Raw genomic sequence first — 112,106 nt, forward strand, 5'->3', positions numbered from 1 at the left:
GCAGTGGGAAGCGCTGTTTACTTATGGGCAACTGGATGGGTGAACATCAGCCCAGAATGGGCCTCAGTTGTCGCGGCCTGGGTGATCGGAGCCGTTGGTGCTTTGGTTGGATGGTACGCCTTCACCTGGCTGATGCCGCACCACAGGGGGATCGTCCACTCTCTCCTCTTCGCGGCCGTTTACGGTCTGTTGGCCTTCCTGCTCGTTGAATACGGGCTTAGAATGAGCACTGGGGAAGCTATCTATGTGGGACTGTCCGCGTTCCTGGGCTACACCCTGCACTTACTCCTCGACGGTTCCCTGAAACTCGTCTGAATTTTCGTTTTTCAGTTCACACTTTTGTGGAACAAGGCTTTTAAATTGTCCACTCTAGTGGATGGCGGAGGTGAGTAAAAATGTTCAGCCTTGGAGGATTCTCGCGCGGTGGGGAGTACGAGAAGAAGACCTGGGACGTTCTCATCATAGGAGCAGGGCCAGCTGGGTTCACAGCGGCCATTTACGCCGCCCGCTACGGCCTTGAGACACTGATCATAAGCAAAGACCTCGGCGGAAACATGGCCTTGACCGACCTCATAGAGAACTACCCCGGCTTCCCAGAGGGGATCAGCGGTTCAGAGCTGACCAACAGAATGCACGAGCAGGTGAAGAAGCTCGGCGTTGACGTTATCTTCGATGAGGTGGTGAGGATCGATCCAGCGGAATGCGCCTACTACGAGGGGCCGTGCAAGTTCACCGTGAAGACCGCCAACGGGAAGGAATACAAAGCCAGGACGATTATCATTGCCGTCGGTGCCGCACCGAGGAAGCTGAGGGTTCCTGGTGAGGAAGAGCTTACAGGAAAGGGCGTTTCTTACTGTGCAACCTGCGACGGCCCGCTCTTCAAGGGCAAGAAGGTCATAGTAGTCGGCGGTGGAAACACAGCCCTCCAGGAGGCCCTCTACCTCAAGAGCATCGGCGTTGACGTTACCCTCGTCCACAGGAGGCAGCAGTTTAGAGCCGACAAGATACTCCAGGACAGGTTCAAGGAGAGCGGTATCCCTGCGATACTCGACACTGTTGTTACAGAGATCATCGGAAAGGACAAGGTCGAGGCGGTTAGGCTGAAGAACGTTAAGACAGGAGAAGAAACCGTGATGGAGGTCGACGGCGTATTCATCTTCATCGGCTACGAGCCGAAGACCGACTTCGTGAAGCACCTCGGCATAACCGACGAGTACGGCTACATCCCGGTCGACATGTACATGCGCACCAAGGTTCCGGGAATCTTCGCCGCTGGAGACATAACAAACGTCTTCAAGCAGATAGCGGTGGCGGTCGGCCAGGGCGCAATAGCAGCTAACTCTGCAAAGGAATTCCTCGAAGAGTGGAAGAATAAGAACAGCGAGTGATCTTACTGTTTCTTTTTCTTACTTCTCAAATGTTTGCTTCGTTTAGCTCTGGATATTTCTCGAAAAATCTTCGGTCAAAAATGTTCATTGATGAACACAGGCTTATATAGGGGAAGGACAACGTTCCTCCGGTGATGCGCATGGTGGTTAGACCGAACGTTAAAGAACTCCCCGGGCCCAAGGCTAAGGAGGTTATTGAGAGGAACTTCAAGTACCTTGCCATGACGACCCAGGATCCGGAGAACCTCCCAATAGTCATCGAGCGCGGTGAGGGTATAAGGGTCTATGACGTTGACGGAAACGTCTTCTACGACTTTGCGAGTGGTGTCGGTGTTATAAACGTCGGCCACTCCCACCCGAGGGTCGTCGAGGCCATAAAGAAGCAGGCCGAGAAGTTCACCCACTACTCGCTGACAGACTTCTTCTACGAGAACGCGATAATCCTCGCCGAGAAGCTCATCGAGCTGGCCCCCGGTGACATCGAGAGGAAGGTCGTCTACGGCAACAGCGGTGCCGAGGCCAACGAAGCTGCCATGAAGCTCGTCAAGTACGGAACCGGAAGGAAGCAGTTCCTAGCGTTCTACCACGCCTTCCACGGAAGGACACAGGCGGTTCTCAGCCTTACCGCCAGCAAGTGGGTCCAGCAGGACGGCTTCTTCCCGACGATGCCGGGCGTTACCCACATCCCCTACCCGAACCCCTACAGGAACACCTGGGGCATTGACGGTTACGAAGAACCCGACGAGCTGACCAACAGGGTTCTCGACTTCATCGAGGAGTACGTCTTCAGGCACGTTCCTCCGCACGAGATTGGAGCTATCTTCTTCGAGCCGATACAGGGTGAGGGCGGCTACGTTGTCCCGCCGAAGGGCTTCTTCAAGGCCCTCAAGAAGTTTGCCGACGAGTACGGAATACTCCTCGCCGATGATGAAGTTCAGATGGGCATAGGAAGGACCGGAAAGTTCTGGGCCATTGAGCACTTCGGCGTTGAACCTGACCTCATCCAGTTCGGAAAGGCCATCGGCGGCGGTCTCCCGCTGGCTGGTGTCATCCACAGGGCGGACATAACCTTTGACAAGCCCGGCAGGCACGCGACGACCTTCGGAGGAAACCCGGTTGCCATTGCCGCTGGAATAGAGGTCGTCGAGATCGTCAAGGAGCTCCTCCCGCACGTCCAGGAGGTCGGAGACTACCTCCACAAGTACCTCGAGGAGTTCAAGGAGAAGTACGAGGTCATCGGCGATGCCAGGGGTCTCGGTCTTGCTCAGGCAGTCGAGATCGTCAAGAGCAAGGAGACCAAGGAGAAGTACCCCGAGCTGAGGGACAGGATCGTCAAGGAGTCGGCCAAGCGCGGTCTCGTCCTCCTCGGATGCGGCGACAACAGCATCCGCTTCATACCGCCGCTCATCGTCACCAAGGAAGAGATCGACGTTGCCATGGAGATATTCGAAGAGGCCCTCAAAGCGGCTCTGAAGTGAAAGCTTTTAACTTCCCCCTATTTTTTTATTCTGGTGATGCAAGATGACGGATATAATAAGCGAGCTTGCCCACTACACACCCTACGTTTTCCTCGTAGCCATAGTGGTGTTTCTGGCTTACATCTGGGTTAACAGGGAGAAGTTCAAGAGCGTCAACACAATAGCCATAGCAGGCATTGCTGCCGCGCTCGTTGCCGTGGCTACAAACGTCATCAAAGTCCCAACGCCGGCAACTGGAGGCTACATAAACCTCGGCGACACCATGGTCATGTTCACGGCGATGCTCTTTGGTCCTGTTATTGGAGCGTTTGCAGGTGGTGTCGGTTCGGCACTCGGCGACGTCATGGGTGGCTATCCTGGATGGGCTCCTATAACCTTGGTCGTCAAGGGCATTGAGGGACTTGTGGTGGGATATGTGGCGAAGAGAATGCAGGGGAACTCAGGGCTCATCGTTGGTGGAACAATAGGCGGGCTCCTGATGGTCACAGGTTACTTCCTCTTTGAGGCCTACGCCTTCGGAGTTCCGGCCGCGCTTGAAGAAGTACCGGGGAATCTCCTTCAGGCGGTTACGGGAATTATCGTAGGAACACTGCTCACGAACGCAATAAAAAAGAGATATCCAGAAGTGGAGGCACTAATTTAGACGTCGAGGTTTTTAATCTCGTTCCACACTTCCTTTTCTTCGATTATGGGTTCAACGGAAACTCTTCTTGATGCCTTCTTTATCTGGCCCAGATAGTTGGAGTCTGCTATGACTGCATCATAGCCAAGCTCCTCAATTCTGTATATTTTGAGGTTTATCTGCTTCAGTGCATCTTTTGAGTACTCTATGAACTGCGGGCCCGCCAGCATTATGTTGGGATTCATTCCTTCGGATCTCAGTTCTCCTATTATCCTCTCTATCACTTCGAGTATCTCACTCATCGGGGGCACCCTCTACTATTTTTACTCCACTGGAGGTACCAATCCTATTGGCTCCAGCCTCTATCATCTCAAGAGCCTGCTCATACGTCCTTATTCCTCCGGCTGCCTTAACGCCCATCTCGGGCCCAACGACTTTCCTCATCAGCCTGACGTCTTCAACAGTCGCTCCCCCTGTTCCGAAGCCGGTCGAGGTCTTAACGAAGTCGGCGCCGGCCTCCTTCGCCAGCTCGCAGGCCTTAACTTTCTCTTCCTCGGTAAGATAGCAGGTCTCGATGATTACCTTTACCTTGGCCCCTCTCTCGTGGGCGACTTTGACAACTTCCGCTATGTCGTTCTTTACGTACTCGTAGTCCTTATCCTTGAGGGCGCCGATGTTTATCACCATGTCGAGCTCATCTGCGCCGTCTTCAAGGGCCCTCTTTGCCTCGAAGACCTTGACCTCCGTTGGGGTTGCTCCCAACGGAAAGCCTATGACGCTCGCAACCTTAACGTCGGCGTTCTTCTCTCTCAGGTAATCTTTGGCGAGTTTGACTCTGTAAGGATTGACACAGACCGCGTAGAAACCGTACTCAATGGCTTCATCGCAGAGCTTTATTATGTCCTCCTTGGTGGCATAGGGCTTCAGGTTCGTTTGGTCAATATACCGTGCAATCTCCCTCTTGTTCATCTTACATCCCTGCTTAAAGTTAGATTCATTACAGTATTTAGGATTTTTCCCGCTAAAAATGAGTACTCCATCATCAAAAATGCGTAGTTCCGGAAGATTATAACAAATTCCTCTTAAGCACCCTTAGAAATCTGTTTGAGACATCTTCGTCGCCCAAATTGGGCTCGATCTCCCCCTTAACGATCATTTCCAGTACTTCAACTGCGTTGTCCCAGTTCTCTTCCAACGTTTTTCCTTTGGGTATGGGGTTCCTGAGGACGTACCAGCGGGAAGTTTTTTCGTCGTACACGATTATTCGTGGAATGTAATCCAGGTCGAGGAAAGTATTGTCGAGCGTGAGCTCTATTCTGAAACCTTGAATTTCTAGGTAGCCATCCTCTCGAAGTTGCTTTTTCCAGTTCATCTTGTTTACCCCTGATAATCAGGTGAAATTAGCATTTTAAAAATTCGTCCCCTGGATTTTGACCATCAGAATTATAAGAGGGAACGAAAAATATCACCCGAGGTGATTAGCATGGAGAACCCGTTTGAGATAACCAACGTTATAGCGAGGGAAATCCTCGACAGCAGGGGAAACCCAACGGTTGAGGTCGAGGTCTACACCCCGATAAGCATGGGCAGGGCCGCCGTTCCGAGCGGAGCAAGCACCGGAACCCACGAGGCTCTTGAGCTCCGCGACGGTGGAAGCAGGTACCACGGGAAGGGCGTCAGAAGGGCCGTTGAGAACGTGAACAAGATAATCGCCCCCGAGATCATCGGAATGGACGTCACCTGGCAGAGGGACATTGATACCCTCATGCTCGAGCTCGACGGTACCGAGAACAAGAGCAACCTCGGTGCTAACGCAATACTCGGCGTTTCTCTAGCCGTTGCCAAGGCGGCCGCCAACGCCCTTGGACTGCCGCTCTACCAGTACATAGGCGGAACCAACGCCTACGTCATGCCGGTTCCGATGAGCAACGTCATCAACGGCGGCGTTCACGCGGGCAACGAGCTCGACTTCCAGGAGTTCATGATCATGCCCGTTGGAGCTGACAGCTTCCGCGAGGCTATAAGGTGGGTATCCGAAACCTATCATGTCCTCAAGAAGGTCATCATGGAGAAGTACGGAAGGAACGCCGTGAACGTCGGCGACGAGGGTGGCTTCGCCCCGCCGATGAAGGAAGTAACTGAACCGCTCGATGTTCTCATCAAGGCCATCGAGGAGGCCGGCTACAAGCCGGGCGACGAGATAGCCTTCGCCCTCGACGCCGCTTCCAGCGAATTCTTCGACGGCGAGAAGGGCAAGTACGTGGTTGCTGGCAAGGAGTACGACAAGGGCGAGCTCCTTGAGCTCTACCGCGAGCTCGTCACGACCTACCCGATAGTCTCCATCGAAGACCCGTTCCACGAGGAGGACTGGGAAGGCTTCGTCATGATAACCAAGGAGCTCGGTAGCAAGGTACAGATCGTCGGCGACGACCTCTTCGTCACCAACCCGAAGAGGATAAGGAAGGGTATTGAGATGGGGGCTGCGAACGCGCTCCTCCTCAAGGTCAACCAGATTGGAACCCTCAGCGAGGCCATAGATGCCGCCTACACATCCTTCAGAGCAGGCTACGGAGTTGTAGTCTCCCACAGGAGCGGAGAGACGGAGGATGCGACAATAGCAGATCTCGCCGTTGCCCTCAACGCGGGCCAGATAAAGACGGGTGCCCCGGCCAGAAGCGACAGGAACGCCAAGTACAACCAGCTCATAAGGATAGAGGAGGAGCTTGAGGGAATAGCGGTCTATCCTGGAAAGAAGTTCAGGAACCCGTTCCTGTGACTTCTTCTCCTTCTTCCAGCATTTTTCTCAGCTGTTCCCTCTTTGTTTCGAGAATTTGTATTATGCCGTCGAGGATTTTAAGGTACTCCTTAATCGCTTCCCTTTCGAACTCCTGCCTGCTGTAGCCCTTCTCCTGGAGCTTCTTCCTCATTCTTTCATGGTACTCGATGGCCACGTAGAGGGATTTAAGGGCCAGCTCATTGGCCTCCTGGAGCCACCTCCAGCCGTTCTCGGTGAGTCGGTACTTTACGCGCCTCCTCCTTCCCTGGTACTCTTCCTTGGGCTCTATAAGGCCCTCCTCGACCATTTTGTTGAGCATGGTGTAGAGGTTCCCGTGACTCGGCTTCCATATCCCCCAGGCTATCTTCTCTATCTCCTTGAGGATTTCATAGCCGTGCGTCTCTCCTCTAAGCCCGATTATCAGCAGTATCATGTTCTTTATTGGAACCGTGAACATGTCCCTCACTATTTTCTCCTCGGGCAACATACGCTCACCGCCCTCGAAAGGCTTATAAATCAGGGTCCGCCACATATGTTTGGATTAAACATATTTGAATCAGACAGATTTACTATTGACATATAACTGTCAACCTCTTAAAAAGGTTGGGGTGGTGGCAATGGCGTGGAACGACTGGATAGCGAAACATCCCAAGATTGTGCTGGCGGCGTGGATAGTCATCATAGTCCTCATGGCGCCGCTCGCAGGAAAACTGAGTGAGCTTACCGATTACAGTACGGAGCAGATGGTCTCCCACGAAATCGAGTCAATCAAAGTTCAGGATTTAATGGCCCAGGAGTTCACGGGAGCACAGAACGACAACCTCACGTACCTTCTCATCACGAACATCAACGTGAACGATGAAAACGCGAGGAAGGCCTACTATTCTTTCAAAGACCGGGTTGAGGGCAAGTACGCCTCCAACGTTACATCCTACTACGATGCCCTGGATATGCTCTGGGAAATGGACTACGAGCTCACGCTCAACGTAACAAGGATGACCGCCAACATAACGGGGCTTCTCTACACGAGCGTCAAAGGCGCCCACGATGGCTATGGTATGGCCCTCAACCAGGTTCTTCTCCTCAAGAACACAACTGATATGGTAAAAACCAGCCTCGTCGGAACAGCCCGGGGATACGTTGCCCTTAAGAACAACCTTACGTCCCTTTACACCCAGCTCAACGCGACTGCAGGACTGCTTCAGATGGCCGACGGCATCTACGTCCAGCTCTGCGCCCAGAACCCGAACATGACAGCCCAGGAGAGGGCACAGGCACTCCAGAACGAACTGATGGTCAAGGTTCCCGAGAGTCAGCAGGCTATTGTTCCTGCGGTCGTGCAGGCGGTTGTCTCCGCCGACCCCTACTGCACGGGAACGCTCCTCTCCGACGAGGGGCTGCTTGAAAACACGACGGTTGAACTCGTGTACGGCATGATAACGAATGCTGGAGCTCCCCTTCCATTCGAGATTCCAAAGGAAGTTCTCTTCCAGCTCTACGAGAGCGGTGGTAGCGAGACCGTAATCGACACCATGGCAGGGAACATGCTCAGGGCCCAAATAGCCGAGCAGATGGGGGGCCTCGCTCCAAACCCGGAGGCCCTTGCAGAGGTCATCTTGAGCGAGGTCGTCAAAGACCCCTATGGAATAATAAGCGGCGAAAAACTCGAAGATGCAACTGTCAGTGTGGTTCTTGCCCTATCCCCGCAGAAGACTGAGGACACCGAGAAGCTGGTCAGAGCTCTCTACAACGGCGCGGACCCGAAAGAGCTCGCTAGAGAGCTGTTCTTGAAGGGAATGCAGGAACAGATGGCAGGCCAGGAAATTCCTGAAGAGTTCGCGGGGGTTATGAACAACCTCATCGAGCAGGTCATCCAGAACTACCCGATGAGCGAGGAAGAGCTCGAAAAACTTGTGAAGGACGCCGTTAAGTCCATGGTATCAGAATACGCAAAGAACAACCCCTACGGTGTGGAGTTCAACTTTGACCAGGACCTTCTCGTGGACATCGCCTTCAAGTTCAAGGACAACCCCCAGGCAATATCGAAAGATGATGTCAAGCCCCTCGCAGAACAGCTCTGGCCAATCGTCAAGGAAAAGGCTGGAACCTACCTGAGCATGCTCAAAAGCGACGACAACACTACGCTCCTGATAACCTTCATACCGTTTGGAAGGCCAGGTCCGAGCGGCGATGAATTCAGGTATCTCGCCCAGAACGCGACGGAAGTCAAGAAGGTGGCCCTCGAGGAGTTCGGAAAGTACTTCCCTGAGGTCAAAGGCGCCCTCGGTGGCACCCCCGTCCAGATGCACGAGATGACGAAGTACGGCCAGGAAGACAACCAGAAGACGAGCCAGGCGAGCATCATAGGCGCTCTCATCGTGCTCTTCATCCTGATGGGCGGCGCCCTCCTGGCGACGTTCCTTCCGTTCACGGGTGTTGCAACGTCTGCACTCACGGCCCTCGGAATAGCGTACCTCCTGGCCAAGGGCGGGATACTCAACGTCGGAAGCTGGGCACAGATGCTGACGATCACCACAGCCCTCGGTCTTGGAATTGACTACTCGACTTACTACGTCCACCGCTTCAAGGAGTACATTGCTGAGGGCTACGACCACGAGAAAGCGGTCGCAGAGGCACTTAGGAGGGCTAAGGATGCAGTCCTTGCGAGTGCGTTCACAGACATCATAGCCTTTGCCAGCTTCGTTCTGGCATGGGAGTTCCCGATATTCCAGCAGATTGGCATAATCGCGCCGCTTGCCGTTGTTACTGTCCTAGTAGCGAGCCTTACGTTCATCCCGGCAATAACAGCACTCATAGGCGATAAGAGCTGGTTCTGGTGGCCGAGGCACATCAAGCACATTGAAACCATGGACGTCCACGAGAGGAGTAGAATAGCCGAGTGGGTCGTTAAGCATGCCAAGGTAGTGCTCCTCATTGGCCTGCTCATAGCGGTTCCGGCAACGTACACGTTCTTCACGTTTGAGGGAACCCACGACATAAGCCTATTCCTGCCGGAGGGCAGTGAAACTCTCACCTTCATGGAGCTGAGCCAGGAGAAGCTCGGTGCCTCGATAACTTCGCCGAACTACGTGATCATAGACATTGGACACAAGATTACCGACGACGACCTTAAGCTGATCGACGAGATAACGGCCCACATAGCGGGAATGGAGGGAGTTAAGGCTGTCTATTCACCAACTAGACCCTACGGCGAGCCGGTCAGCAACCTCACGCTTTCAGCAATCAAGGCCCTCGGTGGGGACAGGTTCATCTCAAAGGGCGGTACCATGGTCATGATACAGATCGACCCGGTCTACGCTCCAACTGACGAGAAGGCGAAGGAGCTCGTCGAGGGCCTCAGGAGTTACATGGCCGAGCTTGAGAAGGAGGGCAAGATAAGGGAGGGCCTCGTCGGCGGTGGAGCGGCGCTCTCAATGGACCTCACAGACAGAATCAACGATATCTTCTGGCACAGGATAATCCCAGTGGCGCTGGTGCTGATGTTCCTGTCGCTAATCCCGACGCTCAAGGGACTCCCGGCGGTCGTCTCGACGATGATCACCATCTTCATGGGCGTCATGACGAGCATCTGGGTATCAACGTGGCTCTTCGGCAAGGTCTTCAATCAAGAAGTCATGTGGTTCCTGCCGCTGATGGTCTTCGTCGTGCTCATGGGAGTCGGCATTGACTACAACAGCTTCTATCTGGTTAAGGCCAGGGACGAGTTCGAGCGCAGGAAGCCCGAGGAAGCCCTCATAGTCGCGGCAGGAACGATGGACATGCTCGTCATAGGCCTTGCAGTAGTCCTTGCAAGCACATATGGCGCCCTGATGCTCAGCTCGACGTGGGGAACGAGGGAGATGGGCTTTGCCCTCTCAGCGGGAATCCTCCTGACAGCTGTTATGGCAGTGTACTTCATTGGGCCAGCCTTCATGAGCCTCTTTGGGGAGAAGGCCTGGTGGCCGCTGTTCAAGAGCCAGAAAGGTGCAAAGAAGGAGTGATTTCCTTCTTTTCCCATTTTTGTCCCAAAAGGGTTATATTCTCTGGACACTGTCCTTTTCTGGAGGGTAAGAATGGAGCGAAAAAAGCTCAAAATCTACATTCCCAGAATCAACTTCCCCTCGCAGGACCGGGGGGTTTCACCCCCCACGTCCTTGCTAACCCCCTCCCCCCGAAAGTGGGGCTTCGCCCCACATAAACCGGAAAACTGCGTTTCCCAGACCCTTCCTTCTTTTTTGAACGCCAGAGGGGGCTCCGCCCCCTACAACCCCCCGGTTTTAGAGGTGAGCTAAATGGCAGAACCCAAGAAAAAGCTCAAAATCTACATTCCAGGAATTAAATTCCCCTCAGTCTCACTCACCGGAAACGCCTGTGCTTTAAACTGCGCCCACTGCGGAAAGCACTACCTCGAAGGCATGAGAAAGCCCGAACGTGGTGAACTTTTGAGCTACTGCCTCAGGTTAGCGGAGGAGGGTTACAACGGCTGTCTCCTGAGCGGTGGCATGGATGGACGCCTGAAGGTTCCCCTTGACTTCTACGCTAACGAGATAAAGGAAATTAAGAAGAGAACGAACCTCAAGCTCAACGCCCACGTGGGTTTTATTGATGAGAGCGACCTGGAGTGGGTTAAATACGTTGATGTCGTTTCCCTTGACTTCGTTGGTGACAACGACGTGATAAGGCGCGTTTACAAGATAGACAAGACTGTTGATGACTATCTGAGGGTTCTTGACATTCTAACTGAAGCCGGTGTGAGAGTCGCACCGCACATAACGATAGGTTTGGATTTCGGAAAGATTCACTGGGAGTACAAAGCCATAGACATGCTGGTAAAATATCCGATAGACGTGCTCGTTCTCGACGTTCTAATTCCAACAAAAGGCACAGAAATGGAGAACGTTCCAAAGCCGAGCGTCGAGGAGAGCCTTGAAGTCGTTAAGTACGCGCGTGAGATGTTCGATGGCGAGCTGAGCATAGGCTGTATGAGACCTCTCGGAAGATGGAGGTTGGAGTTTGACAGAGGGGCAATCTTAACAGGCGTTGACAGACTGACGAATCCGCCCAGAAAAGTTATCGAATGGGCAAAAGGGATAAGGGACGTTGAGATTATCTACGAGTGCTGCGTTATGTAGGGCTCACCAAACCTCGCATCATCACAAATCAGAAAGGAGAACGCCGATCATCGCCCTCTATTTTCAAAGTTCTTCCTTTACGGTAACGAACGAGACCATTGTAACCGTCTGTCCGATTCCCTTTATCTCCCTTAACTTATCAACAACGATTTTACCTACCTCTTCTGCGCTTGGAGCACGGACCTTTATCATCATATCCCATTCTCCAGAGATTATGTGGACTTCATAGACACCATCGAGGGCCGCTATTCTCTCGGCAACCTCCCTCTGGGTGAGGCCTGAATCGGGGTCGTAGCGGGCCAGGATGAAGGCAGTAGTCCCCAGGTCAAGCTTCTTGTAGTTCGGCTTCACCGTGAATTTCTCTATGATGCCCTCGTCCACGAGGCGCTTTATTCTGTAGTGGACTGTGGTCCTCGGGATCCCGAGCTTCTTGCTGAGGCTGGCTATGTTCTCCCTGGCGTTCTCCTTCAGTTCGTTAAGCAGCTTAACGTCTATGGCATCCAATCCTCCCGTCATCGCTATCCCCGTTGTCATTTGTTCAACAAAAATCTGGACTAATTGAAGTCTCTACTTATTTAAGGTTTTCCTTCAGCCAGTTGGCAAATTCCCTCAGCGCCCTGCCGCGATGTGATATGCGGTTCTTTTCCTCCGTTGTCATTTCGGCAAACGTCCTGTCGAAGCCTTCAGGTATGAAAATCGGGTCGAACCCGAAGCCGCCACTTCCCCGGGGTTCCGTTGCTATTTTGCCGTCAACGCGACCGGTAAAGATGTGTAGCTCGCCGTCCCAGTAGGCTATCACGCTCTTGAAATGGGCTTTTCGGTTCTTCTCACCCTGGAGGAGCTTCAGAATCCCCTGGTATCCAATCGTTTTGTAAACATAGGCGGAGTAAACGCCTGGAAATCCTTTTAGAGCTTCAACGAAGAGCCCCGAATCGTCGAGGAAGAAAGGTCCATCTACTCTCTGTGCCAGCCATTTTGCCCCGTACTCGGCCACTTCCTCGAGGGTGTCCGCCTGTATCTCTGGGTAGCTGACCTTTAGCTGGTAAACTTCGACTCCCAGCGGTTCAAAGTACTTTCTCGCCTCTTCCACCTTTCCAGGATTAGACGTCACAAAGGCCAGCCTCATGCAACCACCGAAAAGAGAAGGAGAAACGGCATAAAAGGTTTGATGTCAGTGGATCGTGTAGCCAATCTTCTCGACGAGCTCCCTGCGCTCCTTTCTCTGCTCTTCCGTCTCGATCTTGTTCGCGGCCTTGCCGTCCACGACGCCCAGGACGCTTCTTCCGAGGTCTGTCTCGGCCACTATGACCTGGAACGGGTTCTCGCTAGCTCCATAGACCATTGCAACTGCCGGGTGGTTCTTGACGGTGTTGAGAACGTTTATCGGGAATGCGTTCCTCATAAGGATGACGAAGACGTGGCCGGCCCCTATCTTCACGGCGTTCTTGGCTGCGAGCTCCTCAAGCTCCTTGTCGTTTCCTGTGAAGCGGGTGAGCTGGGGCTTTGCCTCGTTCATTGCGATTCCAAACTTTATCCCCGGAACTGCCGTCAGAAGAGCCCTGGCGAGGTCATCAACTGTGAATATCGAGAAGTTGCCCTGCCCGATTATGACCTCAACCCCCTCGGGCTTTTCTATGTCAACGACCTCTATCCTGACCATCCGACATCACCAGAAGAGTTTTTAATTGTCGGATAATATAACTTTTCTGGGTCGGTGGTGTTTGAACATGGGGGAAGTAAAGCTTGAAGAGATCGAGTTTTTGGTGGAGCTGCTGAGCAAATACCCCCTGGAAAGCCTTAGGAGCATAGCCCGGGAAGAGGGGTTAGATTATTACAAGCTTAAGCGCATCTATGACAAGTACTATGGTAAATACCTAACTGTGAGCGCAAGGTACAACATAAGAATTATAGGTCTCAAGAGCTTTGTTGCTTTTCTTGCGGTTTCTCCTGAGAGCCTTCTTGAGACTGCAATACAGCTAACCAAGAACCCCTTTATTAAATATGTGAATCCGGCTTTTGGCTTTAAGAACGGTTTGTCCTTATATTTCCAGGTTCCGCATGACCAAGTGGATCTTATAGATGAAATGCTTGGAAAGTACTCAGATGACTTCGAGTACTATGAGGTTAGGGCGTACACTAAGGGTGAACTTCCCGATGAGTGGGGGGACTGGGATCTTGGCTATGAGTATGCCATCCTGATGGACATCCTCAAGTGGGACGCTCGAACACCTATCACTGAAATTGCAGAAAAACTCGGCAAGTCAAGGCCCACCGTCAGGTACATGATAAACCGCCTGAAGGAGAAGGGCATACTGATTAATTTTGTTCCTCTCCCCGACATGAATGTCTCGGATCGAGGAATTATCGGAATCGCGAAAGAGCTTGACGAAGAGGTGCTTAAACGATTCAACGACTATGAGATTACCGTTGGCGTGCTCCCGGGAGAGGGGTATATCTTAGAGTGGTTCTTCTCCTCAAAGGAGGATATGGGTTCAAAAATCTTGGAGTTCAGCAGGTACGTTGAGAAAATCCTTGTTGAGTACTTTGATCCGACCTTCAAGGAGCTTAACGACAGAAATTCCAGGATGGCTTTCCAGAGAATGGTGAAAAAAGACGGGAGCGGCTACAGATCAATACTTGAGTTTTAAAGCCTCATTAGGATGAGTGGGCAGTACTCAAGTCCGTCTATTTCACCAGTAGCTTGATACTCAAGTGCTCTACAGTCATGGCAGATGTACTTGAATGGGCAGCTGGAACATGCGGGTATGTTATCCTTGGTCATTCTCCAGAAGGCCCTGAGGCGTTTTCTGCGGGTTACCTTCCTGAGGCTCTCTTTTTTCAGATCGCCAACGATGTAGTTTCTGAGTAATGGACATGGCAGTACGTAGCCATCGGCCGTAACCGCGACTGTTCCAGCGAGACAGTCGTGGTACTCCTCCGTGGTCGGGTTCAGTATGCGTCTGACTTCTATGGTGTTAAAGCTGATTTTTTTAACGGAACCTGGATATAATACGTCCACGTATAGCTCCCCTGGAAAGCTCTCTCTTGTAACATCCTCTAGGTAGTCTGGATCCACAACAGCCAGAACTCCGTGAAGCCATGGATAGCCGGACAGTTCCTCTGGTCCGACGTCAGGGTACTTTATCTCGGCTATGAAGCGAATCTCTTCTGCTGGCGTAATCTTTGGAATGTCTTCGAACCTAACAACCGCATAAACTTCAGGGATTTCTATTTCAGATGCAAAGTTAGCCAGCGCCATCAGAGGTTCAATGCTATCGTAGTTGGTTAGCCAGAGCTCCTTACCGCCCATTTTCCTGAACTCGAGTATAGCCCTTTTGAATTCCTCCAGGCTCAAAGGCTCCCTTCTGAGGATGAACCGGTTGTTTCCTATGCACCCAATTGACCTCGGAATTCCGGTAACCTCTGAAAATTTTCCCTTTCCTGCGCCAAGTTGGAGGATGAGCCTCTCTATCTTCCCCCTGTGCTTCTTATTGCTCCATGGAGGTTTGCCAATGATTACGTTCTTGACTTTATTGGTCATGCTAATTGGGGTGGCAATCGACTCAACCCTCTCCACGATTCTCACCGAAAAAAGATTTGCTTCGGAGTATATATACTTTATCTATTCCGATTTTGCAAACTACTAGAAAAAGTAAGCAAAAAATGGAAAATTACTCCCTAACAGCCTTGTCTCCCTCAAGCCAGAAAGCTCCTTCGGGGGTGACCTCCTTCTTCCACACTGGGACCCTTCGTTTTACCTCGTCAATTGCCCACTCACAGGCCCTAAACGCCTCCTTCCTGTGCTTGGCACTCGCCACGATCAGTATTGTGTCCTCGCCGACATCAAGCTCTCCGTATCTGTGCCATATTACCATGTCCAGAATCGGGAACTTTTTGAGTGCCTCCTCTCTTATCCTCTCCATCTCTGCTTCGGCCATCTCTGGGTAAGCCTCGTATATGAGCTTCTCGACCTTTCTTCCAAGGTTCTCGTTCCTAACCTGGCCGAGGAACACAACGTAAGCGCCGGACTCTGGAACTCGGAGCAGGGAAATTGCCTCATCAACGCTGAATTTATCTTTGGTGAGTCTGACTTTCATCGGAAATCACCCCGTTATGTCATTGTCCGAAACCCAATTAAACCTACCGATGGATGGAAATCAGAATTCAAGGGGTGAAGAGCATGAATGGAAAAAGGGTCTTGGGGCTTTTAATAGCCATCCTAATCGTTGCGTCGGCCGGTTGCTTGGGGGGAGAGACAACGACCGATACTAAACCTGAAACCGCCGACTCAATGCATACCAGTGGCATAAATAGTACAAAAACGAACACTGGCATCGACTCCTCGTCTTCTAATAGAGAAACCGGAGACGTTGACCTTGAAAGCATAGTCGGGAAAATAGAAACCTACTCATATCATCAGGATGCCCTTATGAAGCTTGATGTGACCACAACCGAAGGCAACATCACAATGAATACCAACGTTAGCATGCTGATAATCGAGAATGGATACGTTGATACTGTGGGAAGAAAGGCTCTGGTTAACTCCACGATCACAATTCTCCCAGATAATCTGACTGAGAATATGCTCCAGATTGTAATAGGGAACAAGACTTACATAAAGACCAGCTTTGGAGTCAATGAGATTAACTTCACGACCCTATGGGATTCCCATCCTCTTAGACTAGTTGAGGCCATTATCCAGGAAGAACCGCTCGCCAAGTACACAGAGAACGGGACTACTGTTTTCGTGTACTCACTATCGGAGGACGTTATCCTTCCCTTAGCCGAGGCATATCTTAGTCCGGGCGATTCAAACGTGACGATAACGGATGCAGTCCTTGAGATCCATGTCGCCAACGGTACAATCATCCAGATAAAGCTAGCTTACTCACTGGTTGCAAAGATGTCTAGTGACGATGCCTTTGGACATATCGAGGTAATTGAAACTGGAACCTGGAAGAGCACGGTCAGAATAACCTCAATAAACGAGAAAAGGGAAGTGGAACCTCCGACTACTTAAGTTCCACTACCTCAAAGATGTTCATGGCCAGGTCTATCAGAAGGAGCTTGTTCAACAGGGGCTCTCCAATGCCCGTCAGCAGTTTGATGACTTCCATTGCCTGTATCGAACCAACTACTCCAGCTGTGGCACCGATTATCGGGAACTTCTCCTCTTTTTCCCTAACTTTCGGAAAAATCTCCCTGAGGCTCTTTGTGATGCCTGGAACTATCGTAGTCACCTGCCCATGCATGCCTTCCACTGCGCCGTGGACGAGCGGGATTCGTTTTCTGTGCACGTACTCGTCGAGCAGGTAGCGGGTCTGGAAGTTGTCCAGGCAGTCAACCACGATATCAACGTCCTTAAGGACTTCATCGATGTTCTCTGCAGTGAGTCTGCCTGTGTAGGCCTCTATCTTTATGTCGGAGTTGAAGCGTTCGAGCTTCCATTTTGCGGATTCCGGCTTTGACCTCCTTCCAACATCTTCCTCCCAGTGAAGTATCTGCCTGTTGAGGTTGCTCAGCTCGGGGGTCTGTTCGTCGATGAGGAGAACGGTGCCTATTCCAGCGGCGGCCAGGTAATACGCGACGGGACTGCCGAGGCCGCCAACACCGACGACTGCGACTTTTGCGCCCTTCAGTTTTTCCTGCCCTTCCTCTCCGAATATCATTATCTGCCTGTCATACCTCTCAAGTTCTCTCTCGGTCAGCATGTTAACCACCACTTACAGGCGGGAATATCGCGATTACATCCCCATCCTTCAACACCTCGTCGAACCTTACGTAGCGCCCGTTTCTGGAGACGTTGACATCGGCAAGGTCGTCATCTTCGGCAAAAACTTCGTTCTTAAGGACAGGATAGCGCTCCTTCAGGATTTCAATGAGGTCCCTCACGGTTATCCCATCGGGAACTTCCAGTTCTTCCTCGCTCTTGCCCACGAGGGAGCGGTAGCGGGCGAAATATCTGACTTTTATTCTCACCTTTTCATCACCGGGATAAAATAGAAGGCGGAGTTAAAAAGGGTTGCCAGGATAAAATTGTGAAGCTCTACCATGGCACGCTCTTCCAGCCCATCCTGTAGGCGAAGTAGTTGGCCCCCCAATGAATGAACGGGGACACGACCAGAAGGAAGATTATCTGCCCGCTGGAAAGAGTTTTTACAGGGTAGGCGAATGCCAGAGCGCTTATGAGGAAGCCGAGCTGATCGAGTCCTATAGCAGGATAGCCCCTCGGGAGGTTTGCTCTCCTCTTAATGAAGCTTCCGACGAGATCACCGATAAGAGCGCCGAATGAGAGGAGAAATGCGAGCTTTACGGCAGTCTCAAGGCTTCCGTAGAAATCAGGGGTTATGAAGTACTGGACTATTCCGACCAGAGTCCCTATCAGGACGCCTCCAATGAATCCCCTCCAGGTTTTTCCGTCTCCCAGAAGCCTCCTGCCGTCTCTCCAGACCCTTCCACCGTCTATTGGTCTGCCGCCTCCAACGAGGACAGGGGATGCGTTGGCGAAGTAAGCGGGAAGTATGTACCAGAACGCCCAGAAGATTGATGAAAGCCAGCCCATTTAATCACCTACTTTATGGCGGGTAGAATCGCTTATAAGGATTAAGGCGGTTGGATTACAAGGTGAAAGTCATGAAGAAAGCCGTCGCGATTGTTATCCTGATAGTTCTGATTCTGGCCCTGTGGGGAGCTTACGTCGCCTACGCTGTGATGACTATGAACCCCCTCCTTACGGCAGAGTGGGGCAACGTGAGCGAGGAGAAGGTTGAGGTAGTGGTCGATGCGGGGCTTGGAAAGGCTCTCCTTGTCCCGGCTTCCGTTGAGAGCCTTTCAATGCAGTTCAACGGCGTTGAAGTCGCTTCCCTTGAGGAATTTGACTACTCACCCACGAAATCAAACGCAAGAATCGTGATAGGCATCGACCCAAATGAACTAGTAAGGGCACTCGAAAGGTACTTTGAGAGCAACCAGCACGGTGAGCTCAGCGTCGAAGCCAAGCTGGGGCTTTTCGGTCTGCTTCACTCCACGCTCACTTTCTCCAGGGAATTCCAGCAGGACATCCTCGGCCAGATGGACTTCAAAGCCGAGAGCAAGCCGATCTTTGGTGGTCTCCTCTACACCCCGTCCGTTGAGGGAACGAAAGTAGTTTGGCTGGGGGCTGAGAACGGCGTCTGGAATCTGAAGACCTATGCAACGCTGAAGAATCCGAACTCATTCCCCATTCCAGTCTCAAACCTTGAGTTCGAGGTGTCTGTAAACGGCATAAAAGTAGGTGTTGGAAACATCAGTCAGGGAGTTACGATACCGGCTGGAGGCGTTGCGACGGTTCCAATTGACACTGAGATATATTCGGAGTACCTTCCGACGGTTCTGGTAGCCCACATAAAGAACGGAGAGGAGAGCTCGGTTGAGGTAAACTTCTACATAACAGTGAGCTCGGGCGGTAAGAGTGCCAGGATAAATCTTACAAGTGAGAGGATAGTAATACAGACGGACATAATGGCCAGCATAAACGATGCCCTTTCGGGGGTTTCTCCTAGGGAATGACTTTTAAACCGCTTTTCTCCCCTTATTTTTGGTGAGAGCATGAGGGGAAAATTTGACGTGAGAGCCGTTCATGAGTTCCTTAACAAGCTCTGGGAGGATGTATTCACGCTCAACGAGGAGCTCAAGGAGGAACTCCCAAGGTTCGGCTTTAAGGTGGAAGACGTTGAGGAGGTCTTTGGAGCGTACCTTTTCCTTGACGGCGAGTGGAGGCAGATGCTCTATCCCCACCCTGCCTTTGAAGTGAAGCCCCAGATTGAAGTTGGCGCAACTCCAGAAAGCTATTACTTCGTCGTTGCGGTTCCAAAAGAGAAGATTAGCGAGGACTTTCTTGAGGCATTTCTCGAAGCCTTTCCGAAGAGCTTCATCTACGGAAGTGAGGACTTCCTCAACGACGTCTACAACTGCATGAGGGACAGTCCCCTGTCGGAGGAGATCATCAAGAGAATACATGAAAGCTCCGAAAAGGTCTTCCAGTTCGAGGCCAACTTTGACGATGTTGAAAAGCTTAAAGAGGGACTCTTCAAGGTTATAGAACTCGGAAAGCGCTTTGAAATCTTTGACCTTTGAGGTGTGTCTATGGGCTACGAGGAGGCTTTTCCGGCCGAGCTCAGGGAATACTACAGAAAGCTCTTTGGGAGCGAGGCAGAAGAGATCATGGCATCATTGAGAACTCCAGTCGAGAAGTACTACATCAGGGTGAACACCCTAAAGACGAGCAGGAGCGAGCTGATGAGGCGGCTGAGGAGAGAAGGTTTGAAGCCCAAGAGGAGTCCTTACCTTGAGGAGGGGATTTACTTCGAAAGAGAAGGACCGAACTTCGATGATGATTACGATCCAGGCCTCAAGAAGGTTGTCGCGAACAAGTTTGCCAGCGAGAGTGTCTATCAGGGAGCAATGCTCTACGCCCCGGGAGTTCTGAAGGCTGATAAGGGTATAAAGCCCGGCGACGAGGTCGAAATTAGGGATCCGAGAGGACTTCTGGTCGGAATCGGTATCGCGAGGATGAGCGGGAAGGAGATGATAACCGCCACGAGGGGACTGGCGGTTGAGGTAACCCTGCCGAAGTTCAAGCTCCCAAGTTTGAGCGAGCTGGAGAGTTTCAAAGAGGGTCTCTTTTACGCCCAGAGCCTGCCCTCGATGGTAGCTTCAAGAGTCCTAGAGCCGAGTGAAGAGGACCTCATCATTGATATGGCCGCGGCCCCCGGAGGAAAGACCTCACACATAGCCCAGCTCATGCAGAACAGGGGGGAGATAATAGCCATCGACAAGTCCAGAAACAGGCTGAGGAAGATGGAGGAGGAACTTAAGAGGCTCGGCGTGAAGAACGTCAGGCTCATCCACATGGATGCTAGAAAGCTCCCCGAGCTTGGGATTGAAGCCGATAAGATACTCCTCGATGCCCCCTGCACCGCGCTCGGCATAAGGCCCAAGCTCTGGGAGACGCGGACGCCAAAGGACATTGAGGCAACCGCGAGATACCAGAGGGCCTTCATCTGGGCCGCTATAAAGTCCCTTCGGAAGGGGGGGACGCTGGTTTACTCTACCTGTACAATCAGCTACGAGGAAAACGAGGCCAACGTGAAGTACATGCTCCAGAAAGGCCTGAAGCTTGAAGAGCAGAGCGTTTTCATAGCATCCCACGGAATTGACATGGAGGGCGTCCAGAGGTTTTATCCGAACAGGCACCTGACTCAGGGCTTCTTTATAGCGAAGCTCAGGAAGGTGTGAGGATGGACTGGAAAAAGGTTTCACTTTTCGGGGTCGCGATGGGAATCATCGCCGCTCTCCTCTGGTGGGCTGGGGTAGATGAAGTAATTGCCATTCTAAAGGGAGCCCGTATTAAGTACCTTGTTCTTGCGTTTTTTGTATATATCCTGGGCCTCTTAGCTTGGGCAATGAGATGGAAGGTTCTGATAGATGCCCTCAATATGGACGCTCCGTTTTCAAAGGTCTTAATGGCCTTAATGGCCGGCATCTTCGTGAACAACGCAACTCCCGGGGCGCGAGGCGGAGGGGAGCCAGTGAGGACGTATTTTCTGGCCAAAGAAATTGAGATGCCCTACGGCCCTGTGTTCGCGACGGTGATGATGGACAGAATACTTGACCTCATTCCAGTGGTGGGAATGCTTGCCGTTGCCACCGCGTACGTCTATTCCCTTGGTTCAAGGTCGCTGGCGATAATCCTGATTTTCCTGGATGTTGTGTTTTTTGGTCTTGTTGCCTTCACCCTGGGAATCCTTCTAAGCGAGAGGAAGACCAAGGGGGCGCTCCGCTGGTTCTTCAGGCTTGTAGAGCGCTTCCTGCCGTTGGTGGCCGAAAAGTACCGCGAAAAGTTTGAGAGAGTTGTTGAAGTAGACGTTCCCCGCTTCCAGAACGATTTCAGGTTTCTCATGACCCACAAGAGGGCTTTTTTACTTGCCACTGTGTACTCCACACTCTCCTGGCTAACCGTCGTTGTTAGGGGCTATTATGCTTTCCTCGCCATAGGGTATTCCATAAAGTTTGCGGACGTTGTCGTCGTTCAGATGGTCGGGATGGTAGTTGGAATGTTGAGCGTGATTCCTGGAGGGGCAGGTCTCATAGAGACGGTCAATTCAGCAACCTACGTTCTCCTTGGGATTGAGAAAGAGCACGCCGTCACCGCTACGCTCCTTGACAGGCTCATCTCCTACTGGATACCGACAGCGGTGGGGGCACTGGCGACGACCCACCTCGGGGCAAAAATCCGCAGGAAAAAGAAAGGTTTAATTAGGTAAATCCCCAAGGATTAAGGAGAAGTGCCCTCGGTGGTTCGATGAAGTTCGGTGTCGTTGCCAGGAGAGACAAATTGGAGGCACTGAAGCTGGCCTACAGGGTTTACGATTTCCTCAAGGTTAGTGGTTTTGATGTCGTGGTGGATGAGGACACCTACAGGTACCTTGGAGAGTTCAGTGAGGACGACGTTCTCCCCCTGGAGGAGTTTGATGTCGACATCATAGTCGTTATCGGCGGTGACGGTACGATACTCCGTGTGGAGCACAAAACAAAGAAGGAGATACCGATTTTAGGCATTAATATGGGCACCCTCGGTTTTCTGACGGAGGTTGAACCCCACGAGACCTTTTTTGCCCTGAGCAGGGTTATAGAGGGAGACTACCACATAGACGAGAGGATAAAGCTGAGAACGTTCCTTGACGGAGAAAACCGAGTTCCCGATGCTCTCAACGAGGTCGCAGTACTTACTGGGATTCCTGGGAAGATAATTCACCTGAAGTACTACATCGACGGCGGTCTGGCTGACGAGGTTCGCGCCGACGGGCTCATCATCTCCACTCCAACAGGCTCAACAGGATACGCGATGAGCGCGGGCGGCCCCTTCGTTGATCCGAGGCTTGACGTTGTCGTGATAGCCCCTCTAGCTCCCATAGCCCTCAGCTCAAGGCCCATGGTAGTACCGTCCTCCAGCAGGATAGACGTCAGGAACGTTGCCATGACTAGGGAGGTAATCCTTTCAGTGGACGGACAGTTTTACACGTACCTCTCGCCAGAAACAGAGATAACGATAGTCAGATCGCCAAGAAAAACTAAGTTCGTGCGCTTCAACAGGGAGATATATCCCAAGTACACTATGAAGATAAAGAGCAGGTTTTAGAGCGGTTCGAACTCCTTCAGAAGGAGTGCTCTCTCCTGGTTGCTCAGCACTTCTTCATCCACGAAGACTATCAGACCCGAGCCGTGCTGAATCACCACGTAGTCCTTGAGCGCGGACAGGAACTTGAAGACTGATTTGAAGTCGTTGTAGAGCATCAGGTACTCGAGGCAGTCTATTATAACGACCGAGCCTGGATTTTCCTGTACGAAATCGAGGATGATTCCCTGAAGAACGTGGAGGGCGGTTGGTGCGACGCCTTTTCCGCTCTGCGTGACCCATATGGCAGAAACGTTCTCCCTATTGAGCCCCGAATAAAAATCAGGGGACCTCGTTATGACAAGAACGGGGAAGTCTCCCTCCTTGAGGACGTCTATAACGTCGAGCAATCTGTTTTTGGAAAAGACTATGTGGGCCTTAAATGAGCTCTTTAGCTTTGGAACTTTCTTTACTGCAGGTAAGTATTTCATTTCCACAAGCTTTATGTAGTGGATAACAGAGTATATAATGCCGACGATGGAGATGAAATACGTAACATACTGAAGGGTATCGAACGAGCTAGCACAGCAGAAATCGTCAATCAAGTCGGTTATTCTACCAATCTCCCCTATCACGAGGAAAACTAGCGACCACTTGATGAAAGCATTCAACTGAGGGTCTCCGTATTTGTTGAGCCTCCTTATAAGGAATACAATAGCATACCCAATAGCGAGGAAGAGTATAACGTCGGCTACAAAAACGAGCCAAGGTACTATCAGTCCCATACAACTTCCACCTCATCGGTGCGGAACTTCTGTTTAACTACGGTGTCTTCAATCTTGAACCTTACCCCTCCGCGGTACATTCTCAGGCCTGTGTAGGCTATCATCGCCCCGTTGTCCCTGCAGAGGTCGTAGGGCGGTACGAAGAACTTAATCCCCCTGTCCTCAGCCATGATTTTGAGCATCTCGCGGAGCCTGTTGTTTGCCGCAACTCCCCCGACCAGGACAACCTCTTCTTTGCCAGTGTGGGCAACTGCCCTCTCTGTGACCTCTACGAGGGCCGCGAAGGCCGTTTCCTGGAAGGAGTAAGCGAGGTCTTCAATCCTGTACTTGCCAGTACGGTACTTCCTGACGGCTTCAGTAAGAACGCCCGAGAAACTCAGGTCCATGCCCTTGACAGCGTAGGGCAGTTCAATGTACTTCTCCCCTTTTAGGGCGAGCTTCTCTATCTTAGGTCCCCCAGGAAAGCCTATACCGAGCTCCCTCGCGAAGGTATCTATCGCGTTCCCTATGCCGATGTCCAGCGTCTCTCCAAAGACGCGGTAGCGGCCGCCCTCTAATGCCAAAACCTGCGTGTTCCCACCGCTCACGTAGAGGCCGACCGGATCTTTAACGCCGAACATCTTCGTTATCTCGACGTGGGCTATGCAGTGGTTCACGCCGACTATGGGCTTGTTGTACTTTATCGCGAGCGCCCTCGCTGCTGTGGCAACGACCCTGAGTGCAGGCCCCAGCCCAGGCCCCTGGGAAAATGCTATTAGGTCAACGTCTTCCATCGTTACTCCAGCGGTTTCAAGGGCCTTTCTGAGGAGCGGCTTCAGTAGCCTTGCGTGGTGCTCGGCGGCCTCCTTTGGGTGGATGCCACCCTTTTCCGTTGTGAGAGTGTCAAATACGTTGGCGAGGACACTCTTTTCGGTCACTATGCCTATGCCAAGAGTGTGGGCGGTTCCCTCTATGCCGAGCGCTATCATGCTAAGGCATGCTAAAAGGAGAGGGTATAAAAGGGTTTGGTATTGGAAGCCCAGAACAGGCTATCTCATCGAGAGCCACTTCAGTGCCCTCGCCGCTCTCTCGGGCGTCGGGAAGTTTTTAATGCCGTGCTCATCGAGGAGTTCGACACCTTCCTTAACCAGCTCGCCCGCCATGAAGTTCACTATCACTGGCTTGTCGCACTCTGCCTCTATAACTGCCCTCGCTATCTCCTCGCTTGGTATGAATATCGGCGGCACGCAGATAACGAGGAGTGCATCAACGTTCTCATCCTTGCAGACGACCTCGATAGTCTTCCTATAGCGCTCGTAGTCCGCATCTGCTATCAGGTCTATCGGGTTCTTCAATGAGCACTGAGGGGGAAGGAAGGAGCGGAGCTCCTCGACCGTTTTCTCCTCCAGCTTCGCTATCTCAAGTCCGAGCCTCTCGAGCTTGTCGGTTGCCAGAACACCCGGCCCCCCGGAGTTAGTGATAACGGCCACGCGCTTTCCAGCTCTCTGGTACATTTCGAAGGCCTTCGCCGCGTCGAACAGCTCCTCCATCTCCTCGACCTCTATCGCTCCCGCCTGCTTGAACGCCGCGCGGTAGATTTCATAACTCCCAGCCAGAGAGCCAGTGTGGGATGCTGCTGCTTTGGCGCCGCTTGCGCTCTTTCCAGCCTTGAGAACTATGATAGGCTTCTTCGATGAAGCGTAGCGGAGCGCGTTAAGGAAGCGTCTCCCGTCCTTCACTCCCTCGATGTAGAGGGCTATCGCCTTGGTATTTTCGTCATCGGCAAAGTACTCTAAAAAATCGCTCTCGTTTAGGTCAGCAGCGTTTCCGTAGGAGACGAAGGCGGAAAAGCCGATCCTTTCGTCGTTTCCCATTGCCAACGCCGCCCCGCCGAAGGCGCCGCTTTGGCTGATCAATGCCAGTCCACCGGGCTTAACGCGAACCTCGAAGGAGCCGAAGAACTTCCCGTGAACACCGAAGATGCCCGCGCAGTTCGGCCCTATCAGCCTTACGCCGTGCTTCCTCGCTTTCTTCACAAGCTCCCTCTCCAGCTCCTCGTTGCCGACCTCAGAAAATCCCGCCGAGATAACCACGGCACCCTTGATGAGCGGCCCTATCTCGTCAATCAACGCAGGGACGATTTTGGCTGGAACCGCTATTATGGCCGTATCAACTTGCTCGTCCAGCTTCTCCCTGATTTCGAAGGTTTTACCGCTCACTTCAACGGTTCCACCCTTTGGGTTCACTGGAATTATCTTCCCCTTAAAGCCCCCTTCGACAATGTTCCTCAGGATTTCGTAGGCTATAGCCCCCTTCTTGAACGAGCCGAAGACCGCGACGCTCTTCGGGTAGAAAAAGAAGTCTAGGCTCATCCTCACCACCACTTACCGTTTTCAGCGGGACAAAAAAGCTTATTGGTCTGCATGAGTAAGTAGGACCATGAGAAAAAAGTACCGAAAAGTCGTCGTTGGTGGAACCTTCGACAGGCTTCACCTCGGCCACAAGGCCCTGCTCAGAAAGGCCTTCGAGGTAGGGAAGATAGTCTACATCGGCCTGACTTCCGACGAGATGGTCAGGAACAAGCCCTACGCCGAGAGGATACTCCCCTATGAGCACCGCCTTAAGGATCTTCTCAAGTTCATTGAGGTAAACGGCTACACCAACTACAGGATAATAAAGATACATACTGCAATAGGCTTCGCTGACAGCATGAAAAGTCTCGAGGCCATAGTCGTCAGCGAGGAGACGTACAAAGGCGCTCTCATCGTGAACAGGGCGCGCGAGGAGAAGGGATTAAAGCCGCTCGACATCGTGACGATTCCCATAATAAAGAGCTACCTCGGGGACAAGATAAGCTCTTCTTTAATCCGTGCCGGCTTGATTGACCCCTTTGGAAGGCCGCTCCACTGGAAAGGAAACTCTCCGAAAGACGTTTAAGCCCAAAGGTGATAACACTAACGGTGATACCCATGGCGAAGCTAAAGGAGCCGATTATAGCGATAAACTTCAAGACCTACATCGAGGCAACAGGAAAGAGGGCTCTGGAGATAGCGAAGGCGGCTGAGAGAGTCTGGAAGGAGACGGGCATAACGATCGTCGTCGCCCCCCAGCTGGCCGACCTGAGGATGATAGCTGAGAGTGTTGAAATCCCAGTCTTTGCACAGCACATTGACCCGATAAAGCCTGGAAGCCACACCGGCCACGTTCTTCCAGAGGCCGTTAAGGAAGTCGGGGCTGTCGGAACGCTCCTCAACCACTCGGAGAACAGGATGATTTTGGCCGACCTTGAAGCGGCGATAAGAAGAGCTGAAGAAGTCGGGCTGATGACAATGGTCTGCTCCAACAACCCGGCGGTTTCAGCGGCGGTCGCTGCCCTTGGCCCGGACTACGTTGCCGTTGAGCCGCCAGAGCTAATAGGGACCGGAATCCCGGTCAGTAAGGCAAAGCCCGAGGTAGTCACGAACACCGTCGAGCTCGTGAAAAAGGTAAACCCTGACGTTGGAGTCCTAACTGGAGCTGGCATCTCCACGGGAGAAGACGTCAAGAAGGCACTCGAACTCGGAAGCGTTGGGGTTCTCCTCGCGAGCGGCGTCACGAAGGCCAAAGACCCAGAGAATGCGATAAGGGACCTCGTGTCACTTATCATTTGAGGCCTCTTTTTCCAAACTTTTGCACTGTTTTGTAGTCTTAAAGTTTATAAGCCAAAACTCGGGTCTCTCTATCGGGCAGCCCCGTGGTGTAGCGGCCAAGCATGCGGGACTTTGGATCCCGCGACCCGGGTTCGAATCCCGGCGGGGCTACCAGTACAGCCCTTTCTTGCGAAAGCGCTGGCGGAAAGTTGGTATGCTCTTTTAAACAGGCTCGTTTTATGGGGGGTTTTACTTACCAATCTGCTGATTCAAAAGGATTTTATCACCGCATAGTGCCCGAAGGGCACTAAAAAGAAAGTCAAAATCACAATTAATAAGAGGTTTTGAGAGTAAAACCCATGCAAAGTTGCTTTCTGGAAAGAGCATACGCTCCTCAATAAGCAAAGTTCGAGAAGAAGGGCACACTTTTGGTCAAGCTTTTTCCAAAAGCTTGAAGGGCAAAGTTTCATCAAAGAGCGAATGTCCTTTTTAAACTGCTGGGTTTCAGTGATTCTCACCATAAATTGGGCAATCCTCAAGGGTTTACTCACAATATAACGCCCCGAAGGGCGTTAAAAAAGAAAACCCGCATTACTCCGCCCCTCTATCAAGAGAATCTAATCGCATCAAGCCAACATCAAGAAGACATTCAAACTTTTGGTGAAGCTTTTTCTAAAAGCTTCAGCGCCGCTTTCACTATCGTTCAAGCGTCCTTGACGGATGGCGGAAAGTTGGTATGCTTTTTTAAACAGGCTCGTTTTATGGGGGGTTTACTTTCAATTGGCTGATTCAAAAGGATTTTATCACCGTATAGTGCCCGAAGGGCACTAAAAAGAAAGTCAAAAATCACAATTAGCGGGAAGATTTTGGAATTAAACCCGCGTGAACTTGCTTCCTGGTGGAAGCATGCACTTCCCAACAACAAGTTCAAGGGGGAAGGAAACATTTTTGGTCAAGCTTTTCCTAAAAGCTTGCTGGCGAAGTTTGATCAAGGTTCGTAGCTCTTTTTTTAGAATCCTAATCCATCGTGATTTTCCAATTCAAATGGCTTTTTGAAAGTGAGAACCCTTAACACCCTGTCAACTCGTGTTTAACTCTAAATCGACGCCCTTTGGGCGTCAAAGAAAAGAAAACACCCTTTTTTCAAGAAGTTTCCTATAAAGGTTCCACTCAAAAATGAGCACTTGCAGTCCAAAATCCTGAATAAAAAGCCACCTCAAAGAAGAGCTACAAACTTTGATGAAACTTTGCTTGCAAAGTTTCTTGGCAAACATATAAAAGGAGCTGGAGATTATGTCCAACGGTGAAAACAATGAGCTGGAAGGACAGACTTGGTTTGATTCACATCTACACTGGCAACGGAAAGGGAAAGACCACGGCTGCGTTTGGACTCGCTGTAAGGATGCTCGGTTCAGGTGGAAAGGTTGCCATAGTGCAATTCATGAAAGCTCCCAAGGTCTATGGAGAGCAGAAGAAGATAGAGGAGTGCGGAGCCCTCATTGAGTCCTTTGGTTTGCCCGGCTTTGTTCACGGAAAACCCAGCGAGGATGACATAAAAGCTGCAAAACGGGCACTTGAAAGAGCGAAGGAGCTGGTGTCAAGCGGCGAGTGGGATCTCGTTATTCTCGATGAGGTTTGCGTCGCCCTCGGCTTTGGAATGCTCGGTGTTGAGGAAGTTAAGGAAGTGATAAAGAACAAAGCTGAAAACACCGAACTCGTTCTCACTGGGAGATACTGCCCGGAGGAGCTTTTTGAGCTGGCCGACTACGTGACCGAGATGAGGGAAGTTAAGCACCCGTACCAGAGAGGGATCCTGGCGAGGCGCGGTGTTGAATATTGATTTCGACAATTGACCGAAAAGCTTTTTAGTTAGTAAAGCTTAAGATAAGCCGAGGGAGTTTTAGTTACAATTTTTTATTAAAGAAGCGAAGGGGGTGAGGAGAGATGAGCGAGCTTATCCAGCAGATTGTGCAGGTTCTCAAGGAGCAGGTCGTTCAGGACACCGTCGTCCCGAGGAACATTAGGAGGGCCGCCGAGCAGGCCATCGAGGTTCTCCTCGATGAGAGCCGCGACCCGGCCGTTAGGGCCGCCGATGCTATAGCCATCCTTGAAGAAATCAGCGAAGACCCGAACATGCCGATGCACACGAGGACCATAATCTGGGAAGTTCTCGGTGCCCTTGAGCAGGTCAAGTGAGCCTTTGATTTTTTCCGCTCATTTCCTGCTCAGATACCACAGCTTTGCGCTTTCTTCCACGAGTTCAGCCTTGTAGAACGCTTCTCTAAGGCTTCTTCCAACGGTCACAATCCCGTGCCTCTCCATAAGAACCGCGTCCGCTTCCCTGATTTTTTCAGCCACAACTTCTGCCAGTTCTTCGGTTCCGGCCGGTCTGAAAGGTGCTATCGGAATCTTACCAAGGTATATCTCGGCCTCTGGAGTGAGTATTGGGAGCTCTCCAGTGAGCAGTGCGGAAGCAACTATCGAGTACGGCGGGTGCAGGTGGGCGATGGCCTTAACGTCGGGTCTTTCCCGGTAGACTGCAAGGTGCAGGCGGTATTCTGAAGAGGGTTTAACGCCGCTTATCTGTCTTCCGTCGAGGGCAACTACAGCGACCTGCTCCGGAGTCATCTCGTCCATCACGGAGCCGGTGGCCTTGATGAAGACCAGATCCCCAACTCTTATGCTCAAGTTTCCACCGAATGCCGCAGTCAGGCCCCTCTCGTGGGCTTTTCTGGAGTACTTCACAAGCTGGGCTTTTGCAGTTCTCATTCTTCCACCACCTTCACTCCGTAGCCGCAGTCCAGGCAGATGGCCTTCTTCCCTCTCCATGATAGTTCGCCACCGCAGATCGGACAAACGTCGAGCTTTCCACTCTCTTTCCACCTCTGGAGGGTGTCCTTGTCGATTACGAGGTAAATCCCATCTTCCTCTTCTCTGAAGTCCCCGAAGACGGGGGCACTCTCAAGCTCCCCACTCTCGAGGCTGATTATTGCAGGCTCGACTCCAATGTTCCCCTCGTACTCTATGTCGTTCGCGGGGAGAACTTCGAGAATGAGGGCGTTGAGCTTTCTGTCGTGGTAGGCAATGACCTCAAGAGCGTCGCTGACCTCTCCGGTCGCGGGTATTACATCAATCACAAGGCTCTCACGGGGGAATACCAAAACAACAACGTCCTGGTTTCTCAGGAGCGCGAGTCCCTTCCCGGAGTAGAGCTCCTCAAGTCCAAGCTCTTTCAAGATTGTCTTCACTTCGTCGCCGCTCGGGAGGGACTTCTTCTCCAGCATTATCTTTTCAAGCCTGTAAGCGAGAGGAATGGCAACCGTTACTGGGTCGTAGGCCCTCATGTTCTCACCGAGCTGAAAATGAGAGAAAAATTTATAAACCTACTCCAGCGATTATGGAACGGGTTGCCCAGTAGGGTCCCGCGGTAGCCTAGCCTGGGAGTGGCGGCGGACTGTAGATCCGCAGGTCCCCGGTTCAAATCCGGGCCGCGGGACCACCAGAATTCTTCTATGGTTCTCAACGTTGCCAATTCCGTTTTTAAGAAGTCTCCCAAGCTGTTTGGTTCTGTGTGCTTTTAGCAGGATGATTAACCTGCACTGCGGAGTATAAAACACTTAATCATAAGCGGAATTGGTGAAATTAATGCTGTAGAACGAGAAAAGAGAAAAGAAAGGTTCTCACTTCATCTTCTCGAGGATGATCGCCGGGCAGACCTTCGTAACGCCGTCAATTCTTCCTATCTTCTCTGAGATTATCTCAGAAAGGTGCTCTCCGTCCCTGGCCCATACCTCGGCCATTATCATGTGGTCGCCGCTGGTCAGGTAGACATGCTTGACGAAGTCGAACTCCTTGAGCTTGTTGGCCACCTCGAATATCTTCTCCGGCTTCGTGTCTACTCCAGTAATGCTGACCAGGTTGTAGCCAAGCTTCGCTGGGTCAACGACGATCGTGTACTGCTTTATTACCCCGGCTTCTTCTAGGGCCTTGACCCTCTTTCTCACGGCCGTTTCGCTTATCCCAAGTACCTTGGCTATCTCGGCGAATGGTGTTCGGGCATCCTTGGTGAGCATCTCAAGTATAATCTTGTCCCTCTCGTCTAACATAATCTCACCACCTAAGTTTCAAATACGCACTAATCCTTTATTAAGGTATCGGATTTTTTGGTTTATTATTCAAACTTTTCTGAGTTTGAGGACTGCCTCAACGTGGGGCGTGTGCGGAAACATGTCGAGGCCAACGGCCTCTTCAATCTTGTAGCCTTCCGAGAGCTCTTTGAGGTTTTGGGAGAGAGTCTTTGGATTGCAGGACACGTAAACGAGGGTCTCAGGCCTGTCTTTTAAGATTTTCCTAACGAGCTTGGGGTGGAGGCCAGCCCTGGGAGGATCAACTACCACTGTGTCATATTCGGAGAGGCTGTTAACGTCTTTGTCCTCACCAACGCGGAATTCTGCATCAACTCCGTTAATCTGGGCGTTTTTCTTTGCCATCTCAACCGCGAACGGGTTTATCTCGATGCCCTCAACTTTGAAACCCCTCTTCGCAAGATAGATTCCGAACGTCCCAACGCCGGAGTAGAGGTCGAGAACCTTCTCACCTTCCACCAGCTCGGCCACTTTTCGGACGAGGTTAACGGCCTGGTAGCTGTTCGTCTGGAAGAAGCTGTTTGGGTGGATTAGATAAGTGACGTCGTCGAGCTTCTCCCTTATGAAGGGCTCACCCCAGTACCTCTCTACATCTCCGTAAGAGACGTCGCTCTCGGTCCTGTTCACGCTCCAGTAGATGGAAGTTGCGTACGGGAAGTATTCTGGAAAGCTCTCTGGGAGTTTGCCCTCCGAAGTTACGAGGTTCACCATGAGTTCGCCCGTGAACTTGCCCTCTCTCATGACGATGTATCTCAGAAAGCCCGCGTTCTTCCTTATCTCGTACAAAGTCGGCTTTTCGTCTTCTATGAATTCCCTCAGGGACTTCAGAACCTTTCGGCTTGTCTTTCCAAAAACGGGGCATTCCTCAATGTCAACGGCATCCCACCATGTTCCGTATCTCCTGAACCCTATTCCCCCTGTGCTTATAACGACGTCTATCCTGTTTCTGTGGCCATAGATTACAGGGGACGGGATTACATCAACGTCCGTCCCGATATACCTGGAGAGCTTCTCACTCTTGAACTCTATTTGCTTCTCGTAGGGGAGATGCTGAAGAAGACAGCCGCCACATACGCCAAAGTACGGGCATTTTGGTTCAGTCCTGATCGGGGACTCTTCTATAACCTTAAAATCCGTCGCTATCAGCTTTTTCTTTTTCCTCCTCCAGCGCGCAACTTCCACTACATCGCCCGGAGCGGTGTACGGGACGAGGATCTCCCTTCTACTAGCCCTGATTGTCCCAAGCCCCTCGTCGCTGAGCCTTTCTATTGTTCCCCTTATCACGCTCATGGCCACAATTTTGAGCACCGTTTTATAAATCTGCCGAGCTGACGATTCGACAAAAGTGTTCACAGAAGGTTTATTTAGGTCTCCAACGTAGTATTATTGGTGCCGGGTTCATGTTCGGCCGCCGCAAGGATATGGTCTATAAGGTTTTGAGCACTAAGAAGAGGGCAGTTGCCCTCCAAAAGCTGAGCGCAGAGCTTGAAACCCCTGCCCCAGCGCTGCTTAAGACCGTCAAGGAGCTTGAGTCTGAGGGCCTCGTTGAGGTCTTCTACGGCGTTGATAAAGCCTCCATTATGGTTCGGGCCAAAACACTTGAGGACTACTTCGGCTCTGAAGTGTAACTGGTCACAATAAGCAAACGAGAAGAGGAGAGCTGATTAACATGGTTGCCGTTGTGGTCACTGGAAGGGGTGGGGCAGGAAAAACAACGATGAGCGCGAACCTCTCAACTTATTTTTCTTTGAACGGCTATAAAACGCTCGTCATTGACGGCGACCTATACCTCCCAAAGCTGGCCTTTCATTTTGGTATCTACAACCCCGTCACAAACCTCCATACTCTTCTATCTACTCCTGATGCTAGACTCAAGGACGCTATCTACCACGACGTCAAGACAGGGGTTGATGTTCTTCCTGGCAGTTCAAAGCTGTTTGATATCCTCACCATGGATGAAAAGCGGCTCAGAGATATTGTGCGTGACGCGGCGGAGAATTACGATGTGACGTTCATAGACTCCCCCGTTGGAATTCCCTTTGATACCATCTCTACCTTCAGGCTCGCCCAGTACCAGCTCATCATCGTGGAGCTTGGCAGATGTCCAGTTCACTCCTTCAGGAAGATGGTGGAGAACGAGGTGGACAAGCTTAAAGCCCTTGGAGAAGCCTACGGTCTCAAAGTTGGAGTCATACTGAACAAGGTCCGCGAGGAAAAGCCAATAGTTGATGACATCGTTGAGTACCTTGAGGAGAGCGTTGGCGTTCCCGTTGTGGGCATAGTTTCCTTTGACCCCGCCGTTCCAGCGAGTCAAAACAGGGGTATTCCTGTTGTTGTGAACGTCCCGCACTCCCATGCAGCCCGGGACATCAGGATGGCCGGCGATGTCCTTAGGGAGTGGATCTTTGGTGTAGAAATGAAAAGAAGTTTGCTCGATAGCTTTCTTGATACACTCCGTTCACTCTTTCTGAGGCTCTTTCCTTCTGGCAAAAAGCTCTGAGACCCTGACCAGTGGGAGGAAAGTGTATTTTGCACCTATGGTCTCTTCGGCCCCTTCCTCTCTGTCAACGACAACCATTATGGCCGCTATTTCTGCCCCCTCCCTTTCGAGAACTTCTGCTGCCCTCAAGACGCTTCCACCCGTTGTAGTGACGTCCTCGACAAGAAGAACTTTATCACCTGCTTTAACCTCACCCTCAAGCTGGCTTCCGGTTCCGTGTCCCTTTGGCTTTTTTCTTACGATGACGAGCGGTTTTTCAGTCTCCAGAGCAAGGGCAGTGGCTATCGGGACGGCTCCGAGTTCCGGCCCGGCAACCCTGTCAAAGGTTATCCCTCTTTTCTGTGCTTCCCCTGCCATGAGCTTTGCTATGAGCTTGAGTGCGCGAGGCTTGGTGCTGAGCTTCTTGACGTTTATGTAGTAGTTGCTCTCCTTCCCCGACGTCAGTATGAAGCGGCCAAATAGTATCGCTTCCTCGTCAAAAAACATCCTGATGAGTTCATCTTTTGAGTCACTCATGGTAATCCCCATGATTCACCTTTGGGTTTAAGTATAAAAAACTGCCGGGAAAAGCTTTTAATGTAATCATGGAAAGTGTTAACGGTGATATTATGGTCAGTGTAATCATGCTGATACTTTACTTGATATCCGCCCTGTTGGTGGGGGTAAAGCTGTACGGAAAGGTTGATAACTGGCTCTCTACCCTGGACAGGATAACTCCTATAGTGGAAACAGGGAAAGCCCTGAAGTATGGATTTCTGGCTTTTATGTTGGCTGTCGTTCTTGAACTCCTTGCGTTGTATTTCATTTTTTCTGATGCGGGCCTTCTGTTCCTGCCGCTCGTAGCCGGTTTTGTAGAGGAAGGAGTGAAGCTCTTTCCATATCTCCGTGGTGGAGATGAGCTCTACCGCTGGAGGCTGACAGTCAAAGTTGCTTTGATATTCGCGGTTATAGAGGCCGTTCTTTATGGAGTGACTCTTTTCTTCTCCGGCAACATCCTGGGTGCTCTCCTCAGAGTTGTCGTGGTCATGTATCACGTCTCCTTCACGGCGATCGCCCTCGAAATGGCTCTAAGGGGCTCTCTCCTTTCGGGCTACCTGAAGGCGGCGTTGCTTCACACCCTCTACGACGCTCCTGTTTTTGTAACATTGGCAGCTTCGGACCTTTCTCTGCTGGCTTCCATTCTGGGAATCGTCGCGATCGTGTACACCTACTATCGTGTGGACGAAGCCTTTGAATTGGCTCACAGAAAAGCTAGGGAAGCTCTGGAGGAAAGAAAAAGGAAAGCTCGGGAGTTCTGGGAGGGAAAAGGAATCTCACTCGCCGAGGATGAGGGAGGGGAGTTCACTTCTTCGCCTTGAACCTCTCCTGGAGCTCGTAGAGCTCCGCCACCCTTTCAATTGTGTCGGCCTCTTCTGGGCTTTTGTCTTCCCTAAGGGCGACGTAGCGCGGGAATCTCAGGGCGAAGCCGCTCTTGTACTTCGGGCTCTTCTGTATCTCCTGGTAGGTGACCTCAATGACGAACTTCGGCTCTATCTCGACGAACTTGCCTTCCTGGCGTACTATGTATGGCTTGAGCATCTTCGTGAACTCGACCAAGTCCTCGTCTGTGAAGCCGCTCCCGACTTTACCCACAGGCAGGAACTCGCCGCTGTGCGGGTCGTAGGCAGCAACGAGGAACGAACCAAGCAGATGGGCCCTCCTTCCCTCTCCCCACTCTGCACCGATGATGACGAGATCGAGGTTCTCCATCGTGGGCTTAATCTTGAGCCACTTCTTGCCTCTGTTCCCCGGTTCGTAGATGGAATCAAGCCTCTTTGCCATAAGCCCCTCATGGCCGAGCTCAAGTGCTCTCCTGTAGAAGGCCTCCGCTTCCTCAACTTTCTTTGTTATAAGCTGTTCGGCGAGCTTTATCTTCTCGCTCTCCTTCACTATTTCTTCAAGCTTATTCCTCCTGTCGATGAACTTAGTCTCTATCAGGCTCTCGCCGTCAACGAACATGACGTCGAAGAGATTCAGTTCGAGCGGTATCTTCTCTATCATCTCGTCGATGTTGTACTTCCTCCTGAAGCGCCTAAGCACGTATTGGAAGGGCCTTGGCCGTCCATTTTCTCCAACTGCGACAAGTTCTCCCTCGACTATGGCTTTCTCTGGCTTCAGGGCCGCTTTTATGGCCTCAATGACTTCTGGGATTGATCTCGTGACGTTCTCAAGCCTTCTGGAATACACGATGACTTTGTCCCCGTCCTTGTGCACCTGTACTCTCGCGCCATCGTACTTTATCTCGAAGGCCGCTTCCCCACCCATCTCGATGAGGGCATCTTTAACACTGGCCGCGTTCTGGGCAAGCATCGGCCTGATCGGCTTGCCTATCTGTATCCTGACCTTTGAGAGCCCCTCGTTGCCCTCGAGCTTGGCTATCTTGGCAACGTATCCGAAGTCGCTCGTCAGCATGTAAGCCCTCTCAACGAGCTCTGGCTTCACCCTGAAGGCTTCAGCTATTGCATCCCTAAGAATTCCCTCAGCGACTCCAGTGCGCATCGTCCCCAAAACCGTCCTCGCCAGGTACTTGCCTTCCTCCGGTTCAGCGTCCATGAAGAGGTTGGCGAGGTACTTCATCTTCCTGTCCTGGCTTCCTTCGCCTTGGGCCTCCGCTATCTTGACAAAGGTGTCGTAAACACGCTTTATCGTGAGCGGCTGTGAGAAGAAGCTCTTCTGCTTCTTTTTCTTTATGGCCAAAGCAACGCTCTCTCCCAGGTCGCCAGTGTCCCTAACGGAGTCTTCTATCTCCTTTTCGGGGACTCCCGTTGCCATAGAGACAGCTTTTATTAGGAGCTTCTCTCCCACGCCTAGCTCCCTCTCGTCCCAATCGGGAAAGACCTTTCCGAGGATTAGGTATGGAACTATCTCAAGGAGCTCGTCTGGAGTCTTTTTTAAAAAATCGGCAACGAACTTTGTCTTCAGGGTCTTGAGCGTGGTCTTTTCGAGCCGTCTATAGAGATCGGCCAGTTCAGAGTAGCGCATATCGCTCATTCTCACCACCGGATAAAATACGGCAAGGAGAATAAAAGGGTAGCGGGCTACCCGACCCAGCGCCCGACCTTCGGCCTCTCGGTGTATATCTCGGCTATGTCGTAGGGAAGGTTCATATCACTCAGCAACTGCTTTGCCTTTTCAGCTTCTTCGTCTCTTACGAGTGCAAAAAGCCCCTTTCCGAGCATTATCATTGAGCTCGGGTTCTTCAGGACTTTATCAAGCTCTCTCGCTATCTCGGAGAGTTCTCCCGGGAGAAGACCTGTCTTTTCTGCAAAGTTTCTGGCCAGAACCATCATTCTCTCTGGCTTCGGCTCCTTTAGGAGTTCTTCAAGCGCCTTTCTGCCCTCGACTTCGATGGCCTTTACAACGTCCCCGTCGAGCACTTCCCTTGTGGACAGCCTGCCTAGGGGCACAACGAGAACTTTGTAGTCCTCGAAGAACAGGTTGTCAGTAACCCCGATTCCAGGACCTCCTGGTTTAATTCTCACCTCAATTCCACCAGCGAGCTGTCCGATCACATCTCCAAGGCCACCCTTATGCTTTACCTCTGCCTCATGGGCAAGCTGAGCCGCTCTAAGCCACGTCCCGCCGAAGGCGTAGCTTAAAGCTAGAGCCGTTCCAAGGGCACCACCGGCGCTGTTTCCGAAGCCGTAGCCGTTGGGGAAGTCGAAGTACTGCCATACCTCAACCTCTCCAAGGAAGTCCTTGGGTACGAGCTTTTCCGCAACGTAGTATGTGATCTCCGCTTCTTCCCTTTTCACGGGTTCCCCGTTGAAGGCGACGTGGATGTGCCTCTCCAGCGTCCCAGTCTCGATGCTGGCGAAGACGTTGGTGCCCTTCGAGAGGTTCACACCAGCGCCGAGCGAACCTGCCTTCAGCGGCTCTTCGTGGAACACCGGCACGAAGAACGCCGTTATGTGGGCTGGAATAAACGCCCTGATGAGCATGCTTTCACCCCAGAATTGTTCAGAAGAGGCTCTTAAAAGCCTTTCAGGATATAAAAGGAAAGAAGAGGTTGAAGTTCACTCCTCAACGACGTAGATGGGCACCTTTCCGTGCGGGATGCCGTACTTCTTGCCGTACCACTCGCTGAGGACGTACCAAGCAGCCACGAGGAGCACTATTCCAAGCGGTAGAAGTATTATCCAGCTCCTGACTCCAAGGCCGAAGAGCAGGTAGAGCACTGCACCTATGCTCGCCACAGTAACAGCGTAGGGTATCTGGGTTGTAACGTGGTCGATGTGGTCCGAGCCGGAGAACATCGAGCTCATAATCGTTGTGTCGCTTATCGGTGAGCAGTGGTCTCCAAAGATTGCCCCGGTAAAGGTCGCCCCGATCGTGGCAAAGACTATTTCGTTCACGTGGCCGCCAGTAAAGGCGAGAGCCAGCTGAACTCCCAGCGGAACCATTACTGAGAATGTTCCCCAGCTCGTTCCCGTTGTGAACGCCACAAACATTGCCGCCAGGAACATTATCAGCGGCATCCACGGGCCGAGGTCCTGGCCAGAGCTGGTGGCGAGGTTTATCACATAGCTTCCGGTTCCGACGGAGTCAGCCGCAGTTCCGAGAGTCCACGCAAGCACGAGTATAGTGTTTGCGAAGAGCATCTGCTTCATACCGCGGATGACGGTGTCTTCCCACTGCTCTACGGTCATCTTCTTCCGGCCGACGAGCATTATGCTCGCAACGAGAACCATGGTGAAGGATCCCCATAGCAAGGCTGTTGCGGCGTCTGCTTCCCTGAATGCGTCAACGAACCCATAATCTGTGAAGTGGACCCCAAAGGGATTGTCGAGCTCAGTCCACCAGTCGAGTCCCTGATCGTATGCGTAGAGGTTGGCCGCTCCAGTATACCACAGGCCGAGGAGTGAGACTATCACTAGGGTCAGGATGGGTATCACGAAGTCCCAGGGACTTCCGTTTGGCTGTGGAGCGCCAAGGTCGGTTTCAGTGGTCATAAGCGGCTTAGCTCCGTCGCGGAGAACCTTTCCCGTAGTCCTTGCGCGGTACTCGGCATGGAGCATCGGACCGTAGTGCCTGTGGGTGTAGGCAACGATGAAGACCAGAATTATAGCTAGAATTGAGTAGAACCTGAACGGAAGGCTTGAGAGCCATGCATCGTAGGAGTTGTAAGTAATTCCGACACCGTCAAATCCCTTGCCTATCATGGCCAGCTCGTATCCAATCCACGTTGATATCAGCGCAAGGCCCGCAACCGGTGCCGCGGTTGAATCATCTATGTATGCCAGCATCTCCCTAGAAACCCTCGTTCTGTCGGTTATCGGCCTCATGGTGTTGCCGACGATTATGGTGTTTGTGTAGTCATCGAAGAACACCAGAACGCCCATGAGCCACCCGAGGACTGAGGCGCCCCTGCTTGTTTTGATCCTGCTCCCGAGAACTTTTGCGAGTGCGTGCACTCCGCCAGATTTGTATATCAAACCGACACCCGCACCGATGAGGAAGTCAAACACCAGTATCCTTGCGTTCCAGTCGTCTGTAACACTGCCGACAACCCACTCGAGGGTCTGAGTTGTCCCCGTTAGGGGATTCCAGCCAGAAACCATAAGGCCTCCAATCCAGGCACCGGCAAACAGCGCCAAGACAACTCTTTTTGTCCATATAGCAAGACCTATCGCAACGAGGGGTGGTAGCAGAGACAGCACACCAAAGTCCGACACATTTTCACCCCCAAATATTTTCAACCAAAGGAAATTCGGACTTTTATAAGTCTTTCGATATTTTTTGCCTTATTGGTTGGATATTTCGAAGTTCTCTGCCATATACTTGGCGATTCTTTGTCGTTATGGTACTCGGCGATATATTCAAGTACTTATTAGGTCATCAAAGCTATAAAAAGTCTTCCCAAGTATCTTTTGGAGTTTTACATAAAACATCTCTTGACTTTCAATACGAGCTCAAAAGGTTTAGGTATAAGAAAAAGATAATATTGATCTTTGTTTTGCTGGAACTTTTAAATCTGTGAAAAAATTCAGATGTTTTCCAGGAGTGATTTCAGCTTCTGAAAGTCCTTCCTCAGCTCCTCCCTTAGCGGCGGCTTGTAGAGGGCCGCCGCTGGATGGTACATCGGCATTATTATGATCTTCCCGAAGAGGGTATGCGCCTCGAAGGTCTTTCCGTGGATTCTGCTTATCGGTTCCGGCTCAAAGCCGAACTTCCTGAGGAGGTAGTTCATTGAGTACCTTCCTAGGGGGATTATGACCTTCGGCCTGATTATGTCTATCTGTCTGTCGAGGTAGGGAGAACAGGCCTTTATTTCCTCCTCGGTAGGATCGCGGTTTTCTGGTGGGCGGCACTTGACGATGTTGGTGATGTACACCTCGTCCCTGCTCAGGCCAATCTCAGCAAGAAGCTCGTCGAGGAGCTTTCCCGCTCGACCGACGAAGGGCAGACCCTTCTGGTCTTCCCAGTAGCCTGGTGCCTCACCGACGAACATAACTTTTGCATCGTAGCTCCCAGCTCCTGGAACTGCGTTCGTCCTGAGCGTTCCAAGTGGGCACTTCTGGCAGTTCCTGATCTTCTCCTCAAGCTTTTTCATGAGCTCTTCCTTTCCCATCTTCATCACGCGAGCGTTTTCTGGTTCAGATAAGCCTTCAGAAACTCGGCCCAAGCGGTGTAGTAGCCCTTCTCGTACTCGTCCCTGAACTCCTGCGCTGCCATCTCGGAGTACACGCTCAAAAGCTCAGTTGCCCGTTCCCTGTCGTTGGTCGTTAACAGCTGAACGATAAGAGAATCAGTATCGTTGTCCTTTACAGCGTTCATTATGCCCTCGACTGCTCTTGCGTATCCCCTGCCCCACTCATCGCTTCCGGCTATCTTTATGAGCTTCTCCATGTGGCCCTTCGCCTTGGTTAAGTCCCTCCTCATTATTGCCCTAACGAACATCTCCATCCTCATGTCACGCGCCGGCATTCTACCACCGCCCCTACTTCCCGGCTTCCCTTTTAACGTTAACCTGGGGACTTCTCAATTTTGTCCCATACCTATGAAGGAAAATCTTCATATTTACGCAAAAGTTTTTATACCTGTGAATTGAACCTCAAGCCAGAGGCAGAATTAGGGGTGAAGCCTTATGGCTGAAAGCATTGGCGAAGTTCCCAGCGGTGAAAAAGAGTTTGCTGAATCTACCAAGCGGATCAGGGATATTGTTGAGTTCCCTGAAATAAGCGAGGAGGAGTTTTACGAGCTTCTCAAGAATGCCAGCAGAGCCTATGGCGCTGAACTCCCGCACAGGACGTACTCTCTCTGTCCCGAGACGAGGAGGGTTGTTCCTGCAGTCGTCTGGGAGAAGGATGGTAAGGTCTGGATAACCAAGAAGTGCCCCGAGGGAATGATAACCGACCTCTATTACGAGGACGTTGAGATGTATTACAGGTTTAAACGGTGGAAGTGGGACGAGAAAGAGCTCTTCAGCGCCAACGTTCAGAACACCGGTGTCAACTGTCCCCTTGATTGCGGCCTCTGCCCGAGGCATCGCTCCCATACGAACCTTCTCAACATCGTTCTCACCAACCGCTGCAACCTGAGCTGCTGGTACTGCTTCTTCTACGCCCGCGAGGGACAGCCAATCTATGAGCCGACCCTTGAGCAGATTAGAATGATGCTTCGCAATGCAAAGAAGGAGCATCCTATAGGCGCCAACGCCGTCCAGTTCACTGGAGGAGAGCCGACTTTGAGGGATGACCTCATTGAGATAATCAGGATAGCCAAGGAAGAGGGCTACGATCACGTCCAGCTCAACACCGACGGAATAAAGCTTGCCTTTGACCCAGAGCTGGTTAAGAAGATAAGGGAAGCCGGAACCAACACCCTCTACCTCAGCTACGACGGAATGACCCCTCAGACCAACTGGAAGAACCACTGGGAGATCCCGCTCATCTTCGAGAACGTGAGGAAGGCGGGTGGTCCAGGTATAGTCCTCGTGCCCACCACGATCAGAAACGTTAACGACCACGAGCTCGGTGCGATAATCAACTTCGGCCTCAACCACCTCGATATCGTCAGGGGAGTCAACTTCCAGCCGATCTCCCAGGTTGGAAGGGTTCCGAAGAAGGAGCGCCAGAGGTTCAGGATAACGATACCCGGTGCCATCAAGAGAATCGAGGAGCAGACTAACGGAGCTATAGCCAAAGAAGACTGGTATCCAATTCCGATAGCAGGCCACATAGCGAGGTTCTTCGAGGCTTTCACGGGCTCACGCTACTACATGACCAGCCACTTCGCATGCGGTGCCGCTACCTATGTCTTCCTTGACCGCGAGAACAAGCGCGTCGTCCCAATCCCGAGGTTCCTCGACGTTGAGGGATTCGTTGAGTTCCTTGAGAGCAAGGCCGAGGAAATCGAGCAGTGGAAGAAGCTTGGAAAGCTCCAGAAGCTCAAGCTCGGTGCGGAGATATTCATGAAGTTCAGGAGCTTCTACGACGACAAGTACGCCCCGAAGGGAGTCAAAGTCCTCGACCTCATCAAGAACGCCTTCATGCACGGCAACTACGATGCCCTCGGAAAGTTCCACGAGAACGCTCTCTTCGTCGGCATGATGCACTTCATGGACGAGTACAACTACGACGTTGAGCGCGTAGAGCGCTGCGTCATCCACTACGCGATGCCCGACGGAAGGATTGTTCCCTTCTGTACCTTCAACGTCATTCCAGAGCTTTACCGTGACAAGGTGCAGGCCCAGTTCAGCTACACCTGGGAGGAGTGGAAGGCCCTCCATCCGGACTGGGACTACAAGAAGGACAAGTACTTCCGCTCCAAGGAGTTCGTTGAGAAGATGAGGAACAGCGAGCTCTACAGGAAGACCTACATTGACATCGAGGACTACTTCGGGCTGAACAAGGAGTGAGGTGGTGGAGATGACAACCGAGAGGGTCTTCAACAAGAAGCTTACCAGACTTGATCTGAAGTTCGGCGACATCAACTGGGAGAAGGCAACGATAAAGCAGTACGAGCTTGAGAAGGACGAGAGAGTGTGGAGAATATTCCTCAACGGCTACGCCAGGAACGGCTTTGTAATCTTTGACGAGGAGCTCTTTCCGAGAGAGGAACTCCTCAAGGCGCTTGAAGAGCTCAAGCCAGAAGTCGTCGGGGAGAAAACTCTGACGGTTCAGGAGCTCATCGAGGAGAGCATGAGCTGGAACAACGTTTTCTCCCATTCTTGATCTTTTTGAATCAGTTATGTTTTTCTTTTGTTTCGTGGATTCTCCCTTTTTGCCATCGTAATTACCTACATAAGCCCCTACACAAAAGGGATTTAACAAATGAAGTCATAGACTACTTCTAGAGCTTCCAAGATTGGGGGGTGATTCCGTTGCAATTCCGGAAGAAGATAGCCGTCATCGTGATAGCCGCTGTTCTCGTGACACTCCTCATTGGTTCTGCTACGGTCGGTTATGCGACCCTCAAGATGAGGGACAACATCCAAAAAACGCTCGACGTTCAGCTCAACGAAGTTCTGCCCAAGGAAATGGAGAAGAGCGTCCAGGAGCCAATAACAGAGGAGGCGGGCACGATAACTGTAAGTGCCGCCGAGCTGGGGGCGAGGCTCTTCGACGACTACTTCGACAAGATGCGCATGATGGGGGATGTGGCCGTTCAGGATGTCCTGGAGGCGTATTCGAAGTACGACGAAAGCGATCCCCAGTTCAAGGCTTTTCTTCTCAAGCGCTTTGAGATGGTCAAAAACCTCGATCCCAACGTGGCCTACGTTTACTTCGGAAGCACCACCGGCGGGATGTACATGTGGCCCGACGAGCCTCTCCCAGAAGGCTACGATCCCCGCGTGAGGCCATGGTATAAGGAAGCAGTCGACAAGAACGGCCCAGTATGGACTGAGCCTTATAAAGACGCATCAACGGGCAAATGGATAGTTACTTTCTCTGAGCCTGTTTACATCAACGGGGAGTTCGTTGGCGTTATTGGTGTTGATGTCTTCGTCTCGACTCTGATAGATCAGGCCAAGCAGATAAAGATAGGCCAGACAGGTTACATAGCGATTTTGAACAAAGACGGCACCATCATTGTTCACCCCGATGAGAGCCTCGTTCAGAAGCTCAACATCCACGACGATCCGAACCTGGCAAGCCTCGCCGGTGAGCTGGACAAGAACAAGGAGACCGGATGGATTAGGTACACATTCAAAGGAGTGGACAAGATAGGCGGCTACAAGAGGATGAAAACGACCGGCTGGATAGTCCTGGCAACGGTTCCCATAAACGAGCTAACCGACCCGATGATGAACGCCATTGATTCCTCTCTAAAAGCGAATACTGAAAAGGTCGCCAGCGAGATAAACTCGGAAGTTAACTCTGGCATAAAAACCTCCTTACTGGGATCTGTTTTCGCGGCGGTCTTCGGCCTGATAGTCCTGGGAATCGCATACAGGACTTTGAACACCACGCTAAAGCCCCTCGAACAGCTCCGTGACGTGGCCCAGGCCCTGGCGGACGGAAGGCTGAGCGAGGTTCGGGAGAAGCTCAGAGGGATACAGTACCTCGAAGACGACGAGATTGGAGCGCTTATAAAGGCCTTTGAATCGGTTGGAAAGGACCTCGTGGGGGCCCTGGACACCATAGCGAGCAAACTTGAGCGCCTTGCAGAGGGTGATCTAAGCAACGGCCTCAGCGTCGAGGCAAAGGGTGAACTCAGGGAGGTCCTAGAAGATCTGAGGGACACAACCCACAGGCTCAAAGGTCTAATCGGCGAAATCGTGAACGTCACGAACGAGCTGGACAAGAGAGCAAACGTCCTCGCTCAGGTTGCGAACGACGTTACTGAGGCTATCAACCAGGTGAATGAGGCTGTTCAGCAGGTTAGTATTGAGGCGCAGAGGCAGCAGGAGAACATTAATGAGATTACTGAGGGCATGCGGTTGGTTGCTGATATGAGTGAGGAGAGCGTTAGGGCCATGGAGGAGTTTGAGGGTGCTGTCAACGAGGTTGTTCACATTGCTGAGGAGGGCAGGCAGAAGGGTGAGGTTTCGGCACAGCAGATTCAGAGCATTCAGGAGATGATGGGTAACATAGAGGCCGCAGTCAACAGGGTTAATGAGATGAGCAGGAGTATTGAGGAGATTACGAACGTTATTACTGGGATTGCAGAGCAGACTAACCTCTTAGCCTTGAATGCTGCCATTGAAGCGGCGAGGGCTGGAGAGGCTGGTAGGGGTTTTGCTGTGGTTGCACAGGAGATCAGGAATCTGGCCGAGGAGAGCAAGAAGGCGGCTGACAACATTAAGGAGATTATCAACAGGATGACGGAGGAGATTAGGGATGCCGTCAATGCCACGCAGAGGGGTGTGAGTGTTGTTAGTGAGTCGTCGGAGACTCTTAGAGAAACCACGGAGTACTTGACGAACATTGCTGAATTGATTAGTGATACTGGTGCTAGGTTGGGTCACGTGAAGGAGCAGATTCTCAGGACGCAGGAGGAGGTTGACAAGGCTCTGAAAGCCTTGGAGAATCTCGCTGCCTCTGCTGAGGAGACAACTGCCTCTGCTGAGGAAGTCAGCTCCGCCGTCGAAGAACAAACAGCCGCAATAGAAGAACTCCAGAGAGCCGCCACAGATCTAAAGGCCATCGTGGAGAAGCTGCGCGACATCATCGGCAAGTTCAAACTGTAAAAAGGGAGAGCTCAGAGGAGCTCTATCCTTACTTTTCCCTTCACCTCTTTTTCCAGCTCGAAGCCCACGATTCCGGAGAATGTCCTCAGGTCGATCACGTTTCTCCCTGCCTTTAGGTCAACGATCTCTTCTTCCGCAGTACCAGCTGGAAGTGAGAGGTCGTACTCGTAGACCTTCAGCTTTATGTCGTTCTTCACGTAGAATATAGCCCTAGCACTCTTGTAACCATCGAGAGGAATGCCCCCGAAGGTTCTTTTACCTGCTTTTCTTAGGAGGTCGAGCGGGACTGAAAAGCTCACCGCCGGCGGCCTCTCCTGGAGTATCTTCTCGTCCAGAACGACTATATCCCTGTTTCCGGTGTCGAAGGGCGTCGCCTCGGTAGCGCCGGTGTTTGGTGTTGTGTTAGTTGCCACAAGGAGCTTCCCGTCCATTTTCTCGATGCTCGTTACCCTCGCTCCAAAGGCTCCAACTATCTTCACCATCGGTGGAGCGATGTAAACGAGGACGCTTGGCCCCACGAGGGTGTTCGTGAAGTCCCATCCGATTCCAGCATCGCTTGAATCCTTCCTGTACGATGCATCGTGATGGGAGTTGAATGCCGTGAGGATTCCTCCACCGACGTTTATTGCGTTCACACGGAAGGGAGCGTAGAACGTCGGGAAGTCGAGGAGGCGGTAGAAGGTGAATACCTCGCCCATGTAGGGGTTGCCAGCGAAGATTCCACCGCGGACGAAGGCGAAGGCCCTGTTGTAGGCCGAAGCCATTGCCCCGAGTTCGGGCCTCTCGTAGGGCTTTCCGTCCACGCTACCCCCTGGCTTAAAGGCCTCCCACTTCCCGCTTATGAGGTCGAGGGCTCTGAACTCCCTGACTCCGCCTGTGAAGTTGTTGCCCACCCCGAAGAAGGCAACGTCGTGGACGCGCGTTCCCTTCGGAGACGGCTCGGTTATGAGGGGCTCGGCCTTTCCCCTCTTCCTGTCGAGGGAGTAGACGCCGAGGTTGGCGTGACCATCCTCCCTCGCTAGGAGAAGCCTGTCGCCATAGGGATCGTAGATGATGTCGCTTATCTCGCCGGCCCAGTCGGTCTCATGGTGTATGGACTCCTTCCAAAGGAGCTTGACCGAGCCTTCCGCGGTGTCATAGACGTGCACGTGGGAGTACTTGTTGTTGAAGAGTATCCTTCTGTCCTCGCGGTAAACCGCTGGAGCATGTACCCAGCCGCCGAAGTAGATGAACTCGTCAACGGTCTCAACGGCGTTGTAAGTGTCCCCGCCGCTCGTGGGGGCGTCTCCGACCAAGGTGAAATCGTAGGTCTTTTCTTCACCGCTCTTCACGTCTATGAAGTGTGCCTCTGCCTCGAAGGCCACGGTGAAATAAAGGACGCCATTGTGGTACCTCAATCCGAAGATCCCGCCGCTCCCCCACTCGGGGCCGTACCTACCCGGAAAGCGATAGTTCTTGAAGAGCATGGTATCACCCGTGGTAGTAGGTCCCTTAGCTTATTGCCTTTTCGCCGGAGGGCTTTTATATTCCGCCGCTTAAGAAGAACCATGAACGCTTACAGGGGATTGGCCATAATCTTCGGCTTCTATGCTCTTGGAGAGTTCACTAGCTCTGCCTTTAACCTACCTATCCCGGGGAGCGTCCTCGGCATGCTGTTTCTACTTGCGGCTTTAACTGCCGGTATTGTCCGGCTGGAATGGGTCGAGAACGAGGCCGAACTCTTCGTAAAGAACATGAGCGTTATGTTCATTCCTCCGGGGGTCGGGATAATACTCTACATCAGCCTCCTTAAGAGCCAGCTTATCCCGGTCGTGGGTGCCATCGTGGTCAGCTTTCTGGTCACATTGATCACGACGGCAAAGGTCGTTGAGCTTTTGAGGAGGGAAGGAAGGTGAACCCTTACGGCATGGCCATAACCCTCGTAGTCTTCTACGTTTTTTCGGAGCTCCACGCGAGAAGGAAGGCCTTTTACACAAATCCTGTTCTCCTCTCAATAGCCACGATAGCGGCATTTCTCTGGTTCGGCGGCTTTTCCTACGATTCCTACATGGAGAGCGCCGGGATACTTAAGTTCCTCCTCGGGCCGGCTGTGGTAAGCCTTGCCGTCCCCGTTTACAGGGGGCTTGATACAATCAAAGCGTACTGGAAGGAGATAGCAGCGGGAATAACGGTCGGTGGAACCGTTGCCATACTAAGTGCCTTCTACACGGCAGAGGTTCTCGGTGGGAGCAGTAATGTGCTCCTAAGCATAGCCCCCAAGAGTGTCACAACTGCAATAGCCATAGGAATCAGCGAAAAAATTGGTGGAATTCCCTCCCTTACGGCAGTCCTCGTTATTCTGACTGGAATACTCGGGAATGCGGTTGGACCGGAACTCCTGAACGTATTTCGAGTCAGGGACAGAGTGGCAAGGGGGCTGGCAATGGGGGTCACATCTCACGGCCTGGGAACGGCTAGGATTCTGCTGGAGGATGAGATTGCTGGGGGAGTTAGCGGGCTTGCGATGGCATTAAATGGTGTCTTTACCGCCCTCGTGCTTCCCTATCTCATCAAAATCCTCTAAGATGCACTCGCTAACGCGAAGCCTATCCTCCCTGTCCAGGAAGAGCGTGAAGTCCCTCTTGGCCAGCCTGTCATCTATTGGCGCATGTTCCACCAGAAACGCTATTATCTCTGCCGTGCTGTAGGGGACCTTCACTCCAAGCTCGTCGGCCTTCTTAAAGAGCTTCTCGGGAACCTGGAAGATGTCCTCACCCTTTTTGACCTCAACGCTTATCTTCGAGTTTATCTGCTCCCACAGGAGAAGAGTGTTCCTGGCTTTTTCAATCTTTTCAAGGGCCCTTCTTTCTAGAATGCTCACATTGGCCCTGCTCGTCCCGAGAATTTCGGCTATCTCGCTCTGTTTCAGCCCTTTGGCCCTAAGCTGGAGAACCCTAATCTGCTGCTCGGTTAAGAAGCTCTTCATGGTAAGCACCATTAGTTAACAGAACGCTGGAAGTTAAAAGGTTTTTGAGAAGATGGTGCGGTGGCCGGGATTTGAACCCGGGTTACCGGCTTGGGAGGCCGGTGTCCTAGACCAGGCTAGACTACCACCGCAGTCCAAGCCCGTAGTATAGAGGGATCGTGACTTTAAAAGCTTTACTCCACGTTTAAGTCCCTACCCGTCCGTGAGGCAGGATTTTGTCTCGTTTCCATCAACAAAGTTTTCAAATCGCCCGAACGGTAGAGTTTTTAAGAGCCCCGCTGAAAGCCCATCGGTGGTGTCAATGCCTTACCTGATAATCGAGCACCTTGAGGATATTAGTGATTGGCTGTGGCTCGAGTACTCTCACGTCGCCCAGTGGTGGGGGGATAAGCTCATCTTTACCAACGTCCGCGAGGATGAGAGGGAGAGGCTGGCGAAGCTTGGGAGCGTCATCACAGAGAGCGTCACGAAGTTCCCCTTCGACCGTTCAAAACTCATCGTTCTTGACCTCCAGGCTGAGGAGGAGCTGAAGCCCGAAGACATAGAGGAGGACACCATGATAGTGGTCGGCGGAATCCTCGGAGATGCAGTTCCACGCGGAAGGACGAGGGAGTTCATAACCTCAAAGATGGAAGGCGTTAAAGTCAGGCACATCGGAAAACCTCAGTATTCAATAGACGGCGCCTCGATAGTTGCTAAGCTCATAGCGGACGGAAAACGGCTGGAGGAAATCGAGTACGAGGAGCACCCCACGATAAAGCTCGACGAGTTCAGTGAAATAACGCTCCACTACGCGGTGCCGAAGCTGGACGGAAAGCTCCTCCTGACGCCGGGCCTCATAGACCTCCAGAAGAGGGAGCTTGGATACACTGAAGCCGACGATGAGATAAGCGACGAGGAGCTGATCGAGTTCTTTGAGGGAAAGAGGGAGCTTTGATTACTTTCCCCACTCCTCGGCCAGCGATTCTATCTCTCTCCACACCCCCTTCCTATCGGCTTTATCAACGACCAAAAAGACCTCCTGAACGCTTCCATCGCTCTTGGCGACGAGCTTTAAACCCGTCTGAGTCTCCCTAGTGACCTTTATCTCGAAACCTCTGGAGTCGCTCGCGTATATCCTACCCGGGATTACCTTTTTCACTCCAGGGATTCTGGCTATCTCTTCCAGCGGCTTCTCTAGGCCCTTGAGAAAGTGGTGCTCCCTCTTCACTCCGCGCTTGAAGTGCTTGGGCATGTTGGAAAACACGCAAGTGGGATTTTTAGATATTGCGCAACGCTTAAGTCATGTGCACTCTAAAAATATGCGGGGGAGATTATGGAAGAAGTCTGGATACTGAAGGAGTTTGAGAAGGTTGCCCAGCTTATGCCTAAGAGGGCCGTATCCCTGATAAAACAAGACAGGGAGCTCTTCATGGAGATCGTGATTTCTGCATACATTGATGGACTCATAAGCCTTGGAAAAGCTGCAGAAGTCCTTGGAGTTACCAGGGAGGAAGTTATTGAAGAGTTCAAGCGCAGGGGGATCCCCATAAGAACGCCGGACAGAGACGACGTTGCTTCCGAGGTGGAGGCGATAGAGTGTTTGTAGTGGACACCACAGTTATTTCGAACTTTGCCAAAACAGGACATCTCGACCTTCTGGAGGTTATCTTAGGCGATAAAGGCACCACAACGGTTCAAGTGATGGAAGAATTTGAGGTTGGAATAAAGCGAGGGAAGTACCCAAACCTCGAAATTCCACTAAACGTCATCGAGCTTACCGAGGAGGAAAGAGAGCTCTACACCTTGCTCAATCAAAGTCTCGGAAAAGGAGAGGCATCCTGCATAGCCGTTGCAAAGTTTAGGGGTGGAATTATGCTCAGCGATGACTACGACGCAAGGAAGAAAGCTAGACTGCTAGGTGTTAAGGTTTCTGGCACCATTGGAGTCCTCGTACTTGGCGTTAGAAAAGGAGTCCTTGAGCTGGAGGACGCAAACGGCCTCCTGAATGAAATGATCAAGAAGGGCTTTTATTCTCCAATAAAGAGACTTGAAGAAGTCATACCCTCTTCCTCACCTTAACGGCCACTCCCTTCTTCGCCCTGACCATCTCCTCGCCGCTGAGGACTGCCTTCCCTACGCCGACTACCTTTTCATCCCTGACTATGCCGACTATGTCATCGGGCCTTATCCTCGGGTCAGCTTCTTCAACGCCGACAGCGAAGACGTCTCCTCTCAGCTCGAAGTCTATCTTCACCCAGTATGACTTGAGTGCATCGTATATCCTCTGCATTCCGTAGGGAGTTACGCTTATCACGCCGTCGGTGAAAGTTCCGGTCTGCTGGCCCTCAACGAAGATGCGTAGCATCTTTGAGCCCTTAACCTGTCCGTTCTCAGGAAGAATGGCCTCTCCAGCACCGACGCCGAAGTAGAAGTCGAAGACCTTCCTGATGTTCTCGAAGTAGCGATAAGTCCTGTCCTCCTTTGTCCCCTCAATCTGGAACTCCCTCAGGGTCTCGGTGAGTGAGCGGAGGCTTTCGTGACTCGTCGTCCCGTTTTTGACGTCCGTGAAGATTATCTCCCTTCCGGAGAGCTCGGAAGCGAGCTTCGCTATCTCAACGTAGGCCTCATCGAGGTGAGCTACTATCGGGATGTCCTCCGGGTACTTCTCGAGCGTCTTGGCCAGGAGTTCAGCGGCGGGCTTTATCTCCTCCTCGCTCCAGTGGCCGGTGACTACTATGTCATACTTGGCCAGCCACTCCCACTCCCTCGGGACGACGCCGAAGGGTGAAGTCAGTATCAGCTCGTGAACCTTGGAGGTTCCCGAACCGAGTGCCTCTTTCACGGCCCTTCTGTAAAGGGTGTGGCTCCTTGAGAAGGAGTAGGGTTTTTTCGCGGAGCAAGGGAAGAGCAGGAGGAGTTCAACGTTCTTGGGCGGTGTGAAGCGCTCAAGCACGCGCTCGTGCCACCTTTTGACCTCGGGCCTTCTGATGGATGCATCGCTGATGAAATATACCGTCTCCTTCTGGATTGGAGTGTATTTCTCAAGATAATCTGGGTGCTCAAGGTCCGCTATTCTCAGAATTCCAGCGTTGTACTGGGTCGGAAAGAAGTTTTCTACTAGATACCTCAGCTTGCCCTCTTCAAGGGCCTTCCTCACGAGCAGTATGACTTCGCGGGCGAAGTCGAGGGAGTTGGGCTCGTTGCTCCAAAGGAATGGAGAGAACTGGGTGAATCCCTTACCCTCGAAGTCGTAGAGCTTGAGAGAGCGGGTATCGAAGGCATCAATGCCAAGATAAACCGCCAGCGGGTAGAAGAACGGCTCAAGGTCGGCTATAATCATGACGTTCGGGAACCTCTCGCGGAGTTCCCTTAAAATCCTCACGAAGTAGCGGTACTCCTTGATTAGAATTTTCGAGTTGCCGAGGTAGACGGCATCGAAATTGTGTCTATCTATAATCTTGAAGAACTCCTCAAGGTACTCCGTTCTTCTCAGGGCAGGAAGGTAGAAGGCGTTGAAGCCATCGTAGTTTACACTCCACAGCCTCCCGATGGCCTTCTGGATTACCTCATCGGGAGTGTAGAACCCGAGAGGTATCGAGGGAGCGAGGTTGAAGTCGTACTCGCCCGGCTCTTTGGGATGGAAGAAGGAGTTGAAGGGAGACAGGGTAAAGTCTATCCCGACTAACGCGGGAGTTCTGAAGGAATAATCCCCTAGCCTGACTACCCCAAGCCTTCCGGGTCCTTCGTGTTTGATGACTTCCATAGCGATTCCTCAGACGAGGTTGTACCTCTGCAGGAGCAGGAGCTCGTCGAGGGTGAGCTTCTCGCCGCGCTTGAACTTCTCGAGGGCTTCAACTGCCTTCTCGAAGTTGGCGTCCTTCTTGGCGCGCATCTTGGCGACAAGACGGTAGGCGATGAGCTCCTTGTGCTTCTCGTCGTACTCCCTGATCTTCCTCTCGATCTCCCTGAGCTGCTTCCTGGCTTCCCTGACCTTCTCGCGGAGCTCGACGACCTTCTGGTGGTACTCGTCGGCCTCTTTCTTGACCTCGTCAGCCTTGTTGAAGGCCTGAATCATCTGCTCGTGGAACTGCTGGCTCTGGTTGGCGAGCTTCTGTATCTCAAGGCTGATGGCTTTCCTGGCCTTCTTGAGCTGGTCTACCTTTTTCCTCGTCTCAACGAGCTTCTTGTGGAACCTCTCAGCCTGCTGGATGATCTCAAGCTCGGTCGCGAGAACCTGTATTTGGTCAACGATCTGCTTCTCCCTCTCTGGAGTTATGTTCGGGTTGGTCTGGAGCTCCCACTCAAGCTTCTCGATCCTCTCCTGTATCCTCTCGGGGGACATCTTGAGCCTCCTGAGCTGGTTGTACTCGTTTCTCTTGGTCTTGTACTCGAGTATTTCCTGGTAGAGGAGGTCAAGCTTGGCGTTGATCTCCTCGCGGTTCTTCTTAAGCTCCTGTATCTTCTGGTTTATTTCATCCCTCTTCGCCTTGTACTCGCGCCCCTTCTGGCGGAGCTGCTGTACTTCCTTGTTCTTTTCATCCCTCTTTTGAATCCAGACCTGGAGCTCCTTTTCGAGCTCATCCAGTTTGGCCCTGATCTCGTTTCTCTCCTTTTCCAGGGCCTCAATCTCCCTCTTGATCCTCTTAATTTCCTCTGGGTCTACTTTAACCGTTGTCATCTCTCTTACCCCTCTCCCTTTTTAGAACAGCTCTGTTCACTTCGGACATCTGGACTGGAAATTGAGAGAGTAAATAAAAACTTTTTGGATGATTCGGCGGTATTGTCTTGAGCACGATAGATTCGTTTCCCTTTTGTTTGATGTAGCCAACTCTGTAACAGCGAATTCTACAAAAGTCTTCAAAAACATTCAAAATTGAGACAGAATAATGGTAAAACAAAAAACTTTGCTCCAAATTCACTCCCGTACAACCTGCGTCCCCGTCTTCCCCTCAAGCGCCTCGACGGCCCTGTCAAGGGAAGCTATTACTGCCCTCTCGCCTCCCCACTCAACGAACCTTATCGCGGCAAGAACCTTCGGCCCCATGCTTCCCTTCTTGAAGTGGCCCTCTTTGTAATAGCGCTTCAGCTCGTCCACGGTTACCTTCCCGAGCCACTTCTCATCGGGCTTTCCGTAGTTTATTGCCGCGCCGTTCACGTCCGTGAGTATCATGAAGATATCCGCTTTAACCTCTTCAGCCAGCTTTTCACCGGCTAAATCTTTGTCTATAACCGCCTCAACGCCCTTAAGCTCTCCATTCTCCTCAATCACTGGGACGCCACCGCCGCCGCTCGCTATGACGATGAAGCCCTTCTCGACGAGGTCAACTATGACCGGAGCCTCTACGTGCCCCTTCGGGTCGGGACTCGGAACTACCCTCCTCCAGCCCCTCCCGGCGTCTTCTATAACCGTCCAGCCCTTTTCCTTTGCTAGCTTCTTGGCAGTCTCCTCGTCGTAGAACGGGCCGACCGGCTTGCTCGGGTTCTGGAAGGCTGGGTCGTTCTTGTCAACGATGGTCTGGGTTACTATCGTTGCGACGGGCTTCTCGACCCCTCTCTTCCTAAGCTCGTTTATGAGCGCCTGGCCGATCATGTAGCCTATCTGCCCCTGGGTCATCGCTCCAGCGACGTCCATAGGCTGGGCTGGGATGCCGTAGACCTGCTGGCCAGCGTCCATGTGGAGAAGGAGCGCACCAACCTGTGGACCGTTTCCGTGGGTGATAACGACTTCATAATCGCCGTCAAGGATTATGTCAGCGATCTGCTTGGCAGTCCTCCTCACGTTCTCCATCTGCTCCTCGTAAGTCCCCTTCTGGCCTCGCTGGAGTATGGCGTTCCCGCCCAAGGCTATGACAACTCTCTTCATGCTCTCACCTCCAGGGATGACTAATTACGCTCACTGGCATAAAAACGTTCGTTAGGCTTCACTCATGTTCACTTGAATAAGGTTCGGGAAAGATGCCAACCACTCTACAAATGTAAAGAAAAGTGCCGCTCAGAGGTACCATTCGGAAAAGCTTCCAAGTCCGAGCCTTTCAAGGGTCTTCATGACACCGAGGGCTATACCCTCGACCTCTATCCCGCCGGGTAGCTTGTAGGCATCGCCGACGATGTAGATATCCTGAATCGGGAAGTCCTCAACGGCCTGCCCGCTGGCGACCCTGTTGACAGGATTTCCGTCGAGGTAGGTCTGGATGAGCAGGATCTCGCCCTCTTCATCGAGGTTAGGGAAGATTCTGTAAATGTCGTCTATGCCCTTCTTCTGCTCCTCCTTAACGTTCCTGCTCTGAAGGGCATGGTGGAGCATTATGAGGGTGTATCCCTCTGGAGCGAGCTCCGGGCTTAGAGCTGTTGGCTCATTATAGCCGTTTATTCTCTCAGTATCGAGAGTGAAAACGACGGTGTTCCCGATCCTTGATTCTCCTTTCAGGGCGACGTTGTACTTTATCCCCTCGCTCGGCTTCAGAGACTCAACGTGCCTGAGGTATTCCCTATCGAAATTCTCCCTTCCGAGGAGCTCAACGGTCTCCTTGATGCCGATGTTCGAGATAAGGACATCGTAAGGAAACTCCTCGTTGTCGGCCGTCACCACCTTCTTTGCCTCGGCATCGACTTCAACGGCCTTCTTCCCCGTCAATATTTTTCCGCCGTTTTCCACCACAATTCTCGCAAGCTCGTCGGTTAAGGCCTTACAGCCGCCTCTGACGAGTCCAGGGCCGCCCCACTTTAGGGCCGCTTTAATCTCCCTGGCCAGCTCTCCAGCAGGTACATCCAGCACGCTGTCGGCCCAGCCGAGGAAGCTCTTGATGAAGAGGTCGGTGAACTCGTTGTCGCCTATCTTTTCCTTAATCCACCCGCGCCCGCTCATCTCGGCCTCTTCTCCGGTCGGGAGCTTGTTTCTCTTTATGTCCGCCATCAGTTTCATCGCCCTGGCTTTCTCCTTCCAGCCGAGGTACTTCCAGCCCTCGCGGTAGTGGAAGGTCTTGCCCTCGTAGAAGATCATGCCCTTTGGGTTGGAGTTCACTATGGTGACGTTCGCACCGAGGAGTTTTAGGAGGTGTGCCAGTGGGCCGTCTTCGCCGTGAGGGAGCATGTGAAAGGCTCCCGTTGAGAGGCCGAAGCCCTTGTAATTCAGATTTGTGAAGCGGCCGCCGATATAAGGAGCTTTTTCAAGAACCGTGACATCGTAGCCTTTCCTGGCTAGAAATCCAGCTGTCAAAAGCCCGCCGATTCCAGAGCCAATAACCACTGCCCTCATTCTACCACCTGAAATGCCAAGGGTGAGGAAAAATATAAGGGTTTGGCCGTTGTATGGATGTACAACTCCTTTACTCATGCTTCTTTTGATCCGTTCTAAGAAGAAAACTTAAGTTTTAATAATTTTATACCTCAAAAAGAGAATAAAATATGGTTAGCAAAAACAAATAGAAAAATTTATAAATATAAGTTGTTCAAAATATATTGCAAAAACTTAAGGAGGTGATAACGTGGAGGAATTGATTGTGCTAGAGAGGGGAGCATTCGGCTTCAACGAGCCAAACTTTTTCATCTGCGGGAGCTTCTGTAACCCTGTGAAGGATAACCCGAACTGATGGGGTTTTATCTTTTTATTTTTAAATTTTGAACTACTAAACTACTGAAAATGGGGGTGGAGAAATATGAAAAATGTTAAACTCTCGAGATATACTCTCGCTGTTCCATATCAGGGACGTATAATACTATTTAATACCCTTTCACGCTCATTAGTTGCTATTTCAGAAGATGCTTGGAACAGGCTTAAAAATAGTATCAGCAATGCCAACGCTGATATTGACAATGGAACTCTTAATGATAGCCTAATTAAAGAACTAACCACTTTGGGATTTTTGATACCTTCCCAATTAGATGAAAAGGAGCTAATGAGGACTCATGTGAATGTTCTAAAATATACTCCAACACACATGGGAATGTTTGTGAACTTAACTTCAAGATGTAATCTCTCCTGTCCTTATTGTTACCAAGACTTAAGAAAAGCTTTAGACAGTAATCAGGATTTAACAACTGATAGCTGGAATAGAATAATGAGACTAATAAACAAGAGGATAAACATTCTGAGAAATGTCAATGTTGTGTTCTTCGGAGGAGAACCAATGTTGAATTATAATACTCTAAAAGTGGCAGTAAGAGATTTAGATTCTTTAAAAGAAATCGGCATTAAAACCTCTATGTCCATAATAACTAATGGGACGTTATTTTCCAAACAAAGAGCCCAGGAGCTGGCACCCTACATTAGCTCGGTTCAAATTACTTTGGATGGAATGAAAGAGACGCATGATAAAATGAGGCCATACTCTGATGGAAGTGGAACCTTTGATATCATTCTAAAAAATATTATCGATAATATTGACCAATATCGGAAAAGAATTATATTAAGATCAAATATAAATGATGATAATATCGCCAGTGTCAAGTCCTTATTACACTATTTGAAAGAAGAATACGGGCTTCACAAGTTACTAAAAGGAGTTGGTTTTGAATACATATTCCCAACTCAAACGTCGATACATGTAGGTGAGAGCTATAAATTAACCCAACATATTTCAAAACTACTAATTGAGATTTATTCCTACGCTGTGGATTTGGGGTATTCCATAGGAAACCCCCTAATACTTGGCCCATGTATGGCAAACCATGCCTTTAGTTTTGCAGTGGATGAACAACTAAATGTTTATAAATGCCCAGGCTTTCTATATTCAAATCCGGATGGATACATTGACGAAGAAGGCAATCTTGTCATCACAAGTTCTAGATGGTATTCTTTAATAAACTTCGAGCCACCATGTGCTCTCAATTGTAAATTTGGCCCAGTATGCTACGGAGGATGCAGATGGATGGCCAGTTCATCAAAGTCCAAAATTTCCTGTAATATAGAGCACCTACAGAATTACAGCGAATTTTTAGCACTTTATGTTAAGTCAAGATATAAAAAACTTCTGGAGGGCGAAGGATGAACGTGATAGAAATTGACAACCTCACCAAGGTGTATCCCGACGGCACAAAGGCCAACGATGGAATCTCAATCCGCGTCAGGAAGAATGAAATTGTTGGGATCATCGGTCCCAACGGTGCTGGAAAAACCACGCTCATACGACAGCTTCTGGGGCTTTTGAAGCCAACGGAAGGCTCAATCAGGGTGATGGGAAGGGACATCGTGAATAACCCAGATATTGTAAAAAGAACCCTTGCCTACGTGCCTCAGTATCCCCTCAGCTTTCCCTCTTTGAGGGTTGAGGAGGTTCTGGAGTACGTCCTCAGGATGCGGGGCGAAAGCATTTCACCAGCCGAGATGGGGAAGAGAATATCGGGTGTTCTAGAGCTCCTCGGTCTCAGTGGGGCGGCAAAGTTCTTCGGGTATCAGCTCTCGGGGGGTATGAAAAAGTCCCTGCTGCTGGCGATGGCCATCATTCAGGAGCTTCCGGTCCTCGTGCTGGACGAGCCCACGAGCATGGTGGACATCGTTACAAAGCACCGGCTGTGGGATGTAATAAGGAATTCAAACCGGGAAGGAATTCTCCTCGCCAGCCACGACATGAACGAAGTAAAGGCGCTCTGCGACAGGGTGTACCTCCTCGTTTATGGAAAGATAGTGACCTCCGGCACTCCCGCGGACATAGTCTCGATGGTTAAGATGCCCACCGAGGTTCGTTTAATCCCCGGGAGGGAGATACCCCAGAGCATCCTCCCCAAGGAGCACAAAAAACGCGGAGACCTCTACGAGCTGGCCTTCGACACGCTTGAGGATGCATTGCGGACTGTGGATGCAATCCTCAAAAGTGCGGGGGTGTCCTACCTCGAGATTGAGTCCCCCTCATTTGAGAACCTCGTGATAAACCTCATCGGGAGGGATGGCGAATGATTCGTCCTCTAATTGGGATGGAGCTTAAGGGAATGCGGCTCTACAGGACGTTCCTCTTTGTCAACCTCCTGCTCATGCCCTTCGCCTTGCTCTTTATGATGCTCATGAACTCCAGCTCGAGAACTCCGGAGGACATCTCTTACCTGGTGAGCGGCTTTATCGTTGTTTCTCTGGTTAGTTCTTTCCTCGGAACGCTAACGAACAGGGTCAGCAATGTCTTCGAACCCAGTGTTCTTGAGCTTTACTCAACACTACCCCCAAGAATATCAGCGGTAGTCCTCGCCCAGTTCCTCACTTACTCCCTGCTGGTCCTCCCCCAGGTGCTCCTGGGTCTCGCGGTTATCGTTTACTATCAGGGAACTAGCAGAATAAACATCCCCCTTCTGATTCTGGCACTTTCATTAACTTTCCTTGAGCTGGGGGCGCTTGCGGTTTCCATAGGTGCGAAGATTGGAAACCCCTACAAGGCGATGGCCGTCACGGGAATACTGCCCTGGCTCCTCGTGGTGTTCTCCCCTGCCTACTACCGCTCCAGCTCCCCTGTGCTCTACCTGAACCCCATTACTTTCCTGTTATCATGTATCCGCTCGACCATTGGACTGCAGAGCGTGAGCCCTACCCCCTGCCTGTTTCGATGGCTCTAACAGGAGTTTTCCTGCTCTTTGCACTCAGAAGTCTGCGTTCCGGCTATATGCTTGAGAAACCATTTTAATTTCTCTTTTCATTAATGGGGAGAAAGGAAATAAAACGGCGGTTAAAGCCTCCACTCGACCCCAAGCATCTCGCTGTACGTATCGAGCACCTTCTCAAGGTACTCCCTGGCCGTTCCGACCTTGTCGATCTTGAACTTCTCGGCCCACTTTTCGTTGCCGAACTCTTCACTTCCCCTGGCAACGAGGTCGATGACGCGCATGCTGTCCCAGAACACTGGAGTATAGCCAGCCTCCCTCGCGAACTCTATAAGGCGCTTTATCTGTTTCTTAGCATGCTCCTCCATGTCAACGTTCTCACCGTAGGCCTCCATGAAGAGAGCCTTAAGTACTGGCTTCATCCAGCCGCGGTGGAAGCGGCACCAGCCGACGTTGTCGTACCAGAACTCCCATAGGGCGCTGGCGATAATCTTCTGGGCAAGCTCCTCGGGCTCTAGGAAGACTCCGAACTGGTAGAACGTCCAGTACCTCCCCTGAATCGGGAGCGGGATGTAGTTTCCGATGGCCCAGTACATCGTCGGCGTCATCTCGCCGTCCTCGCCGAGGGGGGTAAACACAGCGTAGTCCTTGAAGCTCTCGCCATACTTTAGCCTGTCCTTGAACTTCTCGTCGAGGATTACGCTTGCTTTTCTCTTCCCGAGGCCGAGTATCTTGGCTATCTCGTTCTCGGCGAAGGCGACGCGGTGGGCCAGTTCAGCGACGAGCTTGGCGTTCTTCTCGCTGGCCTCGACGGGCCTCTCAAGGAGGGCCTCTTTCGTGAAGTCTGGGACATCGCTGAGGCCGACTTCCTCAGGCTTGAGTATTCCGCGGTGGACGAGCTCGAGAACCCACGCAGCTGTTCCGCCGAACTCTATGGCGTCGAAGCCCATCGCATCAACGGCCGGAACGCTTATGTCACTGGCGCGGAGGGTTATAACGCCGCTGAGCGGGCCGTTGGCCTCCCTCGGCTCGTACTCGATGTGGTGACCGTTGGCGTACTTCTTGCACACGACCGGGCACGGCTCACCGCAGTTCGTCCAGTTCTTGGTCTCTATCGCCTCCTTGTTGAAGGGCTCCCAGTAGTACTTCATTATTGCCTCGTGGATCTTGATCCTCTCTTCTTTCGGGATGTAGGGCATCTGCCAGTTGAGAATCGGGACGAAGTCGCCCTCCGCCGGGTAGTTCCCACCGAAAGTTCCTCCTGTCTTGAGCTTGGGGTTGTACTTGTACTTGACGGTCTTCTCAGCTATGACGTCGTTGTAGGGCTTCTTGTGGACGCCTTCAACGATCTCTTTGGCGGTTCTGAATGACGAGATATCCTCGCCCGGGAATTCCCTCTTCCTCGGCTTTCCACCGAAGATTATACCGACTACGTTGTGGGCCCTGAGGAGGACGCTTCCAGAGCCACCCCTTGCCGCCCAGTCCTCGCTTCCCTCAACGCGCTTGCCCTTCCTTAGGGTCTGGGAGAAGATGGCACCGTAGTTGGAGTTGAGGGCTGCAGGACCCACGACGGCGATGCGGTACTCGAAGTCGAACCTCTCGCCGAAGGTGTCTATGAGGTACTGGGTGAGCGCGTAGACGCCCTCCTCGCCCTTATAGTCCTTCCAGATCTCGATCAGCTTTTCGAGCTCTATCTCGTGGAGCTCGACGTTGATGTTCGAGCCGTCGTTGTAGAGGATGACAACAACCGGCTTCTCAGCCTTCCCTTCAAATGTGACGAAGTCAACGCCGACGTTCTTGAAGGCGTAGGCGGCACCGCCCATCGCCGACGGGAAGAGCGTCCCGTAGAGCGGCGAGCGGAAGAAGAACATAAGCCTGTGGGCACCGGGCAGTATTGAACCCGAGAACGGCCCCATCCCCATTACGACAACGTTCTTCGGATCATACGGTTCAATTGAGTGAGTTCCAAGCCTCTCATGGAGTTCGAGGCCGTAGTCTATGATGCCGTAAACTCCCTCTTTTTCGAACTCCTCGCTCTCAACTTTCCTCTCGTCAAGCTTCAGGTGAAGCACCGTGAACTTCATGCTCCCACCACCTTTGTATCACTCCGAGTGTTGAAATCAACTTGAAGAATATTTAAGGTTTCCGCTCCAGCTTAGACTATAGGGTGTTGAAATATAAAAACCTTGGTGGATAAAACGGTACAGGGGTAAAATGAACAGAAAAGGGCTGGAAATCACTCGATAGGCTCGAACCTGTCGGTGAGCCTCTTGAGAACTCCCGGAAGGGTAGTGTACTCCATCTCCTCTAGCGGGAGCCTGTGCGGTTCGAAGGGTCCGTGCCTGCGCATGTATTCGGTTATCTCAAGGGCCTTCTGGCGGGCATAGTCGAAGGCAGGGTCGTCAAAGAGGTCAACTGGGCCGACTAGCTTTCCTTCTGGGCTTATCTGCCAGCCGAGAGCGACAACCCTCGGCGGGCCGTCGAACCTGGTCGGGTTGGCCTGGTGCATCGGGACCGGCATTAGTGGGCCGTTGTGGGAACCCCTCATCCAGCCGCTGACGAGGTGCGGGAAGGCGAAGGGCTCGAGGACCTCACCGAGGGCGGGTAGACCGCTCTGGGCTCTGACGATGGCAACTGGGTCGTCCTTTCCGACGTACTCTCCGGCTACTTCGTATAGCTTCTCGGTGCTGACAACAGCGACCGGCTCGTTCTCAGGGATTGGGTGCCCAGGCTTCGGATAGACCCTCTTGATGACGTAGCGGCTCTTTGCACCTATGAGGGCCAGAAGGTCGTAGAGCTCTTCTGGAGTGTTAAGAATGACCCTCTTGTGCTCGAGGATGTCCCAGACCTCAAAGCGGAAGCCCATGTGCATCTTCGGGTCGATGATGAGGCCCGCGGTGTTGAACGGGTCTGCGAACATCCTGAATATCGGGAGGTTGAAGGCTCCGGGCTCTGTCTTGTCCATGTGGAATGTAACTACAGGCTCGCTCTTCCTGAGGGTTATTTCCATCTCGGCAACTCCTGGTCCCATTCCGCGGACGTTGCCGCTGAAGGCATCCTTGAGGAGGTCCTGGCCAGCTCCGTAGAGACCGAGTTCCTTTGCGACCTTGGTGGCCTCTTCGAAGGCCTTCCATGCAAGGCCATGTATGTCTGGACTGTCAACGCCCCTCTTGTGGGTCATGATGAGCTGTAAATCATCGCCGCAGGTTGCAACGTAAAAGTCTATTATAGTGCCATCTTCGACTGCTTTTGAAAGAACATCCTCGGCTGTCTCAACGAGCTGCGGGTGAACCCTTGAGTGTCCAGGCCAGCCGCCTATATCCGCTTTGATAACGCTGATGGTGATCTTATCTCCAACGGCCATGGCAACCACCGGTATTTTTAACCTCTTTTATGCTTATAAAACGTTAATATCACTGTCGATGATACTCAGAAAACTCTAAATTCGAAGGTGATAGAAGCGGAATGTTGTACATCAAAATGTCTATAAAAGGAGAAATTCACTCGCAGAGGTCGCTCCAGCCGAACTTTTCCTTTGCGATCTTTATCAGCTGTTTGAGCTCATCCTTCTTGATGTTGACGCTTGAGCTGGCCCCGACTAGGGCAATTATGCCGTGAACTTCTTCCTGAATCTGGATAACGTCGTCGTGAACTTTAACGACTCTCAGCTCCCTCTTTGCGGTTTCGTCCTCCCCAATCTTGAACTTGTCGTGGCCGATAACTACTGGCTCCTCCATGGGTACCACCTCACTATATTTTTGTAATCCAAAGTTAATAAAACTGTCGGGACAAAATTTATAAACCCCAAGCGGATAAGCTACTCCCGGACGGGGGCGTGGTGTAGCCTGGTCCATCATCGCGGGCTCCAGAGGTATGAGGACTTGCGGGTTTACTGATTGGGGATGAGCCTTTGGAGCTCTGACCCGGAGAAACCCGCGGACCGGGGTTCAAATCCCCGCGCCCCCACCACATCAGCCCTTTCTTGCGAAAGCGCTGGCGGAAGAGTAGTATGCGTTTTTAATGAGCTGGCTTTTGAGCGGGTTTGCTTATCTAGTTGCTAGATTTACAGGATTTCCTCGCAGTATAGCGCTCAAAGAGCGCTAAAAAGAAAGTTCGAAATCACATTAACGGGAGATTTTAGAGTTAAACCCGCGCGAACTTGCTTTCTGAGCGAGCATACGCTCATCAACGGGCAAGTTCAGGAAGAAAGGGCACTTTTTGGTCAAGCTTTTTCTAAAAGCTTGCTGGCGAAAAGTTTCATCAAAGGTGGAATGTCCTTTTAAGCGTCCTGTTTTTAGTGATTCTTCTCATCAATTAGCAGTTTTCAAGGGGTTTGCTCACAGTATAACGCCCTTCGGGCGTTAAAAAGAAAGGAAAACCACACTTCTCTGCCCGTCTATCAAGAGAATCTAACCGCATCAGGCCAACATCAAGAAGACATTCAAACTTTTGGTGAAGCTTTTCCTAAAAGCTTCCATCGCGAAGTTTGATCAGGGTTTGTGGTTCCTTCTGAAATTGCCTTTCTACGAGGATTTTCAAGATACACAAGTTAGCATTAGTGAATTCCCCTAAGTTTCAGCTTATCAAGAAGGAGTTTCTCTCTTTGACGCCCTACGGGCGTCGATTAAAAGTAAACTCACTCCGAAAGCTCTCACTAAAATTGAATTCACACTTAAACAAGAGCCCTTAATGAAAAATCCCTTTCAAAACCGTTTACAAACAAGAACCACAAACTTTGATGAAACTTTGCCTTGCAAAGTTTCTTTGGTCAAGCTTTTCCTAAAAGCTCCCTGAAAAGTACTTAAGCCTTAACTCAAATTCTTCTTGGTGATCGTATGGATGAGTTTGAACTATTAAAACGTCTCGTCTCAATAAAGTCCCCCTTTGGAGAGGAGCACGAGATTTCGGAGTTCATAGCTTCACTCCTCGAAGAGAACGGCATACCTGTGGAGACAGTTCCCGTTGAAGGCTTTGGCGATGATGTGGTCGCTTACCTCAAAGGTAAAGGCCCGACAGTTGTTTTAAACGGGCACATGGACACGGTGCACCTATCTCAGGGATGGACAAAGAACCCATGGGGCGAGCTTGATGGGGATAGGTTCTACGGACTCGGGAGTGCCGACATGAAAGGTGGGCTGGCAGCGCTCCTAAGTGCCTTCCTTGAGCTTTCGGAGCTTCCAAAAAATGAGAGGCCCAACGTCATCTTCACCGCTGTCAGTGATGAGGAGGGCTTTTCGAGGGGGAGTTGGGAGCTTATAAAGAGCGGCAGGCTCGACAAAGCCGACCTCGTTCTCGTTGGGGAACCAACGAACGAGAAACTCATGCTCGGTGCCAGGGGCAGGTTCGTGATTGAGGTAGGGGCAAAGGGAAAGAAGGCCCACGCGGCGAGACCTTACCTCGGTATCAATGCCATTGAAGAGCTTGCCAAGCTCGTCTCCAACCTCAACAGGATACGGATGAAGAAACACCCGAAGCTCGGAAAAGGCTCGTACTGCACCCTCTACTTCTCTGGCTCGGCCGATGGATTGAGCGTGCCAGACGAGGCAATTGCGATAATTGACAGGCACGTGGTCGTTGGTGAGGACTGGGAGAAGGTTAGAGGAGAACTCTACAGGCTCGCAGAAAGAGTTGGTGTAAGGGCCGAGCTTGAGATAGAAAAATACAGGCGCCCAACTCCTGAGATGCTCCCCTACGTTGTGAAGGAGAACAACAGGTTCGTCAGGCGGTTTAAGGAAGCGTACAGGGAAGTTGAAAGAAAAAGCGTCGAGATTACCTACGGGGCAAGCGTTGGGGACTTCAACTACTTCGGAACTTACCTGAGCAAACCGACGCTCGTCTTCGGCCCAATAGGCGGTAACTGGCACTCCGCCGACGAGTGGGTCAGTGTCTCTTCCGTCAGGAGGGTCAAGGGAATCTATCTGCGCTTCCTAAGGGCTTTGGCTGGCCTCAGATAAGCCGGTCTCCTCACCGGTCGGGGCAGGGAGTTCTCCTCATCGGCCAAAGCCTTTTAAGTTCTCCCCTTTTAAACTCGACCATGTTCACAATAGTCGCAAGAGCTAGAAAGGACGCGAAGGCTCTCCAGTACATAAACGAGCGTAACTATGGCGGCTTTCTCGAAGTTAAAAGCCTCGGCGGTGGGAGGAGCTTTGAGGAAATAGAGGATGGTCTTAACGAGGTTCTTGGAGAACCCTATATCCCTATATTCCTATTCGGTGAGAAAGAGAAGGCCCTCATGGAGGACATCCTTGAGGTTGTGAAGGAGAGCGAAAAGCCGTTCTACGCAAGGCTTTTGAGAACCAAGAAGGTCCGCAACATGCGCGTTGATGAGCTGTACGCCAACCTTGAGGAGATAAAGGCCCGCTTCAGGCTCGGAATCGAGTGGAAGAACGCTTACTCCCTCAATCCTGAAAATCCATTCGGGGTGGAAGTACACCCCGACTACGACATCTATCTGGCCGTTGGCGACGGTTTTAGAAAGGCCATGAAGTCCCTCCTTGACGTTGATCTCGGCGAGAACTCTCTCGTTCTCAGGAAGCTGATGAACCAGGAGGTTTACTTCTCGGGTCCGAATAAAGTTGCAGAGGTTAGCAAAAAGCTCGGCTTTCCGACCGAGGTTCTCTGGAGGTGTCCCTGCACGGAGGACGTTTCGCTTGAGGACCTGATGGCCGCCAACAGAGACTACATCGAGGCCTTTGCAAACGCGAGCAAAGAGTTTCTGAGGAGATTCAAAGGGTACGATATAGTTGTCCCCTGGAGCGGTGGAAAGGACTCCACGGCGGCCCTTATACTGGCAAAGGAAGCGTTTGGTGAAGTTAATGCTGTCTACGTCAGGATGGAGTACGAGATGCCAGAGACGGAGGAATACATCGAGAAGCTCGCAGGAAAGCTGGGCGTCAACCTCATCAGGGTGGACGTCCCGATGCCCATAGAGAAGTTCGGCATGCCAACCCATAGAAACCGCTGGTGCACCAAGATGAAGGTCGAGGCATTGTACAATGCCGTCAGCGAGTTTGAGAACCCACTTTTAGTCGTCGGTGACCGCGATGGAGAGAGTGCCAGGAGGCGCCTAAAGCCACCTGTAGTCGAGAGAAAAACTGACTTTGGCCAAATCCTTGAGGTTATGCCCATAAAGTTCTGGAGCGGAATGATGGTTCAGCTGTTCATCCTCATGAGGGGCTTTGATCTCCATCCGCTCTACTACGAGGGCTTCTACAGGCTCGGATGTACCGTCTGCCCGAGCCTTGCAGAATGGGAAGTCGAGCTTTTGAAAAGAAAAGGTGTGAAAGACCTCCCGCTCACCCACGCCTCCTCAGGAGCGGGAGAAGTGCGAGGGCGAGAATGAAAGCTGGACCGCAGACCGATTGTATCCCTGAGCTTGTGGTACTTGTTGAGGTTGCGCTCGGCGTGGAAGTGGTTTCCCCGTTTGTGTTTGTATTGGTTGGCAAAGCTGGTATGGCAGTTTCGTTGCTTGGAACGTTTGGTGTGCTCTCGTTCACCTTTATCAGGAACACGCCCGCGCTTTCCCTTGCGTACTGATAGAATATCATAGCGTTGACTAGGTCATCGGTTGTGTTGCCCTTCTCGTAGCTCTCTGCGAACTCGTAGTAGGCTATGGAGAGGAGCGGATGTAGTCCGTTCATCTGCGCTACCCCTATGGCGGTCTTCGCGGCCTCTTTCATCTCTTGTAGCTTCTCCCTCAGAATGGTCTCGTTGTCTATGCCGAGGGTGTCTAGGAACACCTCCCCGCGAACCCTCGCTTCCATGGCGGTGAAGATTGCCGCTGAGTACTTTCCGTCCCCGTAGTACTGCTCCGCCTTTTGAATCGTGTCCATTAGATCAGTTCCTATGACGTTCCCATACATGGACTCAATGTAGGTCACTATGAGGTTCGACTCGTCTATGTAGTTTCTTGCAGTGTCTTTGAGCTCTTCCCTATCTATAACATCACCCGTTGCAAACCTCTCGCCCAGTCCTGCCCAGAAGCGCGCAGTCTGCGCTCTCTCGTAGGCATAGGCGGCTCTGTCAATGGCATTCCAGTAGTCGGCGCTGTAGTAGTACTTCCACCCCTCTTGTAGGCTTGCCTTGGCGTCCTCTACCCTCTCCTCTGCGGCGGCAACCGCCTGGAGCATCGTCATTCCCCTTATTTCCTTGGACGAGACGAGGCTTTCGGTCTGGTTTATGTAAGAGTTCACACTAGTCAGGAGGTTCGCAACGTCCTCCGGGCTCTCAACGCTGATGTACCAGTCGACGTGCCTCAGGACTATTCTCGCCTGAAAGTTCTTGCTGAGGGCCGTGTAATACATTCCAGAGTCCAAGGCTTCTTTAGCGCCGTCGAGTATGACCTTAGCCTGGTCCAGGGCCTCTTTGAGGACTGTATATGCCGTGTAGTCAACGTTGCTCTTTTTGAGCTTCTCCCTGACGCTCTCGTAGTAAGCGGTGGTGTTCTGATAGTCCTTAACGGCATCGTCCTTGAGGAAGGAGGTGTCTATGAAGACGTTGGCTGGTGCCTTCGGCTTCGGGAGCGCGTGGCCGGTGAAGTAATAGACGGCCTCGTATATGTCGCTTACTTCCTTAACCTCGAGGCCCCAGCGCTCCTTTGCGTATTCGACTACATCAACCTTTTCGCTCTTCGTCTGTACAACCTGAACTATTCCACCTATGGTTTTCTGCTGGGTCTCTTGGATGACCTGAATCCTCTGGCCTTTGGGGATGAGGAAAAGCTTTGCCCCGACCGAAGCGGCCGCTGAAGCCTTTTCAAGGATTCCACCGACGGGGCCTATCGTTCCGTCAGGGTTTATCATTCCAGTCATCATCACCTTGGGGTTTACCTCCCACCCCATGAGAGCTGCGATTATACCCACTGTCATTGTTCCTCCTGCCGATGGCCCGCCTATGATCGGAGTGTCCGTTTTGACCTGTATGAAGACGTCGTACTTGCTCATGTCCTTGCCAGTCACCTTTCCAGCTATTTGGGCCGCCAGCCTCGCGCTTGCCTGCATGTCAACCTCTGAGAGAGGCCAGGTCTCGACGTAAACGTGCCCGCTACCAGGAGCGACGGTTATCACGAAGTCCGTTGCGACACCGACGAGCCGTCCATCCGGGGTTTTTGAGACTGCCGGCGCCTTCAGGACAACTGTGGTTCCCTCTGAGGGACACTGCGCCTTCACTGGGGTTAAGAACGACGCTATGAGGAACACTGCCAGCAGGATTGATAACGCTCGTTTCATAATCACCACCAGAACCTTGGTAGTTTTTAACCGTATAAGCTCTTCGGTTTTTAGGCTGGCAAAATGATATAAACCCAGCTCCGGACTGCCTCCAGGTGAGACGAGATGGAAGTTGAGAGACTCATCAGGTCTGCGGAAGAGCTGGCGAGAAAGCACGGTATTGGTTATTATGAAATCAGGATTTCAAGGGTGGTCATGACCGAGGTGTCCATGAGCAACGGTCAGCTCAGGGGGCTTTCCAGTAACTCCGAGACGGGAATAGGCGCGAGGGCCTTCAACGGAGCGTGGGGATTCTCAAGCGCAAACGACTTTGAAAGGTTTGAGAAAGCGATAGAAACAGCCATGAAAATAGCCAAGCTCTCCCGGGGAGAGTCAAAGATATACACTGGCGATCCCGTTGTTGATGATGCCGAGATGCCCGTGAAAAGGCCCTTCTCCGATATAAACATTGAAGAAAAGGTTGCCCTTGTGAAGGAGACCGATTCCATGCTGACTGGCGAGAGAATAGTGAACAGGAACGTCTCTTACCGCGATACTGTTGTGGAAACCTTCTATTTCAACTCCCTGGGGAGCGAGATAAGGACGGTTGTTCCCAGGATACGCTTCGGGTTTTCCGTAACTGCGAAGGAGAACGGGGAGATGCAGCAGTACTGGAAGAGCTTCGGGGGAACGCTGGGCTGGGAGATGGTTGAGGGAATTGACATTTCTCACTGGACTTCCCTGGTAGTTGAAAAAGCGAGGGCGCTGTTAAAAGCCAGTTCTCCCCCGTCGGGCGAGTTCCAGGTGATAGCCGACCCGGAGCTTACGGGCCTCTTCATCCATGAGGCGCTTGGACACGCAGTCGAGGCAGACCTCGTGAAGAACGGGGACAGCATTTTGGCCGGAAAACTCGGACAGAAGATAGCGGTTGATGGGCTTACAGTCGTTGATGACCCAACCCTCCCGGGCAAGTTCGGCTCCTACATCTACGACGACGAGGGAATAAGGGCCAAGAGGGTTGAGATTATTCGCGACGGCGTCCTGGTGAACTACCTCAACGACCGCGAGACGGCCCAGTACTTCGGCCTTGAGCCGAACGGCCACGGGAGGGCGCAGAGCTATGCCCACCAGCCCCTCGTAAGGATGGGCAACACATACGTCGAAGCTGGCGACTGGTCGTTCGAGGAAATGCTTGAGGAGGTCAAATACGGGCTTTATATGATAGGCGACAAGGGAGGACAGGTGGATACCGCCAACGGAACCTTCACCTTCGGTGCGAGGGAAGGCTACATAATCGAGAACGGCGAGCTTAGGAAGATGGTGCGCGACGTTGCCCTCTCGGGAAAAATCCTTGACGTTCTCAAGAGCATCCGCGCCATTGGAAAGGACGTCAGGATTGAGTACCCTGGATACTGCGGCAAGGGGCAGTCGGTTCCCGTGGATGATGGCGGCCCGCACCTACTCACGAAGGCCCTTGTGGGGGGATTGAAATGATCGATGTCATTGAGAGCCTCGCTGAAATCCTGAACTCAAAGGACGTTGAATGGGAAATCTACTGGGAGAGCGGGAGGAGCGGTTCCTTCAGGATAGAGCGTGAGACCCTCGACCGCTCTCAGAGGAAGTTCTACTCCGGCATTGGCCTAAGGGTGGGACTGAACGGAAAGCTCGGCTTCTCTTATATAACTGGCATCCACCACTCTCGTTCAGAGCTTGAAAAGTTCGTGGAGCGGACGATAAAGCTGGCCAAGGTAAGTGAGGTTCCTTTCAGGGGTTTCCCCGTTCCATCTAAAGTTCCCGAGGTCAAGGGAATATACGACAGAAAGATCGAAGAAATACCCTTTGAGGATGCCCACGCTCTCGCGCTCCAGTACGCTGAGAAAATGAGGGAGCTGAAGGAAAAAGAGACCCTTTCGGGCTCGATCTCCCTGGCCTTTGAGAGGTATGGTGTCGTGAACTCCAACGGAGTTGAGCTTGAAGCCTCTTCAACGTACATGGGGGTCTCTGCCTACGCGGTCAGGGAGGACACTCCAGGAAACGGGTCGTTCTACCAGAGCTACCGCTCCCTCCAGGGCATCGAAGCCCTTGAAGAGGCCATAATGAAAGCGAAGGAGGATGCAGAGCTAAGCGCCAGGGCGAAGAGGCTTGAACCCTACGAGGGAGAAGTAGTGCTGGAGCCAGAGGCCGTCCTGTCCATTGTGGAAGTCCTCCTTGAGAACTTCTACGGTGATGAGGTTTACTACGGCAGGAGCAGGTTTTCCAGCTTCGGAGATAGGGTAGCTTCAGAGGACTTTACCCTCCTGGACGATTCAACGCTCGAAGGCCTTCCGGGAAGCTACCCCTTCGACGGCGAGGGCACTCCTGGGCAGAGAACCACACTGATTGAGAACGGTATTCTAAAGGGCTTTCTCCTCGACCATACTTACGCCTCCCTGCTCGGACTTAAGAGTACTGGAAACGCAGTTAGAAGCTTCAGGACTGTTCCATCAATAGGATCGAGTAACCTCGTGGTCGAACCTGGGAAAGAAGGCCTGGAGGACTTTGAAGGGATAATCATAAAGAACGTCTTCGGTGAGCACACCGCCAATCCGGTCAGCGGTGACTTTTCACTTCCAGTTGGTCTCGGCTACGTTGTCAGAGATGGAGAGCTCGTTCCCTTCAAAGACAACATGCTCGTGGGCAACGTCTTTGATCTCCTAAAGACGGCCGAGCCTGGAAAGGCCATTAAAAGAATCTCCTCATTTATGGCTCCGAGGGTTAAGGTTCACGCAAAGATTGTTTAATTATTTGAACAATCTTCCGAGTTTCGATACTTTTTTATATTTCCTCGTTAAGTAACCACAGGTGGTTGACGTGTCAGTGCTAAATCTCCGTGAGTTCTTGTCTGCCTTTTACCCCGGCGAGACAGTGATGATTGAGTACGACACGGTTTCAATGCCCGAAGTGCTGTTCTACCTCATATACCTGAACAGGGAAAACCGACCGGTGCTCATTGACGACGTTGCGGATACTCTCTGCGAGACTCTCACCAAACTTGAGTTCATGGGTTTTGACGTTTCCGGGTTCAACGATGTGCCCGTTATTAAAATAGGCGGTGGGGAAAGAAACTGCGGCAACGTCCTCGGCGAGGTTGACGTTGACAGGTATTCTCTGGATATAAGCTACTACGGCAGGATAGTTGAGAAGGCGTCCTTCAATGACGTCGTTCTAAACCCAGTTCTCGGAGTCCACAAGCTCTTCCTGGCTCTCGAAAGGAGGGGGGCCCTCAGGCTCGTCAAGAACATAGCAACGTTTGAGGGCGACAAGAGGAGAATAGCCTTTTACTTCATCAACCGGGACGTGGTTGAGATGTCTTACCCCGAGCTTCTGCCTCTCCTAGAGGAGATTGCAAGCACGGTGATGAACTGGTCCTTTGAGGGTGAAGAATTCGTGCTTTACGTTTCAAAGTCCGCAAACCTGAATATTATGGGGAAAGGAATCTCTTTTACCCTCGATGAAATCTCTTCCCTTTAGCCCAAAGCTTTTAACTGCCCTCTCTTATCACTTCTGGTGATACAATGGGGAGACTGGTCTCGGTAGTGCTGATAGTCCTACTCCTTACTCCCATCGCCTCTGCCTGGGAAGTTCCCGAGCGGGGGATAATATACCAGGTCATGGTGGATCGATTTTACGACGGCAACACCTCAAACAACGAACCGTTCTACGATCCGACTCACTCCAACTACCGCCTCTACTGGGGTGGAGATTTAGAGGGCCTCATTGAGAAGCTCGACTACATCAAGAGCCTTGGAGTCTCAATGATATGGGTCTCGCCGCTCAACGACAACATCAACTCCCTCGCCTACGGGAGCGCTCCCTATCACGGCTACTGGACGAGGGACTACAAGAGAATAGAGGAGCACTTTGGGGGCTGGGAGGACTTCAGGCGGCTCGTTAAGGAGGCCAAAAAGCGGGGAATCTGCATAATCGTTGACTACGTGCCCAACCACTCGAACCCGGTGAACTACGGTGAATATGGTGCCCTCTACGACAACGGCACCTTCCTGACGGACTACTTCAAGGACACGAAGAACGCTGAAGTGAACCCGATTACCGGAATCCGTGAGAACGTCTACCACCACAACGGCAACATCTACACCTGGAGCGGGATACCGCTTAAGTACGCAAACCTCTATGGCCTCGCCGATTTCAACCAGCTCAACCCGTGGGTGGATTCATACCTCACCGAGGGGGCCATGCTCTTCGTTGACTCGGGCGCCTGCGGCCTCAGAATAGACGCCGTAAAGCACATGGAGCTCGGCTGGCTCGAGACATTTTACCTCCGCCTCTACTCCAAGGGGCCGCTCTTCATCTACGGCGAGTACTTCACTCCCTCTCTCCAGAAGGGCGATGACCTCTACGAGTTCTACCGCTACTCGAACGTCTCCCCGGTTCTCAGTATTCCAATCAGAGAGGACATTGTGAGGATCTTCGCCTTCTTCGGCGGTCTCGACAAGCTCTCCGAGGAGCTTGGAGATTATTACTCCCACTTCGTCTATCCAACAAAGGCTGTGAACTTTCTCGACAGCCACGACCTCGTCCGCTTTTTAAACGCTGGCGATAGAAAAGACGAAATTCAGCGCTTTCACATGGCTCTTGCATTAACCCTAACTCTGCCGGGGATTCCTGTAATCTACTACGGCGACGAGAGCTACCTCGTTAGCAAGGACGGAAAGGGCGATCCCTACAACAGGCCGACGATGGTCTTCGACAACACCACCGAAGCTTCCAGAATAATCCGCACTCTTGGGGGGCTGAGAAAGACCAACGACGCCCTTGTCTTCGGCGACTTCATGACTGTAACAGCATCCTACGAGACCTGGGCCTTTGAAAGAACCTTTGGGAACCACAGCCTTCTCGTGGTCATGAACAAGGGGCCTGCGGTCAACCTGACTTTCTCCGTAGACTGGCCCGATGGTAACTACCGCGACGCCCTCTACGGTGGAGAAATGGTCGTGTCGGGCGGGAAGGCTTCTGTTTATCTTCCACGGGACAGCGTCTACGTCTTTCACATCGAGGGGGAACAGAAAAAGCCACTTATCGGCTCAATAACTCCCTATGCCGCCCGGCCTGGCCAGGAGATAGTAATCGGAGGTGCAGGGTTTGGAAAGGGTGGCAAGGTCATAATCGGCGGTAGGGAAGCAAAGGTTCTTTCCTGGGAAGACGGGAAGATAGTCGTTGAAGTCCCCAGGCTGGAGACCTCGGCGGCCTGGGTGAACGTTACGGTCGTTTCAGACGGAGGGAGAAGTCCCCCGAGGCCTCTCCGCTACTACTCAGGAAACGACGTTCCCGCGCTCATAGCCCTCAACGCCAGCCTCGTGGGGGAGGTCTCTGGGACGCTGTGGCTTAGCGGCGACCTTCCAGAGCTTGGAGAACCAAGGCCGCTCCTGAAGTCGTCAATGGGCTACTACTTCACGGTTGCTCCACTACCAGAAGGCGTGCCGTTCTCAGTCAGGCTCTACGAGGGAAAAGCCTGGGGCGCTTTAAGGCCGCTGAACTTAACCCTCTACGGCGTTGGGAACAGAACCGTTACCCTTACTGAGAAACCGCCCGGGGTTTCAGAGGGGCAAAAAGCTGGCCAGAAAGATGTTGCTCTCTATGCTCTCTCAGTGGTTATGATAGCGGCCTTGATTGCAGTAGTATGGAAACGAAAAGGGTGAAGTCAAATCTCCTCCAACAGCTTCTTTCTCTTTTCTTCGTACTCCTCCTGGCTTATCACGCCCATGTCGTAGAGCTCCTTGAGCTTCTTCAGCTTTTCGAGCGGGTCTTCTTTCTCTTCCCGAACCTGGGCTGGCTGGTAAGCTGGCATAGTCCTCGTTACGAATTCCCTCGGCTTCTTCAGAACCCACGTCTCGCTGGTCAGCCCTTTGTTGACGTCTATTGAGACGGGTTCTACGGCTATGGCGTTGAGGGCATCCTTTATGGCGTTTATCGCCTTTCTAGCTTCCTCCTTGTCCATCCAGCCAAGCTTGAGCGTTATGTTCTCCTCTCCCTCTATGATAAATTCCGAGCTCATTATACCGAGCTTGACCACGACCTGCTCAAGCTTCTGGTATGGGATGGCCTTGAAGTCGTACCTTCCGAGAACTTTCTCGTCGAGGTATATTATCCTCCTGTCGGTAACGAGGAGCCACTTTGGCTTTTCGATGCTTATCTTCTTCTTTATGGCGAACAGAACCCTCTCATCCGGCTCAAGATGTCTTTGAACTGACTTTGGAAGTTTGGGGTTTTCCTCGACTCCCATGCGTATCACCCATGATGTCTCTGCGGTTATCGTATATGTACTTTGCTTCCATCCCCTCTTACAGTGCATCTTTGTTTCTATCTGTGGATTCCTCCAGTTAGGTAGCTCCCATACCAAGTGCACACTTACCCGTCTAATTTCCTGAACCTTTCGGGCTTGATCTTTCCCAGGGGGTATATCCTCCAAACTCCCTCGACGCCTTTCCTGGGATTCACCCGGGCTGTCCACGCTTCAACTCTCTCCCTCTCTCGTGATTGAGAACTCAAAGCGAAGGGACCCTTGATATTACTCACGAGCTCCCCAGACTTCAGTTTTTGAACAATATCTTCCAACGGGACTTCTTCCAGCGTCCACGTTTTGTTGCTCGGGGCTTTTACTTTCGCCGTTGTTGAGACTGTAACATTGCCCGGGTAATGAGTGACCGCCCTAATCGTGCCGTTCTCTCCAGCTTATGAACTCCAGTATTACATTCCTCTCAGGAACGCTCATGGGTGAAGGCAGGCGAAGCAAACCTCTGTATCCTAAGGGGGCCTCGTAGAATCCCGTGATCTCCCACTCTTCCCGTTATTTTGCCTGCTGATATTTCGCTGTCCTTGACGAGTACAAAGTTAACGTAGGTAGTGCTCTTCTTGGGGACTTTTTCAATCGATAGGTAGATGCTCTCAATCTCCCCGTTCCTGTAAATTTTGCCCTTGTAGAGGAGTTCCCTGCAATTATCGCAGTTTTTGAAGTCCTTCAGCTTTTCTGGACTTGTTGCGAGGACTGAATAATTAAAGGGAGTCTTGCAGGTTATCTTGCTTCTCTTCATTCTCGGCCAGATCTTCAGAAACTTGTAAACCTTGAAAGTGTAAATACTGAGGGTCTTGTTTTCTGGATTGTAAAAAGCGAACTGGTACTTTCTGAACCCGTTAAAACCAGTTTGAGAGGAATAATAAGCGGTAAGAAGTTGCGAGTTTCCCCTAACTTGCTCCGGAATCTTTTGATAGAGATTGTCCATGCTCTCACTTGGGAGATAAAAATAGCTAAAGAAGAGAAAAACCAAAAAAGCGAGGACGAGCAACTTTCCCCTCATTTAACTTTACCCCCAATCTACTAACCTCAACCTGCTCTCTGGCATGCATCCCCAATCATGGATCTCAGTATTGTTTTCATCCCAGAAGGCTTTAACCTGGCAGTACTGACTGCCGAAATACTTGCCGGAGGCATAACCTTCTGAAGTCACCATGATCTGCACGATTCCTGGCCCTTTTTCAATCTTCTCGAGTACTTCACGGATAATCTGACCATCTGTTTGCTTGTAAGCAGAGGCACTCCACTCAGGACTTTCTCCACTCCCTTTTAAGGTAATCCCTGGATAGTATGCGAGTACCTCAGAATTATACTGATCTACAGGCTTTTCCTTTACTCAAAGGAGTTTTGTGTCCTTGTAGGAGGGAAAGACTAGTACGCCGTTCATTCCGATGCTCCCATAGCAAAGATAATCGTGAGCGAAAAGACTCCGCTTTTCACATACTTCTTTTGACCTTATCCATATTGCCTTGCTCGTTCCAAGCGCGTAAATCTGGTAAAACGTTTCATTCGGCTTTATAACCTCACTGAGATTCCACCAGTAAGAACCGTTAATCTCATCATCGTACTTCCATCCGAGGGTTTTGAAGAGGAGTGCCTTCTCGTGGGACTTATAATCCTTTAGAGCACCTAGGTCTAGTATTACCGGAGAGTAATTCACGAAAGCTCTTGCACTCTCTACCTTTTTCTTTTTTAGCCAGAATTGAGAGGATTGGCTAACAGTGTAGAGCTTGAGCACATTAGTCTCCTCGTTGTAAGTCGCGAACTGCCAGAGAGTGTCCTCGTGATAAACTGCTATCAACCCTTCCCCTTTTGGAATTCCTGCGAGTTTGTACGCTCCTTCCGCCGTTGAGAGCTCGTGGTAAGTGTAGGCATTGTACGCGAAAAAAGAAAAGAGAAGGAGCAGGACTCCAGTAGCTAATGCCCTCTTCATCCCCAGATCACCCCAGTTAGCCGCAGTGGTATCCTAATATTCTATCAAAGTAGATTTTCTGAATGCTATTGGATGGATAAATTCTCCAGTATGCGTGGAAATTGTTTTCAGTGTTAATCCAGTCTGAGAATACCTCTAGTTTTCCGTCGTATTTGAAGATCGAGATTGTAAATCTCAGGCTTCCTTTTATTGTCTGCTTGAATCTCTCAGGTTCAATTTTTTCAAACACCTGCTCCCATGGAACTTCCCTGAGAGTCCATGTTTCGTTTGTCAAAACTTTGAATTTAATGTTGTCCGTAAAGATGACCCCTCCGGGATATATGACCTTTCTCCTTGCGCTTTGATTATCTATCGGTAGAATTTCGAGAATAATCCCCTTCATTGGATCTTCCATCATACCGGGAAGGTACAGAAGGTCTGCGTACTCAAACGGATCTGAATATCTAATTGTATCCCCCGAAGATAACTCTAAGGATCCTATTGACAACTCGGAACTTTTGATAACAGCAAGTTCAATGTATTTACTATTATTTTTCTCTTGGTTGTTAACAATATCCTGCATTGAAGGGTAAATGCTCTCAATTTCTCCATTCCTGTAAACCCTATCCCTGTAGAGGAGTTGTCTGCAGTTGTTGCAGTTTTTGAAGTCTTTCAGCTTTTCTGGGTTCGTTGAGAGGGTGGAGTAATTGAATGGTGTTTTGCAAGTGATTTTGCTTTTCTTCATCCTCGGCCAGATCTTCAAGAATTTGTAAGTCTTAAAAGTGTAAATGCTAATAGTCTTGTTTTCTGGATCGTACAAAGCGAACTGGTACTCTCTAAAACCATCAAAACCAGTTTGGGAGTAATAGTAAGCGGCAACAAGCTGCGAGTTTTCCCTAACTTGAGCTGGAATCCGATGATAGAGGTTGCTCATGCTCTCACTTGGGAGATAAAAGTAGCCAAAGAGGAAGAGAAAAATCAAAAAAGCAAGGGCAAGCAACTTTCCCTTCATCCATAGGTCACCTCCATGAAGTAGCCGACTCATGTGTGTATCTTAGTTTCATCTCTTGAAGTACTTATTATCCTCCAGACACGACGCATTTTTTCGTGTAGTGGAGAGTTTTTGTAGTTCCATTGAAGTAAATTGTAGTTTTTTCCACCACTGGGCACCTTAAGTTGGATTCATCAAGCAATTTCGTTGGGAAAGGATTTATAATAATTTCAGAGGCGTTTATGAGAATTTCCTGGCCACTGCAGGGAATTGTGAGGTTCTCCGGGATTTTCGTCACGTTGATCGTTGGACCACTGAGGTTTCCCACTCTTCCTGACACGTTCCATGTTGGATATAATGCCAAAAGTGTATCATTTCCCCGATTTTCAAAGGCTACAACCCATGTTGAGTACGTGCACTTTGAGGGTGAGGGCATCACGAGGTAACCCCCAACGAGCGGATTGCCGTCTATAGAAGGCTCCTTTGCCCTGTCCACAAAGATGAACCTAACGCCGTTGAACTTTTTAAGAATGTCCCTGAAGTTCCAAGTTTGGTTAAGGATTTTCTTTATTTCCTCCCCTTTGAGGACTCTGACTTTCCCGTCGATTTTTATAATCATTGCCGTTTCGTCTTGGTGGGCAGGAATGTCGTCTATTGAGAAAGAAACCTGACTGTAGTTGAGCCCTGTTTTTACCTGTCTTTTTTCAACATTTATCCTCTTCACGATGAGGTTTCTTTTCAAAGTTGCAGTTATCTCTGAAAGGGCACCGTTTTCATAAGTTATGACCCTCCATTCCCCTTCTTTGTGATATACTACTACTAAGCCCCTCTCCGCGTCCATGCGGTTAAGCATGCAGGATGGTGAACTAAAACAGGCATCTTTCCTGTAGTTATAGGTTAAAGCTAAAAGTGAAAGGAGAAGGATTGCTATAAACGCTAGAACTCTGAGGAATCTTCCTTTCATTTCCAAGTCACCTCCATGAAGTAGCCGACGCCTGTGTAAGGCCCAGTTACAGGGACATACATAGAACTGAAAGGCATGTCTGGGATTATACTAGGTTTATGGACTAAAAGATTGTCCGGCTGAATTGTGATATACCATTCTTCTCTGATAAACTTTGCAAATGCTTCCCAGCAACTTCTAGATACTTTCCATTGCTCTGTCACATGTTCCTCTACTGAATTTTTGAACATTTCTGTTAATGTCGAATTAAACCGAGCGTAGTCTTGTGGCCAACTTAGTTCGCTATATCTAAACTGCACGTTCATGACAGAATGGGGTGGTACTTCTCCGAACCACATTTTGAGAGCATTCATTTTATAATCTTTGATACTATAGTAATTTCTGCCTTTTACATCAAGATACTCATCATAAAGCCAAAATACGTAGTGTCCCAATTCGTGCCCTAATGTTTTTCCCCAGTCCACATCTCCAATAGAGATTACAATGTTTTGGTCTGAGAATGCAGAAGCCGCTGAGATTATCTTCTTGGACATCATTATATGGAACTCGTGTTTCTGACTCTCAGTTGCATTAGAGAACCTTTTTATCCAATATCCTCCGATAGATGCTTTTGGCCATCCCTTGTACAAAAGTTCAGTTCTTGTTTGAGGGATTACCCACTTAGTCTTATGTACTCTCACGTCCGCATCATCCCACTGTCTCTTATCGTCCCATATCTGCACGCTGGTTATCATCGCGTACCCGTCAGTGTAGTCGTAAACGAAGTCGCTCGCCTTTCTAATACTGTAAACCAAATTTCTCTTGTCTTCCTCACTCAAAGCCCACTCTGTGGAGACAGTGAGGCTAATCCCGAGAATGTCCCTCTTCGCAGGATCTTTTCCAATGAACAGTTCAACACTGTTCGGAACGCCATCACCGTCGTAGTCCCCGTTCATGTCGTCGGCTTTTCTGTCACTGGGATCAAAGCGCTCGGTAAATCCATTTGCCTCAAGCTCTTTGTTCAGCTCGATTTCACGGTAGAAGGGTATCCCGTCTGCGTCGTTGGTGGTTATGACGAACCAGATTTCGCCGTCAGGAGTGTCGTCAGCTGAGGAGTAAGAAACGACAAGGTCTGACTTCAGGGGCATTTCTCCTGAAGAAGTCACAACTTTGACATCACCTTTAAGTGTCTTTACGTCGTTGCTCATGCTCCCATTGCTCAGAATCTCAGCGGGACTAGAGGAGCTTGTCGTCGCGACGACCTCGTTTCCCGGTGAAGTCACATCAGTCCCGTAGGTGTTCACGAGGGTGACGTTGATCACCGTTCCATTCTCCAGCCGAACCCGAGCAACTTTCAGATTTTTCGGTTTCACTATTGAGAATGCTGTAGTTCCATCTTTCACCGTAACGTCATTAACGCCTTCAATCGTTTTTATGTCGATGATCTCACCATTAATTTTAGCCTTTTCAAGTATACTTTCGTATTTCACGTATACCTTGAGGTCTTTGTCCGGCTCTTTTGGCCCGACGTTACAGGAGCCGTCACCACATCCGCTCAAGTGACCATAGCCGAAATATTTTTCTTCATCCCCCTGATAATCGTCACCGCTCCACGTTCCGGTTTTAAGGTTGTAATGTATTACAGCAACGGTTCCTTTGCTAGGGGAGACGTCCATTTCGGTTCTCTTCCCATTGTCATCTCTGTCGTAGAGGTGGAACCGTATGATGGCAACTTCCTTGTCGTCTGGAACATCAAAGGTAGTTAGTGCAATCGCATAGCTTTGGACGTTGACGAGTGGATTGGTGATTGGAATTATTTTCTTCTCGTAATCATCCTGATTATCAGTTAGGAAAAGGGTTTTGGTTTGTCCATTTACGGTAAGCTCCAAACTCATATCCGCTGGATTGTGACCAGCAATTGAACTGTCAACATCGTCCAATGCCTTCGCTCTTAGGATGTAGACTGTAACCTTCACGTCCCTCAAGGGGTCAACGTCCTTTGAGTCAATCACCCCGTCACCATCCGTGTCATTACTGTAGGGATTCATCCCGTACTCCCACTCTAAGGCATTGCACCAACCATCCTTATCGCTGTCCGTGAGAACCGGCACGACTTTCGTCACGGTCTCCCCCACTTTCCCATACTCATCAACGGGCGTAAAGCGAATGGTCACGTTCTCGCGACAGTTAGTGTGGTTGTAGATCGGAGCGAGGGGGAACCTGTGCGGGTATCCCGGGTACAGGCCAGTCCTCCTAAAGCTGAAGCGCCCGACGACTTCCACACTCACGTTCACCCTGTCGCCTTCCGCATCGTTAACGACGATCGTGCCGTTGCTCCACTCGTTTGAGTACAGGAAAGGTGGAAGATCAACCCTCACAACTTCTGGGGGCGAGTTCTCTCTTACGTAAATGTTCCTCGCCCACGTGGAGTACACCACAGTACCGTTGGCATTGTAGAGCTTTATCTCGACGTCGTGGAAGCCCCTGCCCGGCTTCTTCCACCAAAGGTCAAAGCTCCACCTCTTGTAAACGTAGCTGTTGAGCCTGCTGATTTCCACGCCATCAACGAAGAGCTTGAGGATTACGTCCTTCCTGTTGCCGGAGGGATTGACGACGTTGACGTGGAACCTAATCGGGTGCTTTTCAACGAGCATCGTGTGGGAAACCCCGGAGATGTACGGCCTGGACTCTGAAACTTTGAGCGTTGTTGAGCTTGAGGACGGGCTTCCCCCGTAGTCCGGGACGAACCTCGCCGTGAGGACGTGGCTCCCGGGAGTCGCGCGCCACACGTTGTACATCTTATACTCCCACGTGTGATAAGCGTAGACCGTGACGGCGGATTTCTTGATAAGCACGCCGTCCAAGTAAAGCTCGATGTGCCCCTTTCCATTTACCGGCCCACTGTTGTCGAGGTTTATTGTGACATGGAGGTAATCGCCCTCCTTGGGGGGACTGGGTGAGTAGGAGATTCTCCTGACCGTTACCTTGGGCGCTCCGGTATAAGAGTAAATGTCCGCCAGGTTCCCCTTGTTATCGATCAGGTAGACCGTGTCCCCGGCATTGTTCAGGATTGCGGACGAGGAAGAACTGGCAACCAGTATTCTCCTGACCTCTCCCGGGCCGAGGCTTACCGAGAACTTGCGCACGTGGTCTCTCCCAAAAGAGTCGTAGCAGTGGTTCTTGGGGATTGAGGGGGTTTCGTTTACCCAGCAGCGCTCGTTGTTGTAGGCGTAGCTGTCCATTAAGTACCATCCAGAGGCGGTGAACGTTGATGAGCCGCCGTTGTAGAGGACTACGTACTCTCCGTTATTGTCGTTTGTGAGGTAGTCCACGTCGATTATCTGAAGGCCGCGGGAAGTGCTCAGCGGCTCCACGGTGAAGGCTTTTGCAAGGGACTCTTCGGTGGTTTCCCCGGTTTTTGCTTTTCTCAGCGCTCCGAGGGCTCTCTCCGGGTTTTCCCACTTGTAGGTCTGCATTGCTATTGGCTGGTTGTTGTCGTACCACCATATTTGGAAGATGAGGCTGGTGCCGTTCCAGTGGATGTTTCTGATTCTCATGGTGTCTGACACGATTATGTCCCCATTGAGGGTTTCGTTTAGGAGGGCTTCCATGAGTGCTATTAGGGCTTCTCTCTCACCGTCTTCTGCGGTGGAGAGTTCTTTTAGGGGGTTCTTGAAGAGGGGGTTTATCGTGCCTGCTTTCTCCTCTTGAGTTCCTGCGAGTGTCGTGCCCGGCACTCCGCTAAGGAGTATCAGCACCACCAGAACAAGGGCCGCTCTCCTCTTCATTCCCACCACCAGGAATTTAAAGACAATTACTAAACCACCAAGAACACATAAAAATTTTTCGGCTTTCTCCTTTAGTACCTCCAGGGGAACGGAAGCAGCTGTTTATGGTGGAGGGCTCGGGACTTTAAACTGCCTTCAATTCACTCAACAGGTTTAATATACCCTCCACGAAATTCCACCGTGGTGATAACATGGACTTCGAGAGAAAGCCCCTCATCGGGATGGTTCACCTCAAGCCCCTCCCTGGTTCCTACCTCTACAACGGGGACTTCGATTCAGTCATTGAGGCCGCACTAAGAGACGCCGTGACGCTTGAAGAAGCTGGTTTCGACGCGGTAATGGTGGAGAACTTTGGCGACGTTCCCTTCCCGAAGTACGCCGACAAAACCACGGTCGCTTCCCTCGCGGTTGTCGCAAAAGCGATACGAGATGAGGTCTCCCTCCCTCTTGGAGTTAATGTCCTCCGCAACGATGGGATAGCCGCCTACTCGATTGCCTACGCCGTGAAGGCCGACTTCATAAGGGTGAACGTGCTGAGTGGGGTTGCATACACCGACCAGGGAATAATAGAGGGCATTGCCCACGAGCTGGCGATGCTGAGGAAGAGGCTTCCCTCAGAGATAAAGGTCTTTGCCGATGTGCACGTCAAGCACGCCGTCCACTTCGGTGACTTTGAGGACGCCTTCCTCGACACAGTGGAGAGGGGTTTGGCCGATGCCGTCGTCGTCAGTGGAAAAGCAACCGGAAGGCCCGTGGACGTTGATAAACTCGCGCTCGCGAAGGAGATTTCCCCAGTCCCTGTCATAGTCGGCTCCGGGACGAGCTACGACAACCTTCCCGAGCTCTGGAAGTACGCCGACGGCTTCATCGTGGGTACGTGGATAAAGCGCGATGGAAGGGTGGAGAACGAGGTCTCTCTGGAGAGGGCGAGGAAGCTGGTTGAGCTTGCGAAAGAACTTCGTCAAAGTTCCATTTGAAGTTGCTCTTTGTCGAATTTCTTTTTGCGAAAGGTTTATTACCCATGGCTGTGTAATATGTACAAAGGGAACCTGTCCCGCTTTTCTCTTCTGCGAGATGGTTCTCAGGGAAGTGAGAAAGTTGTCTTCATTGCTCATTGAATCCCTCATCTTTGGTCCAATTATTGGGACCGTGCAGTCCAGTTTATTGGGCATTTGGGACATTTTCGTTTTTTCCAGTATTGAACGGAGGAATGCCGTGTGAACGTGCGCGTTTTTGTGGGTGTAATGATTGTGATTCTCTTCCTGGCCCCCTTCACCACCGGGGCGGTGAGTCCGCCAACGGGCGCGCTTCAGGGACTTGGAATAAACATCGTGCAAACTTCCAGCATTCAGGAGAACGGTGCTAACAGCGTAGTTCTGAGGGGCAGGATTGTTAAGGATGGCGTGAACTACACTGTCCTAGTAACGATAACCGAGTATCCAATTAGAACTAGTGAAGACCTTACCGCCGTGGAAATCGGAGACGTTCCAGAACCAGGAGTCAGCATCGCCCCAGCTCTGAGTAAAGTTCTTCAAAACTCTGGTGGCTCTGAAAACGGTGGGGACGTGAGTTTCCTCCTGGGCTACAACGTTTATGAGGCTTCATTTTATCCCACGACTCTAGATGGAAAACCGGTTGAAGATAATGTCACCGTGAGCGTAAACACGGGCCTGACCTCTTTCTACGCCCTCGACTTCCCCTTCGGAGACCTCAGGATCTCGATTCAGCTTTTGGGAAAATACTTGAACTTCCAGCGTGATCCCGATTCTTTCCTTTCCACGGCCTGCAACCTCAACCAGAACAACCAGACGGAGTGCCACACGGAGTTCATGGAGGATGAATACAACTCCTACCTATCATCAATGCTCTCAATGAAGGCCTACGCCTACTCCCAGGCGAGCTCTCTGGGAAAAAGCGTGAGAAATGCCGTTTTGGCGTCCCTCAAGTCCCAGTCCTATCCCGCGAAGCTCCTTAGCGACTTCCAGCTCTGCGTTCCGGGCTCCGGATGCGTTAAGATTTCCCCCGGTTACCTCGGAACCCTGACGTTCAACGAGACCGACGTAGAAAACGGCGCGAGACTTATGTTCACGACGGCCGTTTTCGACAGAAACAGCGACGTCTCGGGAATTCAAGCCTACTACATAGACCCGAGCGGACAGTACGGGGGAGAGGCGATAAAGCTCCACTCTGCCCAGGAGTTTTACACCTACATGGCAACCCCAAAGAACAGCACTGTGGCCTACGCTTGGATAAACAGGTCGAGCACAACCATACCCGTTGTCCTCGATGTGGCGATAAAGCCCGGGCAGTTGAAGGAGGGAAAGGTAAGGGTGGTTTTCGTGGTCAGCGACGGCAGCGGGAGTCGTTCCAAGGAAATCTCCTGGGATTTTGTGTTCGCTGGAAACTTCACGGATTACTCCCTCGACGTACTCACGCCAAAGGACGGCGCCAGCCTCAAGCAGATAATTGACGGCCTCTTCTCCGTGCCTCTCTACGCGGAGGTCAGGGGGAGCGGTGCCAAGGATCTCTACGCTCTCGTCACCCTCCCCGATGGGAGCTCCAAGAGGCTGCCCGTTGAGGGCGGCGAGATACTTGACGTCCTCTACATTAGTGACCCGACCGTGAAGGAAGGGGCGCTCACCATAGGCCTCTACGGGAAGGTGAAGGGCGAGGAGAAGCTCTTGGCAAAGAGAAGCGTCCACGTAACCCTTGCGAGTGTTGAAGTGCCCGGAGACGAGATAGACAACGACATGGACGGCCTCGTTGATTGCGACGACCCGGACATAGCGACCTGCGACGCTTGTATCATGCAGAAGAAGCTCGAATGGGCTGAATCGCTGATGGAGAGGCATATTGACTACATCAACAAGATGATAGAGACCGACCCGGGCATGAAGAGCGTTTACGACCTCTACATTGAACACCTTCGCGAGCTCCATGATCGGTACAAGGACGATCCTGACAGAATGGCCAAGGAGATGAACGCCTACATGGAGGAGAAGGTCTACAGGAACCAGGAGATCAAGGGCTACATCTCCATATTTGCGGATGACCCTGAAAAGCGCCACCAGCTCAGGCAGATAGCCGAGAAATACCGGTACGATCCGATAATGAGGAGGATAAAGATGAGGAGCTTCATATACGAGAACTCCAAGAGCGAGGCCGAGAGAGAAGCCACGATGAACGCTATCCTCACCGGAATCCTTGAGCCGCCCAAGTGGCTCGTCGGCGGCCAGTACGGTTCTGGAGGGGCCCTCGACTGGGCCAACTTCGTGGCGAGCAACTTCGAGACCGTTGGAGACACCGTCAAGCTGAAGGGGACCTCGACCGTGAAGATGCTCAGGACGCCCGCAAACATTTTTATCGTTGCACAGGACGCGAGGGCATTGATGAAGCAGGCTGAAGAGCTCAAGAAGATGAACCTGCCCGAGAGCACGAAGGTTTCCATAATAGTGCTCGATGGTGCCACCAAAATCGGAAAGCTCCTCGATCCGACGGGCTACTTCGGGAACATGGCAGATGCAACCATAGGTGCAGTGGTCAATCTCCGCAAGAAGATAGAGGAGAGGAACCAGGGCTGGTTCACGTGGAACGGCTACGTACTCCACGAGACGGCAAAGCCCGGCATCTACGAGGACTACGAGACGGGCAAGAAGTTCAAGCGGATTTCCGGCGGGTGGCTTAGTCCCCCAACCTTCGTGGAGGTGAAGGAAAATGAGTAAGTTCACCGGCCTGCTCCTGATACTCATCCTACTTGGTGCGGCTTACATCTATTACACGAATCCTCACATAATCGAAGACCTCACGAAGATGAAGGACAGCTTCCCCAACGGCTTCGATTCGGGTGGGACAACTACCCATTCTTCGGGCGGGAGTGGTTTCTCTGAAACATCTTCTGGAAACCATAGCGAGTCCTTCCCCGGCGAGAAGGGGTGGGTTGATTCGGACAACGATGGAAGGAAAGACGTTTACATCGGGGACGACTACGCCGAGGTTCCAACAACCAACGGCTCGGTACTCTTCGTTGATCGGAACAAGGACGGGAAGATAGATGCCATCTACCTCGACACGACCGGCGACGGGAGCTACGACACTGCCTACCTCGACGAGGACTACAATGGGAAGACCGACACGTGGAGAACGACTTTCAACGGGGTTGATAGCTACGCGTGGGACATCACCGGCGATGGGATTCCCGATGTCTATGACTCCAACGGGGACGGGAAGGTTGACGCCTGGGACACAAACTCCGATGGAATAATAGACGAGCGCGACGTTGATTACGACGGAACCCCTGATCTACACGACTACGACTTCGACGGGGTCTTTGACGAGTTCGAGAGGAACGTTACTCTCTACCCTCCGGAGAGTGCGAACGGGACATCGGGGGCTTTCCTCTGCCCGGACAACAAGGACGACGCCTATCGGCTCTTCGTCCAGGCCTACAACAACGTCACTTCTCTTCAATCTTCGGGGGCGAGCGATGAGGAAATTCAGGAGGCCTACGCTAAGTATCAGAAGGCCAGGGCTTGCTACGAGTCCTTCCTGACCTCAACGACCTCAGCCGCTTCCAGTTCAGGGATGAGGGAGATCAAGACCGTTACCCTCGATACGGAAGGAACGGCAGGTGTGAAGTTCTCCACGGGCGAGCTGAAGGGCTACAACGAGATAAGCGATAACGTGTGGGAGGACGTTGATCTCGTGGCAGAGCCGTGGTGCGTTGAGTATCCGGCTTTGCTAGGACACTGGATAGACCTCGGTGAGGGGAACCTCGATACCTTAGACCCAAGCGAGATACCTACCTCAGGCTATCCAACGGGTGAGATTGCCGAAGAGATCAAGATGGGCCACGTCTACGTGAACCTCAACTCCGATGGAACACTTACAGCCTTCGAGCTCGTCTCCCACGAGAAGACCGGCGACTGCTCCCACAGGATAACGATACGGTACTCAAACCTCGGGGGGAGCTGAAACGGAACCCCCAACTGGATTCCACGTCCTTGGCCCGTTTCTGGGTCTTTTCCTGCTTTTGGTAGCGTTAGCTCTCCTTGTTTTGTTTGCAAAGCTGACCTTTAGGCTAATTCGGAGGCTTGTTTGATGAGACTGGAAAGAAAATTGGAAGGTGTTTGAGATGGAGAAAGTCCTTTACGTAATACCAAACCTGGAGTACCACAAGGGCTTCTTCAAGAGCGCCCTTGTGAACCTGGTCGTCACAGACGAGAAGATAATTGTCGCCCACGTGAAGAAGGAGATGATCCAGAAGGCAAGGGAAGAAGCGAAGGAGAGAGGAGACGGCTTCTTTAAGAGGCTTGCATCTGGCTGGACGATGCACGAGCGCTACTACGACATGTCCCCTGAGGATGTTCTCAAAGAATCCCCAGAGAACTTCTCAATTCCACTGAACGGAATAAAGGAGGTTAAGCTCAAGGGAGGCAACGTTGACGAGGGCAAAAAGGAGGAGATGGAGATAAGGTGGAAGGAGAAGAGCAAGTTCTCAGGGAGCATGAACCAGCGGGAGATAAAGAAAAAGCTCTCCGACCTCGGCGTTAAGGTCAAGGGAGGAGGTCTCTTCGGGTTTTAGGGGTGATGGGGGTGAGAAGGATGGGATTCTTTAAGAAACTGATCCTGGGGTTTTTCTTGCTGATAGTGCTCGGCATCGTGGCGGCGTTCGGCATGCAGTACTATTACGAGACCTTCTACGATAAGGTCCCCGTGGAAGTGAAGAGCGACACTGTGACTGGGGATGTTTTCTATCTGTCGCACACCTTGGAACCTGGCACGTACAAGATAGAGGCCGGGGGAACTGGGGTCGTTAAGGGCATCAAGATACTCGATCCAGACACTAACGAGGTAGTCTCTTCCTACGAGGACAGTACGAGCATGATTTACGGCTCGGCAAAGCCCTTTGTGGTCAGAGTTGACTACGCGCCACCGAACCCCGACGAAAGCTACACTGCAAAGGTTGGAATATACAGGCTCGTGAAGAAGTGAGGTGGGAGTATGAGGAAGGTTTACGCGCTCTCGGCCCTGCTGCTCGTGGTGTTTGTGCTCACGAGCGGCTGTGTCGAGAGCCCGGACGTTAACGTCGAGAGTGAAAAAACCCTCAGTGTAAACGGGGTTACAGTCCACTATTCGGGAAAGGTATCCACGGATCAGGCAAAGGCGCTTATTAACCTCATAAACGCCGAACTGAACCCCAATGAGATAGACGTTTACGTAAAGAAGGATAACGGCTACGTTGTTGGATTGACAAGCACCTACACGAGCTCCAGCGAAATGGAGGATTCTCTGAAGTTTTACCTCATCTTTCTGGCGTCAAAGATGTCCCAGGACGTTTTCAGCGGCGAGAAGGTGCTTCTCCAGATTCTCGATGACGAAAAGAACGTACTCTACCAGGTGGAGAGCAAATACCGCTACGTTTCCTCGAGCGGTATCAACGTATGGTACAGAGTGGCGAGCGAGGAAGAGGCTCGGAAAGCTCTCGATTATCTTGTCGAATTCGCTGGTCAGGGGCCCTGGGATGTGATCCTTGAGAAGAGCGGTTCCACATACCACGTCAGGGCTATGAGCTCCTTCACGACGGCTGACGAAGCGAACTCGGCCAAAGATGCTTATACGGAACTTGTCTCGGGCCTTGAGGAGAGGCTGAACGGAGACGTCGTTGTCCATGTCCTCGACCCGAACGGGATCGAGCTGACGACCTTTGGCCCGTGATCCCGTTTTCTTTGTTCCTTTTCTCCCATTGGAATTGTTTAACCTGGGCGGAAAGGTTATATTTGAACCTAGGAACTTTCCCCCATAACTTTCATGGGTGATTATCATGGGGAAGTACTTCGGAACCAGCGGAATCAGGGAAGTCTTTAATGAGAAGCTGACACCTGAGCTGGCTCTAAAGGTCGGCAAAGCCCTTGGAACGTACCTCGGCGGCGGAAAGGTTGTTATCGGGAAGGATACCAGGACTAGCGGCGACGTTATAAAATCAGCAGTCATAAGCGGACTTCTCTCAACTGGTGTTGATGTGATTGACATAGGTTTAGCGCCAACGCCGCTCACGGGCTTTGCGATAAAGCTCTACGGTGCCGATGCTGGCGTTACCATCACAGCTTCTCACAACCCGCCGGAGTACAACGGCATAAAGGTGTGGCAGGCCAACGGAATGGCATACACCTCTGAGATGGAGCGTGAACTCGAGTCCATAATGGACTCAGGGAACTTCAAAAAAGCTCCCTGGAATGAGATCGGGACGCTTAGAAGGGCCGACCCCAGTGAGGAGTACATAAACGCGGCGCTAAAATTCGTCAAACTTGAGAACTCCTACACGGTCGTCCTCGATTCTGGAAACGGTGCGGGCTCGGTGGTCTCCCCCTACCTCCAGCGGGAGCTGGGCAATAGGGTTATCTCGCTCAACTCCCACCCGAGCGGCTTCTTCGTCAGGGAACTTGAGCCGAACGCGAAGAGCCTCTCCGCCCTAGCGAAGACCGTTAGAGTGATGAAAGCCGACGTCGGCATAGCCCACGACGGCGACGCAGATAGGATCGGCGTCGTTGATGATCAGGGCAACTTCGTTGAGTACGAGGTCATGCTCTCGCTCATAGCGGGCTACATGCTGAGGAAGTTCGGGAAGGGGAAAATAGTTACCACCGTTGATGCGGGCTTTGCTTTGGACGACTACCTCAGACCCCTTGGCGGAGAAGTCATAAGGACGCGCGTTGGTGATGTGGCCGTTGCCGACGAGCTCGCAAAACACGGCGGCGTCTTCGGCGGCGAGCCGAGTGGCACGTGGATAATCCCGCAGTGGAACCTCACCCCCGACGGAATCTTTGCTGGGGCCCTTGTTCTGGAGATGATTGACAGACTCGGTCCGATAAGCGAGCTGGCCAAGGAAGTCCCGCGCTACGTGACGCTCCGCGCCAAAATCCCCTGTCCGAACGAGAAGAAGGCGAAAGCCATGGAGATAATAGCGCGCGAGGCACTAAAGACGTTCGACTACGAGGGGCTGATAGACATAGATGGAATTAGGATAGAAAACGGTGACTGGTGGATCCTCTTCCGCCCGAGCGGAACCGAGCCGATAATGCGCATAACTTTGGAGGCCCACGAGGAAGAGAAGGCGAAGGAGCTGATGGGGAAGGCGGAGAGGCTGGTTAAGAAAGCCATCTCGGAGGCCTGAACGTGAAAATCCCTCTCTACATCATCTACGCACTCCTCGCGGCGTTCTTCGCCGCCCTCGTCCCGATCTTTGGGAAACTCGGTCTCAGGAACGTTGATTCAACGGTGGCTACTGTGATCAGGGCGTTCATAATGTTCGCGTTTCTTCTCTTCGTCTCCCTCGCCACAGGAAAAACAAACACGGCCGGCTTCGATCATCGTGCCCTGCTCTTCGTTACTCTATCAGGCCTTGCGGGGGCTCTCTCCTGGCTTTTCTACTTCATGGCGATAAAAGGAGGGAGAACTACCGCGGTGATAGCGATAGACAAGACCAGCGTTGCCCTCGCGGTACTCCTTACCTGGCTCGTCCTTGGAGAGAAGATAGACTTCAAAACGGCCGTTGGGGCGTTGCTGATAGTTCTGGGCGCGCTGCTGGTGTCGCTGTGATGCGTGTTTTTGGAGTCCCAATTTAACTCAAAAGCCTGATTAAGAGGTTCCACTCCCTCTCGTTCCAAGCTCTGCTGTCTGTCACCACGATCACGCTTCCGTTGTTAAGGTATGCGATGTCTCGGATGGTGCTCAGCCATTTGGCCATCGCATCAAAGCCGTTGTACATGTGGATGTACTCGATGCCGTCAATGAGGACTATCCCTCCGCTTCCCGCTGCTCTGAGGTATCTGTTAATGATCTCTGTGATTTTAGGGAGGTTTGTGGGAGGTACAGTACGTTCGCGCTCCACCTGGCTTATGGTGTAAACAGTCCATTTTTCGGGGGGATCCCTTGAGTTCCGGACGAAGGCTAGGAGCGGGCGGTCTTGGAGCACAGGCAGGATCTTTCTATACTCCTCAGGGGACAATATGGTAAGCCCGGGCTTTACTTCCTTCAGCGGCTTTTGGGTCTCGGAGGGTGTCTTTAAGAACTCCTCATGGCCTGCGAACTTTACGAAGAAGTAGGCGATGAGAACGGTCAGTAAAGCGCTCAGAGAGAACCCTATGGGTGCGAACCACTCAACAGGGCGAAGGAGGGGATAGTCCATCTCATGTGCCCCATACACAATCAGCAGGACCCCAAGGTACTTCATGCTGTTTCCATAGATGTTTCTCAAGCCTACGAGCAGAAAGCCAGAAAGGAGGACGAAGAGGCCAGAAACCGCGTACGCAACTCCAACCGTGGCGAGCCAGTTTGGATCGCTTGAGCGCTCGGCGGCGAGCATGTAAAGGGTGAGGATGATGGGGGTTATGGAGACGTAATAGCCGCGGCTGACGGTGAACGAGAGTCCCTCTTCATCAAGGAGTCTGAGACTCCCATAGAAGAGAAGTGAGGCGAAGAGGGCTTCCATGGTTATGGCAAGTAATTCAATACCGATAAGGTCGCCGAGAACCTGTAGGGAGGCGGCGAGGAACGCAAGGGCAAAAATCAGGGCTGACTTTCTAAGTGACTTCTGGTAAGAGTACCACAGGTATATCACAGTGAAGAGCTTTGCACCGAGGCTTAGGGTCTGGCCGGCGATGAGTAGTGTGGGGTTCATGAATGATTCCCGTCATAATTTAATGAGGTGCCCGTTAATAAGATTTGTGCATCTGTGCATCTATGTAGCAATAAGTCCTCTTTTGTGCAATATTCTTATCTCAAGACTCACCTTGTCCCCCTTGTTGTAATGTCTTTTCCGTCCGGGTGAATTCTGCGGTGGGGGAAGTGGATCACTCGAATTCATTGGCGCTTTTGTTTTCCTCCGTTTATCTTTAATTTTGTAAAGATTTTGGTGGGATTTCGGAAAACTCTTTTATTTTGGGGTCATACATTCAATTTTAGGTGGACGTATGGAGAGATCGTCCAAGCTACACAACCGATTTTAAAATTGTGGGGTGAGCGAGATGAAAGAAGCCCTCCAAAGGCTCCGGGAATACTTTACCCGAACGACGGAAGGCAGGTATTTGGTAGTCGTTCTGGCCATGGCCCTTATCGTCTTCACCGCCGTGCTGGCCCTTCCCGTTAAGCTCATCGAGCCCGATGATGCGACCTACTACGCGGCGATGAAGGCCTTTGCCCAGGGAAAGCTCATAATAACCCGCTCTGAACTTATGGACTTCCAGAGGGAGATAATCGAGAAGGGGCTCGCCGTCGGGAACTTTAGAGCCATTCAGTACGTTAGCGTTGGCACAGGCTACGCCCTCGAAAAGGCTCCGGGGTATCCTTTCATCCTCGCCGCCTTCTACAGGCTCGGCATTGAAAGATTTGTGAACTTATTCTTCGGCCTCCTCGCGCTCATCGTGTTTTACCGGATGATGTCGAAGGCCTTCAGCCCGAGGACGGCCCTCTTTTCCTCGATAATCCTCCTCTCCAACGCCACCTTTTTGGCTATGTTCTACAGGATTTACATGTCCGACTTCGTCAGCATGGCCCTCGTGCTCATCGGCCTTGGCCTCTACTACCTCGGCCTTGAGGATGGGGACTGGAAAAAGGGAATCATCTCGAGCCTCTCGCTCGGGGCATCAGTGCTGGTCAGGTACACCAACGTCGTGGCATACGTTGCACTCGCCATCTACGTTCTCTGGCTTCTCCGGAAGGGCGAGAAGAGGGCGCTACGCTATTCCGCTATTGCCGTTGGAGCCTCCGTCCCGATGCTACTCGCTCTCATGGCATATAACTGGGCGGTTTTCGGGTCTCCGTTCACGGTTGGCTACTCAAAGACCATAGGCTACACGAACTTCGCCTTCCAGTACATTTTAGCCGGTAAAGTCGGCGAAGGGCTGAGTCTAATATGGAGAAACCTCCTGACGCACCCGAAGCTCCTCTTCGAGGGCTTTCCGTCGCTCATACTTCTTCCTGCTGGAGCATACATCGCCAGGAGAAGTAAGATAACGCCGCTCCTGCTCCTCTGGTTCCTTGCTTACTTTGGCCTCTACTTCCAGTACGAGTGGCTTAGAACGGGCCTCTACATCTTCATGACACGCTTCTACCTTCCGATGGCGCCGGCGGTGGCGGGCCTTGCGGGGATTGCAATAGAAAGGCTGATGGAGGGAGAAGATGGGAAGGCAGTTGCCCTGACTCTACTCGCCTTCATACTGCTCGTTGACATCTCCTCGCTCGCGGGCTTTTTCAGCTTCGCACTCTCGGGAGTAGGGGCCTTGGGAGGGAGGCCTACTTCAGTGCCAGGTAGAGGAGCACCGCCAGGGCCAGGGCGATGAAGAAGTCGGGAACCACGAGGACGGGCCCGGGGCCGATCGCCCTCGTGTGCCCCACCAGCCTGTGGAAGAGGGGGTTGGCAGTCACGGCGTACACGAGCAGGGCGGAGGTGGCCACCATAAGGCCGAGAGTGAACTCTGAGCGGACCTTCCTGTAGAGGTTCCCGTATATCCAGAGGAGCACGATGCCGATCGCCGCACTCAAAGAAGTCAACCCCGCCTTTATGGCCGTGTAGAGCCTCGCGGTAGCAGGGTCAATCACGCAGGGGCTCTGGATTATCCTCTCCACCTCACCCGGGCCTGGAGGCCCAACGTACCTGTAGCCTAGAAAGGCCCCAATCAAACCTATGAGGATAACCGTGAGCACTATCAATACCTTTCTCATTTTTCTCCCTCCCCTATTTCCGTCTTAACTCTGCCCCAGATCTCCTCAAACTCCGAGTAATTATCGAGGAGAAGCTGGGAAAGGAAGTACATCCTTCCGTAGCGGTTCTCCGTAGAAGTGACAAGCCCGTTTTTCTGGAGGATATCGAGGTGATAGCGAACCGTGGTGTAGTTCAGACCGAGCCTTTTGGCGAGCTGTCTCGCGTTGGACGGCCTCTCCAGCAGTGCCGCAATTATCCTCGCCCTGTTCAGTCCCCCTTCACTTCCCGCTATTAGCCACCAGAGCAGCTGCTTTACAGGGTTCATCTCAAAACCCCTTTGGCCGGGAGCATATAAAGGCTTTTCTAAGCCCAGAAAGACGTTAGATTTAGTATTATCTTGTAAATTCGGCCCTTAACCCCTGCGCGAACCTCTGCTCATCTACCGAGTGGTGAAGAGAGCTTTCTCCAGCCTTTTGATACTTCCCTCAGCGTCGTCCTTATCGAACTCAATGTAAACCCACTCTGGAAACCTCGCCATCAGTATTTCGAAGAGTATTCCGGGGAGAAGCTTCAGCTCGAAGTTCTGCTCTCTTACCAGCTCCTTTGAGCGCTTTAGCCTTTCCTCCTTGCTCAGGTAGAAAAACTCCTGCATTGCCCTGTAGGGATATTTATCCGGATTGCTGGAGCTGGTGTAGAAGACGCCGCAGGTGGGAGAGCCTTTAACGCCGACAAAGACTACCTTCTCCGGTTTTTCTTCAGTTAGAACGCGCCCAATGAAGTCCGCTATTATCTTAGCTCTTTCCCTCATGCCGAGCCTCTCGTAAACTTCCCTGCTGGCTGGAGCGCGCGGCCAGCCGACCAGCTCGTACTCGGGACAGGGATAAGCTAAAACCTGCCACTCGCCGCCGAGCCTTCCTATAAGCTCCCTCAGCCTTCTAGCCGTCTCGTACTCCTTCTCCTTCGGCCCGCGATAGACGTAGAAGGGGCTGAGCAGGCAGGGAGCTATGATGAGGAGTTTCATCCCATTACCTCCGAAATTATCTCCTCAACCTTCTCCCTCAGCTCCTCCAGAGTCCCTTCGTTGACTATAACGTAGTCAGCGATATCCTTCAGTTTCGTCGTGTGGTACAGCTTTTCCTCTTCTTCGTCCATTTTCAAAAAGTCCTCAAAGCTCTGAATGACCCTGTCCTTCTCCGCTCTTCTTTTTCTTAATCTTTCGTACCTTATCTCTGGCCTTGCCTCCACGTAGATAACTTTTCCGCCGAGGCGTTTGATCGTTTCAACTTCTTCCCGCGAGCGAACGCCGTCGATGACGATGTTTTTGCAGTGTCTCTTCTTGTCAACCGCCAGGCGGATGAGGATGTCTCCGCCGTACTTGTCCTTCAGGTACTTTCCAAACTCGATGAGCCTGTCGCGGGTTGGTTCGGCCTTCTTGGGCAGTTCGGGGATCCAGGAGTAGTCGGAGACGTTGTGAGTGAGCAGGTCTATCAGCGGGTCACTACAGGAAACCCTGCAGAAGCCCTTCTCCTCGAAGAACTTTGCAACAGTCGTTTTTCCGGCGGCTATCTTTCCAACGACGCCTATTATCATCTTCCCCGCCTCCATGCGCGCCATATCAGGTTTGCACCATCCGTTGACTCCATGAGGCCCTCATACGTTAGCCCGACAACAAAGTCAATAAGGGCGTTTTTGTCCACGATGGTCGGCCAGTCGAAGCCGAAGAGGTACTTCAGCTCGAAGAAGCCAATGTGGAGAAAGCGGAACGGGTTCAGGAGTGCTATATCACCCCTCCACGTGAGTCCGAACGGGAAGTCTGCAAGAACCAGCTCCGCTCCCTTCCCCTTGGCAATTTTAACGAGCTTCTCTTCGTCTGGAAAGAACAATTCTCTGGGTTCTCCCTCAATGGGTTCATAGTTGAGCTTGGGAAACGCGTACTTCAGCCCAACGGCCTTGTAAGGTAATCCCAGCTTTTCGGCGAAACCAACAAGGGCCCTCGCGTTGAAGCTGAGGAATATGAGTGTGTTTAGTTCCCCCCTTACATCGGGCCACTCTCTCGGTGGAAACCTCTTTTCGGCCTCTATTATGGGTAGGAGGAACTCAAGCTTCGTTCCCTTAACGGCTTTTTCAGCCAGTTCCAGCTTTCTACGCTTTATTTCAAGGTCGAGGTTCGAATAGACCGTTACCTGTCCTACTCCCAGCCTCTCTCTCAGCTTCCCGATCACCAGGCTGTTGCCGATGATGACGCTCTTGTCCGTCCTGTCGTGGGCAATTATGAAGAGCTTGTCGTTTTTTTCGTCGTACCTTACCTCATCTATCCTGAACGGGCTGTCCGGAAGGCCATGTTCGCGCCTTATTTCTCTGACAAGCTTTTCAATGTCCTTAACTTCCATCGCACTTTGGTGGGACTCCTGGCTTATAAGCGGATTGTTCTATGTATGGAACAAAAATTTAAAAATTTGGGTACAAACTTGTAACGGTGGTGGGGGATGAAAATCAGTTCAAAAGAAATCGCTATTATCGGTCTAATGCTGGCCCTTGCCCTCGCTCTGGACGTAATGCCCGTCGAGATGCCGACAGTGTGGGGCATGAAAATAGACCTCGTTGCAGTTCCGATCATCGTTGCCTACTTCATCCTCGGCTTCTGGGGAGGATTGATAGCCCTCGCCATGCTCTTCCTCGGTCTGAGCGTCGTATCCTCCGCGAGCTGGCTGGGTGCAATGATGAAGACCCTGGCGACGTTCGGTGTTCTCGTAGGCCTCGAAGTTGCCAGAAGGACACTGGGTTTCGATTATTCTGACAAGAAACGGCTCTTCGTGTTTGGGCTGGCTGCTTACATCGTTGGAATTCTCCTTAGAATCCCACTGATGATAGCCCTCAACTACTACGTTGCACTCCCCATCTGGCTGGGTCTCCCCAGGGAGCAGGTTATCTCGGCGGTGGAAGACTGGACGGGTGTTCCCTTCTGGTTTGCAATAGCCCTTCCGAACGCCATCCAGAGTGTCATAGACGTCTTTATCAGCCTGCTGGTTACAGTACCAGTCCTCAAACGTGTTCCCCATGTGGTTGTGGAAACTTCTGAGCCGCAAAGAATAATAGAAAAAGAGCTATAGGTTTTGGGCTATCTCGTCTTCATTTATCGTCCTCTCGCAGTAGTGGCAGCGGAGCTTGAGGGGTTCTCTGCTCTCTACGTGGAATCTCGGCGTAACGTACTCATGGTTGCTGACGCAGTTCGGGTTCGGGCACTTGAGGATTCCCGTTATCTCGTCGGGTATCTCGACGTTGAACTTCTCGATTATCTTGTAGTCCTTCACGATGTTCACAGTCGCCATCGGGGCTATGAGGGCTATTTTGTTCACCTCTTCCTCGCTCAGGTACCTCCCCTCAACCTTGACGATGTCCTTTCTTCCGAGCTTCTTGCTGGGAACGTTCGATGCTATAAGGAGCGTTCCTCCGTTCGGCTTTGTCAGCCCGAGAATCTCGATGACCTTGAGCCACTTGCCCGCTGGAATGTGGTCTATAACGGTTCCCTCGGGGATTACCTCTATCTTAAGGTTCTCTGGCATTTTTCACACCCCCAGAACTCCGAGCGTCAGTCCAAGCAGGGCCATTCTAACGGGCACGCCTGAGAACACCTGCCTGAAGTAGAGAGCGTGCTTCGTCTTGTCCACTTCGGGGTGAATCTCGTCGACCCTTGGAAGCGGGTGCATAACCTTGAGCGTTTCCTTGGCGTTTTTCAGAACTTCAAGGTTCACCTGGTAGCTGCCCTTCACCTTCAGGTACTCCTCCTCGTCCGGGAAGCGCTCCCTCTGTATCCTCGTGACGTAGAGGACGTCGAGTTTGGGAATCGCGCCCTCAAGGTCAGTTGTCTCATAGACCTTAACGCCCCTCTCGCGGAGCTCATCAACGATGTGCTTCGGCATCCTCAGGAGTTCCGGCGAAATCAGGTAGAGCTCGACGTCGTAGAAGGCCAGAGCTTCCGCGAGGCTGTGGACGGTTCTCCCGTACTTCAGGTCTCCGAGCAGGCCTATCGTGAGCCCGTCTATCTTCCCGAATGCTTTCTTGATGGTGTACAGGTCGAGAAGCGTCTGCGTCGGGTGCTGGTTGCTCCCGTCGCCCGCGTTGATGACTGGAATCCCGGCGACCTCTGCCGCCAACCTCGCTGCCCCCTCCATCGGGTGGCGAATAACTATAACGTCGCTGTACTGCTCGACGGTCTTTATCGTGTCGGCCAGGCTCTCCCCCTTCTTGACGCTCGTGCTCGAGGCGGAGGAGAATCCAATTACGGAACCCCCAAGGCGGTGCATCGCGCTTTCAAAGCTCAGCCTCGTCCTCGTTGATGGCTCGAAGAAGAGCGTCGCGAGAATCTTCCCGCGGGCATAATCCAGAGAGCCCTTCTCGTTCAGCTCCTCCTCAAGCCGTTCGGCAACCTTCAAAACAAACTCGATGTCCTCCTTCGAGAAGTCCCTTATGCTTATCACGTCGCGACCTTTCCAGTCCATAAGTGCCCTTCCGATGTAAAAATCGGTGGGTTTTTAAAGCTTTTTTGACATACACCTGACGACAATAACGATTTAAACTTGATGCAGTTGAATAACCTGGTTGTAGGGTGAGAGCTATGAGGGTTCCAAGCGTCTATATAGCGGAGGAGCTTATGCCTTACCTTCGTGCGAGAGTTTCAAAAATCCTGTACTCTAAGGGCTTTACTCAGGCTCAGATAGCGGCCTGGCTTGGAACGACTCAGGCGATGGTGAGCAAGTACCTTTCTGGCAAAGTCAAAGCACCTCCGCGCGAAGTTGAAGAACTTCTCAATGTGCTTGCCGAGGAGATTGCCAGACTGATAGAGGAGGGTGCGGTGAAGGAGGAGCTTATCCTGTTCACAACGAGACGCATCATCGGCCTCTTCAGGGATAAAACGTTCTGCGAGCACTACTCCCGCTACGCTGGAGTCAGCACCGAAGTGTGCTCCCAGTTCTTCTCCTCAACGCCAGAAAAGGACGTCCTCTCCGAGCTGGGGATTGCATTGAGGGAGCTCCTTGCCCTTGAAGGGTTCGGCGATCTCATCCCCGAAGTCAGGAGCAACTTTGCCTACGCCCTTCCTGGAGCTAAGAATCCCTCGGACGTCGCCTCAGTACCAGGGAGAATAACACTAGTCAAGGGCAGACCATTCGCTCTTCCACCCGAGTTTGGGGCGAGCAAGTTCACTGCAGGACTTCTCCTTGAGGTTATGAAGCGCAGACCTGGGATCAGGAGCGTTATAAACATCCGCTACGGAAAAAATGTGGAAAGGGCCCTGAAAATGGTGAGATTCAAGACAGCAAAGGTAAAGACAGGCGGTATGAATGAGGGAGATGCCATGAGGGCCATTGCCGCTCCCTTCGAAAAGGGAGTTTACGACGCCATCATAGATGAAGGAGGAGAAGGCGTTGAGCCGCTCGTTTACATCTTTGGGGGGACTCCTTTTGAGGTGCTGAGAAAGGTCGAGAAACTAATTGAGGTTCTCAGAGGTGATGTTTCATGAAGGTCTTTACAAGGGAACTGCGCTTTTCAACGGAAGGTGAGATAGACCTGGTGGACATAACCCATGAAGTCGAGAGGATCGTGGAAGAGAGCGGGGTTCAGAACGGCCAGGTTCTCGTCTTCGTGCCCGGAGCCACGGGGGCTATAATCACGATCGAGCACGAGAGCGGCCTCCTGGAGGACTTCAAGAGGGCTCTGAAGGAGCTGATCCCGAAGGGTGCGGGCTACCTTCACGACAGGATAGACGACAACGCCCACAGCCACCTGAGGGCGAGCCTGCTCGGTGCGAGCGAGTGCTTCCCAGTGGTGGATGGAAGGCTGGTAAGGGGGACGTGGCAGCAGATATTCTTCGTCGAGCTCGACGTGAGGCCGAGGCACAGGCGCGTTGTGGTGCAGGTTATTGGGGAGTAGCTTAACTTTATAAAATCTTGAGAACTTTCAGTTCTCACTCATTTATAAACCCTGAGAAGCCCAAGTTCTCACACGCCCCACAAGAATAAAGGGGGTACTAACCCGCCCAAGTTCATCGGCTCCGCCTTCGGCGGCACTCCCCGGGCAGAAGGAGTTGGACGTTTTTGGATAAAAGGTTTTGGGTGGACAGCAAAGCGCCCGAAAGTGAAGGTGACATATAAAAGCCCATCAGGAGGAGAGGTTTTGAAAAATCCTGGAAAATGAACTAAAACTCCATCATGCTCTTGAAGAGCCCCTTCAGGTCGGTAGGGGAGCCTCCCGTGAGGAAGTCTATGAACCTCGCCCCACCCTCGTAGAACAATGTTCGATCCCAGGGCTTTTCGAGGCCGTAGTGGTTCTCTGGCAGTCCGAGCCTCCTGAGTATCCTGTTCTCTATGAACCTCGCCAGTCCTTCCTTCCACTCCTGCCAGACCATGTATTCGTACTCCTTCTTTGTTAGGTGCTCTCTGAGCTCTCTGCGGCTCTTCTTTACGCCCTCAGCGTCTCCCCTTTCGAGAGCCGAGAGAAATTCGGCGTAGGCCCTTTGGAACTCCCCCTTCTCATAGGGGAACGGATAGTTCAGCTCCCAGGAGTAGTTGCCTTTGGCCTGCTCCTCCAGGAACACTTCGAGCGACTTTTTAAGCTCGAGCTCGCAGCACTCGAACTGATAGCAGTGCACGAACTCGTGGAATATTGAAACGTAGCCTCTCAGGGACTCAAAGACGTCATCAGAGACAACGCAGGCCATTTTGTAGTCGTACTCTTCAACGGGAAAAGCGGCTCTGATGCCTTCTGGCAGGGGAGTTTTGGATTTGGCTGTCTTTACGAGATTGTAGGTCTGCTTGGATTCGTCCGGCTCAAAAATCCACAGTTCGTCGCCCTTTACGACCACGATCGGATAGACCTTCTTTAAAATTGGATGGATGTCCGATATTTCCCTCTGGACTTCAAATACCTTCTTCAGTTCGGCAGCATACATTAAGCTACCACCGAATATAAGAAAGAAAAGGGGCTTAAAAAGTTCACTTCTTGAGCTTCTCGCAGTTCTTGGCCCACTCCTCAAGGACCTCCTTGAGCTTGGGCTGGCCGATCTCCTCGAGCTCGTACTTAACCCTAACAGCCGGCTTGTTGAGGTTCATGAACCTGCGGAGGTCAACTGGAGTGCCCATGATGACGACGTCGGCATCGGCGCGGTTGATGGTCTCTTCAAGCTCCTTGATCTGCTTCTTGCCGTAGCCCATAGCGGGGAGTATAACGTCGAGGTGCGGGTACTTCTTGTAGGTCTCGATGATAGAGCCGACGGCGTAGGGCCTCGGGTCGATGATCTCAGCGGCTCCGAACTTCTTGGCGGCAACGTAGCCCGCTCCGTACTTCATGCCGCCGTGGGTGAGGGTCGGACCGTCTTCTACAACCAGAACGCGCTTGCCCTTGATGAGCTCGGGCTTGTCAACGAAGATCGGTGAAGCAGCCTCGATGACGGTCGCGTTCGGGTTGACCTTCTCAATGCTCTCGCGAACCTTCTGGATGTCGTCGCGGTTGGCGGTGTCTATCTTGTTGATGATTATGACGTCGGCCGCCCTGAAGTTGGTCTCACCTGGGTGGTACTTGAGCTCGTGGCCGGGCCTGTGCGGGTCGGTAACGACTATCCAGAGGTCCGGCTCGTAGAACGGGAAGTCGTTGTTTCCGCCGTCCCAGAGGATTATGTCGGCTTCCTTCTCGGCCTCTCTCAGTATCTTCTCGTAGTCAACGCCCGCGTAGACGACCATGCCGCGCTCGATGTACGGCTCGTACTCCTCCCTCTCCTCGATGGTGCACTCGTACTTGTCAAGGTCCTCAAAGGTCGCAAAGCGCTGAACGACCTGCTTCCTGAGGTCGCCGTAGGGCATCGGGTGTCTGATTGCCACAACCTTGTAGCCCATCTCTTGGAGGAGCTGGGCGACCTTCCTTGAGGTCTGGCTCTTTCCACAGCCGGTTCTTACGGCGGTAACCGCTACGACGGGCTTGCTTGACTTGAGCATGGTGCTCTTCGGCCCGAGGAGCCAGAAGTCGGCTCCGGCTGAGTGAGCCCTGCTGGCGAGGTGCATTACGTGCTCGTGGGAGACGTCGGAGTAAGCGAACACGACGACGTCAATGTCGTGCTCCTTGATGATCTTCTCCATGTCGTCCTCGCTCCAGATGGGAATTCCGTTCGGGTAGAGCTCACCGGCGAGCTCGGGCGGGTAAATCCTGCCCTCGATGTCGGGAATCTGGGTGGCGGTGAAAGCGACTACCTCGTACTCGGGGTTGTCCCTGAAGAACACGTTGAAGTTGTGGAAGTCCCTTCCGGCGGCGCCCAAAATCAGAACCCTCTTCTTTTTCTTCTCTGCCATAGGCATCACCTCAAAATTTCCGTTTTGGCGCTAGTGTATTGTTTTTGGCATTTATAACAGTTTTTGTTTACCGGTGTAAGCGTTCTGTGAGGGTTTTTCGATGTGGGCATTGATGATGTGAAGACTTTTCGCGAAACGGTGAACAAGAACTGGAGGCGGCTTGGTGGGGCCGCACTTGAGGTAGATTAATAAGCCCCGTGGACTATTGGGTATAGTAAAAAATGAGGTGAGTGCAATGAAGGGAGTGCGCGATTATTCCGCGTTGGCGATTGCTTTGGCAGTTCTTCTCCTGGGCTGGTTCTTCAGACCATGGTTCCACGGGCTCGTGATGGGCTTCTACAGGAATCCTGCGCTACTCTACATGTTCCTCGCCCTGGGGGCGTTAATGGCTGTCAAACCAAAGCGCTACATCCTGGGGAAAAACTACACGCTTCCGCTGATCCTCGGCGGGCTGTTCATCCTTTCGATAGTGGCTCTAATTCTCTCGTCTCCCTTCGCCAATACGGACTTGTACAAGGAGTACCATCCGTCGCTCGTAACGGGAGAGCTCAATCTCTCCACGAGCTACATTAGAATCCTTCCCAAATTTACCGCTTATCGCTACGCCATAGACACGATCGAGTACGCGCGCTACACCCTCAGCGACGGGCATCTGACGATGCTGAACGGCACCCCTGTGTGGGGCTTCTACATAGTTCCCGACGGCGCCTGGAACTCTATCAGGCTCAAGGATAAGGGCGTCCTGTTCGTGGATATGGGCACGACTCAGGCCAAGATGCAGCGCATCGAGGAAGAACTTCAGGTCGGCCCGGGGATGCAGTTCTTTGACAACCTGAACTGGGTTCTCTACAAGAAGCACTACCTCGTTGACCTAGACCTTCCGAGGGCCCTGCACTACAACGGGAAACTCTACATAGTCGTCCCTTACATCTCCTACGACTTCAAAGTTTTCTACACGGTTCCAAAGTGGGGCGGCGTCTTCATCGTTGATGAGGACGGCAACGTTGAGGATCTAAGTCCTGAAGAAGCCATCAAGGACGAGCGTCTCAAGGACTTCCCTATCTTTCCTGAAAACCTTGTTAGGGACGTTGTGGAGGCTCAGAACTACTGGAAGGATAGCGTCTTCGCCAACATAAAGAACCTCTGGCCCCACCACGAGAACCAGATAGAGCTCATCGATGTCAGCAACCAGGGGAACAGACAGCCTTTTTTGGTTGTGGCCACCGATGGGGGGAAGTACTGGATGACGGCAGTTGAACCCTACGGAAAGGCCCACGGTTTGGCTGCAATCTACCTTATGAATGCCCGTACGGGCGAGATGAGCCAGGTCAAGTTTGAAACTCCCCTGACGGGCCCAGTGAAGGCAATAGACTACGTGAAGAAGGCCCTTCCGACCTTTGACTGGAGTCAGTTCATGGCCGTTGAGCCGATACCCGTTTTCATCGACGGGACGCTCTGGTGGCGCGTGGCGATCATTCCGCGGAGCGGCTCGGGCGTTGCCAAGATAGCTTTCGTCAACGCGGAGACCAAGGAGGTAAAGATATTCGAAGACGAGAGGGAAGTTAAGGAGTTCCTTCTCCGGGGAGAGGTCGTTCAGGCGGAGGAAATAACCGGCGAAGTAAAGGCCCTCTACTCATACATCAAGGACGGCAACACCCACTGGATACTTGTAGTTGGCAACAGGACGCTCTACATAAGCGCGGCTGACCTGAGCGAAGAGCTTATCCTCAAGCTGCTGTCCATTAAGCAGGGGGACAACGTCACGGTGGTCATAAGCGAGGGCAGGATTGTAGACATAAAGCGCTGAGGGAGTTTTGCTTTATGCTTTTTTCTGTCTCTTTTCAAGTAAAAACTTATACAGCGGAACTACTTTGACTTCTTTACCCCTTTCCTCTATTCTGTCCTCGGTATCCATCGTTACAAGGATTAAATCATCGCATTTGAGCTTTTTCCCTGCTTTAACGAGGCTCAAAACTTCCCTCTCGTAGTTTGAGGCGTTGAGCTCGTAGGTTACCTGTATCAGTTTTTTTACGACGTTTCCTTCCCTCACGACAAAGTCAACTTCGCTCTCTCCGTCGGAATAGTACGAAAGGTCAATCATCGGGTTGAAGTAGCTCTTTTCTCTCAGGAGTTCGAGGAAAACCATGTTTTCGATTTTTCTGCCGGCGTCTTCCCCCTTAAAGAACAGATTCGTGAATGAAGTGTCCACAAGATAAAGTTTCCTCGGGTTCACGAGCGTCTTTCTGTGGGAGGGACTGAAGAGGGGGAGCTGGAATATCAGGAAGGCGCTCTCCATGGCGCTGAGATAGTTTATCAGGGTCTTCACATTTAGCTCCAGTCCTAGGGCCTTCAGGCTCCTCTGGAGTGAGCGGTATGTGAAATAGCTACCGTAAAGAGACAGGGCGTGGTAAAAGACCTCCTTGAACTCCCCGACGTCCCGGAAGGAAAACCTTTCGATTATGTCCCTGTAAAGAACCGTTTCCAGGATTGAGATGACCTTTTCCCTAGACCTGGTCTTCCAAACCTCAGGAAAGCCCCCCCATTTCAGGTAGTCCTGCAAAAGGGCTTTCAGCCTTCCTCTCTCCCTGAACGTATCAGCTTTGGTGGTTCCGGTAATCTCTCTAAAAGACAGGGGAAGTACGAACCGTGAGAGGTGCCTTCCCCTAAGCCTCGTGGGTATCTCAGAGGAGAGGAGTGCTGACGAGGAGCCTGAGACGTATACGTCAAAGTCTTTAACGTCGTGGAGCCAGCGGAGCTTTCTGTCCCAGTCCCCCCACTCCTGAACTTCGTCGAGAAACAGGGTGACCTTTCCGCTTGGATACTCCTTCCTGACTTCTTCGGCGAGCTCTCTCGCCTCCATTCTTGCCAGCTCGGGCTCGTCGAGCGGAAGGTAGAGAACGTTCTCACCGTTTTCCAGCATATTCTTTGCCTTTTTCAGCATGAGGAAAGTTTTTCCAACCCTCCTGGGTCCGATTATGGCCTTTATGTCGCTTCCATGCGGCATTTCAACTTCCCGCACGATCTCCTCAACGTAATCAAGGGCACCTATGTACTCAAGGGTTATCTCCTTCAGCCCAACCATGTGTAAAAATAATGCACGATAGTATTTAAAGCTTGTGTATTGGAAATACACAAAATAGGGATAAAGTGTGTATTTCAACTACACGCTACTCCCTCACCCACAGCGCCCCTGCCATGCCGAAGTACGTCGGGCAGGCGTAGGCGCTCTCGACGAGCTTGACTGGAACTCTGTGCATCGCCCCAAGCATTATGAGCATCTGCCAGTAGCTGTCGGGTAAGGCCTTCTCTATCAGTTCGTCCGGAATTTCTGGAAGCTCCTCAAGGCGGCTCTCGTTTATCAGCTCCATAATAAGCCTGTCGTACTCCTCGCTCTCCTTCCTGTAGCCGTAGGGACCGTTCTCGTCGTGCGCGTGCCCGTGGTCTGCGCTCACTATGAGCGCGATTTTCTTCTCACTCCCCTCAAGGACTTCGCCGAGGACTTCCCCAGCCTTGATTAGTGTCTCCCTGCTAAGCCTTCTCGCGGGGGTTAGCAGAACGAGCGGCTTTTTTTCAAGGAACTGGAGCGGTATAAGTTCTCCCCAGGTTAGAGGCCATCTTGAATACCTTCCGCTCCTGCTGGCGAAGTGCAGGTCAACGGTCGGGATTTCGGCCCCTTTCCAGGCGTTGTAAACCTCCTCGGCAAGCCCCCTATCTGTCTCCCACTCCCCGGGAAGTTCAACGCCCTCAAAGCCGAGCCAGGAGATGAGATGCTGGGCCATGATAACGCCGAGATGGTCACTTATCCTGACGTTGTGAGGGCTTATGAGGACGTAGGAGTCAGCGTCTGAGAAGGCCTTCCCGATGTCCTTCAGGACTCCGGCGAGCTTTTCCGTTTCCTTATCTTCGGGACTCAGAGCGGGGTTCCCGTGGGGCATGAGGCCTATTCCAAAGAGCATGGTACCACCATTTTAAATAATAAAAAAGAGTCTAAAAGGTTCATCCCCACTGTAGGGGAACCTCATAGTAGTTGCCGTTCTCGGAATATTTTGCAAAGTAGAGAACGTTGCCGTGCCAGCTGTTTATTATCACCTTAACAGCAGGTCTGTTGTTTGAGGACTGTCTGTATGTATCTACTGTTCCAGAGAAGCATATCTGGACTCCCTCTCCAGCACATGCCGAGACTGAGGTTGAAAAGTATACCCCACCATCGTCTGATGATTCTTGGAAATACGCCGTAAACTCGTCACCTGCATCTCTGAGGTGACTGTACCTGATCAAGTTTGAGGGTATTGTTCCAGGATCGTTATCAGTGTCTATTTTTGAGAAGTACACGATTTCTTGGGGGATAAGTTCATAAACTGTCCTGCAGATTAGGTATCCACATACATCGTACCTATCAATGCGGTACCTTACAGTGGCGTACACTGTTTTCATTTTCCCATCAGAAGTCGGGACTTCGGAGGCATATCCAAAGGGGGTGCTAACCCTTCCAGAACGCTCCCATCTGTCACTGCTTGGCTGTTCCCATTGGGCCACGGTCTGGGAAAATGAATCAATGGCTAGGGTATCGTCTTCGTTTATTATCAGGTGCTCTTCTACCCCTGGGACGCTGTGAAGCCTGAATATTTTTACGTCCTCCATGAACATATCTCCCACTTTCACGCTAGTAGCTTGGAATTCATTTTTAGGGTTGAGGTTCTGGATTGAGGGTCCTATGTTGTCCCTGTGGAGGGGGACTTTTATGTTCACGGAGGTCAATGGTTTCTCGGGATGGAACTCAATGAACTTGGTTCCCCAGTAGTTCTCACCCGAGACGATAATCAGTAGCTTAACTGGCCTGTAGACAGTCCTAGGCTCCCTAACAACCTTTCCATCTTTGATTACTGTCTCTATTTTTGTGCCCTTAGGAATCCTTTGTATCTTGACTGTAGGTGTCAGCATCGGTCCTTGATAGAGGATCTTGGGTTCCCCGAGGGTGTAATCCACAACCACAAGGGTGGCCCTTTGAATCTGGTGGTCCATTCCCAAGCTAATTTTCGCCAGCCCCACTGGCTTTCCCTGGAGCCAGTCGAGGTATGTAGAGTACAGCGTTCCGGCGTTGTCCGGCTGGACTCCGTAGGCTGAGGGTATTATCATAGTTACCATCACTGCGACGATTACTGCAGCTACTGCAAGTTTCTTTTTACTTCTCAAGAGAGCCACCTCCACTCCTTCTCAAGGGAGCCACCTTTGTGGCTCAAGTGAGTCATTGTTTTTTATCTTATATAAGTATTTCGCGATCTGATGTATTCAGCAACTCATCGTTACATCTTTGGCAGAATACTTTACTAAAATGACACACAGTTCTCCAGTCCTTCCAGCGGACAATTTACTATTTTGCCGGAGGGCATATGTGCGAGCACTTTTAATCCTGACCCCGTGAGAATAGACACAACTTTTGCCCCTTCATCGATTTTTTCACTCTCGACGAGCTTTTTGAGAACAGCAATCCCCGTTGCGCTCGCTGGCTGGACGAAGAGGCCTTCCTTTGCAAGCTCTCTCTGCGCTTCGAGGATTTCTTCGTCGCTCACGGTGGTGCACTTCCAGCCTAAGTCGCGGAGCAACTTAAGGACGGCGTTTCCGCTCGGCGGGTACGGATTTGCTATGGCCTTCGCTATCGTGTTTGGGTTTTCGAAGCGCTTTATTCTCTCGTTCCCTTCGTTAAAGGCCCTGCATATCGGCGAACAGCCTTCAGCCTGGACTGCTATCAGCGTTGGGAGTTTTTCGATGAGCCCGCTCTCCTTCAGCTCGATGAAGCCCTTGGCAATTCCCCTGAACAGACCGCCTGAGCTCGTGGGGATTAAGACGTAGTCAGGAGTAAGCTCCTCCGCCATCTCGAAGGCAATCCCCTTGTAGCCCTCGACGCGGAATGGGTTGTCGGAATTGATGAAGTATATCCCAAGCTTCTCACCCAGCTCCAGGCTCTCGAAGTAGAGCCTTCCGTAATCTCCCCTAACCCTTATCACGTCCGCACCGTAAACGCTCACAGTTTTGAGCTTCTCCTCGCTCGCGCTCTCTGAGACGAGAATTTTGGCCTTTAGGCCAGCCCTCGCGGCGTAAGCAGCTACACTGGCCGCCATGTTGCCAGTGGAAACCGTTCCAATGGCCTTGTATCCCGCTTTGACCGCGTAGCTCACCGCCAGAAACGTTCCCCTGTCCTTGAAGCTCCAGGTCGGGTTTGCGGTCTCATTCTTCAGGTAGAGCTTTACCCCGAGCTCTTTTCCAAGTTTGGACTTCACGAGGGGAGTATCCCCCTCGCCGAGCGAGAGATCCATTGCTGGTTCTATTGGCCAGAAGTCCCAGAATCTCTCCCAGACGGTCTTTCCAAGGTAAGGCTCTGCATTGAAGGCTTCAAACTCAACTGGTTCACCGCACTCGCACCTCTGGACGGGCTCATCGTAAGTTTTTCCACATATTGGACATTTAAGCTTCAACTCTAACCCTCCTAACGGCTTTTAAGGTAACGACATTATCATCCCGAATTATCTCGAAGGTCGCGTATGTGTTCCCATCGGCGAGCTTCTCCAGGGTTTCCGCGAAGAGTTCGGCGGCTTTTTCATCCTCAAACTCAACCTTCCAGAGGATAACGTAATCGGTACCGTTGTTGGCCAGGATCAGTCTGTCCCCCATCCAGCTCGTTGAGACGTTCCATGCCGTATCGTTGTCGAGCTTCGCAACGTCCCTCATGAGGACGTAAAGGTAGAACGCGCCCATTCTATCGTTTCTAAGGATGCTCCAGTTCTCTGGGACTTCTACCGTCACGTTCTTTGGCTTCCTGTTTTCAAGGTAGTACTCTGGAACCATTACCTGAAGGGTTGTTTCTGGATAGCGTTCGTAGGCCCGATTCACGAGCGTCCAGTTGCCCTTTTCGTAGAGGTATCTCACGAAGGAGTCTCCGAAGACGTAGGGGAATATGTGGATGTCCGTTAGTGGATCCCCGCTCAGCGAGCGTATCTTGTGGATCGGAATTCCGTTCCTCTCGCAGTAGATATCTGCAACCAGATCAGCATCTCCCTCTATTAGAGCCTGGATCGCGAGGGTTCCGTCGAAGGTGTCTGCGCCGTATTTGGCGTTGAACCACTGCTTCTGGAGTACGTGGACGCTCTCGTGGGCTATCGTCCTTCTCGCCGTGTCGGGATCTGCCATGAAGTTCTCCTCGATGATGTAGATTGTATCTCCAACGGTCGCCGCTATCCAGCCCGCGCTCCTCTCGCTCTCCTCTTTGATGTATTCGTAGTCGGGTGGGAGAAGAAGGGTCATCTTGTAGACCAGCTCCTCCCTGCGGAGCCTCTCGAGATCGGGCTTTCCGGGCTTCCACATTTCGAGAGCAGTGGTTTTGCTTATGACGACGATCGTTGGTTTCTCTTTAAACTCCAGCCCCCTTATCTCCTCGACCTGGGTCAGTATCTTGTCGGTTTTCCTCAGTATGGAGCCGGCCCCTTCGCTGACTTTAACGGCAGAGTACAGGGACGAGAACAGGAGCAGGATTAAACCGAGTGCGAGGGTTTTGCTCTCCGGTTTCCACATGGTAGGGATTCCGAAGAAAGAGGTTAAAAAAGATTGGTTCACTCCTTGAACTCGACGAACTCTTCCTTCATGCCGTCCTTGCTTATGACGACGACCTGGACCTTCCTGTCCCCGGTGTAAACGTCCCTCTTTCCAGCGGTTCTCACTGCCCTGACTGCCAGCTCCTTGGCTTCCTCAAGGCTCATGTCCTTCCTGAACCCGTCCTCAAGAACGGCTATTGCGAAGGGACTGCCCGAGCCGGTTGCAGTGTAGTCGTCGAAGATGAGCCCTCCGAGCGGGTCGAGGTTGGCCAGTGTGGGTTCCTCCACGTAGCCGCCGATGATTATCTGAACCATGTACGGGAACCACTTGTTCTCGTTGAGGATGTTGCTGAGCAGGTGGGCCATCGCCTTGGCGGTCATGGGCCTGCCCCACGTGAACTGGTAGTACCTCGCCTCGGCCTCCAGCATCCTCGCGAGGGCCTGGACGTCGCCCACGCTTCCAGCCGTTGTTATCGCTATCCTGTCGGTTATCGGGAGTATCTTCCTTATGTTGAGGGTCTCAACCATGTGGTCGAGTGAAGCCTGAGTGTCAGCGGCAAGGACGACGCCTTCCTTCGTCCTGATTCCCACGGTTGTCGTACCCGTTTTCTTCTCCACCTTTCTCACCCCTAACCTAAGAAACGCACGTTCGTTTTAAACCTTTGCCAGCTCTGGGATAAAGACCCTGTGGGAGTCAACTTCCACTATTTTTGCCCTAATTCCGTAAACCCTTTCAAGGACATCGGGCGTTATCTCCCCTGGCTTCCCCTCCCAGAACTTCTCTCCATCTTTCATCACGACGAGTCTGTCTGCATACTCGAGGGCCAGGTTTACGTCGTGGAGAACAGCTATGATTATCCTTTCCGTCTTCAACTCGCGGAGAAGCTCCATAACCGTTAGCGCGTGGTTGACATCGAGGTGGCTCGTGGGCTCGTCGAGGAGCACCGCCCTGCTCCCCTGTGCCAGTGCCCTCGCTATCAGAGCAAGCTGGAACTCCCCGCCGCTGAGGGCCGTTATCCTGTCCCTCCTTCTCTCCCAGAGACCCACTTTCCTGAGGGCGTCTTCGACGCTTCCACCGGTCATGTAGCTCCCCATCTCCACGAACTCCTCAACTGTGAAGGCAAACTCCGGGAAGGAGCTCTGGGGGACGTACGTTATTAGCTTGGCCCTCTCGGCCGGCTTGAGAGTGAGAATGTCCCTCCCGTCCAGCTCGACCTTTCCAATCGGCTTCAAAATGCCCACGAGGGACTTGAGAAGGGTTGATTTACCGGCCCCGTTTGGTCCTATTATGGCCAACAGCTCGCCCCTTCTGGCCTCTATCTCAACATCTTTCAGGACTTCCCTCTGCCCGTAGGAGTATGAAACCCTCGCGAAGAGCCTCATCTCATCAGCTCACCCCTCTTGTGCTTCATGAGTAAATACAGGAAGAAGGGCGCGCCCATAAATGCTGTGATTATGCCGACGGGAATTACCTGCGGCTTTGCAACGGTTCTCGCCAGGAGGTCTGCGACCACGAGTAGGATTCCGCCGAACAGGGCAGTTGATGGAGTAAGCTCCCTGTGGTTCGGTCCCAGAATGATGCGCATTATGTGGGGGCTGACGAGACCAACAAAGCCTATAACACCCGAGGTGTAGACCGCGAAGGCCGTCAGCGTGGCGATAACGCCAAGGAAGACTTTTCTGTACAGGTGGAGATCTAAACCGAGGGCTATGCTCTCCTCGCCGAGCAAAATCAGGTTCAGCTCGCGCCACTTCCAGATGAGAAAGCCCGTCCCGAGCGAGGAAACAACGAGCATTATCAGAACTTCCTTCCACTCCGCCCCGTTGAAGCTTCCCAGAAGCCACGTCCAAGTGATGTAGGCGTTGTGCGGGTGGGTGACGTAGATGTACCAGGTGGCGGCGTTGGCGAGGAAGCCATAGGCTATTCCTGCAAGGAGAAGGGTATCAACGGGCACCTTCCCGTTTGTCCTGGCCAGGGAGTACACGATGAAAACCGAGAGGAAAGAGAAGGCCAGCGACAGGTAGGGCATGTAGGTTATCCCTACCAGCAGGGAGAGCGCAGCGCCGAACGCCGCACCGGAGCTTATTCCGATTATGTAAGGGTCTGCGAGCGGGTTTCTGAAGAGTGCCTGCGATGCAACTCCTGCCGACGCGAGAGATAGGCCCACCAGATAGGCAAGAAGAACCTCGGGAAGGCGGATTTTCCAGATTATTGAGAAGTACTTCGGCGGCTCGCCGAGGTTGAACGGGAAGAATCTTGAGAGGGTCACCTTGACCCCGTAGGCTATGCCGCTCGTTACATCGGAAGGACTCAGGCCGACCGGACCTATGTAGACCCCGAGGAATATTGAAAGGAGCGAGAGCACGATGAGCGCTGGGATAATCTTCCGCATGTGCTGGACTTTTTGTCCAGGTGTTTAAACCTTTCGCTACTCCAGCGGACTTCTTCCGTACTTCAGGAACACCCTCAGCTCGGGGCTCTCGGCCTTTATTATGTTGAGCAGGGCTTTAAGTTCGGCCTCAAAGGCCTTCTTTTCGATCTTGACGCCCTCGTGTGCCCTCTGGA

The 112,106-nt window shown here is 51.9% G+C and carries 114 protein-coding genes and 4 tRNA genes (2 of these 118 cut by a window edge); 54 read left to right on the forward strand and 64 right to left on the reverse strand.

The window, feature by feature from the left end; genetic code table 11:
* From TK_RS10520 to TK_RS10535, 4 genes are all read left to right on the forward strand, one after another.
* Positions 1 to 315 carry the 3' portion of a metal-dependent hydrolase gene (locus TK_RS10520; protein WP_011251049.1) on the forward strand. The gene continues 219 nt to the left of window position 1, outside the view, so only the last 315 of its 534 coding nucleotides appear in the window; its start codon lies beyond the left edge, outside the window; its stop codon occupies positions 313 to 315.
* 80 nt (positions 316 to 395) lie between these two features.
* Positions 396 to 1,388: a thioredoxin-disulfide reductase gene (trxB, locus tag TK_RS10525; protein ID WP_011251050.1), complete on the forward strand. Its 993-nt coding sequence runs from the start codon at positions 396 to 398 to the stop codon at positions 1,386 to 1,388.
* A gap of 140 nt (positions 1,389 to 1,528) precedes the next feature.
* Positions 1,529 to 2,866: an ornithine aminotransferase gene (locus TK_RS10530; protein ID WP_011251051.1), complete on the forward strand. Its 1,338-nt coding sequence runs from the start codon at positions 1,529 to 1,531 to the stop codon at positions 2,864 to 2,866.
* A 43-nt stretch (positions 2,867 to 2,909) separates the two neighbouring features.
* Positions 2,910 to 3,509 (forward strand): ECF transporter S component, encoded by a 600-nt coding sequence (locus TK_RS10535; RefSeq protein WP_011251052.1) that lies wholly within the window; start codon positions 2,910 to 2,912, stop codon positions 3,507 to 3,509.
* Here the strand turns inward: TK_RS10535 and TK_RS10540 are convergent.
* The 3 genes from TK_RS10540 to TK_RS10550 all read right to left on the reverse strand — a co-directional run bounded on the left by TK_RS10540 (position 3,506) and on the right by TK_RS10550 (position 4,860).
* Entirely contained in the window at positions 3,506 to 3,790 is a 285-nt protein-coding gene (locus TK_RS10540; protein WP_143598724.1) for a family 4B encapsulin nanocompartment shell protein, read from the reverse strand. The two genes, TK_RS10535 and TK_RS10540, sit on opposite strands and share 4 nt — an antisense overlap.
* Positions 3,783 to 4,457 (reverse strand): deoxyribose-phosphate aldolase, encoded by a 675-nt coding sequence (deoC, locus tag TK_RS10545; RefSeq protein WP_011251054.1) that lies wholly within the window; start codon positions 4,455 to 4,457, stop codon positions 3,783 to 3,785. Before deoC ends, TK_RS10540 begins: the two co-directional genes overlap by 8 nt.
* 97 nt (positions 4,458 to 4,554) lie before the next feature.
* Complete coding sequence (locus tag TK_RS10550; RefSeq protein ID WP_011251055.1) at positions 4,555 to 4,860, reverse strand: hypothetical protein; 306 nt, start codon at positions 4,858 to 4,860, stop codon at positions 4,555 to 4,557.
* 111 nt (positions 4,861 to 4,971) lie between these two features.
* Here TK_RS10550 and eno point away from each other — a divergent pair, with 111 nt between their 5' ends.
* Positions 4,972 to 6,264 carry a phosphopyruvate hydratase gene (gene eno / locus TK_RS10555; protein ID WP_011251056.1) on the forward strand — a complete coding sequence of 431 codons (1,293 nt, stop codon included), beginning with the start codon at positions 4,972 to 4,974 and terminating at the stop codon, positions 6,262 to 6,264.
* On the opposite strand, the gene TK_RS10560 is transcribed toward eno, so the two are convergent.
* On the reverse strand, positions 6,245 to 6,751 hold the full coding sequence (locus TK_RS10560; protein WP_011251057.1) for a PadR family transcriptional regulator: 507 nt from the start codon (positions 6,749 to 6,751) through the stop codon (positions 6,245 to 6,247). The genes eno and TK_RS10560 overlap by 20 nt on opposite strands.
* A 130-nt stretch (positions 6,752 to 6,881) precedes the next feature.
* On the opposite strand from TK_RS10560, the gene TK_RS10565 reads away from it, so the two are divergent.
* Together TK_RS10565 and TK_RS10575 are read left to right on the forward strand one after the other, a co-directional pair.
* Positions 6,882 to 10,265, forward strand: coding sequence for an MMPL family transporter (locus tag TK_RS10565; protein ID WP_011251058.1), 3,384 nt, complete (start codon positions 6,882 to 6,884; stop codon positions 10,263 to 10,265).
* A gap of 291 nt (positions 10,266 to 10,556) precedes the next feature.
* Positions 10,557 to 11,396: a radical SAM protein gene (locus TK_RS10575; RefSeq protein WP_011251059.1), complete on the forward strand. Its 840-nt coding sequence runs from the start codon at positions 10,557 to 10,559 to the stop codon at positions 11,394 to 11,396.
* Positions 11,397 to 11,459: 63 nt separating this feature from the next.
* Here TK_RS10575 and TK_RS10580 read toward each other — a convergent pair whose 3' ends face one another.
* The 3 genes from TK_RS10580 to TK_RS10590 are packed head-to-tail and all read right to left on the reverse strand — an operon-like array spanning position 11,460 to position 13,056.
* Positions 11,460 to 11,912: an Lrp/AsnC family transcriptional regulator gene (locus TK_RS10580; RefSeq protein WP_011251060.1), complete on the reverse strand. Its 453-nt coding sequence runs from the start codon at positions 11,910 to 11,912 to the stop codon at positions 11,460 to 11,462.
* Positions 11,913 to 11,967: 55 nt separating this feature from the next.
* Positions 11,968 to 12,522, reverse strand: a complete 555-nt coding sequence (locus TK_RS10585) for an XTP/dITP diphosphatase (protein ID WP_011251061.1) — start codon at positions 12,520 to 12,522, stop codon at positions 11,968 to 11,970.
* A gap of 45 nt (positions 12,523 to 12,567) precedes the next feature.
* On the reverse strand, positions 12,568 to 13,056 hold the full coding sequence (locus TK_RS10590; protein ID WP_011251062.1) for an adenosine-specific kinase: 489 nt from the start codon (positions 13,054 to 13,056) through the stop codon (positions 12,568 to 12,570).
* Positions 13,057 to 13,123: 67 nt separating this feature from the next.
* Between TK_RS10590 and TK_RS10595 the strand changes: the two genes are divergently transcribed.
* On the forward strand, positions 13,124 to 14,044 hold the full coding sequence (locus TK_RS10595; protein ID WP_011251063.1) for an Lrp/AsnC family transcriptional regulator: 921 nt from the start codon (positions 13,124 to 13,126) through the stop codon (positions 14,042 to 14,044).
* Here TK_RS10595 and TK_RS10600 read toward each other — a convergent pair.
* Positions 14,041 to 14,973: an SPASM domain-containing protein gene (locus tag TK_RS10600; protein ID WP_011251064.1), complete on the reverse strand. Its 933-nt coding sequence runs from the start codon at positions 14,971 to 14,973 to the stop codon at positions 14,041 to 14,043. The two genes, TK_RS10595 and TK_RS10600, sit on opposite strands and share 4 nt — an antisense overlap.
* Positions 14,974 to 15,067: 94 nt before the next feature.
* Positions 15,068 to 15,493, reverse strand: a complete 426-nt coding sequence (locus TK_RS10605; protein WP_011251065.1) for a molybdenum cofactor biosynthesis protein MoaE — start codon at positions 15,491 to 15,493, stop codon at positions 15,068 to 15,070.
* Between the two features lie 83 nt (positions 15,494 to 15,576).
* Here TK_RS10605 and TK_RS10610 point away from each other — a divergent pair, with 83 nt between their 5' ends.
* A complete protein-coding gene (locus TK_RS10610; RefSeq protein WP_048053774.1) occupies positions 15,577 to 16,416 on the forward strand; it encodes a hypothetical protein in 840 nt (279 codons plus the stop codon).
* On the opposite strand, the gene TK_RS10615 is transcribed toward TK_RS10610, so the two are convergent.
* From TK_RS10615 to TK_RS10625, 3 genes are all read right to left on the reverse strand, one after another.
* The gene (locus tag TK_RS10615) at positions 16,409 to 17,107 is read right to left on the reverse strand and encodes a ThiF family adenylyltransferase (protein WP_011251067.1); all 699 of its coding nucleotides are present in this window, start codon (positions 17,105 to 17,107) and stop codon (positions 16,409 to 16,411) included. The genes TK_RS10610 and TK_RS10615 overlap by 8 nt on opposite strands.
* A gap of 1 nt (position 17,108) precedes the next feature.
* Positions 17,109 to 17,375 carry a ubiquitin-like small modifier protein 1 gene (locus TK_RS10620; protein ID WP_011251068.1) on the reverse strand — a complete coding sequence of 89 codons (267 nt, stop codon included), beginning with the start codon at positions 17,373 to 17,375 and terminating at the stop codon, positions 17,109 to 17,111.
* A gap of 67 nt (positions 17,376 to 17,442) precedes the next feature.
* On the reverse strand, positions 17,443 to 17,958 hold the full coding sequence (locus TK_RS10625; protein ID WP_011251069.1) for a CDP-2,3-bis-(O-geranylgeranyl)-sn-glycerol synthase: 516 nt from the start codon (positions 17,956 to 17,958) through the stop codon (positions 17,443 to 17,445).
* A gap of 71 nt (positions 17,959 to 18,029) precedes the next feature.
* Here TK_RS10625 and TK_RS10630 point away from each other — a divergent pair, with 71 nt between their 5' ends.
* Genes TK_RS10630 through TK_RS10650 form a run of 5 tightly spaced genes read left to right on the forward strand, consistent with a single transcriptional unit; the run spans position 18,030 to position 22,575 of the window.
* Positions 18,030 to 18,944, forward strand: coding sequence for an LEA type 2 family protein (locus TK_RS10630; RefSeq protein WP_048053775.1), 915 nt, complete (start codon positions 18,030 to 18,032; stop codon positions 18,942 to 18,944).
* 39 nt (positions 18,945 to 18,983) lie between these two features.
* Positions 18,984 to 19,511, forward strand: coding sequence for a DUF3201 domain-containing protein (locus TK_RS10635; protein ID WP_011251071.1), 528 nt, complete (start codon positions 18,984 to 18,986; stop codon positions 19,509 to 19,511).
* Between the two features lie 9 nt (positions 19,512 to 19,520).
* The gene (locus TK_RS10640; RefSeq protein ID WP_011251072.1) at positions 19,521 to 20,672 is read left to right on the forward strand and encodes an RsmB/NOP family class I SAM-dependent RNA methyltransferase; all 1,152 of its coding nucleotides are present in this window, start codon (positions 19,521 to 19,523) and stop codon (positions 20,670 to 20,672) included.
* Positions 20,673 to 20,674: 2 nt separating this feature from the next.
* Positions 20,675 to 21,700, forward strand: coding sequence for a flippase-like domain-containing protein (locus tag TK_RS10645; protein ID WP_011251073.1), 1,026 nt, complete (start codon positions 20,675 to 20,677; stop codon positions 21,698 to 21,700).
* A 38-nt stretch (positions 21,701 to 21,738) separates the two neighbouring features.
* Positions 21,739 to 22,575 (forward strand): NAD(+) kinase, encoded by an 837-nt coding sequence (locus TK_RS10650; protein ID WP_011251074.1) that lies wholly within the window; start codon positions 21,739 to 21,741, stop codon positions 22,573 to 22,575.
* On the opposite strand, the gene TK_RS10655 is transcribed toward TK_RS10650, so the two are convergent.
* Genes TK_RS10655 through TK_RS10665 form a run of 3 tightly spaced genes read right to left on the reverse strand, consistent with a single transcriptional unit; the run spans position 22,572 to position 25,687 of the window.
* Entirely contained in the window at positions 22,572 to 23,336 is a 765-nt protein-coding gene (locus TK_RS10655; protein ID WP_011251075.1) for a DUF835 domain-containing protein, read from the reverse strand. The two genes, TK_RS10650 and TK_RS10655, sit on opposite strands and share 4 nt — an antisense overlap.
* Positions 23,327 to 24,304, reverse strand: coding sequence for a bifunctional N(6)-L-threonylcarbamoyladenine synthase/serine/threonine protein kinase (locus TK_RS10660; RefSeq protein WP_011251076.1), 978 nt, complete (start codon positions 24,302 to 24,304; stop codon positions 23,327 to 23,329). Before TK_RS10660 ends, TK_RS10655 begins: the two co-directional genes overlap by 10 nt.
* A gap of 60 nt (positions 24,305 to 24,364) precedes the next feature.
* Complete coding sequence (locus TK_RS10665) at positions 24,365 to 25,687, reverse strand: acetate--CoA ligase family protein (protein WP_011251077.1); 1,323 nt, start codon at positions 25,685 to 25,687, stop codon at positions 24,365 to 24,367.
* 67 nt (positions 25,688 to 25,754) lie between these two features.
* Between TK_RS10665 and coaD the strand changes: the two genes are divergently transcribed.
* From coaD to TK_RS10695, 5 genes are all read left to right on the forward strand, one after another.
* Positions 25,755 to 26,252, forward strand: coding sequence for a phosphopantetheine adenylyltransferase (gene coaD / locus TK_RS10670; protein ID WP_011251078.1), 498 nt, complete (start codon positions 25,755 to 25,757; stop codon positions 26,250 to 26,252).
* Positions 26,253 to 26,284: 32 nt separating this feature from the next.
* Positions 26,285 to 26,965 (forward strand): triose-phosphate isomerase, encoded by a 681-nt coding sequence (gene tpiA / locus TK_RS10675; protein ID WP_011251079.1) that lies wholly within the window; start codon positions 26,285 to 26,287, stop codon positions 26,963 to 26,965.
* Between the two features lie 77 nt (positions 26,966 to 27,042).
* Positions 27,043 to 27,118, forward strand: a tRNA-Gln gene (locus TK_RS10680).
* Between the two features lie 1,138 nt (positions 27,119 to 28,256).
* The gene (gene cobO / locus TK_RS10690) at positions 28,257 to 28,784 is read left to right on the forward strand and encodes a cob(I)yrinic acid a,c-diamide adenosyltransferase (RefSeq protein ID WP_011251080.1); all 528 of its coding nucleotides are present in this window, start codon (positions 28,257 to 28,259) and stop codon (positions 28,782 to 28,784) included.
* Between the two features lie 104 nt (positions 28,785 to 28,888).
* Entirely contained in the window at positions 28,889 to 29,140 is a 252-nt protein-coding gene (locus TK_RS10695; protein WP_011251081.1) for a UPF0147 family protein, read from the forward strand.
* Between the two features lie 18 nt (positions 29,141 to 29,158).
* On the opposite strand, the gene TK_RS10700 is transcribed toward TK_RS10695, so the two are convergent.
* Positions 29,159 to 29,713, reverse strand: coding sequence for an aldolase (locus TK_RS10700; protein ID WP_011251082.1), 555 nt, complete (start codon positions 29,711 to 29,713; stop codon positions 29,159 to 29,161).
* Positions 29,710 to 30,288, reverse strand: a complete 579-nt coding sequence (locus TK_RS10705; RefSeq protein ID WP_011251083.1) for a membrane protein — start codon at positions 30,286 to 30,288, stop codon at positions 29,710 to 29,712. The genes TK_RS10700 and TK_RS10705 overlap by 4 nt, the downstream gene beginning before the upstream one ends.
* Positions 30,289 to 30,365: 77 nt before the next feature.
* On the opposite strand from TK_RS10705, the gene TK_RS10710 reads away from it, so the two are divergent.
* Positions 30,366 to 30,443 (forward strand) — tRNA-Tyr (locus TK_RS10710).
* Between the two features lie 181 nt (positions 30,444 to 30,624).
* On the opposite strand, the gene lrpA is transcribed toward TK_RS10710, so the two are convergent.
* The gene (gene lrpA / locus TK_RS10715) at positions 30,625 to 31,050 is read right to left on the reverse strand and encodes an HTH-type transcriptional regulator LrpA (RefSeq protein WP_011251084.1); all 426 of its coding nucleotides are present in this window, start codon (positions 31,048 to 31,050) and stop codon (positions 30,625 to 30,627) included.
* A 69-nt stretch (positions 31,051 to 31,119) separates the two neighbouring features.
* On the reverse strand, positions 31,120 to 32,370 hold the full coding sequence (gene rlmD / locus TK_RS10720) for a 23S rRNA (uracil(1939)-C(5))-methyltransferase RlmD (protein ID WP_048053885.1): 1,251 nt from the start codon (positions 32,368 to 32,370) through the stop codon (positions 31,120 to 31,122).
* Between the two features lie 119 nt (positions 32,371 to 32,489).
* Here rlmD and TK_RS10725 point away from each other — a divergent pair, with 119 nt between their 5' ends.
* Positions 32,490 to 32,717, forward strand: coding sequence for a hypothetical protein (locus tag TK_RS10725; RefSeq protein WP_011251086.1), 228 nt, complete (start codon positions 32,490 to 32,492; stop codon positions 32,715 to 32,717).
* A 41-nt stretch (positions 32,718 to 32,758) separates the two neighbouring features.
* Positions 32,759 to 33,589: a MinD/ParA family ATP-binding protein gene (locus TK_RS10730; RefSeq protein ID WP_011251087.1), complete on the forward strand. Its 831-nt coding sequence runs from the start codon at positions 32,759 to 32,761 to the stop codon at positions 33,587 to 33,589.
* Here TK_RS10730 and pyrE read toward each other — a convergent pair.
* Positions 33,548 to 34,105: an orotate phosphoribosyltransferase gene (gene pyrE / locus TK_RS10735; RefSeq protein ID WP_011251088.1), complete on the reverse strand. Its 558-nt coding sequence runs from the start codon at positions 34,103 to 34,105 to the stop codon at positions 33,548 to 33,550. The two genes, TK_RS10730 and pyrE, sit on opposite strands and share 42 nt — an antisense overlap.
* A gap of 68 nt (positions 34,106 to 34,173) precedes the next feature.
* Here pyrE and TK_RS10740 point away from each other — a divergent pair, with 68 nt between their 5' ends.
* Positions 34,174 to 34,947 carry a protease PrsW gene (locus TK_RS10740; RefSeq protein ID WP_011251089.1) on the forward strand — a complete coding sequence of 258 codons (774 nt, stop codon included), beginning with the start codon at positions 34,174 to 34,176 and terminating at the stop codon, positions 34,945 to 34,947.
* On the opposite strand, the gene TK_RS10745 is transcribed toward TK_RS10740, so the two are convergent.
* From TK_RS10745 to TK_RS10770, 5 genes are all read right to left on the reverse strand, one after another.
* The gene (locus tag TK_RS10745; protein WP_048053886.1) at positions 34,931 to 36,610 is read right to left on the reverse strand and encodes an ATP-dependent DNA ligase; all 1,680 of its coding nucleotides are present in this window, start codon (positions 36,608 to 36,610) and stop codon (positions 34,931 to 34,933) included. The two genes, TK_RS10740 and TK_RS10745, sit on opposite strands and share 17 nt — an antisense overlap.
* 56 nt (positions 36,611 to 36,666) lie before the next feature.
* Positions 36,667 to 37,569, reverse strand: a complete 903-nt coding sequence (locus TK_RS10750; protein WP_011251091.1) for a pantoate kinase — start codon at positions 37,567 to 37,569, stop codon at positions 36,667 to 36,669.
* A gap of 75 nt (positions 37,570 to 37,644) precedes the next feature.
* Positions 37,645 to 39,303, reverse strand: coding sequence for a Na+/H+ antiporter NhaC family protein (locus TK_RS10755; protein WP_011251092.1), 1,659 nt, complete (start codon positions 39,301 to 39,303; stop codon positions 37,645 to 37,647).
* A gap of 311 nt (positions 39,304 to 39,614) precedes the next feature.
* Positions 39,615 to 40,199 (reverse strand): type-4 uracil-DNA glycosylase, encoded by a 585-nt coding sequence (gene udg / locus TK_RS10765; RefSeq protein WP_048053779.1) that lies wholly within the window; start codon positions 40,197 to 40,199, stop codon positions 39,615 to 39,617.
* 5 nt (positions 40,200 to 40,204) lie between these two features.
* Entirely contained in the window at positions 40,205 to 40,555 is a 351-nt protein-coding gene (locus TK_RS10770; protein WP_011251094.1) for a hypothetical protein, read from the reverse strand.
* 160 nt (positions 40,556 to 40,715) lie between these two features.
* Between TK_RS10770 and tes the strand changes: the two genes are divergently transcribed.
* From tes to TK_RS10785, 3 genes are all read left to right on the forward strand, one after another.
* Positions 40,716 to 42,488: a tetraether lipid synthase Tes gene (gene tes, locus TK_RS10775; RefSeq protein WP_011251095.1), complete on the forward strand. Its 1,773-nt coding sequence runs from the start codon at positions 40,716 to 40,718 to the stop codon at positions 42,486 to 42,488.
* 10 nt (positions 42,489 to 42,498) lie between these two features.
* On the forward strand, positions 42,499 to 42,804 hold the full coding sequence (locus tag TK_RS10780) for a DUF3213 domain-containing protein (protein WP_011251096.1): 306 nt from the start codon (positions 42,499 to 42,501) through the stop codon (positions 42,802 to 42,804).
* 149 nt (positions 42,805 to 42,953) lie between these two features.
* Positions 42,954 to 45,263 carry a methyl-accepting chemotaxis protein gene (locus TK_RS10785; RefSeq protein ID WP_011251097.1) on the forward strand — a complete coding sequence of 770 codons (2,310 nt, stop codon included), beginning with the start codon at positions 42,954 to 42,956 and terminating at the stop codon, positions 45,261 to 45,263.
* Positions 45,264 to 45,274: 11 nt separating this feature from the next.
* Here the strand turns inward: TK_RS10785 and TK_RS10790 are convergent, their stop codons facing one another.
* Complete coding sequence (locus TK_RS10790; RefSeq protein WP_011251098.1) at positions 45,275 to 46,729, reverse strand: DUF2139 domain-containing protein; 1,455 nt, start codon at positions 46,727 to 46,729, stop codon at positions 45,275 to 45,277.
* 81 nt (positions 46,730 to 46,810) lie between these two features.
* Here TK_RS10790 and TK_RS10795 point away from each other — a divergent pair, with 81 nt between their 5' ends.
* Together TK_RS10795 and TK_RS10800 are read left to right on the forward strand one after the other, a co-directional pair.
* Entirely contained in the window at positions 46,811 to 47,158 is a 348-nt protein-coding gene (locus tag TK_RS10795; RefSeq protein ID WP_011251099.1) for a CidA/LrgA family protein, read from the forward strand.
* On the forward strand, positions 47,155 to 47,826 hold the full coding sequence (locus TK_RS10800) for a CidB/LrgB family autolysis modulator (RefSeq protein ID WP_011251100.1): 672 nt from the start codon (positions 47,155 to 47,157) through the stop codon (positions 47,824 to 47,826). The genes TK_RS10795 and TK_RS10800 overlap by 4 nt, the downstream gene beginning before the upstream one ends.
* Here TK_RS10800 and TK_RS10805 read toward each other — a convergent pair.
* Both TK_RS10805 and TK_RS10810 read right to left on the reverse strand, forming a co-directional pair.
* Positions 47,773 to 48,228: a Tfx family DNA-binding protein gene (locus tag TK_RS10805; RefSeq protein WP_011251101.1), complete on the reverse strand. Its 456-nt coding sequence runs from the start codon at positions 48,226 to 48,228 to the stop codon at positions 47,773 to 47,775. The two genes, TK_RS10800 and TK_RS10805, sit on opposite strands and share 54 nt — an antisense overlap.
* 53 nt (positions 48,229 to 48,281) lie before the next feature.
* A tRNA-Gly gene (locus TK_RS10810) sits at positions 48,282 to 48,359 on the reverse strand.
* 170 nt (positions 48,360 to 48,529) lie between these two features.
* Here TK_RS10810 and TK_RS10815 point away from each other — a divergent pair.
* A complete protein-coding gene (locus TK_RS10815) occupies positions 48,530 to 49,165 on the forward strand; it encodes a hypothetical protein (RefSeq protein ID WP_011251102.1) in 636 nt (211 codons plus the stop codon).
* Here the strand turns inward: TK_RS10815 and TK_RS10820 are convergent, their stop codons facing one another.
* Positions 49,166 to 49,462: a DUF2103 domain-containing protein gene (locus TK_RS10820; RefSeq protein WP_011251103.1), complete on the reverse strand. Its 297-nt coding sequence runs from the start codon at positions 49,460 to 49,462 to the stop codon at positions 49,166 to 49,168.
* 81 nt (positions 49,463 to 49,543) lie between these two features.
* Here TK_RS10820 and TK_RS10825 point away from each other — a divergent pair, with 81 nt between their 5' ends.
* Both TK_RS10825 and TK_RS10830 read left to right on the forward strand, forming a co-directional pair.
* On the forward strand, positions 49,544 to 49,816 hold the full coding sequence (locus TK_RS10825) for a UPF0175 family protein (RefSeq protein ID WP_011251104.1): 273 nt from the start codon (positions 49,544 to 49,546) through the stop codon (positions 49,814 to 49,816).
* On the forward strand, positions 49,807 to 50,289 hold the full coding sequence (locus TK_RS10830; RefSeq protein WP_011251105.1) for a DUF3368 domain-containing protein: 483 nt from the start codon (positions 49,807 to 49,809) through the stop codon (positions 50,287 to 50,289). The genes TK_RS10825 and TK_RS10830 overlap by 10 nt, the downstream gene beginning before the upstream one ends.
* On the opposite strand, the gene arcS is transcribed toward TK_RS10830, so the two are convergent.
* The 4 genes from arcS to TK_RS10850 all read right to left on the reverse strand — a co-directional run bounded on the left by arcS (position 50,267) and on the right by TK_RS10850 (position 55,465).
* Positions 50,267 to 51,973, reverse strand: coding sequence for an archaeosine synthase subunit alpha (gene arcS, locus TK_RS10835; RefSeq protein WP_011251106.1), 1,707 nt, complete (start codon positions 51,971 to 51,973; stop codon positions 50,267 to 50,269). The genes TK_RS10830 and arcS overlap by 23 nt on opposite strands.
* 9 nt (positions 51,974 to 51,982) lie before the next feature.
* Positions 51,983 to 52,888, reverse strand: a complete 906-nt coding sequence (locus TK_RS10840; RefSeq protein ID WP_011251107.1) for a coiled-coil protein — start codon at positions 52,886 to 52,888, stop codon at positions 51,983 to 51,985.
* A gap of 237 nt (positions 52,889 to 53,125) precedes the next feature.
* Positions 53,126 to 54,073: a carbamate kinase gene (gene arcC, locus TK_RS10845; protein ID WP_011251108.1), complete on the reverse strand. Its 948-nt coding sequence runs from the start codon at positions 54,071 to 54,073 to the stop codon at positions 53,126 to 53,128.
* A 129-nt stretch (positions 54,074 to 54,202) separates the two neighbouring features.
* A complete protein-coding gene (locus TK_RS10850; protein ID WP_011251109.1) occupies positions 54,203 to 55,465 on the reverse strand; it encodes a phytoene desaturase family protein in 1,263 nt (420 codons plus the stop codon).
* Positions 55,466 to 55,865: 400 nt separating this feature from the next.
* Here TK_RS10850 and TK_RS10855 point away from each other — a divergent pair, with 400 nt between their 5' ends.
* The 3 genes from TK_RS10855 to TK_RS10865 are packed head-to-tail and all read left to right on the forward strand — an operon-like array spanning position 55,866 to position 58,746.
* On the forward strand, positions 55,866 to 57,197 hold the full coding sequence (locus tag TK_RS10855; protein WP_011251110.1) for a radical SAM protein: 1,332 nt from the start codon (positions 55,866 to 55,868) through the stop codon (positions 57,195 to 57,197).
* A complete protein-coding gene (locus tag TK_RS10860) occupies positions 57,194 to 58,102 on the forward strand; it encodes an ABC transporter ATP-binding protein (RefSeq protein ID WP_011251111.1) in 909 nt (302 codons plus the stop codon). The genes TK_RS10855 and TK_RS10860 overlap by 4 nt, the downstream gene beginning before the upstream one ends.
* Positions 58,099 to 58,746, forward strand: coding sequence for a hypothetical protein (locus TK_RS10865; protein ID WP_011251112.1), 648 nt, complete (start codon positions 58,099 to 58,101; stop codon positions 58,744 to 58,746). The genes TK_RS10860 and TK_RS10865 overlap by 4 nt, the downstream gene beginning before the upstream one ends.
* 110 nt (positions 58,747 to 58,856) lie before the next feature.
* On the opposite strand, the gene gor is transcribed toward TK_RS10865, so the two are convergent.
* The 3 genes from gor to TK_RS10880 form a co-directional block, all read right to left on the reverse strand.
* Positions 58,857 to 60,815 carry a glyceraldehyde-3-phosphate:ferredoxin oxidoreductase gene (gene gor, locus TK_RS10870; RefSeq protein ID WP_011251113.1) on the reverse strand — a complete coding sequence of 653 codons (1,959 nt, stop codon included), beginning with the start codon at positions 60,813 to 60,815 and terminating at the stop codon, positions 58,857 to 58,859.
* Between the two features lie 152 nt (positions 60,816 to 60,967).
* Positions 60,968 to 62,095: a fructose-1,6-bisphosphate aldolase/phosphatase gene (gene fbp, locus TK_RS10875; protein WP_011251114.1), complete on the reverse strand. Its 1,128-nt coding sequence runs from the start codon at positions 62,093 to 62,095 to the stop codon at positions 60,968 to 60,970.
* Positions 62,096 to 62,231: 136 nt separating this feature from the next.
* Entirely contained in the window at positions 62,232 to 62,468 is a 237-nt protein-coding gene (locus tag TK_RS10880) for a hypothetical protein (RefSeq protein WP_011251115.1), read from the reverse strand.
* A gap of 92 nt (positions 62,469 to 62,560) precedes the next feature.
* Between TK_RS10880 and TK_RS12055 the strand changes: the two genes are divergently transcribed.
* From TK_RS12055 to TK_RS10890, 3 genes are all read left to right on the forward strand, one after another.
* A tRNA-Trp gene (locus tag TK_RS12055) sits at positions 62,561 to 62,700 on the forward strand.
* Positions 62,701 to 63,566: 866 nt separating this feature from the next.
* A complete protein-coding gene (locus TK_RS10885; RefSeq protein ID WP_011251116.1) occupies positions 63,567 to 64,685 on the forward strand; it encodes a M20 family metallopeptidase in 1,119 nt (372 codons plus the stop codon).
* An 80-nt stretch (positions 64,686 to 64,765) separates the two neighbouring features.
* Positions 64,766 to 66,073: a phosphoadenosine phosphosulfate reductase family protein gene (locus tag TK_RS10890; protein WP_011251117.1), complete on the forward strand. Its 1,308-nt coding sequence runs from the start codon at positions 64,766 to 64,768 to the stop codon at positions 66,071 to 66,073.
* Here the strand turns inward: TK_RS10890 and TK_RS10895 are convergent.
* Positions 66,027 to 67,958, reverse strand: coding sequence for a S16 family serine protease (locus TK_RS10895; protein ID WP_011251118.1), 1,932 nt, complete (start codon positions 67,956 to 67,958; stop codon positions 66,027 to 66,029). The genes TK_RS10890 and TK_RS10895 overlap by 47 nt on opposite strands.
* Positions 67,959 to 68,063: 105 nt before the next feature.
* On the opposite strand from TK_RS10895, the gene TK_RS10900 reads away from it, so the two are divergent.
* The 4 genes from TK_RS10900 to TK_RS10915 all read left to right on the forward strand — a co-directional run bounded on the left by TK_RS10900 (position 68,064) and on the right by TK_RS10915 (position 73,633).
* Positions 68,064 to 69,431, forward strand: coding sequence for a TldD/PmbA family protein (locus TK_RS10900; protein ID WP_011251119.1), 1,368 nt, complete (start codon positions 68,064 to 68,066; stop codon positions 69,429 to 69,431).
* Positions 69,428 to 70,717: a TldD/PmbA family protein gene (locus TK_RS10905; protein ID WP_011251120.1), complete on the forward strand. Its 1,290-nt coding sequence runs from the start codon at positions 69,428 to 69,430 to the stop codon at positions 70,715 to 70,717. The genes TK_RS10900 and TK_RS10905 overlap by 4 nt, the downstream gene beginning before the upstream one ends.
* A 61-nt stretch (positions 70,718 to 70,778) precedes the next feature.
* Positions 70,779 to 71,447: a DUF257 domain-containing protein gene (locus TK_RS10910; RefSeq protein WP_232500580.1), complete on the forward strand. Its 669-nt coding sequence runs from the start codon at positions 70,779 to 70,781 to the stop codon at positions 71,445 to 71,447.
* A 44-nt stretch (positions 71,448 to 71,491) separates the two neighbouring features.
* Positions 71,492 to 73,633 (forward strand): alpha-amylase family glycosyl hydrolase, encoded by a 2,142-nt coding sequence (locus TK_RS10915; protein ID WP_011251122.1) that lies wholly within the window; start codon positions 71,492 to 71,494, stop codon positions 73,631 to 73,633.
* A gap of 2 nt (positions 73,634 to 73,635) precedes the next feature.
* On the opposite strand, the gene TK_RS10920 is transcribed toward TK_RS10915, so the two are convergent.
* The 8 genes from TK_RS10920 to TK_RS11700 form a co-directional block, all read right to left on the reverse strand.
* Positions 73,636 to 74,217: a PH domain-containing protein gene (locus tag TK_RS10920; protein ID WP_011251123.1), complete on the reverse strand. Its 582-nt coding sequence runs from the start codon at positions 74,215 to 74,217 to the stop codon at positions 73,636 to 73,638.
* A gap of 125 nt (positions 74,218 to 74,342) precedes the next feature.
* On the reverse strand, positions 74,343 to 74,549 hold the full coding sequence (locus TK_RS12260) for a hypothetical protein (RefSeq protein ID WP_232500581.1): 207 nt from the start codon (positions 74,547 to 74,549) through the stop codon (positions 74,343 to 74,345).
* A gap of 143 nt (positions 74,550 to 74,692) precedes the next feature.
* Positions 74,693 to 75,025 carry a hypothetical protein gene (locus TK_RS12265; protein WP_232500582.1) on the reverse strand — a complete coding sequence of 111 codons (333 nt, stop codon included), beginning with the start codon at positions 75,023 to 75,025 and terminating at the stop codon, positions 74,693 to 74,695.
* A gap of 270 nt (positions 75,026 to 75,295) precedes the next feature.
* A complete protein-coding gene (locus TK_RS12060) occupies positions 75,296 to 75,442 on the reverse strand; it encodes a hypothetical protein (protein WP_158298057.1) in 147 nt (48 codons plus the stop codon).
* 180 nt (positions 75,443 to 75,622) lie between these two features.
* Positions 75,623 to 76,219, reverse strand: a complete 597-nt coding sequence (locus TK_RS11695; RefSeq protein ID WP_011251125.1) for a hypothetical protein — start codon at positions 76,217 to 76,219, stop codon at positions 75,623 to 75,625.
* 16 nt (positions 76,220 to 76,235) lie between these two features.
* A complete protein-coding gene (locus TK_RS10935; protein ID WP_011251126.1) occupies positions 76,236 to 77,210 on the reverse strand; it encodes a hypothetical protein in 975 nt (324 codons plus the stop codon).
* Between the two features lie 67 nt (positions 77,211 to 77,277).
* Positions 77,278 to 78,153 carry a hypothetical protein gene (locus TK_RS10940; protein WP_011251127.1) on the reverse strand — a complete coding sequence of 292 codons (876 nt, stop codon included), beginning with the start codon at positions 78,151 to 78,153 and terminating at the stop codon, positions 77,278 to 77,280.
* On the reverse strand, positions 78,150 to 81,920 hold the full coding sequence (locus tag TK_RS11700) for a lamin tail domain-containing protein (protein ID WP_011251128.1): 3,771 nt from the start codon (positions 81,918 to 81,920) through the stop codon (positions 78,150 to 78,152). The genes TK_RS10940 and TK_RS11700 overlap by 4 nt, the downstream gene beginning before the upstream one ends.
* A 191-nt stretch (positions 81,921 to 82,111) precedes the next feature.
* Between TK_RS11700 and TK_RS10950 the strand changes: the two genes are divergently transcribed.
* The 8 genes from TK_RS10950 to TK_RS10985 all read left to right on the forward strand — a co-directional run bounded on the left by TK_RS10950 (position 82,112) and on the right by TK_RS10985 (position 90,515).
* Positions 82,112 to 82,897 (forward strand): BtpA/SgcQ family protein, encoded by a 786-nt coding sequence (locus tag TK_RS10950; RefSeq protein ID WP_011251129.1) that lies wholly within the window; start codon positions 82,112 to 82,114, stop codon positions 82,895 to 82,897.
* A gap of 240 nt (positions 82,898 to 83,137) precedes the next feature.
* A complete protein-coding gene (locus tag TK_RS12150) occupies positions 83,138 to 85,642 on the forward strand; it encodes a hypothetical protein (protein ID WP_011251130.1) in 2,505 nt (834 codons plus the stop codon).
* Entirely contained in the window at positions 85,635 to 86,891 is a 1,257-nt protein-coding gene (locus tag TK_RS10960; RefSeq protein ID WP_011251131.1) for a hypothetical protein, read from the forward strand. The genes TK_RS12150 and TK_RS10960 overlap by 8 nt, the downstream gene beginning before the upstream one ends.
* Positions 86,892 to 87,051: 160 nt before the next feature.
* Positions 87,052 to 87,501 (forward strand): hypothetical protein, encoded by a 450-nt coding sequence (locus TK_RS10965; RefSeq protein ID WP_048053780.1) that lies wholly within the window; start codon positions 87,052 to 87,054, stop codon positions 87,499 to 87,501.
* Positions 87,502 to 87,521: 20 nt separating this feature from the next.
* Positions 87,522 to 87,911, forward strand: a complete 390-nt coding sequence (locus tag TK_RS10970; RefSeq protein ID WP_048053781.1) for a hypothetical protein — start codon at positions 87,522 to 87,524, stop codon at positions 87,909 to 87,911.
* 9 nt (positions 87,912 to 87,920) lie between these two features.
* Positions 87,921 to 88,634, forward strand: a complete 714-nt coding sequence (locus tag TK_RS10975; RefSeq protein WP_011251134.1) for a hypothetical protein — start codon at positions 87,921 to 87,923, stop codon at positions 88,632 to 88,634.
* Positions 88,635 to 88,740: 106 nt separating this feature from the next.
* Positions 88,741 to 90,090, forward strand: a complete 1,350-nt coding sequence (gene glmM / locus TK_RS10980) for a phosphoglucosamine mutase (RefSeq protein ID WP_011251135.1) — start codon at positions 88,741 to 88,743, stop codon at positions 90,088 to 90,090.
* A 2-nt stretch (positions 90,091 to 90,092) separates the two neighbouring features.
* Positions 90,093 to 90,515, forward strand: a complete 423-nt coding sequence (locus tag TK_RS10985; RefSeq protein WP_011251136.1) for an EamA family transporter — start codon at positions 90,093 to 90,095, stop codon at positions 90,513 to 90,515.
* 22 nt (positions 90,516 to 90,537) lie between these two features.
* Here TK_RS10985 and TK_RS10990 read toward each other — a convergent pair whose 3' ends face one another.
* The gene (locus TK_RS10990; protein ID WP_011251137.1) at positions 90,538 to 91,596 is read right to left on the reverse strand and encodes a DUF835 domain-containing protein; all 1,059 of its coding nucleotides are present in this window, start codon (positions 91,594 to 91,596) and stop codon (positions 90,538 to 90,540) included.
* A gap of 346 nt (positions 91,597 to 91,942) precedes the next feature.
* Between TK_RS10990 and TK_RS10995 the strand changes: the two genes are divergently transcribed.
* Positions 91,943 to 93,256, forward strand: a complete 1,314-nt coding sequence (locus TK_RS10995; RefSeq protein ID WP_011251138.1) for an ArnT family glycosyltransferase — start codon at positions 91,943 to 91,945, stop codon at positions 93,254 to 93,256.
* On the opposite strand, the gene TK_RS11870 is transcribed toward TK_RS10995, so the two are convergent.
* The 5 genes from TK_RS11870 to TK_RS11020 all read right to left on the reverse strand — a co-directional run bounded on the left by TK_RS11870 (position 93,210) and on the right by TK_RS11020 (position 96,008).
* Positions 93,210 to 93,638 (reverse strand): hypothetical protein, encoded by a 429-nt coding sequence (locus tag TK_RS11870; protein WP_011251139.1) that lies wholly within the window; start codon positions 93,636 to 93,638, stop codon positions 93,210 to 93,212. The two genes, TK_RS10995 and TK_RS11870, sit on opposite strands and share 47 nt — an antisense overlap.
* Positions 93,635 to 93,943: an ArsR/SmtB family transcription factor gene (locus TK_RS11005; protein WP_011251140.1), complete on the reverse strand. Its 309-nt coding sequence runs from the start codon at positions 93,941 to 93,943 to the stop codon at positions 93,635 to 93,637. The genes TK_RS11870 and TK_RS11005 overlap by 4 nt, the downstream gene beginning before the upstream one ends.
* Positions 93,944 to 94,057: 114 nt before the next feature.
* The gene (locus TK_RS11010; protein ID WP_011251141.1) at positions 94,058 to 94,639 is read right to left on the reverse strand and encodes a hypothetical protein; all 582 of its coding nucleotides are present in this window, start codon (positions 94,637 to 94,639) and stop codon (positions 94,058 to 94,060) included.
* A complete protein-coding gene (locus TK_RS11015) occupies positions 94,636 to 95,208 on the reverse strand; it encodes an AAA family ATPase (protein ID WP_048053782.1) in 573 nt (190 codons plus the stop codon). Before TK_RS11015 ends, TK_RS11010 begins: the two co-directional genes overlap by 4 nt.
* A complete protein-coding gene (locus tag TK_RS11020) occupies positions 95,205 to 96,008 on the reverse strand; it encodes a hypothetical protein (RefSeq protein WP_011251143.1) in 804 nt (267 codons plus the stop codon). The genes TK_RS11015 and TK_RS11020 overlap by 4 nt, the downstream gene beginning before the upstream one ends.
* A 96-nt stretch (positions 96,009 to 96,104) precedes the next feature.
* Here TK_RS11020 and TK_RS11025 point away from each other — a divergent pair, with 96 nt between their 5' ends.
* Positions 96,105 to 96,728, forward strand: coding sequence for an ECF transporter S component (locus tag TK_RS11025; protein WP_011251144.1), 624 nt, complete (start codon positions 96,105 to 96,107; stop codon positions 96,726 to 96,728).
* Here the strand turns inward: TK_RS11025 and pyrI are convergent.
* Positions 96,723 to 97,181 (reverse strand): aspartate carbamoyltransferase regulatory subunit, encoded by a 459-nt coding sequence (pyrI, locus tag TK_RS11030; RefSeq protein ID WP_011251145.1) that lies wholly within the window; start codon positions 97,179 to 97,181, stop codon positions 96,723 to 96,725. The genes TK_RS11025 and pyrI overlap by 6 nt on opposite strands.
* 3 nt (positions 97,182 to 97,184) lie before the next feature.
* Positions 97,185 to 98,117, reverse strand: coding sequence for an aspartate carbamoyltransferase (pyrB, locus tag TK_RS11035; RefSeq protein WP_011251146.1), 933 nt, complete (start codon positions 98,115 to 98,117; stop codon positions 97,185 to 97,187).
* Positions 98,118 to 98,233: 116 nt separating this feature from the next.
* Between pyrB and TK_RS11040 the strand changes: the two genes are divergently transcribed.
* Both TK_RS11040 and TK_RS11045 read left to right on the forward strand, forming a co-directional pair.
* Positions 98,234 to 99,136, forward strand: a complete 903-nt coding sequence (locus tag TK_RS11040; RefSeq protein ID WP_011251147.1) for a thiamine-phosphate synthase family protein — start codon at positions 98,234 to 98,236, stop codon at positions 99,134 to 99,136.
* Positions 99,133 to 99,546, forward strand: coding sequence for a secondary thiamine-phosphate synthase enzyme YjbQ (locus TK_RS11045; protein ID WP_011251148.1), 414 nt, complete (start codon positions 99,133 to 99,135; stop codon positions 99,544 to 99,546). Before TK_RS11040 ends, TK_RS11045 begins: the two co-directional genes overlap by 4 nt.
* Before the next feature lie 265 nt (positions 99,547 to 99,811).
* Here TK_RS11045 and TK_RS11050 read toward each other — a convergent pair whose 3' ends face one another.
* Positions 99,812 to 100,564, reverse strand: a complete 753-nt coding sequence (locus TK_RS11050) for a hypothetical protein (RefSeq protein ID WP_011251149.1) — start codon at positions 100,562 to 100,564, stop codon at positions 99,812 to 99,814.
* A gap of 43 nt (positions 100,565 to 100,607) precedes the next feature.
* The gene (locus tag TK_RS11055; protein ID WP_011251150.1) at positions 100,608 to 101,954 is read right to left on the reverse strand and encodes a cyclic 2,3-diphosphoglycerate synthase; all 1,347 of its coding nucleotides are present in this window, start codon (positions 101,952 to 101,954) and stop codon (positions 100,608 to 100,610) included.
* A gap of 235 nt (positions 101,955 to 102,189) precedes the next feature.
* Between TK_RS11055 and TK_RS11060 the strand changes: the two genes are divergently transcribed.
* Complete coding sequence (locus TK_RS11060) at positions 102,190 to 103,761, forward strand: hypothetical protein (RefSeq protein WP_011251151.1); 1,572 nt, start codon at positions 102,190 to 102,192, stop codon at positions 103,759 to 103,761.
* 12 nt (positions 103,762 to 103,773) lie between these two features.
* On the opposite strand, the gene TK_RS11065 is transcribed toward TK_RS11060, so the two are convergent.
* The 9 genes from TK_RS11065 to nurA all read right to left on the reverse strand — a co-directional run.
* Complete coding sequence (locus TK_RS11065; protein WP_048053783.1) at positions 103,774 to 105,036, reverse strand: ATP-binding protein; 1,263 nt, start codon at positions 105,034 to 105,036, stop codon at positions 103,774 to 103,776.
* Between the two features lie 85 nt (positions 105,037 to 105,121).
* Positions 105,122 to 105,910 (reverse strand): extradiol dioxygenase, encoded by a 789-nt coding sequence (locus tag TK_RS11070; RefSeq protein WP_011251153.1) that lies wholly within the window; start codon positions 105,908 to 105,910, stop codon positions 105,122 to 105,124.
* 40 nt (positions 105,911 to 105,950) lie between these two features.
* Complete coding sequence (locus TK_RS11075) at positions 105,951 to 107,147, reverse strand: hypothetical protein (RefSeq protein ID WP_011251154.1); 1,197 nt, start codon at positions 107,145 to 107,147, stop codon at positions 105,951 to 105,953.
* Between the two features lie 134 nt (positions 107,148 to 107,281).
* Positions 107,282 to 108,427, reverse strand: a complete 1,146-nt coding sequence (thrC, locus tag TK_RS11080) for a threonine synthase (protein ID WP_011251155.1) — start codon at positions 108,425 to 108,427, stop codon at positions 107,282 to 107,284.
* Entirely contained in the window at positions 108,417 to 109,520 is a 1,104-nt protein-coding gene (locus TK_RS11085) for an eCIS core domain-containing protein (protein ID WP_011251156.1), read from the reverse strand. Before TK_RS11085 ends, thrC begins: the two co-directional genes overlap by 11 nt.
* 38 nt (positions 109,521 to 109,558) lie before the next feature.
* Positions 109,559 to 110,158 (reverse strand): archaeal proteasome endopeptidase complex subunit beta, encoded by a 600-nt coding sequence (gene psmB / locus TK_RS11090; protein WP_011251157.1) that lies wholly within the window; start codon positions 110,156 to 110,158, stop codon positions 109,559 to 109,561.
* 36 nt (positions 110,159 to 110,194) lie between these two features.
* Positions 110,195 to 110,923, reverse strand: a complete 729-nt coding sequence (locus TK_RS11095) for an ABC transporter ATP-binding protein (protein ID WP_011251158.1) — start codon at positions 110,921 to 110,923, stop codon at positions 110,195 to 110,197.
* On the reverse strand, positions 110,920 to 111,933 hold the full coding sequence (locus tag TK_RS11100; protein WP_011251159.1) for a FecCD family ABC transporter permease: 1,014 nt from the start codon (positions 111,931 to 111,933) through the stop codon (positions 110,920 to 110,922). Before TK_RS11100 ends, TK_RS11095 begins: the two co-directional genes overlap by 4 nt.
* A gap of 36 nt (positions 111,934 to 111,969) precedes the next feature.
* A protein-coding gene (nurA, locus tag TK_RS11105; RefSeq protein WP_011251160.1) for a DNA double-strand break repair nuclease NurA crosses the window boundary here: on the reverse strand, positions 111,970 to 112,106 show its 3' portion. It continues 1,195 nt past the right edge of the window; only the last 137 of its 1,332 coding nucleotides appear in the window; its start codon lies off the right edge, out of view — the gene reads right to left on this strand; it ends in the stop codon at positions 111,970 to 111,972.

Origin of the sequence: Thermococcus kodakarensis KOD1, assembly GCF_000009965.1 — an archaeon.
Lineage (GTDB): Archaea > Methanobacteriota_B > Thermococci > Thermococcales > Thermococcaceae > Thermococcus > Thermococcus kodakarensis.

Coding starts and splice junctions, on each gene's coding strand:
- TK_RS12060 (WP_158298057.1), bottom strand. CDS start 75,442: ATGGTGACTTCAGAAGGTTATGCCTCCGGCAAGTATTTCGGCAGTCAG.
- TK_RS10780 (WP_011251096.1), top strand. CDS start 42,499: ATGACAACCGAGAGGGTCTTCAACAAGAAGCTTACCAGACTTGATCTG.
- TK_RS10725 (WP_011251086.1), top strand. CDS start 32,490: ATGTTCGGCCGCCGCAAGGATATGGTCTATAAGGTTTTGAGCACTAAG.
- lrpA (WP_011251084.1), bottom strand. CDS start 31,050: ATGTTAGACGAGAGGGACAAGATTATACTTGAGATGCTCACCAAGGAT.
- TK_RS11005 (WP_011251140.1), bottom strand. CDS start 93,943: ATGAACCCTGTAAAGCAGCTGCTCTGGTGGCTAATAGCGGGAAGTGAA.
- TK_RS10595 (WP_011251063.1), top strand. CDS start 13,124: ATGGGGGAAGTAAAGCTTGAAGAGATCGAGTTTTTGGTGGAGCTGCTG.
- coaD (WP_011251078.1), top strand. CDS start 25,755: ATGAGAAAAAAGTACCGAAAAGTCGTCGTTGGTGGAACCTTCGACAGG.
- TK_RS11020 (WP_011251143.1), bottom strand. CDS start 96,008: ATGGAAGTTAAGGACATTGAAAAGCTTGTCAGAGAAATAAGGCGCGAA.
- TK_RS10890 (WP_011251117.1), top strand. CDS start 64,766: ATGTTCACAATAGTCGCAAGAGCTAGAAAGGACGCGAAGGCTCTCCAG.
- arcC (WP_011251108.1), bottom strand. CDS start 54,073: ATGAAGAGAGTTGTCATAGCCTTGGGCGGGAACGCCATACTCCAGCGA.
- TK_RS10960 (WP_011251131.1), top strand. CDS start 85,635: ATGAGTAAGTTCACCGGCCTGCTCCTGATACTCATCCTACTTGGTGCG.
- TK_RS10665 (WP_011251077.1), bottom strand. CDS start 25,687: ATGAGCCTAGACTTCTTTTTCTACCCGAAGAGCGTCGCGGTCTTCGGC.
- TK_RS10550 (WP_011251055.1), bottom strand. CDS start 4,860: ATGAACTGGAAAAAGCAACTTCGAGAGGATGGCTACCTAGAAATTCAA.
- TK_RS10645 (WP_011251073.1), top strand. CDS start 20,675: ATGGACTGGAAAAAGGTTTCACTTTTCGGGGTCGCGATGGGAATCATC.
- tpiA (WP_011251079.1), top strand. CDS start 26,285: ATGGCGAAGCTAAAGGAGCCGATTATAGCGATAAACTTCAAGACCTAC.
- TK_RS10795 (WP_011251099.1), top strand. CDS start 46,811: ATGAACGCTTACAGGGGATTGGCCATAATCTTCGGCTTCTATGCTCTT.
- TK_RS10580 (WP_011251060.1), bottom strand. CDS start 11,912: ATGACGGGAGGATTGGATGCCATAGACGTTAAGCTGCTTAACGAACTG.
- TK_RS11095 (WP_011251158.1), bottom strand. CDS start 110,923: ATGAGGCTCTTCGCGAGGGTTTCATACTCCTACGGGCAGAGGGAAGTC.
- TK_RS10625 (WP_011251069.1), bottom strand. CDS start 17,958: ATGGGCTGGCTTTCATCAATCTTCTGGGCGTTCTGGTACATACTTCCC.
- TK_RS10750 (WP_011251091.1), bottom strand. CDS start 37,569: ATGCTCATCAGGGCGTTTATTCCAGCCCACATAACGGCGTTCTTCGTG.
- TK_RS10770 (WP_011251094.1), bottom strand. CDS start 40,555: ATGCCGGCGCGTGACATGAGGATGGAGATGTTCGTTAGGGCAATAATG.
- TK_RS10900 (WP_011251119.1), top strand. CDS start 68,064: ATGGAAGTTGAGAGACTCATCAGGTCTGCGGAAGAGCTGGCGAGAAAG.
- TK_RS10695 (WP_011251081.1), top strand. CDS start 28,889: ATGAGCGAGCTTATCCAGCAGATTGTGCAGGTTCTCAAGGAGCAGGTC.
- TK_RS10820 (WP_011251103.1), bottom strand. CDS start 49,462: ATGCCCAAGCACTTCAAGCGCGGAGTGAAGAGGGAGCACCACTTTCTC.
- TK_RS11100 (WP_011251159.1), bottom strand. CDS start 111,933: ATGCGGAAGATTATCCCAGCGCTCATCGTGCTCTCGCTCCTTTCAATA.
- TK_RS10905 (WP_011251120.1), top strand. CDS start 69,428: ATGATCGATGTCATTGAGAGCCTCGCTGAAATCCTGAACTCAAAGGAC.
- TK_RS10805 (WP_011251101.1), bottom strand. CDS start 48,228: ATGAAGAGCTTCTTAACCGAGCAGCAGATTAGGGTTCTCCAGCTTAGG.
- TK_RS10530 (WP_011251051.1), top strand. CDS start 1,529: ATGGTGGTTAGACCGAACGTTAAAGAACTCCCCGGGCCCAAGGCTAAG.
- TK_RS10880 (WP_011251115.1), bottom strand. CDS start 62,468: ATGGAGGAGCCAGTAGTTATCGGCCACGACAAGTTCAAGATTGGGGAG.
- glmM (WP_011251135.1), top strand. CDS start 88,741: ATGGGGAAGTACTTCGGAACCAGCGGAATCAGGGAAGTCTTTAATGAG.
- TK_RS11070 (WP_011251153.1), bottom strand. CDS start 105,910: ATGCTCTTTGGAATAGGCCTCATGCCCCACGGGAACCCCGCTCTGAGT.
- TK_RS11015 (WP_048053782.1), bottom strand. CDS start 95,208: ATGATAATAGGCGTCGTTGGAAAGATAGCCGCCGGAAAAACGACTGTT.
- TK_RS11010 (WP_011251141.1), bottom strand. CDS start 94,639: ATGAAACTCCTCATCATAGCTCCCTGCCTGCTCAGCCCCTTCTACGTC.
- TK_RS12265 (WP_232500582.1), bottom strand. CDS start 75,025: ATGAAGAGAAGCAAGATAACCTGCAAGACTCCCTTTAATTATTCAGTC.
- TK_RS11050 (WP_011251149.1), bottom strand. CDS start 100,564: ATGTATGCTGCCGAACTGAAGAAGGTATTTGAAGTCCAGAGGGAAATA.
- TK_RS10610 (WP_048053774.1), top strand. CDS start 15,577: ATGAATGGAAAAAGGGTCTTGGGGCTTTTAATAGCCATCCTAATCGTT.
- gor (WP_011251113.1), bottom strand. CDS start 60,815: ATGAAGTTCACGGTGCTTCACCTGAAGCTTGACGAGAGGAAAGTTGAG.
- TK_RS10700 (WP_011251082.1), bottom strand. CDS start 29,713: ATGAGAACTGCAAAAGCCCAGCTTGTGAAGTACTCCAGAAAAGCCCAC.
- TK_RS10840 (WP_011251107.1), bottom strand. CDS start 52,888: ATGACAACGGTTAAAGTAGACCCAGAGGAAATTAAGAGGATCAAGAGG.
- TK_RS10995 (WP_011251138.1), top strand. CDS start 91,943: ATGAAAGAAGCCCTCCAAAGGCTCCGGGAATACTTTACCCGAACGACG.
- udg (WP_048053779.1), bottom strand. CDS start 40,199: ATGGGAAAGGAAGAGCTCATGAAAAAGCTTGAGGAGAAGATCAGGAAC.
- TK_RS11040 (WP_011251147.1), top strand. CDS start 98,234: ATGAGGGTTCCAAGCGTCTATATAGCGGAGGAGCTTATGCCTTACCTT.
- TK_RS11695 (WP_011251125.1), bottom strand. CDS start 76,219: ATGAAGAGGGCATTAGCTACTGGAGTCCTGCTCCTTCTCTTTTCTTTT.
- TK_RS10990 (WP_011251137.1), bottom strand. CDS start 91,596: ATGAACCCCACACTACTCATCGCCGGCCAGACCCTAAGCCTCGGTGCA.
- pyrB (WP_011251146.1), bottom strand. CDS start 98,117: ATGGACTGGAAAGGTCGCGACGTGATAAGCATAAGGGACTTCTCGAAG.
- TK_RS10855 (WP_011251110.1), top strand. CDS start 55,866: ATGAAAAATGTTAAACTCTCGAGATATACTCTCGCTGTTCCATATCAG.
- TK_RS11700 (WP_011251128.1), bottom strand. CDS start 81,920: ATGAAGAGGAGAGCGGCCCTTGTTCTGGTGGTGCTGATACTCCTTAGC.
- TK_RS10935 (WP_011251126.1), bottom strand. CDS start 77,210: ATGAAGGGAAAGTTGCTTGCCCTTGCTTTTTTGATTTTTCTCTTCCTC.
- TK_RS10730 (WP_011251087.1), top strand. CDS start 32,759: ATGGTTGCCGTTGTGGTCACTGGAAGGGGTGGGGCAGGAAAAACAACG.
- TK_RS10895 (WP_011251118.1), bottom strand. CDS start 67,958: ATGAAACGAGCGTTATCAATCCTGCTGGCAGTGTTCCTCATAGCGTCG.
- TK_RS10585 (WP_011251061.1), bottom strand. CDS start 12,522: ATGAGGCTGGCCTTTGTGACGTCTAATCCTGGAAAGGTGGAAGAGGCG.
- TK_RS10535 (WP_011251052.1), top strand. CDS start 2,910: ATGACGGATATAATAAGCGAGCTTGCCCACTACACACCCTACGTTTTC.
- TK_RS11025 (WP_011251144.1), top strand. CDS start 96,105: ATGAAAATCAGTTCAAAAGAAATCGCTATTATCGGTCTAATGCTGGCC.
- TK_RS10825 (WP_011251104.1), top strand. CDS start 49,544: ATGGAAGAAGTCTGGATACTGAAGGAGTTTGAGAAGGTTGCCCAGCTT.
- TK_RS11870 (WP_011251139.1), bottom strand. CDS start 93,638: ATGAGAAAGGTATTGATAGTGCTCACGGTTATCCTCATAGGTTTGATT.
- TK_RS10915 (WP_011251122.1), top strand. CDS start 71,492: ATGGGGAGACTGGTCTCGGTAGTGCTGATAGTCCTACTCCTTACTCCC.
- TK_RS10605 (WP_011251065.1), bottom strand. CDS start 15,493: ATGAAAGTCAGACTCACCAAAGATAAATTCAGCGTTGATGAGGCAATT.
- TK_RS10565 (WP_011251058.1), top strand. CDS start 6,882: ATGGCGTGGAACGACTGGATAGCGAAACATCCCAAGATTGTGCTGGCG.
- pyrI (WP_011251145.1), bottom strand. CDS start 97,181: ATGCCAGAGAACCTTAAGATAGAGGTAATCCCCGAGGGAACCGTTATA.
- TK_RS10705 (WP_011251083.1), bottom strand. CDS start 30,288: ATGAGGGCCTACGACCCAGTAACGGTTGCCATTCCTCTCGCTTACAGG.
- TK_RS11055 (WP_011251150.1), bottom strand. CDS start 101,954: ATGGCAGAGAAGAAAAAGAAGAGGGTTCTGATTTTGGGCGCCGCCGGA.
- tes (WP_011251095.1), top strand. CDS start 40,716: ATGGCTGAAAGCATTGGCGAAGTTCCCAGCGGTGAAAAAGAGTTTGCT.
- TK_RS10860 (WP_011251111.1), top strand. CDS start 57,194: ATGAACGTGATAGAAATTGACAACCTCACCAAGGTGTATCCCGACGGC.
- TK_RS10940 (WP_011251127.1), bottom strand. CDS start 78,153: ATGAAAGGAAGATTCCTCAGAGTTCTAGCGTTTATAGCAATCCTTCTC.
- TK_RS10965 (WP_048053780.1), top strand. CDS start 87,052: ATGGAGAAAGTCCTTTACGTAATACCAAACCTGGAGTACCACAAGGGC.
- fbp (WP_011251114.1), bottom strand. CDS start 62,095: ATGGCCGTTGGAGATAAGATCACCATCAGCGTTATCAAAGCGGATATA.
- TK_RS10975 (WP_011251134.1), top strand. CDS start 87,921: ATGAGGAAGGTTTACGCGCTCTCGGCCCTGCTGCTCGTGGTGTTTGTG.
- TK_RS10950 (WP_011251129.1), top strand. CDS start 82,112: ATGGACTTCGAGAGAAAGCCCCTCATCGGGATGGTTCACCTCAAGCCC.
- trxB (WP_011251050.1), top strand. CDS start 396: ATGTTCAGCCTTGGAGGATTCTCGCGCGGTGGGGAGTACGAGAAGAAG.
- TK_RS10885 (WP_011251116.1), top strand. CDS start 63,567: ATGGATGAGTTTGAACTATTAAAACGTCTCGTCTCAATAAAGTCCCCC.
- TK_RS10790 (WP_011251098.1), bottom strand. CDS start 46,729: ATGCTCTTCAAGAACTATCGCTTTCCGGGTAGGTACGGCCCCGAGTGG.
- TK_RS10970 (WP_048053781.1), top strand. CDS start 87,522: ATGGGATTCTTTAAGAAACTGATCCTGGGGTTTTTCTTGCTGATAGTG.
- TK_RS10740 (WP_011251089.1), top strand. CDS start 34,174: ATGGAAAGTGTTAACGGTGATATTATGGTCAGTGTAATCATGCTGATA.
- TK_RS10655 (WP_011251075.1), bottom strand. CDS start 23,336: ATGGGACTGATAGTACCTTGGCTCGTTTTTGTAGCCGACGTTATACTC.
- TK_RS10850 (WP_011251109.1), bottom strand. CDS start 55,465: ATGAGGGCAGTGGTTATTGGCTCTGGAATCGGCGGGCTTTTGACAGCT.
- deoC (WP_011251054.1), bottom strand. CDS start 4,457: ATGAACAAGAGGGAGATTGCACGGTATATTGACCAAACGAACCTGAAG.
- TK_RS10650 (WP_011251074.1), top strand. CDS start 21,739: ATGAAGTTCGGTGTCGTTGCCAGGAGAGACAAATTGGAGGCACTGAAG.
- arcS (WP_011251106.1), bottom strand. CDS start 51,973: ATGGAAGTCATCAAACACGAAGGACCCGGAAGGCTTGGGGTAGTCAGG.
- TK_RS10560 (WP_011251057.1), bottom strand. CDS start 6,751: ATGTTGCCCGAGGAGAAAATAGTGAGGGACATGTTCACGGTTCCAATA.
- TK_RS10590 (WP_011251062.1), bottom strand. CDS start 13,056: ATGGTCAGGATAGAGGTCGTTGACATAGAAAAGCCCGAGGGGGTTGAG.
- TK_RS10660 (WP_011251076.1), bottom strand. CDS start 24,304: ATGATAGCGCTCGGCATAGAGGGAACCGCCCACACTCTTGGCATAGGC.
- cobO (WP_011251080.1), top strand. CDS start 28,257: ATGAGCTGGAAGGACAGACTTGGTTTGATTCACATCTACACTGGCAAC.
- TK_RS11065 (WP_048053783.1), bottom strand. CDS start 105,036: ATGGTTGGGCTGAAGGAGATAACCCTTGAGTACATAGGTGCCCTTGAT.
- TK_RS10615 (WP_011251067.1), bottom strand. CDS start 17,107: ATGCTGACCGAGAGAGAACTTGAGAGGTATGACAGGCAGATAATGATA.
- TK_RS10575 (WP_011251059.1), top strand. CDS start 10,557: ATGGCAGAACCCAAGAAAAAGCTCAAAATCTACATTCCAGGAATTAAA.
- TK_RS10865 (WP_011251112.1), top strand. CDS start 58,099: ATGATTCGTCCTCTAATTGGGATGGAGCTTAAGGGAATGCGGCTCTAC.
- TK_RS10635 (WP_011251071.1), top strand. CDS start 18,984: ATGAGGGGAAAATTTGACGTGAGAGCCGTTCATGAGTTCCTTAACAAG.
- TK_RS11085 (WP_011251156.1), bottom strand. CDS start 109,520: ATGTGGAAACCGGAGAGCAAAACCCTCGCACTCGGTTTAATCCTGCTC.
- TK_RS10815 (WP_011251102.1), top strand. CDS start 48,530: ATGCCTTACCTGATAATCGAGCACCTTGAGGATATTAGTGATTGGCTG.
- TK_RS10745 (WP_048053886.1), bottom strand. CDS start 36,610: ATGCGCTACTCTGAACTGGCCGATCTCTATAGACGGCTCGAAAAGACC.
- eno (WP_011251056.1), top strand. CDS start 4,972: ATGGAGAACCCGTTTGAGATAACCAACGTTATAGCGAGGGAAATCCTC.
- TK_RS10920 (WP_011251123.1), bottom strand. CDS start 74,217: ATGGGAGTCGAGGAAAACCCCAAACTTCCAAAGTCAGTTCAAAGACAT.
- TK_RS11060 (WP_011251151.1), top strand. CDS start 102,190: ATGAAGGGAGTGCGCGATTATTCCGCGTTGGCGATTGCTTTGGCAGTT.
- TK_RS10630 (WP_048053775.1), top strand. CDS start 18,030: ATGAAGAAAGCCGTCGCGATTGTTATCCTGATAGTTCTGATTCTGGCC.
- TK_RS10540 (WP_143598724.1), bottom strand. CDS start 3,790: ATGAGTGAGATACTCGAAGTGATAGAGAGGATAATAGGAGAACTGAGA.
- pyrE (WP_011251088.1), bottom strand. CDS start 34,105: ATGAGTGACTCAAAAGATGAACTCATCAGGATGTTTTTTGACGAGGAA.
- TK_RS10640 (WP_011251072.1), top strand. CDS start 19,521: ATGGGCTACGAGGAGGCTTTTCCGGCCGAGCTCAGGGAATACTACAGA.
- TK_RS11045 (WP_011251148.1), top strand. CDS start 99,133: ATGAAGGTCTTTACAAGGGAACTGCGCTTTTCAACGGAAGGTGAGATA.